Source organism: Pseudoalteromonas sp. GW168-MNA-CIBAN-0100, from assembly GCF_040309225.1.
Classification (GTDB): Bacteria; Pseudomonadota; Gammaproteobacteria; order Enterobacterales; family Alteromonadaceae; genus Pseudoalteromonas; species Pseudoalteromonas arctica.
Genome location: NZ_JBEOOL010000001.1, coordinates 1 through 115343, shown reverse-complemented (window position 1 = coordinate 115343; position 115343 = coordinate 1). Strand labels below are relative to the sequence as shown.

Below are 115343 nucleotides of genomic sequence, written 5' to 3'. Positions count from 1 at the left end.
TACAATGCCGTTAATTTCATGCATTGGGTCTATAAACTGTATGTCGTCACAGTAAATATCACTCAATAAATCAAGATTAGTGCTATCAAGCTGTTGGTATATTTCAACAAATTTATCTACTGGTAACTGGTTATCCATATCACACCTTAAATGCAGCAAGTGCACGTTCTCGTGCCGCTTTATGATCAACTATTGCTGGCCAGTAACATTCCTTATCTTTACCTATTGCGGCTAAATAAGTGTGTGGAAAATGAATGTGTTTATCTGGCACGTTTTCAAGCTCTGGCAAATACTTACGGATAAACTTGCCAGTTGGATCAAAGCGCTCGCTTTGTCTGATAGGGTTAAAAACTCTAAAGTAAGGCTGAGCATCACACCCGGTACTTGCAGCCCACTGCCAGCCACCATTATTTGAGGCTAAATCGCCATCAATTAGGTGCTGCATAAAAAAGCGCTCACCTTCGCGCCAGTCTATTAATAAATGCTTAGTTAAAAAGCTCGCAACAACCATACGTAAACGATTGTGCATCCAACCGGTTTGCTTTAATTGTAGCATTGCAGCATCCACTAACGGATAACCTGTTCGCCCTTCACACCATGCTGTAAATTCATTTTCGCTTTTACGCCACACTACGTCGTTATACTTTTCGTTAAAGTTGTCACCGCGCGAAAGCTTCGGAAATTCAGCAATCAAATGCCTGTAAAATTCGCGCCAAACAAGCTCGTTAATCCACGTAAACGTTTTACTTTTTGACGTAGTTAAAATATCAGGATAACGCTGCTGAATATTAATAAGCAGCTGTTTTGTGCTTACAATACCAAGTGCTAAATACGGGCTTAAACCTGATGTGCCTTTTACGCTGGGTATATCACGCTGATCGTCGTAGCTTGTAAGTTTGTCACATATAAAGTTATCGACCACGGTTGCTAGTGTTTCGTCGTCAACCGGCCACTTATCTGAGCATCCATCACTTTTTAGTAAGTCGCTTTCATCAAATTTTATTGGATCAGAAGTTAAAGGCCATTGAGGCAAACTAAAGTGTGTATCTTGATACTGCTTTAACCATGCTCGCTTAAATGGAGTAAACACTTTATACATTTCATTACTTTGATTTTTAACCGTTCCAACAGGTGCAATTAAATCACCTTCGTACAAAGTAAAAGTAATTGAAAGCTCATCGCATTCGTGCAAAATTGCTTTATCGCGGTTTACTTCATTAAGCTCATATTCTGTATTAGCAATTACGTGTTTTACATCGTTTGATTTACAAAAATCAATAAGCTCACGCGTACAATCACAAAAGCTTGGCGCTTCAATAACATGTAAAGTAATGCCGTAATCAGCAAGCTGAGATTGAAGATAAGTAACTCGGCGCTTGAGTAAGTCAATCTGAATAGGCGCAGTTTGGTGCTGTTGCCACTGTTTTTCAGACACAAAAAAAATGGCGTGTTTAGCGCCATTATTTAGCGCTTGAATTAACGCTTCGTTAGAAAAAAGGCGCAAATCGCGCCTAAACCAAAATAATGTATCCATCAAATACCAAATCGTAGTTTTAAATCGTGAGGGTAAGGGTTAAAAAACACTTGTTTTTCAAGGTACTCATTTGGGTGAACCTTCAAATGATGTTTTAACAAGGTAAGTGGTACATACAATGGCACCAAACCTTCGCGGTATTCATCTATCGCATCACGAAGTTCTTGTTTTTCAACCTTCGATAAATCTGTTTTAAAGTAACCTTGTAAATGCATTAGCGTGTTGCAATTATTTCTGCGAGAAGCTGGCTTTTTAAGACCCGTCATCAAACCTAGAATATATTCATCTGCAACTGCATTTATATCGTCACCTACATAAGTCCCCAGCAGGTTACCCAAATCACGATAAGCTTGATAGTTATGAGCCATCAACAAGTACTTATACTGAGAGTGAAATTGAGTAAGCTTATGAACCGTAAGCGGCTCTTGTGCTAATTTTTGCCAGTTTTTAAATACGTAAATTCTCATTACAAAGTTTTCACGTAAATGCATGTCATTTAAACGTCCGTTTTCTTCACATGGCAATAATGGGTTGTGCTTCATTATTTGCTCAGCAAAAAAACCAACGCCTTCTGAGGTATTACCTGTTCCTGCTTCGTTGTATATTTTAATGCGCTCCATGCCGCAGCTTGGGCTTTTTGCACAAAATACAAATCCGCTTAATTCTTTAGCTTGTTCAGTTGCAACTTTTTTACCATATTCAGTAAGTTGTTGGCCTACTTCGCCGGTGCCATCTGGGCGGCATACTTTAATAGTATCGCCCACTTTAACTTGGCGAATAGTTGGACGAGGTATTGGTAAACCAACAGCTACTTCCGGACAAAACCGTGTGTATTCAACGTGTTTACCTAGCTCGTCCATACAAAAATTTGACTTTTTATGTCCTGTGTCAAATCTAACTTTTTCGCCTGCTAAGCAGGCGCTTATACCTATTTTTATTATATCTGTATGCATATATTCTCTTAGTAAATCAAATTACCTATTGGATTTAGTAACTTGCTGAAGCCCTTATTAAAATGTAGCGCACTACTGACAACTGTAAAGCATAAACATCCATCTTTCGTTAAAGGTGTGTGTTGATGACTACCATCTTGCCAAATAAAGTCGCCTGGTACGTAATTACCATCTTCATCACTAAACTCACCGTCTAGTAGTAAAGTAACTTCAAATCCAGTATGTGTATGCTCAGGAATTTCGCCACCGGCATCAATATGTAGCAAGCTAGAACGCAGCGCACCATCATCAAGCGAAACGCGAGATCGTGCCAGCTTACCAACTTGTGTAAATTTGCTATGAGAAATACGTGTTAAAGCACGTGGAAGCTGATAGTTATGCTCATTCACTTTAATAGAGACAGGCTCTACTTCGTAAACTTCATCAATAGAATCATCAGACATGATCATATCAAGTACATTTAGTTCAAATTCTTCAAGTAAATCAGATTTCTCAGTTTGAGGTTTCTCAAATTGAGCAGGCTCTTCACTAAATAATGCATTTGCATTACTTGCTTCAATTTTAGCTACTTTAGCTTGGCACACAGGGCACATGTCTACGTGAATAGAAACGGCTAAACTCAATGATGTAGCAAGTGATGCATCGCAATACTGTGTCAGTAAAGTTTCACTCGGGTGATGTTTAATCATGCTGATCTCCCATTTCATTACGTAATTTTTGCAAGGCCAAACGTAACCGTGATTTTACCGTGCCTACTGGAATATTAAGTTGATGTGCAAGTTGCTCTTGCGACATATCTTGAAAATAAACGCCTCTTACCACTTCGCGTTGAGCAATTGGTAATTTGTCTAAATAGCGCTTAATTTGCTTATCTTCTAAATGATCACTGTATTCGTGATGCGTATCTTGTGAGTCGTTTAGTAACGGCCAAATATCTTCGCTTATATTTTCTTCTTTATTACTTTTCATTTTACGAAGCATATCGAACGAAGCGTTACGCATAACGGTATAAACCCACGTAGTCGCAGCGCCTTTTTCACTATGATACAAATGTGCTTTACGCCAAACAGACGTTAATGTTTCTTGCACAAGCTCCATGGCTTGGGCTTCAACACCAAACTGCTTAATTCCAAAGCGTTTAATTTTTGGCGCAAAGTATTCAAATAAATATGAAAACGCTTTTTTATCGCGTGATTGCGCAACATCTATAAGCGCTTGCATGAGCTCTTTACTCGGCGTTTCTGGCATGGCAGTGTACTTACCTGTATTAGGTTCACAACGTGGTGACTGTTGTTGACTTACCATAATAATTTATCCCGTTATTGCTTTTGTATTAAGTAATACGGGCAATAATTAATTTAGGATCATAAAATTTAGGCAAATTCGTTATTAATCACAGTATGGAGGAAATTCAGTAAGTTATCAAAATTCGTTTCAAACGCAAGTTGCTGTTTTTTCTCAATAGAAACAGGTAGGAGTTCGAGCCAACGTGCTGCAATCCATGGAAGCTTGTCAAAATGAGTTTTCTTGTACAACAAATTAAGTTCCGGATTACCTTGAAACACGTTTTTAAGCGCATCGTGTAATAGGTAATGTTCACCAATTTGGTTGTTAGAATCTTTGTACCAATACGGCGTATTACAAGGCGATACCAAGCCATGACGTAATTCGTCTTCGTCTTGATAAACATCATTAATTTGCACATTTTGCGATGCAAATACATCAATTAATAATACATCGTTATCGTCTTGGTCAAAATCAATAATATCAACAAGGCAACCTTGCGCGCTTATATTAAAAGGCGTGTCATGCTCGAACGTACAAAGCACAAACCCTGTATTATTTTTTAATGCGGTTTTAACCATATTTAAATAGCGAGGCTCAAATATGCGTAATCGCGTATAACCTTCAGGTAACATAAAAATGGGTAATGGAAAAATCGCACGTTTCATAAAGTCTACTTATTTCAAACACTCTGCCTTTATTTACGTGCGCTTTTGCTAAGTCGATCAGCTTTGTATGAATCGAATTAATTACCAGCTATATAATTGGCTAAAGATTAAACCAACCTCCCATAGCTTTAAACACTTGAACCGAGTAATAAGCGCTAATCATACTGACTACGGGTGCTAACATTAATGCAAATAATCCAAGTTCACTGCTCATCGTTTTAATCCTTTAAATAATTTATTTTGCGTTTTTTATACTAGTGTCAGTATTTTTAAGCGTTGTGCTATTTGTTAAAACGGGCTCATCTAATAAACCCTCTAAAACAGTTTTAGCATCAAAATAAAGCGTCTCCTTTAGTGATTTTTCAAGCTCGATTGTGGTTTGCTTAACATAGCTTGCTACACTTTGAGTTAATATATCAGTTACATCTAGGTCCACTTCTGTTGCGTGTACTTGCGCAGAACCTAATACTAATAAACTTGCCATAGCGATTTTAATTGAATGTTTCATAATGGTATTCCTTGTTTGTGTATTGTTTAGACGTAGTTACATACTCAAGGGTTGTGCCAACATAAAAATAAATTATAAGCAACTGTAATTAAACAACTTTACATGCGCCACTTTAATTTAAAAAATTCATACCTCGTTAATTTAACCATTTAATTTAATTTTTTGACTACTTTTTAGTTAATAAATAAAAGGGGTTAAATGTATTAATACCGTCACACTAAATACATTTAGCGTTTATAAAAACGTCATATCTACCCGCTAAAGTGCACACCACTATAAATAATTTAAAAAGTGCAGTATGACCCTTTCATCACGTCGAAATTTTTTAAAAACCTCAGCAGCAAGTATATTTACCGTCGCAGTATCGAGTGCCATTACAGGTTGTGCTCAAACATTAATAAACAAACCTCTATCGGCTATTGAATTTAAACACGGTCTAGCGAGTGGCGATCCGCTTAGTCATGCTTTGATAATTTGGACACGTGCAACTCCTTCTCAATCAAATTTTGAAGTTACTGTTGCTTGGGAGTTGGCAAGTGACTCTCAATTTAAAAACATTATTCGTGGCGGGCGCGAACAAACAGATAAAAGCCGAGACTTTACAATAAAAATAGATGTACAAGAACTTGCTCCAAACACAGAGTACTTTTATCGTTTTATAGGTTTGCAAACACAAAGCCCTATAGGCCGTGCTAAAACACTACCAATAAATAATATTGAACAAATAAAAATGGCTGTTGTGTCGTGCTCAAACTACCCTGCTGGGTACTTTAATGCCTACACAGATGCCGCTAAGCAAAAAGATTTAGATGTAGTACTGCATTTGGGAGATTACATTTACGAATACCCAATGGGCGGATACGCTACCGAAAATGCTGAAAAAATTGGCCGCCAATTAGCAGCCGATAACAGCGGTGAAATTATTACCCTTAGCGACTATCGCAAACGCTATGCTATTTACAGAACAGACCAAGGCCTTCAAGCACTTCACGCTGCAGCGCCTTTTATCGCAATATGGGATGATCACGAAGTTACCAACGATACCTATAAAAGTGGTGCTGAAAATCATACCCCTGATGAAGGTGACTTTTTTAAGCGCCGCGCAGCTGCTATTCAAGCCTATTTCGAATGGCTGCCAATTAGACCGCCTATGGGCGAACAAAGCCCGCAAATATACCGCACCTTCGATTTTGGTAATTTAATAAGCTTGCACATGCTAGATACGCGTGTAATAGCACGCGATAAACAACTTGCTTACAGCGACTACAAAAACCCCGAGACCAAGCAAATGGATGTTGCGTGCTTTGTCAGTGATTTAAATAATCCAAATAGGCAGTTACTGGGTAATACACAACTAAACTGGCTCACAAGTGCAATAACTAAATCAAATGCAAAATGGCAAGTATTGGGCCAGCAAGTATTGATGACTAAAATGTGGCTACCTACTGAAATATTCTCGCAATCCGATCGCACTAAAATACCGCATGTGTTAAAAGAGCTTGTTGCCATTAAAAAAGCAGTGCTAGCTAATAAAGCGGTAACGCCCGAGCAACTTGCACGCGTAAATACTTTAATGCCTTATAATTTAGATGCGTGGGATGGTTACCCAAGCGAGCGCGAAGCATTATACAAAAGCGTTACTGCATTAAATAAAAAGTTAGTAGTGGTTGCAGGTGATACGCACAATGCGTGGCATGGCACATTAAAAAATGCAAAAGGCGAAAGCGTAGGAGTAGAGTTTGCAACACCTGGTGTTACATCCCCGGGTATGGAGCATTATTTAGCGCTTAATACAGCACAAGCAAAGCAGATGGCTGACTCGCTTACATTGCTAATAAACGATTTAAACTATTGTGACTTATCACACCGTGGATATATGTTACTGACTATTACTAAAGAGCAAATCACAACCGATTGGCGCTATATAGATAATATAGACTCTCCAAGCTACAACATTGCTGCTCAACACCAAAGTGTCTATAAGGGCTAACATTTTGTATAAAAAGAGAAGGTAAACACATTATTTACCTTCTCGTTTATTTTATTAAACGCGCTTAATTACAACTATAAAGAAGCGTCCACGAAGCATCACTTCCTGGAATGCTGTTTGTATACCAATTTGCGCTGTATGCATTACCTTGATATTGCATTTTATCGTCGGTGTTATTGTGAGTAAACGGACCACCTGAGTAATCTTTGTTCACCCAATTAGGGTATGCATTAATACCGTTACAATCTGTTGAACTTACAACACTGCATCCATTTGTATCAACACTAGTACCTGCAGGTGTATCTGGGCACTGATCAATATCATCATTCACTCCATCGTTATCCGCATCGCTTTGTGGTTCAACTACTTCAACAACACAACCTATATTATTAACAGTTTCACCTGCAGGTGTATTAGGGCATTGATCAACATTATCGCTAATACCATCGGCATCGCTGTCAGTTACTGCACAACCAATACTATCAACCGTTGTACCTGCGGGAGTATTATTGCACTGATCAAGGCTGCCACTTACGCCATCCCCGTCGCTATCTAAATCAACATTGCTACTACCACCACCCCAACCTTGAATGATCTCTTTAACTTTAGAGCCTGACGATGTTAGTGAATTCCAACTACCGCCTGGAGTAAATAACGATGCACCTTCGTTTTTATCGTTTAAAGCCCAGTTAGCGTGGCTAATATTGTTTGTTTTAAAAAATGCCATCCATGCATCGGTTTCATTGATATTAACACCCCCATTGCCATCAGCATTAACTGTTCCCCACTCTGTGGCGAATAGTGCAATGCCGTTATCGAGTGCTGTTTGTGCTTTATTTCGATACGATTGACCATGCGTGCCAGCATAAAAATGCAGAGTGTAAGCAATATTGGCACGATCAATTGGGTTTTGTGATGCCATATCAACATCTTGTGACCACGTAGGCGTACCAACCACAATTAAGTTATCAGGGTCGATTGCTCTAATTTTATCAATAACTGTTTCTGCGTAAGGCTTAATATCGTTAACCCACGAGATTTGTAAAGGCTCGTTATAAATTTCATAAATAACATTGTCGTACTGCCCATATTTGGTAGCTACGTCTTCAAAAAAGCGAACTGCAGTTGCTTGATCGGTATGTGCTTCATGGCTATGAAAATCAATAATAACGTACATATCTTCGCTAATAGCTGCGTTTACAACAGTATCAAGACGGCTCATATTGCCCTCCCAATCAAAGTTCAAACTACCACCAGTACTCGTACCATGACCAATAGCTGCACGAATTAATGTTGCATTAAATTCAGTTTTTGCCTTTGCTACTGTTTCTGCTGTATAAAATTTTTCAGCGCCCCACCCCGTATTACTCCAAAATAGGCTAGGTCCTGCAAAGCTTGTGTTTTCTCCACCCGCAAGAATTTGATTTCCACTCACCGTTAACTTTTCAACAGCGGCATTCGCCATTGTTGAGCATTCTAATAATAAAGCTAACGATAAGCTCGCCACTTTAAAATCCTTTCTTTTGTGATTATTTGAACTGTTATTCATCGTATTTCCTTAAATTGAAATTATCAGTCGTCATTGCTTGACGTAATAAATTGATAGCAAACCAATACTTAATAGTTAAATAAAGTTAATTTGGCAAGCAGAAAGTACCACTTACTTATTAACATTAAATGAATAAAAAGGTACAAAGATAAGGATTTTAATTAACTAAATATCAACAAGTGAGTGATTTAACGAGGTTTGAGGATTTTACTGGGTATATACAGGTATTTACACGATGTTTACATGGTGCAGGCAAAAAATCTCGGTTACAAAAAATATGTATAAAAATGAAAAGGCGGTAATAATAATTATTACCGCCATCAATAATAGCTAAATATCAGGGTGAAATATTAATAAGCCAACCAAACCGAGTTCTGATTAAGTGGCTTATTTTTTAGTGGGTAGCGCTTTTCTGCCCAAACGGTATGCATCCATCATGCTCAGCACCCAAATTATAATCATTAAAGGCATATACTTATATTCAGCGAGTTTAGCGCAGGCGTCAGAAGGTTGTTGCGCGGCTTTTAAAATGGCCGTAACCGACATCGGGATTTTTCCGTGTACAATTTCATTTGCAGTACACTGTGCAATCGCAAATATATCTTTTAGGGTTAAAATTAAAAGAACAGAAAATACACCTGCAAAAATAGCGCCTATAAGGTGTTTTTTTAAAGAAAAATGCCCCGCTCCAGGATAAACAATGGCGGTAAGTAAAGCAGCTTTTAGATCTTGTTTCATTTTTACCTAATATAAATTCACTTTAACGTGATCACATAAAAAAGCCACTTTGCAGTGGCTCAATTAAAATATCAAGTAGTTAAATGTATTATTGTCCACCAAACCCGAGAGTTAACTCAATACCAACAAAGCGAGGTGCTCCTGCAACAAATGTTGGGTTGCCAAATCCCCCTCCAGTATTACCTGCATCAACTAAATACTCTTTATCTAATAAGTTACTAGCAAATACACTAACAGCCCAGTCATCACCATTTGCGATACCTAAGCGCGCACTGACTAATCCAAGCCCTGGTTGGCTAATATCTAAGCCTGATATTGGCGCATTTGCTGGCTCAAAAAACACTTCAGAGCGGTAGCTATATATTAAAGAGCTCGTTAAATTAAGTGAGTTCGACAATTCTGTTGAATAAAACAGCCCCGTACTAAACGTCCACTCTGGTTGTAGTCTAAATTTATTGCCTGCGAGGTTACCGTTATTACTATCATCATCTATTTCAGCATCAAGGTAAGCCGCATTGGCAAAAACCTCAAACTCATTATTAATTAACGCCCTTACCTCAGCCTCTGCGCCAACATTAGTGGCAGAGCCCGCATCAGCAGAAAACGCAACGCCTTCATCATCCTGTAACGTAACCTGAAAGTTAGAATAATCTTGATAAAATACAGCGACAGAGTAATCTAAACGCCCGTCAAGCGCTTTGCCTTTAATACCGGTTTCGTAGTTCCAAATAATTTCCGCAGGGACTTCTGATATAGAAGCTTCGACATTTCCTTGTTCGTTGTTAGCCGAACTTACTTCAAGTACTTCCGAACGACGCCCTTTTGAAATAGTCGCATACATATTTGTAGTAGGGTTTATTATATAAAGCGCATTAAAACGTGGCAGCCAATCATCATAATCAGCATCGCCATAAAATGTTTCACCATTTGTATCAACCGTAAACAATGGCGCTTGTGTTAAAACACTATTGGGTGCAGCAGAGCTATAGCCACTGCGCTTTTCTTCTTTTATATAACGAAGTCCCGCTGTTAACTCTAATGCTTCAGTAGTAGCATAAGTTACATCAGCAAACGCTGAGTACGCTTTGTTTTCACCATAGTTTGTAAACTCTAGTGAATATGGCAACTCGTTTACTACACCACCTGTTAATGCTGGCGTTAAAATATTAACGCTACCATCATTATTAATACAAGGAACACCTGAGCCCAATACACCTAAGCAATTTAAAAATATAGACTCCTCTGTACTAAATGGAATACGCTGGCTACCATCTTCTTCAAAGTAACTCACACCAAAAATACTAGTAAACTTATTCTGTGTATAGACAGCGCGTAATTCTTGGCTTAACTGATCGCCCTCAGCAGCTTCTGCAAATTCTAAAAACCATGCTTGCGTACCATCAGCATCAAACACTTCTAAAGAGTCAAAGTTACGCCCTGCAGTAATTGAGGTGATTGTTAAATCGTTACTTACATCCCAATTTACAGTCAAATTTAAATCGTTAACTGTGCGCTCCACACCTAAGTCTTTTTTTCCAAACACAGACTCTGCATACGGACTACCTGGCATTTCAACAAAGCTATATGGACTTGTATCACCACCGGTTGGTGCATAAAGCCCATTTTTAAAAGATGTACCCGAGTCATCATTTTTTTCATACGTATACACCAAATCAATCGTTACATGGTCACTAGGTGTAATACGTAAAGACGGACGATAAGAAAAACGCTCAATAGCATGCATATCATCTTGCTTAAACCCAGCCGGATTTTGGGAGTTACTATCTCCTGCAATATTTTTTATAAACCCATCACGTTCACGATAAGTAAAAGCAACACGGCCTTGCAATAAATCATTGCCACCCGTTACAAAGCCACTAGCACCTTTGGCCGAGTAATTACCAACGGATGCTTTTAATTGAGCCGAAAAATCTTTTTCTGGTTTACGTGTTGCTACACTAATGGCACCTACAGAAGCTGCTGTTCCAAACAGTGTTGCTTGTGGTCCCTTAACAACTTCAATCCCTTCTACATCAAAAAGCTCAAAGTATGAGCCACGAGAGCGTGATACATCTGCTCCGTTATAATAAATAGACACACGAGGGGATGATTGAGACGACCCACTATCAGACGTAATACCACGAATTACAAAGCCCGGGTTGTTAGGGCTTTGCTCTTGAATAACAAGCCCTGGTGTTATTTCAGATAAAGTGTCGAGTTCGCCAATACCTAAGCTTTCTAAAAAGTCGCCATCGTAGGCGCTTATTGTTACGGGCACATCTTGTATTGATTGCGCACGCTTTTGAGCAACAACCACTATTTCATCAAGTTCTTTATTTATGGTTTGATCTGCAAAACTATTTGTTGATGTAACGCAAATCATCGCCACAGACAATTTAGTAAGTTTAAGAAAAGGCCGTGTTGTTAATTTATTTTTCATGTTTTTCACTGTTCGTCCGGTTAATTGTTTTTAGGAATTACCAGTAATCTAACGAACTATTACGACTTTTTTACGTCTTATTAATTACGCATTGGTTAAATTGATGTTTCAACTTTATGAAAAACAATAAATTATTGTATTCATATAAAAATTATAATATTGAAAAACTCAGCGTACACTTGTACACTAAAATTCATTCAAATAGTGGTAGGATCTGTTATGTCGTTAGAAGCGCCCTATTCTAAAAAAGAAGAACAACTAAACGTAATTAGTCATGCACTTGGTATTGTATTTGCCGCATTTGTTATGTGGGATTTATTTAGCCAAGCCACCAGCACTAACGCGTATATTAGTACTGCAATTTATGGCAGTAGCCTATTTGTACTGTTTTTGTCATCCACTTTGTACCACGCCAGTATTCAACCGCGCTTAAGAGCCTTTTATAAAAAGTGCGATCACTGCGCCATATACTTATTAATTGCCGGCACCTACACTCCCTTTTTATTGATCTCATTAACCGGTGCTTGGTCATGGGCCACACTTACATTTATTTGGGCGGTGGCACTAGCAGGCGTTGCGTACAAAGTATTTGTAAAAAACGGTAATAAAAAAATATCGCTCGCCACCTACTTGCTCATGGGTTGGTTTGCACTGGCTATAGTGTATCCACTTTATTCTAGTGTTGATGTAAAAGCACTTTACTGGCTACTTGCCGGCGGCATTTTTTATAGTTTAGGTACATTATTTTACAGCGCTAAAAGCACCCAATTTAGCCACGCTATTTGGCACTTATTTGTTATTGCTGGGTGTGTTTGCCATTATATTTCAATTAGCAATTACGTTTATTGAGCTGGTATAGCCAATTAATATGGTCTAGTTTGATCCGTGAATTCACCACTCATAGTAACTAAGTGTTAGGATTTACATATTGTAATTTTCAAAAATCATGGATGATCAATGTATAATTTAAATCTAGTACCTCTTTTCTTTGTTTTAGCTTTAGTTCCATTTCAACTTTTAGCTGAACAACAGCTGCCCACTGAATTTGATAATAACCGCATCTTTCTTACTCCAGAACTGAAAGATGGTCAAAAGCTAAAGTTCTTTACAGATACAGGTGGCGGTTGGAATGCTATATCGAAAGAACTTCATCAACAATATAAATGGCCTACGATTGAAAAAGTAGATGAAGGTAATGTGCATACACTGTCAAGTATGCCGGACTTTCAAGCTGGCTCAGAAATTCCTATTGGTGGTTTGCAAAACTTTATGGAAGGCTATTTATTTATAGTCCCTAAGGATGAACTATCAATTGAGGAAGACTTTGATGGTTTTTTAGGTGGCCGATGGCACGCAGAAAAAATTATTAAGATTGACTATTTAAATAAATCTATGTCCATCCTGCAATCTTTAGATGAAATAAACTTATACAAATTCAAAAAGATAAAACTAGGTTTTCAAAAAGACTCGCAACAAAAATACACCACCGCATTTCCTAGAATCGAAATAAAAGTTCAAGGGATAGAATACCAAATGCTTTTAGATACTGGTGCAACATCAATATTAACCGATGCAGCGGCAAAGCATATACAAGGTACATCAAAGGTAGTAGGTACTTCTTTTATTTCAGCCAGTATTTTTGAAAATTGGAAAACTCAAAATCCAAGTTGGGCTGTTATTGAAAAGGCGGAGTCTAATACTGGAGAATCAATGATAAAGGTCCCTAAAGTTATGATTGCCGAGCAAGTTACAGGGCCGGTTTGGTTTACACGGAGGGCAGATAATAACTTCCACAAATTCATGTCATCAATGATGGATAAAAAAATAGATGGAGCTTTAGGTGGTTCGGCTCTTCAATATTTTGAATTGGTAATTGATTATATAGACGAGTCTGCATATTTAAAGAGTGAATTCTGAACAATTAACTTCTCAGCTGGCACGTACCCATTATGTCGGCTTCGAATGCTTGAACTCACACCGAACAACGGATATTCAGAATCAATTGGGATTAGCTAAGCGATACTAAGAGGAAGTTTTCCCCTTTTTTACATAGCGCGGATTCAAATCTGAAGTGCATAACGTTTAGGCGGCTTTAGCCGCCAAGTGATCCTGCATCAATTTTGCAGGCGTTTCAAATCCAAGTGTCTTCCTCGGACGATTATTAAGTTGCTCAAGTACGGGTATAACTTGCGCTGGTGTTACCGCCTTAAAATCTGTGCTCTTCGGCCAATACTGGCGTAGTAATCCATTCGTGTTTTCATTCAATCCGCGCTCCCATGAGTGATAAGGGTGAGCAAAATAAACAGGAACACTTAAAGCCTCTGTGATTTGCTCGTGATAAGCGAACTCTTTTCCATTGTCAGCCGTGATGCTATGAAGCGCTGACCTATATGGCCTTAATAGTTCTATCGTCGCCGCAGTGACGGCTTCCGCTGTTTTTCCTGCCACCTGAGTTGATACAGTGAATTGGGTAACCCGCTCTACAATGGTAACAAGGGCGCCTCGATGACCTTTACCTATGACGGTATCTATTTCCCAATCTCCGATACGGCCTTTCTCATCAACTATTTGTGGGCGCTCTTCAATGCTAACGCGATTTTTTATTTTCCCTCGGTTTGTTTTACCATGACTGCGCTTGTGATATTTCTTACCGTGTCGGCGCAGATGTAGGTATAACTCACCACCTGCTTTTTTATCTTCCCAGATATACAGATAAATGCATTCATGGCTGACAGACCGTTCACTTTCTTTGCGTAACCATCCCGTTATTTGTTCAGGACTCCACTTCTCATTAAGCTTCTGGGTAATTAAAGCTATCATTTCAGGTGTCATCTTAAGCGGTTTTCTTACACTTCTTCGGCGAAACAAAGCCCGCTCATGAGCTTGTTTGTGTCTGTAACCTCGCTTACCTGTATTTCTAGAAAGCTCTCTTGAAATCGTAGATTGCGATAAATTAGTTAGCTCAGCAATACTTTGTTGCGTAAAACCACTTTTCTTTAGAACGGCGATCTGGCATCTTTGCGCATAGGTCAGTTGTTTGTAATGTCTCATTGTAAAATCTCTTGCCGGAGAAAAAGCAGTTAGCTTATGAGCAACTGACCACTTAATCTAGCCAAAACAAGTTATGCACTTACAATTTGAATCTAGGTAGTAAAATAACCTTTCCTAAGCATAATATTTATTAATGGCAATAACTTACACTATTTGCTATTAATAGAAACTCATAAAATAAGGGCGTTTTCGCGCTAGAATAGGGAAAGTGTCCACTGATAAAGCCGTTATGTAGCTTGGAGGATAATCATGCAACATGTCATAAATGTGTTAGAGCCTATTTTTCAAGAACATTGTTGTAGGGTCAAGTCGGCACCTGAGGAGTCTCTAACGATATTTAAACTCAGAGCTCATGGCCATGGTGTTCCTGATGAGGTGACTAAACAGTTAACCTCCTTTTATTTACAAGTTGCAGAAGTTCCTTGTTTGGACTCATTTGCTGTACATGGTTGTGATGAAATCATCATATTCGAGTGGTGGCAGGACGGTGAGCTATGGCTAGGTACAAAGGATTATTACATTTTACGTTGGTCATCTGAGAAAGCACGTTTTTGTATTGGGGATGCAAACAACGTAAGCTTCAGCAATGAAGAAGAGTTTATAATGTTTTCCGATGCCGTTGTAGCTTTAGCCAATGTATATTCGTGATGTTGAGTTTTTATGCTACATAAGAAAGGTATTTAAACTAAACAAAAAAAACAGTGAGTTACGATTTGTTTTGCTACGCATTTCACCCCACAATTGTTGTCCGCATAAGGCGGCGTTATCAACGTCCGCAATTGGCACTTACCTGCCAATAATAGTCACATCACTCCCACCGGCACTCGCGTATATTCACTTTGTCGTTTTTAAACAGTACGCCTTCTGATAGTAGCTTTTCGCGTTGTTCTTGGTATTTTTCGCTACCTTCAGGGAATGATATTTTACCTTGGCTATTCACTACCCTGTGCCAAGGTATAACCGAGTCGTTTGGCATCATTTTTAATAAGCGCCCGACCAACCGTGAGTTTTGCGGGTAGCCCGCAAGTGCTGCAACTTGCCCGTAACTTGCTACTTTTCCTACTGGTATGCCTGCGATAACAGTATAAATAAGCGTTTCTTTATCAATATCCATTGTTGTTAGAATATTCCTTACTTAATTGTTTAAATTGCTCCCAGATAGTACGCGCTACAGGGCCGTGGTGCATTGCATGCTGCCTAAAGGCTCTAATTTGCGCGCTAAATTTATGCTCTCGGTCAGTTATGTGTATTTCTTGAAGTAAGCCTGCTTTTATTTCAGGGTCGCAGTGCTCTAGGCTCATCATTGCCCAACCCGCACCTGAGAGTAAAAACGATTTTAGGGTCGATACATCATCAATTTTCATCATGGCGGAGCCTTTTGAGTACGATAGCCTGTCGCTGTCGATACTCAAGTCACTTTCAAACATGGCTAAACACGGATACGTTTGCAGTTCGCTATAGGTGAGTTTTTGAGGGAGTACGCCTTTAGCGCTCACAATGCCAATATCGAGCCTGCCTATGGGTACGCTTTCTAAATCGCCTGTTGCATGAAATAAATCAAACCACGGGCCAATGCCTAATTCGGCTTGCCCACTGTTTACTTGCTCTAATGAAATAAAGCGCTTCCCGCTGGTTAAGCTAAACTCTGTGCTGGTAAACAACCTAAAAGTATTACTTATGATCTCGTTATAACTCTGCATATGACAAAGTTGCTCGTAACAAACTCTAAATTGGGGTTCATTACCTAATGCCAATTCTTTAGCGAGCTGTGCCAGCTCGTCGTTGGCATGCAGTAGTTGCTGCGCTTCGCGGTGAAAAACACGCCCTTTTTCAGTAAGCTGCAATCGGTACTTACTTCTGTCTAGTAACTCAAATCCTATTTTGGCTTCTAAGTTTTTAATTGCGAGTGTAAGCGCGGGCTGCGTTTTATGTAGCTTTAGTGCTGCTCCACTTAAGCTTGCGCTTTGCACTATGGCATCTAAAATTATTAATTGATTCAGCTTCATATACCGCCCTGCAACATCATAAATAAAACTTATTGAGTTTCTAAAATTTAATGATTTTTATTTTATATGTTTGCAGCGTATGCTGCACTTAATTATTTTGCCATGATTGCAACGGAGAAGACATGAAACTCTTTCGTCTATGTTTATTAACAACGACCTTACTTAGCTTAATAGCCTGTTCTGAGCCAGAACAACAAGTTAAAGAAGAGCCTATTCGCCCTGTTAAATTATTCAACATAGGTCATGATACGCAAATTAACATTCGTAGTTTTCCTGCTGAAGTTGTTGCAAACCAAGGCTCTTACCTTGCTTTTAGGGTAAACGGCGAACTTGTTAAGTTTCCGGTTCTTGCTGGTGAACACGTTGAAAAAGGTGATTTATTAGCAAAACTGGATCCAGAAGATTTTCAATTACAGTTTGACGAACGTAAAGCGCGCTTTGAATTGGCAAAGTCACAACTTGGCCGTATTGAGCAATTGTTTGAGAAAAAAATCACCAGCCAATCAGAATTAGATCAAGCCACTGCTAATATGCAAATTGCTGAATCTGCATTTAGAATTGCACAAACGAACCTTGAATACAGTGAACTACGCGCACCATTTTCAGGCACTGTCGCTAAGGTGTTTGTTAAAAACTTTGAAAATATTCAAGCAAAGCAAAATATATTACGCTTAGAAACACGCGATTTAATGGATGTAGAAATCCAGGTTCCTGAAAAAATAATCGCTCGCCTTAAAAAAGGCACCGATTACCACCCTACTGTAAAGTTTGATGGCTTTGACGATAAAGAATACACACTTGATATCAAAGAGTGGGACACCCAAGCTGACCCTGCAACGCTTACCTATAAAGTTGTGTTTTCGCTACCAGTACCTGAGGACTTTAATTTACTAGCGGGTATGACGGGTAGCGTGCTTATAGATTTAAGTAAAGTAACACGCTCGCAAGTTGCTTATACAATATTACCTATCGAGTCGGTGTTTTCTGAGCCGCAAGAATCAATTGAAGATAACGCCTACGTATGGCTTTTTGATTCAAAAACTAGCCAAGTGCACAAACAAGCTGTAAAGGTTGGCCAGTTGCACCGCGATGGTATTGAAGTATTAAGCGGTATTGAAGAAGGCCAAATTGTGGTTTCTGCCGGTGTGCATTCACTAAAAGAAGGCATGAAAGTAAGAGCATGGAATAAAGAGCGAGGCTTATAATTATGAGCTTTGCACAACTCTCCATAGAGAAAAAAGTAATCAGTTGGATGTTTACGCTGCTGCTATTAATTGGCGGTAGTGTGTCGTACTTTGATTTAGGGCAACTAGAAGACCCTGAGTTTACGCTTAAAAAAGCCATGGTTATTACCATGTACCCTGGCGCTTCGCCGCAGCAAGTTGAAGAAGAAGTTACTTTTCCGATTGAAAACGCGATTCAGCAATTACCTTATGTTGATTACGTTACGTCTATTTCATCTAACGGGAAATCACAAATTACTGTTGAAATGAAAAGCACTTATCGTAAGGAACAACTCCGCCAAATTTGGGATGAAATGCGTCGAAAAATTAACGACCTTTCTCCGTCATTACCCAGTGGTGTTTACCCAAGCACTATTTTGGACGACTTTGCCGACGTTTACGGTGTTATGTATTCGGTAACCGGTGATGGTTATTCGTATGACGAGCTTAAAGATTACGTCGATTTTTTAAAACGTGAACTGGTATTGGTTAAAGGCGTAAGTAAAGTAACAATAGCGGGTGAACAACAAGCGCAAGTAATGGTTGAAGTTTCTACGCGTAAACTTGCTCAATTAGGTATTGCGCCAAGCCATATATTCCAGTTATTGCAATCGCAAAACACGGTATCTAACGCGGGTAAAATTCGCGTGGGCGATGAATCAATTCGCCTGCACCCTACCGGTGAATTTAAAGACGTAAAAGAACTCGAAACGTTGCTTATTTCAAAATCGGGTGAAAGTGAACTTATTTATTTAGGCGATGTTGCAAAGGTTTACAGAGAGTATGCAGAAGTACCAAATAACATTATTCGTTATAACTCTCAGCAAGCTTTACTTATTGGCGTGTCGTTTATGTCGGGTGTTAACGTGGTTGATGTGGGTAAAAACATAGACGAGCATTTAGCATCACTTGAATATCAACGCCCTCATGGTATTCATATAAATTCTGTATACAACCAACCACAAGAGGTTCAAAAATCGGTTGATGGTTTTATTATCAGCTTACTTGAAGCCATTGCGATTGTTATTGTAGTCCTGCTGTTATTTATGGGTTTAAAAAGCGGTATTTTAATTGGTGGTATTTTACTGCTTACCGTACTGGGTACGTTTATATTTATGAAGTTGTTTGCTATCGACTTGCAACGCATATCGCTTGGGGCACTTATTATTGCGCTTGGTATGCTGGTTGATAACGCAATAGTCGTCACCGAAGGCATACTTATAAACCTTAAACGTGGCCAAACAAAACTCAAAGCGGCTGTTAATATTGTTGAGCAAACAAAATGGCCTTTACTAGGTGCAACAGTAATTGCAGTCACTGCCTTTGCGCCAATTGGTTTAAGCTCTGATGCCAGTGGTGAATTTGCCGGTAGCTTGTTTTGGGTGTTGTTTATTTCGCTTTTATTAAGCTGGATAACAGCAATTACGCTAACGCCATTTTTTGCTAATTTAATGTTTAAAGAAAACGAATTTAAAAACGAAGAAGGCCAAGAAGATGAAGACCCATACAAAGGCTTTATTTTTAATGGTTACAAAGCGATTTTAGATTTAGCGCTGCACTTTAGAAAAACCACGCTTATATTAATGGTTGTTTTACTGTGTACAGCGGTTGTTGGTTTTGGCTCTGTAAAACAGTCGTTTTTTCCTGCCTCTAATACGCCTATGTTTTATGTAGATTACTGGCAAGAGCAAGGTTCTGATATTCGCTCAACCCTTGAGGGCGTTAAAAAACTTGAACAGTTTTTATTAAAAGAACAGCTTGTTGAAGAAGTAACAAGTACAACAGGCCAAGGTGCACCGCGCTTTATGCTTACCTACGCGCCAGAAAAATCATACCCAGCGTACGGGCAATTAATTATTCGTGTTTCCAACAGAGAAGCCGTAGCAACTGTAATGCAAACAGTGCGTGATTACTCACACAATTATGCACTCTCTGCACAGCTTAAAATTAAACCTATGGAAATTGGCCCCTCTACTGATGCAAAAATAGAAGCTCGTTTTTCGGGTCCTGACCCCGTGGTATTAAGGCAGTTATCCGCTAAAACCAAAGAGATATTAGGCAAGGACGACGGTGCATTCAATATTCGAGATGACTGGCGCGCACGTACCAAAATGATTCGCCCGCAATTTAACGAGCAAAAAGCACGTCGATTAGGTATTAGTAAATCAGATTTAGACAATGTATTACTAACGAGCTTATCGGGTAAACAAGTGGGCGTATATCGCGATGGCACGCAGTTGCTACCCATTATTGCCCGTTCTCCCGCTAACGAGCGCTTAAACGTAGAAAGCGTACACGACCTTCAAATATACAGCCCAGTATTGGGTGTATTTGTACCAGTGACTCAGGTTGTAGACGAATTTGATGTGCAGTGGGAAGACAGCCTAATAATGCGCCGCGATCGCAAACGTACTATTACAGTAATGGCCGATAATAATGTATTAGGGGATGAAACACCTGCAAAACTATTTGCCCGTATTCGCGGTCCGATAGAGAACATGGAACTACCGCGTGGTTACCAACTAGAATGGGGCGGCGAGTTTGAGTCATCAAGCAAGGCGCAAAAAGCAATATTTGGCTCATTACCGCTGGGTTATTTAGCGATGTTTGCAGTCACGGTATTACTTTTTAACTCACTTAAACAGCCACTTGTTATTTGGGCAACTGTGCCTTTGGCTATTATTGGTGTAAGCGCGGGCTTGTTAGCAATGAATGCTCCGTTTAGCTTTATGGGTCTACTTGGTTTGTTAAGCTTAAGCGGTATGCTAATTAAAAACGGTATTGTATTAGTTGATCAAATAAATCTTGAATTAAGGGAAGGTAAATCGCCCTATGAGGCCGTATTTGACTCTGGTGTGAGCCGTGTACGACCGGTTGCAATGGCAGCTATAACCACTATTTTGGGTATGATCCCGCTGTTATTTGACGTGTTTTTTCAATCAATGGCGGTAACGATTATGTTTGGTTTAGGCTTTGCTACAATTTTGACTCTAATTGTAGTGCCAGTACTTTACACGGTTATATTTAGAATTGATTACGAGCCACGTAAGTAGTTAAACATATAATTGGTTAACATTAAAAAATGCCACTGGCTCAAGGTCAGTGGCATTTTTATTTAATACCGATGAAAAAAGAAAGGCTACATATTTAGTTGTTAAGAAACTAACCGCAACACTTTTTATATTTTTTGCCACTACCACATACACAGGGTGCGTTACGCTCTGGTACTTTATCAAATACTTGTGGTGTTGACTTGCTAAGCGCAAAGTCTAGTTCGCGAATATCTTCTGGTACGTCTGCTTTAACTTCAATTGAAGCAAACAGCGAATGCTCTTCTAGTATTGCTTCTATTTCTGATTGTCGTTCAGCTGAGTTTACAATTAGCGTTAACGGGTGTAACTCTGTGCCGACCTTTGCGGTACGATTTGGCGCAAATCCATTACTGTTATTTTTACCCATTATGTCGGGCTTACCCATAAAGAAAAATTTTGACATGTTACTTCTATAACCTTTCTACATTATTAAGACGGCGCATCTTAACAGCTTACCCAACATATAACTAAGTGTACTTGCTAATGCACAATATAAATCAAGCTTTAGCGTATATACGCCTAATATAGCGACATAATGAGACCATTTAATGGATTTAGGCAAAATTTGAATTCGAAATATAGTAAAATTATCATGACTCAACTTAGTGCCGTTTTAGTATCTAACTCAATATTATGGAAAAGCATTGGAAACCTTTAAAATTGCAGTACTAATAGCAGGCAGTCTTTTTATACTTTTTGGTTATTTACGCTTTATAACTGACGATAGTGGTAACGTGAACTTAAACAACTACCGTTTTACAGGGGGCATACTACTGGTTATTTCCGGTATGGTTGATGGCACACGCGACCTTGTTAAGCGCTTGCGTTCTAAAAACTCGTTATCGGCGATTGCAGTTTATTTAGGTATACTCTTATTTTATATTGGCTTTAGCATTCAATAGCTAAACATTAAGCGCTAATTTGGGCTTTATACAAGCAGCATTTTATAAGTGAATCCCCTGTGACCTTTAAACAACTATTCAACAGCGCCTTATTACTTTTAGTAACAGCACCTCCGCTGGTTTTACTTGCATGGGATGAACAAGCCGATCCCGCTTTTATCCCCAACGGTATATATAACACCTTAACATTTACGTTATTTCCAATAATAACGATCGTGTTATCGGTTGCTTTATTTAGGCACCTATATAAAAAATACAATAATAACGTTGAATTTAAACATACGGTTAAGGATTATATTGTTGAGCACGGGAAATTCCGCTCAGTATTTATACCAATCGGTTTACCTATTTTAATTTACTTATGGTTGTGGACGTCAGTATGTATTTCAGTAAAGTTACTGGCTAATAAATACGGCGATAATATATGGCAGCAAGAATATCAGTTACTCGAAGTAGGTACTTGCCCAACTGATTATGAATACAGTTGCGCAAAACTGACTGTACTGGATTTAAAAAGCTATAAAAAGCACACTTTTAGATGGTATTTAGATAAAGGTAGATTGGTGGGTTTGCAAAATAACAACGTAAACTTAGTGGGCGTTAAAAGCCCACTTGGTAATATAGTACAAGAAATACAGTGGTAGTAGAATACCACTTAGCTGCACATTATTTTTTTAGACTGAGAATACGGTCCGAGCTTGGTTTTGAGTCTGATTTAGCATTAGACGACTTGTTCTCTTTAATGCTTTTTGGCTTACCCACATACGTTGTAGAACGCTTTTGGTAAGGAGTATTACTGCGCTCATTTTTGCGCTCGCCATTAGCGTTGCTGCGCTCAGAGTTACGATTTGTATTTCGCTCAGTACTACGCTCACTATTTCGATCACCATTATTAAAGCGTCGTGGGTTTTCGCCCTGAAAATCGCGTTTTTTAGGTGCTAAAGGTGCATTATTTTCTGATTGCTTATTAGTATCAAGCGAGTGCTCTTGAGTTTTACCAGAATCAGAAATTGAATCGTTTATTTGCGCCATTTCAATATCTGACAAGTGACGCCATTGTCCTACTTTTAAACCTTTAAGTGTTACGTTCATTATGCGCGTACGTTTTAAGGTTACCACTTCGTAGCCTAAGTATTCACACATGCGGCGTATTTGACGGTTTAAACCTTGAGTAAGTACTATTTTAAATTCTTTGGGGCCACTTTGCGTTACTTTACATTCTTTAGTAACGGTATCTAAAATAGGCACACCATTCGCCATTTTTGTAACAAACTGACGATTAAGCGGTTTATCTACCGTAACAACGTATTCTTTTTCGTGATTATTGCCTGCACGCAAAATTTTATTAACGATGTCGCCTTCGTTAGTTAAAAATATAAGCCCTTCAGACGGTCTATCTAAGCGCCCTATTGGGAATATACGCGTAGGATAATTTACTGCGCGAATAATATTACTTTGAATTTTACTTTCGGTAGTACACGTTATGCCAACGGGTTTATTGTAGGCAATGTAAACGCGCTTCGGCGTGGCTTTAAGAGGCTTACCATCAATTAATACAACATCGGTAGCGGCTACTTTTACGCCCATTTCTGGTGAGTAGCCATTAACGCTGACACGACCTTGCTCAATATATTTATCGGCTTCGCGGCGTGAACAAAATCCTGTTTCACTAATAAATTTATTTAAACGTTTTAATTCGGTCATGGCACTTATAGCGTAGTAATTTTTAAGGCGAGTAGTGTAAACCACCCACACTATTTTTTCGCCCCTAATTTACTATTTATAGGCGTTTAAGCACTAATTTTTACTTTAGTTAATTTACGCCATACACATTCAAGCGGACCTTGATTAAAATAGCGGCTGTATAAAAAGGTAAATATGAGCTGCAGCGCAACTAATGCCGTTGCAACTAACCAATAGTCAATACGATCAAAACTGAGCACCCAGTGGGTAAATAGCACTTTATATAACAACAGTTGTATGAGTGTTTGGCTAATATATAAAGTAAATGCTAAGCGCCCTGCTTGTTGAATAAGCATGCCGACGTGTGCCCTGTTATTGCAAAATTTAACAATTAAATGAATATATAGCGTAGCCATACCTAGGGCCGCAAACATATTTACAAATTCTTGCACCCCATATCCTAAGCTGCCATTAAGCTGTGATGCATAAAGCCTGATTCCACAAAAAACAAGGGTCATTGCACCGCAAACTATTAATTGCTGAGTCGTTAAGCCTTTACTAAAAACGTCTTGTTTATATAAATAAATGCCAATGAGCATAAGGCCCACGCACATCCACATTGTCATTATTGGCACCATAACAAGCATCAATGTGTTCATGGCGAGGTTACTAATAAAGTAATCAATATAGTGTGGGTTATATAAATCTATAAACTGTGCTGAATCACGGTAAATCACTTCATCGGGTACGTTAGATACAATAAGCACTGTAGCTACACCCGATAACAAAATAAACTCAAGTCCTCTTTTTAAAAGAACAGTGCTATCACTCTCTAAATATTTAATAACAAACCAGCCAGATACACCGTAAACAAATAAAATATCACCTGCCCAAAGTAAAAAACCATGTGCTAAGCCAAAGAGGATTAACCAATAGAGCCTGCTTTTTAACTGCAATTCAGATTTGTAACGTTGCCACTGAATGTAAAGCCCAGCACCAAAAAGCAAACTAAACAGTGTTCTAAAACGCCCGTCTACAAACAAACTGCTAAAGGTGTGAATAATTGAGTCGCTAACAGGAGGATTAGTTAAGGAGGTATACCCGTATTCAAAAAGGCCGAAGGCGTAAGCATTCATGTAAACTAGGCCAAGTACGGCAACGCCGCGAATAAAGTCCATATTATAATTGCGCATTAAAGCTATTATCCGTTAAATATTATTCTTATAACTGTCAGCCCAATCGACTGACTGCTGGTAAAGTGGAGGAAGTATAGCACTGTCTATATTTAGCAAAAGTACAGCTTGTTCAAGTGCCCACCAGCTTCCTGTTTCGTATGCTTTAACAACGTTTAAAATATAATAAAGTGTGTTTTTATCCCCTAATAATGCCGTTTTTATTTCATCAGGGAAAGGTAGCTTTTCAACAAGCAAGCTCATTGGTTGATCAAGGATTGCATCCAGCAGTGAAAATAACCCAGTTAAAAATGCTTCGCCTGACTGGCTTTTATTAACCTTTTTTGCTAACAACTCACAAAAACGAGCACGTACAACACACACTTGCATTAGCTCTGCAGGCTTTTTACCCGCTGTATGAGCAGTAACAATAAGGCTCACAAACTTTTTAAGGCGTTCATGGCCTAAATACACAAGCGCTTGCTTTAATGACGATATTTGGCTTTGTATAGGAAAAACACCGCTGTTAATTAAACGCAGTAATTTATATGCAAGTGCAGTATCAAGCTCAAACAGTCCAGATATAGCTTTTATATCTGGACTGTTTTTCATTATTTCGGCGTAAATAGCGACGACTAAACCATAATTATAATCAATGTCATTTTGTTTGATCATGGTAGGTTTTGCAAAAAAATAGCCTTGAAAATAATCAAACCCCATATCAAAGGCGAGCTTATAGTCTTCTTGTGTTTCTATTTTTTCGGCTAGTATTTTTATTTGTTTATGTGTTTGTAACTTTTTAATTATGGGCTGTATTTCGCTAAGAGGTGTAATTGCAATATCAAATTTAATGAGCTTCACAAGCTTTAAAAAACGATCCCATTGTGGTTTATATACAAAGTCATCGAGTGCGAGTTTGTAGTTACTATGAAATAAACCTCGGCACAGTTCATAGTTATCGTCGGTAGGTTCAATGCTTTCGAGCAACTCAATAACAACATCTTGGCATGGTAAAAAAGCACATAAATCGAGTTTTAATGATTCAGGCCCTATATTAATAAGTGCCTTTTTGCCTGATGTAATATGACGTGTACCTAAATTTAATTGATTTTCCATAATAAGCCTTGCTGTTGCTTGGCCTTCTGCAATATCTGGAAAATAATTTTTAGGACTATCACGAAAAAGTAGCTCATAGGCTACTACTTTTTTACTTCGATTGAATATTGCTTGCCTTGCAACAAATACAGACACATTACCTACTTCTTAGTTTTTATATAATACTAAGTAATTAAACCCTAAGCAGGCACAATTGTCACTAAACTTTAAAGTACAGTAACGATTTACCGGTATAAGGTTGTTATATAATCAGCTGCCACTTGCGGCCACGAAAAACGCATTTGCTCTGCGCTGTGCTTAATTTTATGCCACTTTTTAGGATTCTGCTTTTTAATTAAGAGAGTTTCGTCTAAACAGCTAATTAAATTACTTGTTTGCGTTGCTAACGTGTCGCCATTAAAGCTAAAACCATTTTCATGATGTTTTACCGTGTCTTTTAATCCGCCAACACTGTGTACTAAACATGGTTGCCCGGCACGCATTGCCAACATTTGGCTAATACCACAAGGTTCAAACGAGCTTGGCATTAAAAATAAGTCACCTAGCTGATACATTAAATCGCCAACACCTTGACCATAACCCTTCAAAAATAAAAGATTAGAATTACGCGCCATTGCTTTGGTAAATATGCTTTCGAGTTCTTTGTCACCCGAACCTAAAACAATGAGTCTGCCGTTATATTCATTAATAACTTGGCACACTTTATCAATAGCTAAAGCCTCATTAACCTGCTGGCACAATAACAACACTTTTTGCTCTGTAAGTCGGCCAACGCTTGTAACTAATGGGCCATTATTAACCGTTGCTTTAAATTGCTGTAGTCGTTGGTGGGCAATATAGTAACCGCTTTGTAACTGCTCGCTATTTGCCATCCAAGTAAATAAAGTGTTCTCGGCTTGGCTATAAAAATCGGCGAGAGTTGCTCCTTCAAGTGCATTGCTTGGATATTCGCAGCCATTTAAAATACCGACAAGCTTACCCTGGCTTGCTGCATTTTGCAGATCTTGCTCAAGCCCTTCGCCACCAAAAAAACCATGCTCGTAATTACTAGGTTCAAGAACCTCTTGGCTGTAGGTTGGTGATACAACATGTATTTTATCGCAAAGATTTATTGCACTGCGCATAGGATTAAAGCAATAAGGGTAACGCGGGTCGCATAGTTGCTGGCCATTATAACTAAGTGACGGAAACCATGCCTCTAAGCTTGAGTCGTCGTGTTTAAAAGGTCTTATACCTTGCAGTGCAATATTATGTACCGTGTAGGCAATGGGTAAGGTATTAAGTGAGCTATAACGTGGCTCAAACTTAAGTAAAACTGCAACGCAGGCGCTGTGCCAATCATGTAAATGTAGCGCTGTAGGGCGCTTTAATACACCTTGTAATAATGCTTCGCAGACAGCTGCATTAAATAAAGCAAATTTTGTCGCATCAGTTGCAAAAGGCCTCCCCGGTGCATCGTTACAATATACACTACCTGATTCACTAAATAGCGGGTGGCTAATAACAATTTGGCTTACATTATTTTCGGCTTGTTGTACTTTAAAAACTTTTAATACATGGGGTTGAGCATTAAATGCAACGGTTACTTCACCTATATAAATACGCTCAAGCGGCTCAAACCCGTAGTCAGGAATAACAACGTCAACAGCTATACCTTGTTTTGCGAGTGCCCTTGGGGCATCGCGTACTACATCTGCCACACCACCTACTTTTGCGCCTGGTAACGCGTCATTCTCTGCTGCAACCATTAATACATGCATTAATTTACTACTTCCTTTAACCTGTGTGGGCTTGCTCATAAATGAGCAAGCTTTGTTGTCGTGCTTAATATTTAACGTGTTTTACGCTAGCTTTTTATTCTCACGCGCTTGGCGCTCTAACTTTTTTGCAAGCTCAGTGAGCATATCACGAGTAACAAGAACGATGCCTTTCTTAGATACCCTAAAGCCGTTTTCTTCATCTGTTTTTTTGTCAAAACCGATTTCGAGACCTGCAGGTATTTCACAGCTTCTATCTATAATCGCACGCTTAATTTTACAACCTCGATTTATAACCGCACCGGGTAAAATTACCGACTGCTCAATAGTACAAAATGAGCGAACGTGGACATTAGAAAACAAGAGTGACTTTCTAACCGCAGAGCCCGAAATAATACACCCACCCGACACGGTTGAGTCCAAGGCCATACCGCGCCTATCTTCGTCATCAAAAATAAACTTAGCAGGTGGTAGTTGCTCTTGATATGTCCATATTGGCCACGTTGGGTCATATAAATCGAGTTGTGGCTCAGGCATTACCAATTCCATATTAGCCTCCCAGAACGAATCTAGGGTACCTACATCGCGCCAATAAGGTTGCCCTTCTTGGTTTGGATCTCTAAATGGGAAGGCAAATACATTATGCTCTTCTATAATCGCTGGAATAATATCGTGACCAAAATCTCGGCCAGAACCTTCATTCTCAGAATCTTTTTTAAGTTGCTCAAACAAAAATTCAGTATTAAAAATGTAGTTTCCCATTGATGCTAAGCATGTACCTGGCTTGCCAGGTACGGAGCTAGGCATTGCTGGTTTTTCATCAAAACGACACACTCTGTTTTCTTCATCAACGGTCATTACACCAAATGTGTCTGCAGCTTCTTCAACAGGCACTTCAATACAACATACCGTCATATCTGCGCCCTTTTGCACATGTTCAGCCAATAGAGCGCCATAGTCCATGCGGTACACGTGATCTCCAGACAAAATCATCACATATTTAGGCAGTTCGTGGCGAATAATATCTATGTTTTGAAAAACAGCATCTGCGGTGCCACAGTACCAATCATCACCTTGGCGCTGAGATGCAGGTAGTATTTCAACCGACTCTCCTAGCTCTTTTTTAAAGTGCCCCCACGCGCGGTTTACATGACGTATTAATGAATGTGATTTATATTGTGTAGCAATACCAACACGTCTCACACCCGAGTTAATACAGTTTGATAGTGGAAAATCGATAATTCGATGTTTACCACCAAAGTAAACTGCTGGCTTTGCTCGCCAATCGGTTAGCTCATGCAGGCGAGAACCGCGTCCGCCTGCCAGTATTAACGCGTAAGTTTCTCTGGTTAGGCTACTTATGTAGCGATTTGCATAATTGGGCATAATACTCTCTCCATTTAGTCTAGGCTGTTAGTGGCATGGCTTTTAGTTGTCGTTAAGTCTGTTTCACTAATATTGAGGGGTTCTAAATGCCAAATGTCTTCACTGTATTGGCTTATGGTTCTATCACTTGAAAACATGCCACTGGCTGCCGTATTTAAAATACTCATTTGTGTCCAGTAGGTTTGATCTGCGTAAGCTTTATCAACTTCTTTTTGAGCTGCTACATAACTTTCAAAATCGTGCGCAACAAGCCATGGATCGTGTGGGCTTTTAATTGCATTTGTTATATCGTCAAATAAGCACGGTTCAAACAAGTTAAAATGGCCGCTTTCGAGCAGTTGCATTACATTATTTAAATCGCTATTTTGCGCGATTAAATGCTCAGGATTGTAACGTGACTTAATATCATCAATTTGATGAGCTTGTGCCCCAAACAAAAAGAAGTTGTCTGCACCAACTGCATCTCTAATTTCAATGTTTGCGCCATCCAGCGTGCCTATCGTCAATGCACCATTCATCATAAACTTCATGTTGCCAGTACCAGACGCTTCTTTGCCTGCGGTAGATACTTGCTCTGACAAATCGGTTGCAGGACAAATAACTTCCATAGCGGTTACGTTGTAATTAGGTAAAAAGGCGACGCGTAAATACGGGGCTGCTAACGGGTCTTTATTTATAACTTCTGCCACGTTATTAATAAGCTTAATAATTTTTTTAGCCATGTAATAACCCGGTGCTGCTTTACCACCTAATAAAACACAGCGAGGAACAAGCCCTTGGGTATCACCACGGCGAATACGGTCATATAAATGAATAACATGAAGTATGTTTAATAGCTGACGTTTGTATTCGTGGATACGTTTTACTTGTACGTCAAACATCATCGATACGTCAAAATCAACATCGCAGCGCGCCTTAACTAAATCAACTAAACGCTGTTTGTTTTCGCGTTTAGCATTTTGCCATTGCCCATGAAATGCTTTGTCATCGTAAAAACGACGTAGGTCGCTAATTGTTGAAAAGTTTTTAACCCAGTCATGACCAATTTTTTCGCTGATTAATTTACTTAAAACGGGATTACAATGCGCAAGCCAACGTCTTGGTGTAACACCATTTGTTTTGTTATTAAACTTATCTGGCCAAAGCGCGTAAAACTCTTTAAATAAACCCGCTTTTAACAGTTCGGTATGCAGTGCTGCTACGCCATTTACAGAGTAACTCCCTACAATGGCTAAGTAAGCCATACGAATTTGCGGCTCATCGCCCTCTTCAATCAACGACAATGCACGCTGTTTATTAACATCACCCGGCCATTGCTGTGCAACTTGTACTAAAAAGCGTGCGTTTATCTCGTAAACTATTTCTAAAATGCGTGGTAATAATTTTGAAAACAACGAAACAGACCACTTTTCAAGCGCTTCAGGAAGTAGCGTATGGTTTGTGTAGGCCATTGTTTTAGTAGTGATTTGCCAAGCATCGTTCCAATCAAGTTCGTAATCATCAATTAAAATACGCATCAGCTCTGCAACAGCAATACTTGGGTGCGTATCGTTTAACTGAAAAACATGAAAATCAGCAAAGTCGCTAAAGCTCTCGCCATGTTGGGAAACCCACTGATCAACTACGTCTTGAATACTCGCAGATGATAAAAAGTATTGTTGGCGCAATCTAAGCTCTTTACCATTTTCGCTACTGTCGTTTGGATATAGCACCATGGTAATTTGTTCAGCTAGGTTTTTTTGAGCGACGGCTTCTGAGTAACTGCCTGCATTAAATTCGGTCAAATTAAATTCATCTGTCGCTTCTGATTTCCATAAGCGTAGCGTATTTACAATATTGTTTTTATAACCTGGGACAGGGACATCGTAAGGGACAGCTAATACATCTTGTGAACTCATCCATTGACGATGCTCTCGGCCAAATTTATCCGTGTAACTTTGCACGTAGCCGCCAAATTTCACACGTTTTGCATGTTCTGGCGCGCTTAGCTCCCATGGGTGCCCTTCGCGCAGCCAGTTATCTGGTTGCTCAATTTGGTTACCATCTTTAATTGATTGGTTAAACATGCCGTATTCGTAACGAAGGCCATAACCAATGACAGGTAACGCTAGACTTGCACAGCTATCTAAAAAACAAGCAGCTAGGCGGCCTAAACCACCGTTACCTAGGCCTGCGTCGTGCTCGGCATCTTCAAGCGTTTCTACTGTTGTGCAGTATTCTTGTAATGCAGCAGCAACTTGGTCGTCTAAATCTAGGTTTAGTATTGCATTACCCAGCGCACGTCCCATTAAAAATTCAAGAGAAAGGTAAGCCGTTTTGCGGCGTTTCTCTTGCTTAATTTGTTGGTTCGTTTCTCTGCAGCGGGCAACAAGTCTGTCGCGAATAGTCAGCGCTAAAGCATGGTATAAATACAGTCTTGATTCGCCGACCTTATCGCGACCTAGGGTATAATAAAAATGCCGTGTTAAGTCATCTTTAAGCGTACTTTCATCTATAACAGGACCTTCTTGCCAGCCCTTTACTACACACACTTGTTCACTTTGTTTAGCCATGACTTACATCCTCTAAATTAGCACTAAAAACCCAACTACTTTGTGCTGAAATTTCAACCATCGCATCTTCATTACTACTCACAGATGCATTATTTACACTTGATAAAACCATTTGCCACGGCGCATTAATAGGCGAAGGCGGCATTTGGCAAAAAACTGTTTTTTTACTGGCATTAAATACCATCAGTAATGCATGATTGTTTTGCTTATCAAGTAAGCTATACATTAAAAACTGTCTGGTATCTTCATGCCAATGAGCGTCGGTCATGGTTTTACCTTGTTCAGTAAACCACTTAACGGTAAAACGCTCGTCTATATCATCTAAAAATACACTGTGTTTGAACGCACTGTGCCCGCGTCTAATTTTTAAAGCATCGTCAATAAATCGTGTTAGCGAATGATTAAGCTGAGAATCTTTCCAGGCAAGCCAGCTAGTGCGATTATTTTGGCAATAAGCATTGTTATTACCCCCTTGAGAGTGCGCCATTTCGCTGCCAGCGGCAATCATGGGAACACCTTTTGAGAGTATCAAAGTAAGTAAAAAGTTCTTTTGTTGTTGCAAACGCAGTGCGTTTATTTTTGAGTCACTGGTAAAGCCTTCTACTCCACAGTTGAACGAGTGATTTGCACTGTGCCCATCTCTGTTTTGCTCACCATTAGCTTCGTTATGTTTTTCTTCATAACTCACTAAATCGGCAAGCGTGAAACCATCATGACTCGTTATAAAGTTAATGCTATTAAGCGGTCCACGTTGGCTGTGCTCAAAAATATCAAACGATCCATGCAAACGTTTTGCAACGTTGGCAATTATGCCCGTTTCACTTTGCCAAAAACGTCTAATTACATCGCGGTATTGATCGTTCCATTCTCGCCATGGCGGCGGAAATGCCCCAAGCTGATAGCCACCAGGACCTATATCCCAAGGCTCACTTATTAGCTTAACCTTATTAAGCACAGGGTCTTGGGCTACTGCTTGTAAAAAAGTATGCGCAGAGCTAAAGCCTGCTTTTGAGCGCCCTAAAATGGTCGCTAAATCAAACCTAAAACCATCAACCCCCATTACCTCAACCCAATAACGAAGGCTATCAAGTACAAGTTGCAGTGTTTTAGGGTGATCAATATTTATGGTATTTCCACAGCCGGTATCGTTTATGTATACATTAGGCTGACCCTCCACTGTGCGGTAATACGCTAAGTTATCAAAGCCTCTTAGCGATAATATAGGGCCATCGGCCCCAGCCTCTGCTGTATGGTTATAAACAACATCTAAAATAACTTCTATGTCGGCAGCATGAAGCTCGCGCACCATTTGCTTAAACTCGTTTATATCGTCGTTTACTAAATAGTCTCTATGGGGGGTAAAAAAGTTAAGCGTGTTATAACCCCAATAGTTTTGCAGCCCTTTTCCTGTTAAAAATTGCTCACTAATAAAAGAATGAACAGGTAAAAGCTCAACTGCTGTAATGCCAAAGCTTTGTAAATGCTCAATAAAGCTTGGGTGGCTTAACCCTAAAAACTTTCCTTGTAGAGATTTAGGTATTTTAGGATGACGACACGTTGTGCCTTTAACATGGCACTCGTAAATAACCGTGTTTGACCAACGGTGGTTTGGCTTTTTATGCGCATACAACGTAGGGGGTGCTACTTTTGACTTAGGTATATCAATCGCATTATTTACGGTGCTTTTAGTGCCAATTGGCATTTGCCCATAATGGCGTTCGCTCCATGTAAACTCACCAAACAAGTCTTTTGCGTATGGGTCTATCAGTAGTTTATTTTCGTTAAATAGTTGGCCATTTTTAGGGTTATATTCACCCTCAACTCTAAAGCCATAAAGTGCGCCGGCGCTTAATGGCGAAATATGAATACTCCAAATACCCCCTTCGTTAATATTCATCGCCATTTTTAGAATTTCTGAATGGCCACTTTTATCAAACAAACACACATAGGCTTGGCTTGCACCTGGCGCATAAAGCGCGAAGTTAACCCCATTATTAATAACACTAGAACCTAGCGGTTCTACATTACCGGGGGCTACATCAAATTGGTTACTCATCATCAACCTTTTGTAAGTAAATAGTTGTTAAGCCACCAAAGGCAATTGAAATACTGTGTTTAAACCCATGATTTGATTCATTTATAGCGTGAACTATCTGCGATGAATCTTTAGTTACCTCAACGCCAGAGCCAAAAAACTGAGTATCGTCTGTATTTAAAACAACTTTATAACGCCCTTTACTCGGTACGCCAATAACGTAGTTTTCATAGGACGCGGGGGTAAAATTAGCAATAACAACCACAAAGTCTTTTGCGTTTTTAGCATAGCGAACAAAGCTTAAAATACTCTGCTGATTATTATTGTTATCTATCCAGGTAAAACCAGCCGCGCTCGAATCTAGCTCATACAACGCGGGTTGGTTTTTATAAACGGTATTGAGCGCTTTTACGGTGTGCTTTATACCGTTATGGCTTTGGTGCTCAAGTAAATGCCAATCGATAGAATGATCGTGTCCCCACTCTTTTCGCTGTGCAATTTCACCGCCCATAAACAAGAGTTTTTTACCCGGATGTGCCCACATAAATGCGTAGTAAGCGCGTAAATTAGCAAATTTCTGCCAATCATCGCCTGGCATTTTTTCAATTAACGATCCTTTACCGTGGACTACTTCATCGTGGCTTAATGGCAATATATAGTTTTCACTAAAAGCGTATACCATCGAAAAAGTCATTTCATGATGATGATGCTGACGATAAAGAGGGTCGTGCTGCATGTAATGCAAACTATCGTTCATCCAACCCATATTCCACTTATATCCAAAGCCTAAACCGTTGTGCTCAACACTTTGCGTGACGCCCGGCCACGCTGTTGACTCCTCAGCCACCATCATAATGCCTGAGTTGTTTTTATAGCTGCGCATATTGACTTGCTTTAGGCACTCAATTGCACCTAAGTTTTCGCGCCCGCCATAACAATTAGCAACCCACTCGCCTTCTTTTCGGCTGTAATCTAAATACAACATAGAGGCTACGGCATCTACACGCAGACCATCTAAACCAAATTGATGTAACCAATACATAGCATTTGAAATCAAAAAGCTTTTAACTTCAGGGCGGTCGTAGTTATAAATGTAGGTATTCCAATCAGGATGAAAACCTTGGCGCTTATCGGCATGCTCATATAAATGAGTGCCATCAAATCGGTGCAAACCATGCGGATCACTAGGAAAATGCCCTGGTACCCAATCAAGTAAAATACCCAAATTCGCTTTATGGCACTGCTCTACAAAGTATTTAAAGCTGTTGTAGTCGCCAAAACGGCTAGTAGGTGCAAATAAACCAACAGGCTGATACCCCCACGAACCATCAAACGGGTATTCACTTATTGGCATAAGTTGTAAGTGAGTAAAATTCATTTCAAGGGCGTAGCTAACGAGTTTGTCAGCAAGCTCTGTGTAACTTAAATAACGGTTGTTTTCAGCGCGTTGCCATGAGCCTAAATGCACTTCATAAATACTAATTGGCGCATCAATATGATTGCGTTTTTGCCTGTTTTGAAGTGCCTTTTCGCCAAGCTTTATAGGTTCTGGTTTATACTGCAGAACACTTGCAGTACCCGGTGCTTGTTGCATTTTAAAGGCATAGGGGTCGGCTTTTTCGAGTACTTCTCCACTTTGCGCGGTAATTGCAAATTTGTAGCACATGTCGGCTTTAAGGCCTGGTACGAATAACTCCCATACACCACTTGCAGGATGAAAACGCATAAAGTGGCGATTAGCTTGCCAAAAATTAAACTCACCAATAATAGAAATACTTGCTGCGTTGGGTGCCCATACACAAAAGCGCACACCCTCTACGTTTTGTTGAGTACTAAAATGTGCACCAAAATGAGAGTAAGCATGTTCAAGGCTGCCTTCGTTAAATAAATACATTGCCTCTGCATCAAGTGTGCTTTCAAAGCTATATTCATCATAAAAGGTAGTGCTGCTATTTGTGTACTTAGCAATGCATTGATAAGGCGCGGTGGGTAGAGCATCAACTTTAGCTATAAATAAGTCACTTTGTTGGTAGCGCTGCGCCTCAATGCTTTTATTATTTAATGTAACACTTACGTTTATTGCACAAGGTAAGTAAAGACGGATTTCAACCTCAGCATCTGTTTTATGTGCCCCTAAAAAGCTAAATGGGTCTTTAAATCGTCCTGTATTTAATGCATGCACTTGTGCATCGTAACTATTTTCATTAGTTGTACTGCTCATTTAACCTTTCCTTATTGAATCGATAGCAGCTAAAAGTGAGGCATTTTTGGTAAAAATTTCTTCACTGGTATGCGTTAATACACGTCGCCAATTAGGATATTCTTTGTCTGTCCCGGGGATATTAACCGGATACTTCTGCTCATCTAAATCATCTATTTGTATTGCAAATAAACGCGATTGAGAACCCGCCAAACATAATGCTAGTGCGTTATATACTTCGACTGAATTACTATGTAATAGAAGCTCGGTTGTATTGGTATGGCGATTAATAAATCGTAGTATCCTATGCTTCTCTTCTATTCGTTGTTGCTTTAATTGCTCGTATTCATTGCAAGTAATAAGCTTGTATCGTTGCTTAATATTTAAATCAGCATGCTGCCACCAACCTGTAAAAGGCGGTACATCATGATTGGCTATCATTAACAAACACTGTGTTGCTAGCTCATCTGTCGATAAAAACTCACCACTGTGTTGTTTTTCAAAATAAAATAAGCTGTTAGAAAAAATACCGCTAGATGCCAAAGCCTGCCTTACCTCTGGCGGCACAACGCCTAAATCTTCTCCAATAACAATACTCTGATTAATATGTGATTCAATTTTTAAAATGGCGAGTAAGTTCTCAAACGGGTAGTAAACATAACAGCCATCTTGTTCACCATTGCTTTCAAAGCACCACCATAGGCGCCTAATAGCCATTACGTGGTCAATTCTAAGTCCACCTACATTTTGCATGTTTGCGCGAATGAGCGAGCGATAGAATTGGTAGTGATTATTACTAAGACTTTGAGGATTTAGTGCTGGAAGCCCCCAGTTTTGGCCAGCTTCGGCCCATGGATCTGGTGGAGCACCTACACTTGCACCTTGGCTAAACAGTGGCTTTTGATTTTTAAACTCGGCCCCATCACCCGCACAACCAACAGCTAAATCATTTATTAAGCCAATAGCCATACCTCGCTCTGCACAACTTTGTTGACACAGTGCCAATTGCGTATGCGCTTGCCACTGCAGGTAATAATCAAATGTTAAGTTATCTGATTCGAGGGTATTTAACGTAGTTGAATGAGTATTACAAAAATCAGTAAACGCTTGGCGACGCTCATCACTTGCCGTTAATTCAAACTGATTATAAAGCGCTTCAAATAACGCATACTTTATACGGCTTACATTTTCATAATCTATAAATTGATCATTACTTTTTATAAGTGTAATTACATCGTCTCGTTGCATGAGGTCATGTAGAACTGCGTTATTTTGTGCGTCTTCGCTTAATACTATAGAAATATAAAGAGGGTTTAATAAAGCCCGACTACTAGGGCTATAAGGGCTTGCACGCTCTGGCATATCAGCAAATAACAAATGCAGTGGATTAAGTAATATGTAATCCATATTTTGCGAGCTACATAATTTTGTAAGCGTTAGTAAATCGTCAAAATCGCCAATACCTAAATGCGCTTTATTTTTTAATGTGTAAAGCTGAATAGATAATCCAGTGCGCTTTGTGTCTTCAACTTGATAGACTTGCTCAGGCACGCACCAAATTTGTGTAATAGCGTGTTGCTCACCTACCTGAACATTAGCGTCATGATAGCCAATTGGCATAGTTTCTATGGGTAGTGCTAGCTCAATATAGCGAACGCCATGTAAGTAATATTCACCTGTAACTACCAAATTATAAAGGTTCTCAACCGCTATATTCATCCCAAGAGAAGGGACATTAATGTTGGCGGCTAAATACTGCTGACGTTCGTCTATACGAAGCTTTAAAGCGCATTTTTTTTGGTCAACCAAACTCACACTGGGTACTAAATCCAGCCAAAGCGATGCATCTAAATCATAAGTTAGTTGAGTTATTTCGGCTTCGTTATTTGTATCAACACCGCAACATTGCAAAGCACGTTTACGCGTGTCTTCGCTAAAAAACACCTGTTCACCTGTATACTTAGTGAATTCAAAGCCAATACCATGCAGGTAAAACAACTGCGAAAGAGCATCCATTGAATCGCCTTAATTAATGCGTTGAGTATTTACTATGCTGTTTTCTGTGCCAAATGTATTGCCAATATAACCATCAGCTTGGTGGTCGTTATCCCAAATGTCTCCATTTATTAAATAACGAAAGTGAAATTGTTGATCGATAGGTAAGCGTTGCTTAAATTTAAACACACCTTGTTTTTTATTAAGCTTCATTGGCACAGGTTGCCAATCATTAAATTCGCCTAGTAAGCAAACTTCTTCTGCCTCTGGATGAGAAAATTCAAAGGTTACTTCAGCTTCATCTTTTGTTTTAAAAAAACGTTTATTCAACATAGCAGGCTCCAACTAAACCAAAAAGGGTACTTAATCTTTGCCACAGGCCATACAACTAAACAAAAAGGCGATGTGGATTCCATTCAAAATCATTAAACACGTTGTAAGTTAACCAAAACTTTATTTACGCATTATTACAGTGCAACAATTCATTTTTTCTGCACTTAAAAAGTGCGGTTAGTATATAAACAATCTTTTTTAAAAAGCTCAGTAGTACAGAGCAATATTTGAACCAACTAAGCGTACATCACATATTATTTATTTAATCGAATTTAAAGTTAAATAATCCAAAAGTATTGCCTAAATTTATAAAATTCTTTTGTTCTGTACTTTCATCAGCGATAATACACAGCATCTTAATACTCTGAAATATCATAATTTTCATGTTGAAAAAAAGCATTTTAATAACTATAGCCATCATCTTTTTAATAATAGCCACACTTGTTGGTTCTTCAATCTATACCCTTTATAGTAAAAAAGAAATCTCAGTTGATCCTAAATTAAAAGAAATCTCAGGTATTGAATTTGATAAACAAAAACGTCTATGGGCTATTAACGATGGAGGCAATGAACCCAAGCTTTACCGCCTTAACAAAGATGGTTCTATCGCCAAAGAAATTTTGGTTGAAAATGCTAAAAACATTGATTGGGAAGACATGACCCAAAACAAATTTGGGCACTTTTTTTTAGGGGATTTTGGTAATAACAAAAACGATCGTAGATGGCTGACTATTTATAAAATAGAAAACCCGATAGATATAAAAACAGATACGACCCAAGCCGAAATAATTAAGTTTACCTACCCTGAAATGGATGGAAGCCCAATAAAACCTAATAACCGTAATTTTGATTTAGAAGCATTTGTAGCACTAGGTCGTCATTTATATTTATTTACTAAAAACCGCACAGAACCTTTCGATGGTATTACTAAAGTGTATAAAGTGGGCGATCATGCAGCAAATTTTGATGCTGAACTAATTGACTCTTTTAAAACGTGTACCACGCTTGAAAAACTATGCTGGATAACCTCTGCTGCGCTCAGCCCCGATCGTAAAAAATTAGTCTTACTTGATTCAACCAGTCTTTGGTTATTTGAAAACTTTGAAGGTGATAAGTTTTTCTCTGGTGATGTATCAAAAATAGATTTAGGGATTGTTACTCAAAAAGAAGCAGTCACCTTTTTTGATGACAACACGATTGTATTTACAGATGAAGAGTTTAAAGGCATAGGCGGTAATGCTTATTTTATAAAGCTTGATAAAGCCAAAAAAGAAGTTATAAGAAAAAAACCTATTTCAGAAAAAACACTTCCATAGCATCTAGTTAGCTAAGCTAAAGCATTAAAGCTTAGCTAACTTATGTGAAAGGTAATGAGTTAATTACTCTTTTCATTTGACGAATGAAGTGCTTTTTCTACATCAACACCTAAAATCAACACTCCAATATGACTATTATTATCATCTAAAACAGGAAAACTTAGCTGAACTTGAAAATGATGTGTTGATGCATCATATGTGACGCTATCAAAGTTAAAATCTTTTGACTGTTTAAATGTTTTAGTAAACTTATTTTCATCTCCTTGCCAGTAGTCACTGGTTAGCTTACTAATAGCGATGTTTTTTCCTTGGTTATCAGTCAATATTAGCTCAGTAACAACACCTTTGAATTGAGATTGCCATTTTTTAAATACTTTAGATAACGGTAAATTAAGCATAGCTAATCCATCAGGGTGCTTTACTTGTTTACTTTCTTTTATCCATAGCTGGTCTAGTCTTTTAATTTCAGATTCACTTAAGGGAGACTCATTACTTATTTGAACTTGTTCTACTAAACTAGGTAAGTTTAGTAAGGTTTTAGCACTACTGGACAATCTATCAAGTATTTGCTTTTCTTCACTTTTTGATAGTGAAAATGGAGCCTGCGCGCAAGTATTTATATTTTCATCAAACTGCTGCATAAATTTAGGGAAGCGTTTAATAAGTGAATGCGAAGCAAATAATCCCAAAGGTACATACCTAAAAAATTCTCTTTGATACTCATCTTCATTAATGCCTAGCTTTGAGGCTGCTAATTCAAAATCGTCTAAATCAAGTAGAATTCTATCAATCCGCTTATGGTGCATAACATTTACTATTTCTTCTAATGAATTTACTTCTACCTCAGCAATAATATTCTGAGTTTTAAACCAATTAGCCTGGTAACTCCCTCTTACTGCACCATAACGCATTTTATTTTTTGGTTTATTAATGCTCTCTGGATGAGTAAACCAGTACCAGCTTTCTAAAAATATGGGGGATGATATGCGCCCATAGGCCTTCATTTCAGGCATTAAATGAGTTGTGAAATAACCATCTAAGCGGTCTAACTTTACTTCTCGACGTGCACGTAACCATGGCAAGGTTTGTAGCTGAAAAGGGGCTCCCATTTCAAATAAAATACACTCAACTTGGTTGACTGCATTATTAGGTGCACTGGTGGGTAAGTTTGTCCCAAACTGAAGAGGCTCAGTTAAACCCAATAAGAGGGTAAAAAAATATGCAGGCATAATCCATTACTAAATATTGTACAAATTAAAATGAGTATAGTCATGCATATTAAAAAAGCATAAATTCTCCTTACAAAATTTTGTATCTTATCAATGGCTTCAATATTTAAATCTATGTTCTACTGCTATTAGCTTATAAAAAGTACACTTAAATATTTAAATTAATGCATTTATATCTAGGGTCTGTTGATCTTTGAGGATTAAAATTTGTTCAAATTAGGTGCTATTTAATCGCGGCGCGAGATTTGTAACCTAGTGGGCTCAATAACTGCTCCTGCGTTGTTCTAATGGCTTACACCCATGTAAGAATAAGTAAAAACCGAGCAAAGCTTCCGCGTCTTGCTCACGCCCCTTACCTACATCCATGCAGGCAACAAAGAGTAAATAGCTCCTAGGAAGAACCCTTTGAGCAGCGCCTGTTTGGCATTAATGCTACGTTATCGCCCATTTATGGGGAGTAACCACACTGCATAGGCTCTGCCTTGCCTGAATACTAAACAGGCTACTGAAAATTCAACCTTGAAAGATCAACAAACCCTAGCCTTTCTATTACTTACCTAAAGTATACCGAGTGTTCACTTAACGACTAAAACAAAAACTCACTGACTCTAGCGCTTAAATTTAGTTTCTAAAATAACAGAAGATGTTGTGCGCTCTACTCCATCCAGATTTCCTATATCGTCAAGTAAATGGCTAAGCTGCTCTAAATTTTGAGCCTGTACTACAGCAATTAAATCAAACTCACCACTTATGGCATAGAGCTGCGAAATTGCATCAATTTGCTTAAGCTCAATATTTGTTTTAGTTGTTAGTTTTTGTCTTACTTTTATAGACACATGAGCTGATACCATTTTACTGAGGTAGTCATCTCCATAATCAACGCTATAGCCTTTAATTACACCCGTTTCTTCTAGTTTGAGCATACGGCTTTGTACCGTTGAACGAGATAAGTCAAGCATTCGAGCAAGATCAGAAATACTCGCTCTAGCGTTTGTTTTTAGTACAGAAAGTAGCTTTTCATCTTGTGGAGTTATCATAATGGTTATTTTCTTCGTTATTTTGTCTTTTATTTTAATCATTTTTCACAAAATAGCACTGCAATTTTAATAGCTAACCTTCGATAATGACCTCCACAAGAAATAATAACGTGTTTGCTGAAGAATAAAGGCTATATTCTTCTTTGAGTTAGCAACTAATCTTTTATCTAAGCCCATTAAATTTAGGTGTAAAAATGCAAGTAACAAGAGACTTATTTAACGACGTAATGGTACCAAACTATAATCCATCAGCAATCATTCCAGTTCGTGGTGAAGGTTCACGCGTTTGGGATCAAAATGATAACGAGTTTATCGATTTTGCTGGTGGTATTGCCGTTAACTGTTTGGGTCACTGTCATCCTGCATTAGTTAAAGCATTAAAAGAGCAAGGCGAAAAAATTTGGCATTTATCGAATGTTATGACTAATGAGCCAGCACTTCGTTTAGCTCAAAAAATGGTTGAAGCAACATTCGCTGATAAAGTTTACTTTGCAAACTCAGGCGCAGAAGCAAACGAAGCAGCGCTTAAGCTAGCGCGTCGTTATGCACTGGACGTATATGGCGCTGAAAAAACGCAAATAATTGCATTTAATAAAGGTTTCCATGGTCGAACATTTTTCACAGTCACTGTGGGCGGGCAAGCTGCATATTCGGACGGCTTTGGTCCTAAACCTGCTGACATAGTACATTGTGATTTTAACGATATAGCAGCATTTGAAGCGCTGATCAGCGATAAAACATGTGCTGTTATGATGGAACCATTACAAGGTGAAGGCGGTATTATTTCACCAACAGATGAATTTGCTAAAAAAGTACGTGAACTTTGTACTAAACATAACGCGTTACTTATTTTTGATGAAGTACAAACAGGTGTTGGTCGCACAGGCGATTTATACGCTTATGAAGGTTTAGGGGTTGTTCCTGACATTTTAACAACGGCAAAAGCATTGGGTGGTGGTTTTCCAATTGGCGCTATGATCACTCGTACACCAATTGCTGAGCATTTAAAAATTGGTACTCACGGTTCTACTTATGGCGGAAACGCACTTGCTTGTGCGGTAGCCGAAGCGGCATTTGATACAGTAAATACACCTGACGTACTAAACGGTGTTAAAGAGCGGGAGCAATTATTCCGTGACGGATTAAACGCAATCAACGAAAAATACAACGTATTTAGCGAAGTACGTGGTAAAGGCTTATTAATTGGCGCAGTACTAAATGACAAATTTGAAGGACGTGCACGCGACTTTTTAGTAGCCAGTGCTAATAATGGTTTAATGAACCTTGTAGCTGGCATGAATGTAATTCGCTTTACACCGTCTTTAGTTATCCCGTTTGAAGATATTAAAGAAGGCTTAGCGCGCTTTGAAAAAGCCGTTAGCGATGTAGTAAACGGTTAATATAGTTTAAATTAGCACGCCTACTGGCGTGCTATTGGAGCAAGCAATAAATGCAAGTATTACGTCCTATTACTGCCAATGATTTTGACGCGCTTAAACAAATAGCGATTGAGTCCGGTCATGGGTTCACCTCTTTACCTGTGGACGATGCACAGCTTAAAGAAAAAATTGAACGTGCTGAAAAAAGCTTTGCCAAAAACATTAACCAGCCACTTGATGAAAGCTATTTATTTGTTTTAGAGGACAGTGAAACAGGTGACGTTATTGGCACAACCGCTATAGAAGCCGCAGTAGGTTTATCGGTGCCTTTATATCATTATCATTTAGGTAAAACAGTACACCACTCGCCTACTTTAAATGTATATAACACCGTTGATATTTTAAGCATGTGTAACGACTACACAGGTTGCTCTGAAATATGCACATTATTTTTGCGCGAAAATAGCCGTAAAGGTTTAACAGGTCGATTTTTATCACGTTCACGCTTTTTGTTTATGGCTCAGCATAGCGAGCGTTTTGCCGATACTGTTATCGCAGAAATGCGCGGTGTTAGCGACGAAGACGGCCATTCTCCTTTTTGGCAATGGCTGCAAGAGCACTTTTTTAGTATTGAATTTCCAGAAGCGGATCACTTAGTTGGCTTAGGCGATAAGGTATTTATTAGCGAGTTAATGCCTAAATACCCTATTTATGTGAACTTGCTTAGCAAAAAAGCCCAAGCAGTTATTGGGCATGTGCATGAAAAAACAAAACCTGCGCTAAAATTATTAGAAAAAGAAGGTTTTGAGCACAGAGGCTACGTTGACTTATTTGACGCAGGCCCAACGGTTGAAGCAAAGCTTGGTAATATTCGCAGCATTCGCGACTCTCAAGTTTGCCCTATTACTATTGGTGAGCTTGATCACATATCACAAAATAGCTCTGATACGCTGGCTGTATGTAATCAAGGCGTAAGTGGCTTTAGAGCAACATTTACCAAAGACGCACATTACAATCATGCAAAACATACTCTCGTCATTAGCCAAGATGTGGCTAAAGCACTTAATTTAAGCCAAGGAGATGCAGCGCGATTTTTCCGCCTGTAAATAATTTATGAATACACACCTAATTAATAATCAGTGGCATGCAGGGCAAGGTCCAGCATTTGAGTCAATCAATCCAAGTAATGGCGATGTGGTATGGCAAGGTAATGGCGCAAACGCTGATCAAGTAGATTCAGCTATAAAAGCAGCCAGAGCAGCACAGGTACAATGGGCAGATAAGCCGCTTGAAGAGCGTATAGCCATTTTAGAAAACTTTGCCGCTCAATTAAAAGAACACAGTGAAGAATTTGCGACCATTATTGCACGCGAAACAGGTAAGCCATTATGGGAAACCCGCACCGAAGTGGGTGCAATGACAGGCAAAGTAGCTATATCTGTAAAAGCGTACCATGAGCGTACCGGTACAACCGAAAACCCAATGCCCGGTGCTAAAGCGCTTATTAGACACAAACCGCATGGCGTTGTGGCTATTTTTGGCCCGTATAACTTTCCGGGGCATTTACCAAACGGGCATATTGTTCCTGCAATTTTAGCAGGCAACACCGTAGTATTTAAGCCATCAGAACTAACACCGCACGTTGCAGAATTCACCCTCTCACTTTGGTTAAAAGCGGGCTTACCAGCAGGTGTTATTAACCTTGTGCAAGGTGAAATTGAAACAGGCAAAGCGCTTGCTTCTCATAAAGATATAGATGGATTGTTTTTTACCGGTAGCTCAAACACAGGTCACTTACTACATAAGCAATTTGCAGGGCACCCTGGCAAAATTTTAGCACTTGAAATGGGCGGTAATAATCCTCTTATTGTAAAAGACGTGAGTGATGTAAGCGCTGCTGTGCACGATATTATTCAATCAGGCTTTATTACCTCAGGTCAGCGCTGTACGTGTGCACGCCGCTTATTTATTGAAAAATCGCTCAATGGCGATGCTATTTTAGAAAAGCTAATAAGCGCGACTAAAAACATAGTTGTAGACGACAGTTTTGCTACAGAGCAGCCTTTTATGGGTGCAATGATAAGCGAAAAAGCAGCACTGGGTATGGTCGCTGCGCAAAGTGAATTAGTGTCAAAAGGCGCGCAAATCCTTGTTGAACTTAAGCAATTAAAATCAGGCACCGGTTTTGTAAGCCCAGGCATTATTGATGTAACAAACATTACCGACATGCCAGATGAAGAGCATTTTGGACCGCTTATTAAAGTGTATCGTTACAACGACTTTGACAGCGCAATTATTGAAGCTAACAACACAAGCTTTGGCTTATCTGCAGGTTTACTTAGCGACAGTGAAGATGATTACACTCACTTCTTAAAGCGCATTCGTGCAGGTATTGTTAACTGGAACCGCCCTATTACGGGTGCCTCTAGCGCGGCTCCATTTGGCGGCATAGGCGCCAGTGGTAATCACAGAGCAAGTGCCTATTATGCCGCCGATTATTGTGCATACCCTGTGGCATCTGTTGAGTCAGACAAAGTGAGCTTACCGCAAACCCTAGCGCCAGGCTTGATAATTGAATAAGTAATAAACCAAAATTTTAGATTTAAGGATTTAACATGCATACTGATGTAAACACATTATTTGAGAGCCTTTGGAAAAACTACTTAAACGTAACACCATCGGCAGATAAAATTCATGACCTTTTAGGGTCAACGCAAAAAGATGACATTATTAACGATCATATTGCGCTGCGTACATTTAATATTGAAAAAGTAGGTCTTGAAAAACTCGCTGCTCACTTTTTAGCTATTGGTTACAAAGAATGTGGTGAGTACCACTTTGAAGCTAAAAAACTTTACGCAAAGCACTACGAGCATAGCGATCCTAATCAGCCAAAAGTGTTTATCTCTGAGCTACTAGTAGAAAAATGCTCGCCTGAGTTACAAGCCATCGTAACCGACATGATTGACAAAATTGACGAAAGCGCAGTAACAGCAGAGAACTTTTTGTATTCAGGCACGCATTGGCAAGTAAGCACCGATACTTATAAGCAGCTGCTAGCTGAAAGCGAGTATGCAGCGTGGATGTCGGCGTGGGGTTACCGCGCCAATCACTTTACAGTAAATATTAATACGCTTGCTAAGTTTGATAACATTCATGATGTTAACCAAGCCCTAAAAGACGCCGGCTTTTCGCTTAATACGTCAGGCGGTGAAGTTAAAGGCTCACCAGAGGTGTTACTAGAGCAATCGTCAACACTTGCTGATGAATACTCTGTTACCTTTAGTGACGGTGATATGAGCATCCCTAGCTGTTTTTATGAGTTTGCTATTCGTTACCCTAAAGCCGACGGTGAGCTTTATACTGGTTTTGTTGCAGCCTCAGCTGACAAAATATTTGAAAGCACCAACGCTCGATAGCAAAACCTAAAGTACTTTATTTAAAAAGCCCGTTATGGGCTTTTTTATGTAGGTAGGTTATGTTGATTAATTATAAAAATAACGGTTTATAATCGTTTTCTAACTTTTCAAACGATAAATCGCCAATAAAGCGGCCAAAGCTCAACCAAGTTGCCAAACCGCGTAAGTCTTTAAAGTGTGGTGGCACAAATTGTGGGCTCTCAATTACACCTAAATCATGAAGCTGCGATATTAATCTAAAATCATCTATCGATATTTTACCTACCAGTAATAAAGGGAGTCTATCTATTCGACCAAGCTGTATTGCAACGCGTATTAAGTTATAAACCAATACAAAGCCTTTAATGTAGGCAATATCTTTTGTAAAAGGCAAACCTGTTGGCGTACTGCCTCTAAATACACGCTGCGCGAGTGTGTAGCTGTCATCTTTTGATAAACCTTGCGCTACGTAATCACGGTAAATGTCTACAAACTCAGCGCCATCTATTACCTTTGTAACGGCCTGAATACGGTTAACTAATTTAGATAAGCGCCTTGGGGTCGATTTTAAAGTAATAATTTCGGTTAATACCGCTAGGCCTTCTTGGGTAATAGTAGAGCTAGGCGTGCCTTTACTCAAACATGTTAAATACGGCTGTGCTAAACCATTTTGAGTGGTACCTACGTGTATCCACCCTTCGTGAACTTCCAATATATCAAGTTCACGCTGAGAAAACTTAACATCTTGATTAAGCTTTATATTATTAGCACCTGCGGCTGCATCACTAACAATACCATCGCTAAGCATTACCTCTACATTTATGCCTGCCATACTGGCATTTACTTGCTCAGACAAAATACGCACAGCATCAACAGCATCAATATTTTTAGGGTCGTCAGGCAGTATGTCGGCTATAAGTAAATTTTGCAGCGGTTTATCTAGCATATTAGCTAGCTCAGAAAGTGAGGGCTCACCAGCATGGAATAAGTCTTTAGGGTGTCCAAATAACTCCACTGATAAGTCATGAAACTCTGGCGTTCCACGATACTCAAGCATACTTAATACCGTTTTATACTCGGTGCACATTTTTCCCATATATTGAGCAATCGGATTTAACTGCCCCAATTGGTTAATAATGTTACGGTGCAAAGTAGAAAATGCTTGGCGTAACTCGCTAGGTACAAAACCAAGGTCGCGCTGTTGATAATATGCACGATCGATGAGTGGGTTTTTTTGACATTTCTGTCTAAAAAACTCCTCTTTAGTTTGTTTATCCCAATTAATAGCATCGAGTATCCTAATTGGAGTTTGCAATGCAATTAATTGATCCGATAACTCACGAGTTTTTAGTAGTAACGCCTTGTCTATCATGCTCTAAGCTCAACAATAAATGAGTTTTGAGCATAATTTAAAAAAGCGAAATTACAAAGCAATATCACACTTTTTTAGCTATTGTTTTTAAGATGATCGACCCTCATATCTGTATCGTATGAGTTACTAAACGAAGGGCATAAAACATGAAAAACGAAATCGACAATAAACAGATTTTAGCCGTATATGAACGTATAATTCAAAAAGGTGAAATGACTAATGAAGGCAAGCATTATCAAGGTGTTACTGCTTATTCAGACGTAGATGGCTACACAGTATACCTACAAGGTAGCGGCGTTGAACTGCGCTTTGGTTTTCATAATACTTACCACCTTGACTACGAACATGAAAAGCATAAAGACGACTTTTTGAAAAAATTATATAACATTGCAAACGAGAGCTAATGCACCCACGAAAACGCAGACACCGCCCTACCAGTAAGCTCAATACTACTTTTATAAACCAAGTAGTAGAAGAGCTTAGAGCTGATCCAAGCAAAGTCTCAATTATTCAAGACAATTTAGAACAGTACCGTGCTCAAACTCATTTAAAGCGTGGTTTTTTACTGGCTATAGAGCGCTTTGATTGGGTTTTTGAAGCAAGCAAAGATATAGACTTTATTTGCCAGCAAATTTTAGCTGATGACTATATTGGCAATAGACTAAGACGTTACCCCCTACTTTTTAAAGGCGTTATTAATAATGCCTGACCTTTCAAAACCAAGCGCTTTAAAACGATAAAACTACAAAGTTTACTCTCTATATAAATTTATTAGAGCACTAAGCAATTGCAGGTTTAGTGCCCTTTTGTATTAAATTAATACCATTAGTACTCTAACTATTACTGCACTAATGATTATTGAACATTTTATTCATTTGTTGCTGTAAACAAATCATTACTATTATTTAATTTCAAAATAAAATTCACAAGCCTTTGTTTTAAATAAAATAAAACAAAGTAAAACCTTATCTTCTTTATCGCATTAGTTGCGCTTTTATTAATGATTAATCTACATTTTGGCATCTAGATATTTACTTCAGCCTTGAATTGTTAGAGCTATTACCTTAAGCTTATGTTTATTGAACGTTCAATTAATAAAAATTATGCCTAAAGTCGGAATGGAACCTGTCAGACGTCAGCAGCTAATTGACGCGACTATAGAGTCAGTTGCAACTAATGGACTACAAGGCACAACTATAAACAGCATTAGTAAAAATGCCGGTTTATCGTCAGGTATTATTAGTCATTATTTTGGTGGTAAGCAGGGGTTAATTGAAGCCACTGTTAGATACTTACTAACAAGCTTAAAACAAGGCTTAATAAGTAAAGTAAACAACCAAACGAATGCCATTGAACGTTTAATGATTATTATCGAAGCCAACTTTGCGCTTGTACAACAGCGTAATGATACAACCCGAACGTGGTTAAGTTTTTGGGCGCAATCGATGCATGATGAAGAATTACACAGACTACAAAACGTAAACAGTAAACGCTTGCAAAGTAATTTAGCATTTTCTTTTAAGCAATTAATGCCTATTGAGCAAGCAAAGCAAGCTGCAGAACTTAGCGCCGCAATGATCGATGGCCTATGGTTAAGAGCAGTACTGAGTAAATCAGACAATAATCAGTTTAAACACAGTGAAAAGTTAGCAAAAAGCTACGTACTTTCACTTATCAAGCAATATGGAGCCTAGCGTGACTACACCTGTCTATCAAAATTTTATTAACGGCCATTTTCTTGCAAACCAGAACGGCAAAACATTTGATGTAACAAACCCAGCAACGGGCGAGGTTATTTACGCAGTAGAAATTGCCGACGAATTTATTCAAAACGCAGCCATTGCCAGTGCAAAGCAAGGTTTTGCTCAGTGGTCAGCAATGACACCCATTGAACGTAGCCGCATTTTATTAAAAGCAGTGGCTATTTTACGCGAGCGCAACGATGAGCTAGCACTTGTAGAAGTACTCGACACCGGTAAACCAATGCAAGAAGCAAATTGTGTTGATATTGAAACCGGCGCTGATGTAATTGAATACTTTGCAGGCCTTGCGCCAGCACAAGTAGGCCAACAACAAATGGTTGGTGATGACTTTTACTACACACGTAAAGAGCCATTAGGTATTTGTGCGGGTATTGGTGCATGGAACTACCCACTACAAATTGCATGTTGGAAGTCGGGCCCTGCCCTTGCAGCTGGTAATGCATTTATATTTAAACCATCAGAAGAAACACCACTGGGCGCACTTAAACTCGCAGAAGTCTTTGTTGAAGCTGGCGTACCTGCAGGTGTATTTAATGTTGTTCAAGGCGCGGGCGATGTAGGCCAGTGGCTAACGCAGCATAGCGATATTGATAAAGTATCATTTACGGGTGAAGTAGGCACAGGTAAAAAAGTAGTAGCAAGTGCTGCCGGTACTTTAAAAGATGTCACGATGGAACTTGGTGGTAAATCTCCACTATTAGTATTTGATGATGCCAACATTGAGCAAGCGGTTAGTGCTGCTATGTTAGGTAACTTTTATACGCAAGGCGAAATTTGTACTAACTGTACACGTATTTACGTTCATAAAAATGTATATCAGCAGTTTATTGATGAGCTTAAAGCGCGCACTGAGAAAAACATTATTGCTGGCGACCCACAAGATTTAAATACTAACTTTGGCGCACTTATTTCTAAAAAGCACCAAGAACTAGTAATGAGCTACGTTAATAAAGGTATTGAAGAAGGTGCAACGCTATTAACCGGTGGTACAACGCTTTCACCTAAATCTGCACCAAATGGCTATTTTGTGGCACCGACTGTGTTTATTGATTGTAATGACGACATGACTATTGTTAAAGAAGAAATATTTGGCCCTGTAATGAGCGTGCTTGTTTTTGACGACGAAGACGATGTTATTGCACGCGCTAACGGGACTCACCTAGGCTTAGCCGCAGGCGTATTTACTAGCGATATTAAACGTGCGCACCGCGTTATTCATAAGTTACAAGCCGGTATTTGTTGGATTAATGCATACGGTAACTCACCTGCTGAAATGCCAGTTGGCGGTTATAAGCAATCGGGCATTGGCCGTGAAAATGGTATACAAACTCTTGATCAATACACGCAAACTAAGTCTATTTATGTTGGTATGGCCGACATAGAAAGCCCATTTTAAGGCGCCCTACTATGAGTAATCATTACGACTATATTATTGTTGGCGCGGGTTCGGCGGGTTGTGTTTTAGCAAACCGTTTATCTGAAGATTCAAGTAACCGCGTGTTACTACTTGAAACTGGCGGTAGCGATAAAAGTATTTTTATAAAAATGCCAACCGCGTTATCTATTCCTATGAATAGTGACAAATACGCATGGCAGTTTCATACGCAGCCTGAGCCTCATTTAGATAACCGTGAGATGCATTGTCCTCGAGGCAAAGTGTTAGGCGGCTCGTCATCTATTAATGGCATGGTATATGTACGTGGCCACGCAAAAGATTTTGACGAATGGCAGCAACACGGTGCAAACGGTTGGGATTACCAATCGTGTTTACCGTATTTTCAAAAAGCAGAAAGCTTTTACCTTGGTGAAAATACTTACCGTGGTGGCAAAGGCCCGCTTGGCGTTAATAACGGCAACGAAATGAAAAACCCGCTTTACCGCACCTTTATCAAAGCAGGTGTACAAGCCGGTTACGCTTCTACAGATGATTATAATGCGTCGCAGCAAGAGGGTTTTGGCCCAATGCACATGACCGTAAAAGACGGCGTGCGCAGCTCTGCTTCTCGTGAGTATTTAGACCCTGTTAAATCACGTAGTAATTTAACAATTATTACAGGTGCACTAGCACAACGCGTGATTTTAGATGGCAAAAAAGCCACTGGCATTGAATACAAAGTAAATGGCGACGTTAAAACTGCACATGCTGCAAAAGACGTTGTACTAAGTGCAGGGCCAATTGGCTCTCCACATATTTTACAACTCTCTGGTATTGGTGATACTCAAGTGCTTGAAAAAGCAGGCGTTGAAGTACAGCATCATTTACCAGGTGTTGGTCAAAACTTACAAGATCATCTTGAGTTTTACTTTCAATACAAGTGTAAGCAACCTATCACACTTAACGGCAAGCTAGGCATTGTATCAAAAGGTTTGATTGGCGCGCGCTGGTTATTAACGCGTTCGGGTTTAGGTGCAACGAATCATTTTGAATCGTGTGCGTTCATTCGCTCAAAACCAGGTGTTGAATGGCCAGACATTCAATATCACTTTTTACCAGCGGCTATGCGTTACGATGGTAGAAGTGCATTTGCAGGTCATGGTTTTCAGGTACATGTTGGTCATAACAAACCAAAAAGTCGCGGTAGTGTCACTATTGCTTCTGCGAACCCTGAGCAACCACCAACCATTTTATTTAATTACCTTGAACACCAAGACGATATTGAAGGCTTCAGAGCGTGCGTTCGCTTAACACGCGACATAATCGAACAAAGTGCCTTTGATGAATACCGCGATGAAGAAATTCAACCTGGTAAACATATTCAAACAGATGAAGAAATAGATGCCTTTGTACGCCAAGCCGTAGAAAGTGCCTACCACCCTTCTTGCTCATGCAAAATGGGTGAGGATGATATGGCCGTTGTTAACTCAAATACGCAAGTACATGGTATTGAAGGACTACGTGTTGTTGACTCATCTATATTCCCAACAGTTCCTAACGGAAACTTGAATGCGCCTACTATTATGGTTGCCGAAAAAGCAGCTGACATAATTTTAGGTAAAGAACCATTACAGAAATCGGATGTGAATGTTGCCATAACAACAAACTGGCAAGAAACACAACGTAGTACGGAGATCTAACTTTAGCCACATGCTTAGGTTTGGTCTCGTCGGGCTAAACCAATGCGTGCCTTGCAGTGGCACACGATGTAAATAGGTTACGTTGTGTTAATGCGAGAATAAAACAATAAAATACGGAGTGCTTATGAATTATTTTTATTCATTACTGGAGGGTAACAATGACTATTTGGCTTAATGCTGGCATCATTTTTACTTTACTAGCGGTTATTATTATCTTACTTAAATGGGGTAATGTTCGCGTAGTAGGTGTAACACCGGTAAAAACGTTTACTTTTATCGCTATACTATTTACGTCAGGCCTTGATGTAGGTCTTATAATGTTTCCTTTAACTGAGTTTGCAGGTTATGCAGACATAAAAGCAAGCCCAGAATACGCGTTTGCAAATCCACTGGCTATTGAGTTTGGCTACTGGGGATTTTTGATCTGGGGATTTTACTTTCTTACGTGCTTTTATTTCTGTGTAATAGAACCTAAAGTGAAATTTTTCGAAATTCCTTGGGTTAAATTTATCAATAATGTTGTAATTATTGGTACATGCGCATTCACCGCTTATTTATTATTGAACAATTTATCTTGGTATTTACCTGGATTGGCTGATGATTCAAGTGTAGCTCCTGAGTTTTATCTAATCGTATTCGCTGCTATTTGTTTTGCTGTGTACTCGAGTACAGATATTAAATATGTTCGTATTTTAAGTATTTCTACTACGTGGCTGTTTTTAGCATTGATTGCCTTTATGTGGGTTGGCGCTTTTGCAATGGGCGACAATGAGATGTCAGCATTTACAGATAACCTAGGATCAATCGGAACGTATTTCGCTAATCTTAATGAATTTGTTTTACCACTTAATGACTATCATGAGTTTTATTTATTTTGGTGGTTTGCGTGGAGCATAATGATTGGTCAATTTACATCACGTTTTGTCGGGGGTCTTAAAACATACCAAGTACTTGGTGCAATGTTAATATTTCCTTCAATTCCAATTGCAATCTGGTTTAGCGTGCTATACCAATACCACGAAGCAGGCATTTCGACTCAGGGAATTAAAAACTTTGCGATGGTGTTTGTAGGTATTGTATTTGTAATTAACTCACTTGATTCGTTAGTGCGCTTATACACAGATAACCTAAACTTTACCGTAAAGCGTTTTGGCAAAATGAAATACATGATCGGAAATGTTGTTGCTCTATCACTACTTACGTTATTGTTTAAATTAGAATTTTTACAAATTCAATGGGTAGGCGCGTTAGTCATTGGTTTGTTCTTTGTTTGTGCCGCATTTATTGGCTATAACAAATTTAAAACAGTAACGAATATTGATAGTTCACCAAAAGAAAATAAAATTGATTACACAAAAATAGACACTGTACACTAGGGATAAACAATGAATAACAAACTAAAACAACTTGTAGTAGCACTACCATTTGCACTTTTATCAACAACCGCAGCTGCTGATTGGTCAACAACAATCACAGCAGCCTCTGATTATACATTTAACGGTGTGAGCCAAACTGATAGCGATCCTGCTATTCAAGGCAGTTTAGACTATGCTTTTGATAGCGGTGTATACGCAGGCGTATGGGCTTCAAATGTTGATTTTGGTGATGACACTGATTTTGAACTTGATGCTTATGTAGGTAAGTATGTGCAGCTTAATGAGCAATTGAGCGTTGACTACGGTATTGCTTATTACACTTATCAAGGTAATAACAGCGATGGTAACTACGCTGAAGCTTACACTAAGTTTGGTTATGCAAGTGAATACGGCCAAACTGAGCTTAACTTTTGGTACAGCTGGGATTATTTTGGTCAAGGTGGAGGCCATGTAATCTCAATGATTGCACACACCTATGAGCTGGCTCCAAATCATGCACTACGTGCAAGCTTTGATATTTCAAACTCGCTTGATGGACAAAAATGGGCGTGGGACGTAAACGAGAAAAAATCATACAATCATTACCGTTTAGCATATCAAACTAGTTATGAAGGGTTTGGTATTGAAGTGGCCGCTGAAAACACAAGCTTAGATTACGATTATGCTGATGAGCGTATCGTACTTGCCGTTTCTCGCACATTTGATCTTTAATACAATAATTACTGATTAAACAAAAAATGCCACTCTATTTAGAGTGGCATTTTTATTTGTAAACTAACTAACTACATCCCAAGCACTTGTACCCGATGCTGAAAGGTTACTAGTGTTATTGCGTAATACTTTATTACCTACATTAGCTGATGACTCAGGTCGACTTACTAAATAACCCTGAACAGAACTCACACCCATTTTTTTAACAAGTTCAAACTGCCCTATTTCTTCAACGCCTTCTGCTACAATTTTAAGGCCAAGCTTTTGTCCAAGCTCACTAATTGTATTTAATATATCATTATATTTTTGGCTTTTATTAGCTTGAGCTATAAACGAGCGATCAATTTTAATAACATCTATTGGTAAATCCGCTAATGTGCTCAACGAGCTAAAACCTGTGCCAAAGTCATCAATAGCAATAGTGATACCCTCTTCTCTTAGCCTACTTAGCTCTTTAATTATTTTAGGACTGGCTTTAATAAATGTTGATTCGGTAATTTCAAGCATTAAAGACGTAGCCGGTAAACCGGTTTTTTTGAGCTTCTTCATTACCCAATCATAAATGTCACGGTGCTTTAATTGAATGCCCGAAACATTTACTGATATTTTTACTTTACGCATACCTGCATTGTGCCATGCAGCCATTTGCCTACATGATTCAAGCATAATCCAATCGCCAAGTTCTAATATTAAATTAGACTCCTCTGCTATTGGAATAAATTCTGAAGGGGGGATCATACCCTCAACTGGGTGGTCCCACCGGGTAAGCGCTTCAAAATAATCAATCATACAATCTTCAACATGCACAATTGGCTGAAAAGATAAGTAAAAATCTTTACAAGCGACCGCTAAACGCAGCTCTTCAAGTAAATAATGGTAACGGCGCATTTTGTTACCCATTTCTGGCGAGTAAACTTTAAATATTCCCTTACCATCACTTTTAGCTCTATACATAGCTACATCGGCTAATTGTAAAAGCGCTTGAGGCGTTGATGCACTTTCTGGGTAAGCCGCAATACCAATACTGGCACTAATTTTTACTATTTTATTGCCAAGCACAAAGTCTTTTTCAAGCTCACTTAGCACGTGCTTAGCAATTTCAACAACTCTGTCGCTATCATCAAGTAATTCTATAAAAATGGAGAACTCGTCTCCTCCTAACCTTGATAAGTTTTGCTCTAATTGGTTAGCACTATTTATGTTACTTAATTTATGGTGGCGTAAAACATTCGCAAGTCGGCTAGCAACTTGAACTAATATTTCATCACCAAAACTGTGACCAAACGAATCGTTTACTTGTTTAAAACCATCAAGGTCTATAAACAGGAGTGCACACTTGAGATCTTCCTGATTCGCATGATTAATTTGTCTGTCGATATGTTCAATATAAGCATGGCGGTCAATTAATAGCGTCAGTTTGTCTTGGCATATACTGGTTTGTGTTTGTTTTACATAATTAGCCACATGCGTATTTAAACTATTTATTGATTGGCTTAAGCTGCTTACACCCAAAGGATTCTCTGCCGGTTTTACTTGCAAATTAAATGCAGTGAGTAAGCTATTGGCTTGAAGATTAAGCTCCGCTATTTGATTTTTATAATGACGCTTCCTACGTTCTCTACGTAAGTACAGGCCAGAACCAAATATTAAGATACATAAAAGTAAAAAATTAATAGGTGATGCAAGTGTCATTATAATTAACTTACTTGAATCAGCAGCTACAAACTGGGTGTCAGTGGTTTTAATAAGCAAAAAGTCAGCAGTGGGCTGCTCAATTATATAGTGGCCATTTAAGATCGGATTATACCAAGGAGCCATATCAAGAGTGGTATTCGTTATTTCGAAACTTCGTATATCAACACTAGTACTAAATAAATTTATACGATTAATCTGATTCGTTAATTCTATGTTTATGCAAAAACAAAATAGAATTATAATTAGAAAAATAAAACCGAACGGTTTAAGTTTACTCATAAAAAAATCCATCTATTTTGCTTCTCCTATTAAACCTATTACCAAAAGCGGATTATATCGCTTGCATTTAGTACTACGCAAGCATTGATATAATCCTAAGCCATTAGAATAACAAAAATTTGTAACAATAACGGATTAACTAACTATATTTGATATATAGTATAGGTGGCATTAACAAAAATAAACAAAAAGGTTCTAATTGTTTAAAATTTAATACATACCGTCGATAAGCTCTCTTTTGTTTTTTCTTCCGCGTCAATCTAGGCCACACCATTACAGCCTTTAGTATCTGTATTTGCTAATCCTTTCTGACATTCCCGATGCTTCAATACACCATTTCCTAAAATTATTCTTCAAAATCATGCCTTGCTACACAACCTAGGAATGTAACAACTATCGCAGGTACAATTATTATTTTTATTTAAAGCTGCCATGCATAGCTAACTTTTGTAAAAAATGTACGCTGATCTCGCTCAATATTTTTAAGAGAATCGTCTTGGTAACCTCTATCTGAGTAACCCAAATAAAACAGTGTTTGCGCATTAATTTTATATGAGTAAACAAGCTGGCTGCCATAGTCTTTATTGATTTGACTAACTTGGTAAAAGTAGGCGTTTTCGTCTCTATCAATGTCTTCAAATTGTAAAATTAATTTAAGAATTGAACGCATGCTAAATTTATAATGAAGTCTAAAGTCGACCAAGTTAGCAGTAAACACACGTTTCCCTTGCGGGTTGTCTAATTGACTGTAGTTATGTTTTACATCGAGCTGCCAGTGGTCGTTAATATCCCATATAACTTGTGTTTGAGCGTTAAACACATCACCAAGCTGTTCATTTGTATAGTCAATACGGCTTGCATATTCGGTATATAAGGTGAGCTTTAAATCTTTAGTCGGTTTGAACCCTGTGTAAATATAACCAATATTTTGATTGTAAAAATTGCCATTAAAGTTTTCATAACGGTGCACTAAACCAATTTCAAAAATAGATTGTTTTTGGCCTTTAAAGCTTAAAAAGCCTTCGTATTCTTCTTCAAGTAAGTCGCCGTTTTGCGCCCACGTTTTATCCCAGTCAGCTTCGTATGACCATGAGGTAAGTAAATCAGATTCATCTCTGTACCATGTTTGTCCGCCACCAAAGCCTACTTTTTCATAATCAACTTTAGCTTGATAACCTAAATCGGTGCGGTAGTCCTGCCCAATATTTTCATAAGATGCAAATAATTTGTAATCACGTTTATCGCGGGTAAGTTCCAGGGCATATGCTTCATCTGACTGAGTTTCAGATAAGTTATAATTTTGAATTAAAAATTCAGAGTTACGTGTATCAGCAGATGATACTTGATACAAAAGAGTATCCGATTGATTAAACCAGTAGCTACCATCCACTGATAATACAGTGTTGTGATAGTCATCACTTTCTCTGTGCGTGCTTGAAAGGCCAATAGTACCCTGCTGACCTAGGTCATATTGATAACGCCCTGCGGCCGCATTCGTTTTTTCGTTTAAGCTTGCAAAGCCAGAGCCCTGATTCGTTGGCAGTAAAATATTACTATTGTCGTCATCAGCGAGCATTAACGCATAACTATGATCACCCGTTTTACCCGTTAATTTTGCACCTAAAGTAGGCTCTGCAATTGTACGTGTATATAAAAGCTCAAATAAGCTGCTTTTAAAGTAAGAAGCTCCATCTAAAAAGAAAGGACGTTTTTCAGCATAATAAATAGAAAAGGTTGTATTTACATCGAGCTCTAAAGAGTCTGTTTCTACTTGCGAAAAATCTGGGTTGATAGTCGCATTTAAAACAGCGTCCTTGGTTAAACCCCAGCGCAAATCTAAGCCCACTTCGGTATCTATATCACCATTATCCCAGTTACCCGGTAATTCAGATTTATTATCATTACGAAGTGCTGTCAATGTAGGGGTTAATTGAATATTTTTACTCGATTCAATATCGCTAAAACCCACTAACTTATCAAACTGACAAAGGCTACATTTTATATTTCTATCAAATCCCATATTTGATAGCTGATATAAAACATCACGTTGGTAGTTTCTCATGACTGAAAAACCCCACGTTAGCTCTTTTTTATTTTCAGGAAAGCGCAGTGCCTTAAAAGGAATACGCATTTCAACAATGTAACCTTTCTCGTTAATTTGTCCCGCGCTATCCCAAATAGCATTCCATGAGGTATCTGAGCTCCATCCATCAGTATCGGTCATTCTTATATCGCCTTGTGCACCAAGGGGATTCACATGAAATTCATAACCACTGCGTTCATCATTAAATGTATCAATAACAAGAATGACTACGTCGTCTTCCCATAGCGTATCGCGGTCACGAAGTGATGCACGAATTTGTTCAGGGTTTGGATCCTCTGCAATGAAGGCAACATATAAGTTTGTGCCATCTTCGTAAATAAAGGCATCAGTTTTTACAGGAGGTGTGCCTTTTTCGTTAGGCTCATCTTGGTAGAGTAGAGGTATACGTGTCGCATTTTGCCAGTGCGCTTCATCCATAACACCATCAATAGTGATATTTGAATCAATACGAGATAAGGATACTTGCTGTTTACTAGCCGCTACATCAAGGCTTGAGAGTAATAAAACGAAACTTAAAAATAGGAAGGTAAACTTTTTTATTATAGTTATAAAGTACTGCATAAACATCCATTTAGACTGTAATTACTCATAGGGAGTAACTTAAGCTGGGGATTGTAATTTATCCAGGTACATTTGTTAATACTTTGAAATAAAAAATTAACTATTTAATGATAAAGGAGTAACTAATTGTTACGTATTATGTTTCGAGTAGTTTAAGTTTATCGTCTATGCCATTCCATACATCAGCGTCCTCTGGTGCAGGTTTAACCTCTGTAATGCGCGGCCAGACCAGTGCAAGTTCAGCATTCAATTCAGTAAACTCTTTTTGAGATTCTGGTAATTCATCTTCTTGGTATATAGCATCAGCTGAACACTCAGGGACACATAAGCCACAATCAATACAATCAATTGGGCTAATAGCTAAAAAATTAGGGCCTTCAAAAAATGCATCTGCTGGGCACACTGAAACGCAATCGGTGTACTTACATTTTATACAATTTTCGGTAACTACAAACGCCATACTATTTTAATACCTAAGATTTTAAATAACAGCTGCGGATCATACCCATCCACCCCAAAAATACAATAAATAAGTGCCATATCACCCTATTTTAACGTAAAATACGCGCCTTATGTTTGCACACCAACTGTGCCCTACATCCCCTTATTGTGAGCGGTAATTAAAAACCCGCTATGACACCTAAAAGAGATATAAATGATACGTTTAACCGAAATAAAGTTGCCACTTGATCATGACGAAGATGCAATTGGCCAAGCAATTGTAAATAAACTAAAAATCCAACCAGAACAATTGCACAGCTTTAATGTGTTTAAACGTGGTTATGATGCACGTAAAAAAACTGCAATTTTACTTATTTATACACTCGATATAGAAGTAGATAACGAAGCTGATTTACTCGCAGCATTTGAAAAAGACCAACATGTAAAAGTAGCGCCAGACACAAACTATAAATTTGTAGCCCAAGCCAGCGAAAATATAACAGAGCGCCCTGTCGTGATTGGCTTTGGCCCTTGTGGTTTATTTGCAGGCTTATTACTTGCTCAAATGGGCTTTAATCCCATTATATTAGAGCGCGGTAAAGAGGTACGTGAACGTACAAAAGACACGTTCGGTTTTTGGCGTAAACGCACACTTAATACCGAATCAAATGTACAATTTGGTGAAGGTGGCGCAGGTACATTCTCAGACGGTAAGTTATACAGCCAAGTAAAGGATCCAAAACATTACGGTCGTAAAGTCATTACTGAATTTGTAGAAGCTGGCGCACCCGATGAAATTTTATACGTAAGTAAGCCACACATTGGTACGTTTAAACTTGTCACCATGATTGAAAAAATGCGCGCTCGTATAATAGAACTAGGCGGCGAAATTCGCTTTAGCACACGTGTTGACGATATTCATTTAGACGACGGGCAAGTAACAGGTTTAACGCTTTCAAATGGCGAGCAACTAAACACTCGCCATGTTGTATTAGCCGTTGGTCACAGCGCACGCGACACGTTTGATATGATCCACAAAAAGGGGATTTATGTTGAAGCAAAGCCATTCTCAGTCGGTTTTAGAATCGAACATAAACAATCAATGATCGATGAATGTCGTTTTGGTACAAATGCAGGAAACCCAATTTTAGGCTCTGCCGATTATAAACTTGTTCATCATTGCGACAATGGCCGCACAGTTTACAGCTTTTGTATGTGCCCAGGTGGCACAGTAGTCGCTGCAACCTCTGAAGAGGGCCGCGTTGTTACCAACGGTATGAGCCAATATTCACGCAGTGAGCGCAACGCTAACAGCGCTATTGTGGTAGGCATATCACCGGAGCAAGATTTCCCAGGTAATCCACTTGCCGGAATAGACTTACAACGTAAACTTGAAGAGCAAGCGTATGAGCTTGGTGGTAGCAACTACGATGCACCAGCCCAGTTAATTGGCGACTTTTTGAAAGGTAAATCATCAGAAAACTTAGGTGAAGTACAACCCTCTTACACACCCGGTATTAAGTTAACCGACTTGAGTAAAGTGCTACCACAATTTGCAATTGATGCTCTTCGCGAAGCGATACCAGCGTTTAATAAACAAATTCGTGGCTTTTCAACTAACGACGGTTTATTAACCGGCGTTGAAACACGTACTTCGTCGCCTATTAGTATTAAGCGTGATAAAACATTCCAAAGTATTAACACCAAAGGGCTTTACCCTGCAGGTGAAGGCGCAGGCTACGCTGGCGGTATTTTATCAGCGGGTATTGATGGTATTAAAGCGGCTGAAGCGGTCGCACTGTCTATGCTAGAAAACGCTTAAACCTCTTTTTTAAGCTGTTTATCGAAAAGCCTCACTTTGTGAGGCTTTTTTGTGCTAAATGTATAGAAAATAATAACACCTTAAGCACCTCAATAATGATCAAAACATTTACCTTTTCGTTGCTTAGTGTATTGGCAATTTTTAACGCTAAAGCACAAGAACTAAAAACCATCGATGAAATTCACAGTGCATATAAAAATAATTCTATTAATGCACAGCAACTCACCCAAAATTATATAGACCGAATTAATAAACTTAATCCACACTATAATGCGGTTATTAGTTTAGAGCCTACAGCGATTGCTCAAGCTAAAACGTTAGATGAACTTGCCGTCAATGGAACTTGGGCTGGGCCATTACATGGAATACCTGTACTTCTTAAAGATAATATAGAAACTAAAGGCACACTTCCTACAACGGCTGGCTCTTTAGCACTTAAAAATAACGTTACTAATAATGATGCTTTTGTTGTTAAACAACTACGTAATGCGGGCGCTATAATTTTAGGTAAAGCTAATTTAAGTGAGTGGGCAAATTTTCGTTCATCCTATTCATCTTCAGGCTGGAGTGCCGTAGGCGGACAAACACATAATGCGCACGATGTAACACGTAACCCATGTGGTTCTAGCGCAGGTTCTGCTGTTGCGGTAGCACTTAACTTTGCGCCCATAGCATTAGGGACTGAAACAGACGGTTCAATTACGTGCCCAGCTTCAGTAAATGGAGTTTATGCAATAAAACCGAGTATGGGCCAAGTATCACGCTCAGGTGTTGTGCCTCTTTCAAGTAGCCAAGATTCAGTAGGGCCGATGGCGCATTCTCTTAAAGATTCGCTGCTGGTTTTATCTGTTTTGCAAGGTGAGGACTCCCTTGATGCAACAACTACAGGGTTTGAATTAAAAACAGGTAATATAAAATCAAAATCGTCACTTATTATTGGTGCACTGCCTAGCGACAAATTTACAGTTGAAACGCAGCGCCTTTATGCCAAGCAGTTACAAGCATTACAACAGGCTGGACACACTGTTATTAATGTAGATATTACTGATAACTTAGATACGCTATTTGCTGATGAATACTATATTTTACTTTACGACTTCAAAGCCGAAATTAATCATTACCTCGCAAACACTCCAACACAAGTGGCTGTTAAAAGCCTAAAAGCACTTATTAATTTTAATATTCAAAATAAAAAAACAGAAATGCCCCACTTTGAGCAAGACATCCTAGTTCAATCGCAGGCTATTGATTTAACTAACAAACAAAAATACCAGGAGACTAAAGAACGCTATCGCACTTTAGCAACGACAGCCATTGTTAATGTATATAAAAACAACAAGCTTGATATTGTTATAGCGCCTACAGTATCACCGGCCTGGAAAACAGACTTAGTTAATGGTGATAATTTTAATGGCAGTAGTAGTTCGTTATCTGCTATTGCTGGCACAACGCACATAACCCTACCGGTCGGAAAAGTAAGTGGTTTACCGGTTGGTTTGTCCATAATAGCAAATAAAGAGGACGAGCAAGCGGCTTATGTATACGCAAATATTATTGATGAGGTGTTATCACCAGGCACAAAAAAACCTGAGTAAACTCAGGTTTTTTAAACTAAACGGCGTTAACTATGACTTTTTAAGTGACAGTTTTTCGCCTTTTAAGCTTTTACGAACGCTTGAAATACGTGAGCGATTTACTGCTCTCGCTTCACCGGTTGCTTGTCCTGATAACTTGTTAGAACGTGTACGGCGTAAATGCGCTGGTTTTTTACCAATTTTATCAATGAGTACTTCACGGTTACTTACTTCATAACCTTCTAAATATACACGTTTGATTTTTTGGCCGATTAGCGTTTCAATTTCAAACAAAGTGTTTTCTTCTTCACGGCTAACAAATGAGATTGCTTGACCTTGACGACCAGCACGACCTGTACGGCCAATACGGTGAACGTAATCTTCTGCAAGCCATGGTAAATCAATATTAATTACACGAGGTAAGCCATCAATATCAATACCACGAGCAGCGACTTCTGTAGCCACTAATACGCGTACCTTGCCTTCTTTAAATTCACGTAAAGCACGACGACGGTTACCTTGAGATTTATCACCGTGGCAAACGCCTGCCGGAATACCATCGAGGTTAAGCTCTTTAACAAGCTCATCAGCTGTTTCTTTCATGTTTACGAAGACAAGCACTTGTTGCCAGTTTTTCTTACCAATCAATTCAGAAAGTAGCTCTTGCTTACGACGTTCTTCAACTGGGTAAACAACATGCTCAACGGTGCTTGCTGTACTGTTAGTTTGATCAACACGGACTATTTCAGCTTGTTTCAATACTTTAGATGCAAATTGTTTAATTGCTGCAGGGAATGTAGCAGAGAAAAGTAAAATCTGGCGCTCTTCTGCACAGCTTTTAATAACGTTTTGCATATCTTCAATAAAGCCCATATCAAGCATACGGTCAGCTTCATCAAGAACAAGGTGCTTAACACTTGCAAGGCTTAAGTTACCTAAACGAATATGATCAAATAAACGACCTGGCGTTGCAACAACAATATCTACACCTTCTTTTAAAGCATTTGCTTGGCCGGCTGTGCTAACACCACCAAATAAGCTAACGACTTTAAGTGATGTATGCTTTGCAAAATCTCTAAAATTATTTGCAATTTGTTCTGCAAGTTCACGCGTTGGAGCAAGTACTAATGCATGAGGTGCATTAGTTGTGCTGAGTTCAGACTCAACCAATTTTTGGATGATAGGTAAAGCAAACGCGGCAGTTTTGCCGGTACCAGTTTGTGCACTGGCTAAAACGTCTTTACCTTTACGAACAGCAGGAATTGCTGCGCGCTGAATGGGCGTAAGGGTGTGATAGTTAAGTTCGTCCAACGCCTGGATGATTTCAGGAGCGAAACTAAAAGATTTAAAATTCATGCTGTATAACCTACGGCCACATTATCAAGGGTCGCAAATTATACAGTAAAAACGAGCTAACAGTTAGTTATAACTTATCTTTTAACGTGTTTAATCTACTTTATAGCGTTTAAATATTAAAGAGGTGTTAATACCACCAAACGCAAAGTTATTACTCATCACGTAATCGGTATTAATCTCACGCCCTTGATGCCTTATGTAATCAAGCTGAGCACATTCGTCATCAACGTTATCTAAATTAATTGTTGGTGCAAACCAGTTATCTGCCATCATATTAATGCTTGCCCATGCTTCTATTGCACCACAAGCACCTAATGTATGCCCCAAATAACTTTTTAACGAGCTAATAGGTTTGCTGCCCAATGCTTTAAACGTTGCGTGAGACTCGGCAATATCACCTTTATCTGTTGATGTACCATGAGCATTAACGTAACCAATTTTTTCTGGTTCTAAATTGGCATCTTGCAGTGCCATTTCTATCGCTAGTTGCATTGTTTTTGATGTTGGTTGAGTAACGTGCTGTCCATCAGAATTACAACCAAAACCAACCACCTCAGCTAATATTGTTGCTCCGCGCGCTTTTGCATGTTCGTATTCTTCTAAAATAAGTGTACCCGCGCCTTCGCCTATCACTAAGCCATCGCGATTTTTATCAAAAGGTCTTGGTGTTTGTTTTGGTGTTTCATTTTTTGTAGATGTTGCATAAAGCGTATCAAATACTGCAGCCTCTGTGATGCATAATTCCTCTGCTCCACCAGCCACCATTATTTTTTGTCGGCCAAACTTAATCGCTTCATAGGCGAAGCCTATTCCTTGAGATCCCGATGTACAAGCAGAGCTTGTTGTTATAACACGCCCTTTTAAACCAAAAAACACACCAACATTTACAGGGGCAGTATGCGCCATCATTTTAATGTAACTCGTGGCTGTTACACCTGACATCGACCCCGTTTCCATCATATTTGCAAAGGCGAGTAATGGCTCAGTAGAGCCCGTAGATGAGCCATACGCTATACCCGTAGAGCCATCTGTTAGACTTTCGTGCTCGAGTAGTTTGGCTTGTTCAAGTGCGCATTCAGTAGCACGAGTTGACATAAGTGACACTCGCCCCATTGAACGGATTTGTTTTCGTTTGTAATGACCTGGTCGCTCAAAGTGTTTAACTGGCGCGGCTAAACGAGTATTGAGGTCGTCAGCTATATCCCACTCTGGCATAGTAACAACAGCATTTTCGCCTTTAATTAAGGCTTGTTTGAATTCAGACCAATCATCGCCCAATGCAGTGACCACCGACATCCCTGTTACAACAACGCGTTTAATCAAACCATGCCACCATTAACCGAAATCACTTGGCGTGTTATGTAAGCTGCATCATCAGACATTAAAAAAGCGACTGTTCCCGCAACTTCTTTAACGCTCCCCATGCGTTTAAGGGGTATCATTTTCATCATTTCATCAATAGGTAATTCATCAGTCATCGCGGTTTCTATTAAACCAGGTGCCACACAATTAACTGTGATTTTGCGTTTTGCCAATTCTAATGCAAGTGCTTTAGTGGCCCCAATAATACCGGCTTTTGCTGCACTATAATTTACTTGTCCTCGGTTACCTGCAATACCTGACACCGATGACATTGTAATTATTCGCCCACCTTTACGGCTTTGTACCATAGGCATTACAGTTGGGTGTACTACATTATAAAACCCATCAAGGCCTGTACGTATTACACAATCCCAGTCTTCCCCTTGCATAGCAGGAAATGCCATATCGTTAGTAATACCTGCATTACACACCACGCCATAATAAGCGCCATGCTGAGCTATATCTTCTATTATTTGTGCTTTGGCCTGCTCTCTGTCGCATACATCAAATTGTAATAAACTGGTGGTTCTACCTAATGCATTAATTTCATCGCATGTTGCTTGAGCTTGCTCAACACCCGCTCTGCAATGTACTGCAATATCAAACCCTTGCTCAGCAAGTTTTAACGCAATAGCTTTACCAATACCACGGCTTGAACCCGTAACTAAAATTCTTTTTGTCATTGATTTTCTCTTATAAATTCCAACGGGTTTTCAGGCTGAAATACATTAATTTTTGCTTGGCAAAGTAGAGTTTCACACACGAGTATTTGGCATTCAAATACACTTAAACCTGACTCTTCTTGATATAGCTTTTTCACTTCAATAGTCAGCTTACTGCCGTTTTTAAAACACGGTTGATAAGTTTGATACTTTCGCGTGCCAATTAAAAAACCAATTTTTACAGGTTTATTTTCATCATTCGCTAACGCACCAGCGTAAGCGGCAATAGACTGCGCCATGTACTCAACACCAATATAGCTAGGTACGCCGTTAATTGCAGGACTAAAAAAAGGGCTTTGCTCAGTTATAGTAACGCCGCATTGAGCTTCATCTTCGCTGTGTGTTAAAAGGCTATCTATTAAAATCATAGGCGCATCATGCGGGACTACTTGCTCTATAGGGTAATTAGTCAACGTTAACTCCCAATATTAAGCTGGCATTATTACCGCCAAACGCAAATGAATTAGATAAGCAATATTTAAGAGCGGGCTTAAACGCTTGTTTTATTATTTTTATATCAGCCAAATCACTGCCTTCTTTAATCGCGTTATACGGCAGCATATGTTGGCCGCTGTCTTTTAATAATAACCAACATATACCGGCTTCAATGGCGCCTGCAGCACCAAGAGTATGCCCTGTTAAATGCTTACTTGAGCTAAGCGGGGTATTGTTGCCAAACACGCGATTAATTGCAAGTGCTTCCATTTCGTCATTTTTTACAGTAGCCGTACCGTGAGCGTTAATATAATCAATATCACCACAGGATAACTTTGCGCTTTTTAGTGCTTTTTCCATTGAGGCTTGGGCGCCCATCCCATTAGGATCGGGGGCTGACATATGATGCGCATCTGAGCTTTCGCCACTGCCTAGTAACATAATGCCGTTATTTGTTATTGGCTTATTTTTAGTCATTACAAATAAAGCGGCCCCTTCACCAATATTAATGCCGTCTCTGGTGCTAGAAAAAGGCTGGCATAAACCCGAGCTTAAAGAAGCGAGCGAGTCAAAGCCATTAATTGTTAATTGGCACAAACTATCCGCACCACCACAAATTACCACATCGGCTAAATCAGCATTTAGCAAAGCTCGGGCGCTAATTAACGCTTTGCTACTCGACGTGCACGCAGTAGAAATACTGTAACAAGGCCCTAGAGCCCCTATTTTATGTGCAATATAATGAGCGGGTGTAGCTAACTCTTGATCACTGTAACTAAAGTCATCAGGCCAGAGTTTTGTACTTTCATAGTTTTTACGCGCTCTTTCGCCATCATGAATACCTGATGTACTAGTACCCATTACAATTGCGATACGCGACTTATCAATATGCGAAAGTTTATCTAAGGTTGGCTTAATCTGCTCTAAAGCTAGATCAATAAATGTATTGATACGTTTATTATTTGATAAAGCAATAGACTGAACTTGCCCGACATACAGCGGAGTTTGCTCAGCACTTAAACTTTTATTTAAAGTTAATAAAGGAGTTGCAGGGTTATATTTATTTAAGCTTGTTGTGGTTGCATCTTGGCCTATGCCCATCGCACTCACAATGCCTAAATCATTCAGCCAATATGTCACTGTTCTACCTTTTTAAATGTTATTTGATACTGATGTAAAATATTGTTCAACGTTGTCGACTCATCACTATAGTCAATGGTGATAAATGTACCTTCATCGTTAAATACTTCCCGATTAGAGCCAACCTGCTCTATTAAAGCACCCTCTAACTGCTTTTGTAAAAATGCTACTGGCCAATGTACTAATGCAATATCCGCTAAAATATAATGAGGGTCTATCCCTTCTACCGCCAGCATATTTCGTGTTTTTACTGGGCCATTTAAAGGTTTTTCAAGCTCCATAATCGGAAAGCCTTGCACTGTCATTAACAATAACTTAATTGCACCTTTGTCATTTATAGCTAATTGGGCAAATACAGTGTGTGTGTTTTGCTGATTCGTAATATACAAAACATGCTGCCAAGACTTATCAAACATTTGTGCTGGCACACTATTAATATTTAATTGAATATTAGGTGATAGATACACTCTATTTTTAGATGCTGTAAAACTCGTACATGCGCTCAATACAGCAAATATAAATACACTACACACCACATACTTAATTAATTTTGACATAACTGAGCCAACACATTTAAACGGCGTTCACTTTGTGCAACAAATGGGTTATTTGTATCCCATGCGTAGCCCGCTAAAATAGCACTAATCATTTCTCGCACCTGAGTATTTTGTTCAGAGTAAAATATCACATCCTGAAAACGCGTATCGTACCACCCTGTTACAAATGTTCTAAAACAATCGACTCCAGCTTGTAATGGCTGTGCGTAGTGAGCGTCAAAATCGACGACTTCGTTTTTTAAATAGCGATCAACAAGTGGGGCAACTAAATTTGCAGATTTGAGTGCAATTGTTACACCTGATGAAAATACCGGGTCTAAAAATTCCCCCGCATTACCCAATAAAGCAAAGTGCTTACCATATAACTTACTCACATTTGCCGAGTAGCCTTTTATATTTTTTGCTGGAGTTAATAACTCACGCTGTGCTAACAGTGTTTTTAAATAAGGGTCTTGCTCTATAAATTGATTTAGTAAATCGCTAGATTCATCATCATTAAAACGCTCTGACTGCGCCACAACCCCAATACTCGCAGTACCATCACTAAAGGGAATAAGCCAATACCACACGTCTGAATATTGAGGGTGTACGGTAATCAAAATTTTATTTCGATCGAAGCTTGTATCACTAATATTGTCTTTAAAGTGACTAAAATAAGCGCTTCGAACAGGAAAGTTAGAAGGAAGCTCTAAATCTAACAATTTTGGTAATACACGCCCAAAGCCACTTGCGTCCAATACAAATCGGGCATTAACGCGATAAGCTTGCTGCTGCTCATTGTGTACCACTAATGATGCACCATTTGGCTCATCACAGTAGTCAACCACCGTGTGCTTATATCTGATTTCTACGCCTTGTCCTTGTGCTTTGTCTGCTAATAATTTGTCAAAGTCGGCTCTTTTCACTTGATACGTAGTGTCTGGGCCTTTAGTAAATTTTTCAGTGAAATTTATAGTTGTATTTTGCCCTGCCCGATGAAAAGCAGCGCCATCTTTAAACTGAAAACCTAAAGCCGCTGCATTGTTATGTAGTGTATCGATTAAGCCCGCGTCTTCTAAGTACGCCATACATTGCGGCAGTAAGCTTTCACCAATTGAAAAACGTGGAAACGCCTGCTGTTCAAGTACCAGTACCCGCCATCCCTTTTGAACTAAAAGACTACTAGCCAATGCACCAGAAGGCCCAGCGCCAATAACAACAACATCGTACTGCTCAAGGTTATTCAAATTATTGTTCCTTTTGAGGCTTTAAAACACTCAGCGGTGATAAAAAGTAAATAGCTAAAATCCCTACCATTACACTCAGCCCAAAGCTAAAAATAGCCGGTGTATCAGATGCACTCAACATGCCAAATACCCACATTGATGACGCAGCCGATAAGCTAATCGCTAACACATTTTTGGGCTCTAACTTATTTATTTGATAAAAAACGAGGTAATCAATTGCTAAGGCAATAACAAGTAACGCACCGAGTAAATTAAATAACGACAAGCTACCTTGAATCGCATTACATACCCAAAGCATGCTCAACACCACAACAGATAAAATGGTCACCTGCAGCAGCGCTATCTTAATCGTAAATCGCCAACTAAAAAGCAGCCAACTAATAAAACCCGCAAGCACTAGGCTTAATAGTAAATATTCACGGTAATCACTTAATAAAGCACTAATTTGTTTAGGTTTATTATAAAGGTAAATTCCATTGTTTTTTTCAACCTCATTAATTAGTTGATCAGATGAAATACCCGAAATAGACACCCACGTTATCGATTGTTCTGACTCAACAACCATTTGAGAAAGCAGTAATGGTTTAAATGTACTCGTGGCGAGTGTTTCATAAGTTAATAAGGGCGCTTTTGTACTTACTAACGCTTGCCCTGTAATGCGCTCTGCAATATCCAAAGTCCCTTTGTTTTTAGCCTGTTCAAACAAGGCTTGGTTATCCCTCTGCTTTTGTAAACTAGGCAACCAATGGCTAATGCTATTATGTTTAAAATTAGGGTTTAGTTGGGTTAAGCGTTTTAAAAACTGTTCTTGTTTTTGTAATAGCGCTTCGTCGCTATCTGCAAACATAAAAACAATTTGACTATCCCATTGCCCAAGTAATAACAAATGCTTTTTTTCATTTAGCATTAAATGTTCGGAGCTTGCATTTAATAGCTTTACATCGTCATTAAAGCTAATAGGTTTTATTAAAAATAACGCACTTATAAGGGCTAATAATGTAATGAGTATTGGCTTGTTTAAACTATTGCAGTATAAAAAAACCTTAATGAGCTTTTGACTCATCAATAAACTCGAAGGCGATAACGTGAGTGTAGATTGCCACAATGGCAAAACTAAAACTGTAAATAGCCAAGCACTCACTAAACCCGCAATAACAAACACACCAACTTGAGATAATAACGTGAGTGGTGCACCTAGTAAGCAACAATAACCCAGCGTAGTCGTAATAAGAGAGAGTAAAAGCGCAGATTGAGTCCCTTTGCTGTAGCCTTTTTCATGCTCTTTTTTGGCTAAGTCAGTCATACCATGGAATGCATAATCAATGGCAATACCAATCAAGGTAACTGCAAAAACAAGCGTTAATAAATGAATAGTATTAAACAGCAACACCATAGCGATAGCGCCACCAATAAGTGCGCTCAGTACGGTAAAGCTTGCTAATAAAATACTGTTTAAACGCCTAAATACCCAAAATACCATAGCAATAAGGGCTAATAAGCTAATGCCACCAAACAGGCTCATCTCGTATTTAGCTTGTTTAGCATTTTCAGCCGTATGAAATAGCACACCAGAGTAAGTAATGCTTAAATCAGGGTAGGTTTTATTAAGTATATTTATCTGTTTAATTATCGCGCCAGCTAAATCAATTGATTTATTAACCCCTAAATTTTCGGGCGCTAAGTTTGCCAAAATGACACGGTATTCAACGCCTTTTAAGCGTCGAGTTAAACGACCTTGTTCAAGCGTAAACAATTGGCTTTGTTTTAAGTTATCTTCTATAAATGCCGCTAAGCTCAAACTTGTATCTTTGCTTAAGGTAGCACTTACAAATGGGTTGCCTAACTGATTTAATTGCTCAAGGTAATAATGTTCAAACGTTGTTTTTTTGCTTAATGTTTGCTTGTAAGTATCACTTAATAACGCATGTTTGAAAGGTGAGAATGTTTGCGCTAAATCGTTAACGGACGGAAAGTTAAATGTGCTTTTAATTGCATTATCGTCAAGCCATTTTTGGAAATCATCAAATGCTTTATTTTTATTATTTCCTACAAACGAGAACATAATACGGTTAGCATTTTGCTGAAAAAAAACATCTTCCGCATGTGCAATTTGGGAATGCGACTTTGGCAATAAGCTAAACATATCGGCGCTAAACGTTGGTTTAGACAGCCAAAAAGCTGCAGCAAAAAGTAAAATTAAACTGCTAAACCACCCTACAATAACGGTAATTCGTTTTGTCACTGCACTATTCCCTTAATTAACCACTGCATTATTTAAAAACATAATTTTATTTGGAATAAGTAAACTCAATTTTTGTGTTATTTCCTGAGTGCTCATTTAGTGTAATACTGCTCACTTGCTTAGCAGTTTCACATAAAATAAAATCACTAAATAATTGCTGTAGCATCGCTTCTTTTGGTGTTAACTGTGTGCAACTGTCTTGCATTTTAGCAATGTCAAAACGTGTTTCCAGCGCACTCATATTTACGCTAAGTAAGTCACTCAGTAATCCTACAAATTGCTCGCTACCGGGTTGTGGTATTAACTCACCATTGGCATTTTGTGCAAGCACTTTGCCGTTTTCTATTATGAGCATACTCTCAACAGGCATTTTCACTTGCCAAATTAGCTTTTCGTCAATTAACGAAAAAACACCCGACGAAATAAAAGGCTTAGCAAATCCATTAAATTGCTTATATTGCTTAAACTCACCTTTAATAACTGCTGCATTTACTACAGAGCAAAACAGTAAAAAGCTAATGGCTATGCTCAATGTAAAACATTTTAAAAAATTCATTTAATCGCCTATAAAATAAAAATTTAATTCAAAACCGCTTTTAACTTATTAAATAAAATAGCGGGTGATTCAAATTGCATTTCTTTGGAGCTAACCTCAACCGCAACTTGCGTGGTTGAGGCTTTAGTAAGGCGCTTATTAGTTAGCAAGTCAGTGATTACGTAATCAATCCGTAGTCTATTCTCGTATTCTTTTAAATAAGCCGCTACTTTAATTTTTTGAGTAAATACTGCTGAGGCGACATACTTTATTTGCATATCAACAATAGGCCACGCGTAGCCCGATTCATGCATTTGTGGGTAATCATAATCAAATAAACGCAGTAACTCGCAGCGCGCTACTTCTAAGTAACGTGGGTAGTTACCATGCCATACAACATTCATTGGGTCGCAGTCATGAAATGGAATTTCGATTTCTACCACATGCGTTAATAATGCACCTTTACTATTCATACAACGCCCAACGTTTAGTTTGAATATACCCTATTGTTTGCCTTAGCACGGCTTCCATTGGTCTATCCTCAGTGAGGTTTTCAAAGTAATCAGTTATATCGGTATACATGTTTTGCATATTTTGCGTTAAAGTCGAAAACTCAAGATCGCCTTGTTTTATACGCAATCTAACACCTTGAATACTTGCTAATAACGTACTTGCTAACACTTGTTCTGTTAGCTGTAAAATACGTAAACAATCGCGAGACGCAATAGTTCCCATACTCACTTTATCTTGATTATGACACTCTGTAGAGCGAGAAAAAACGCTGGCCGGCATGGTTAGTTTTAACGCCTCTGCTGTGTAAGCACTACAGCCAATTTGAACCGCTTTAAAACCATGATTAATATAACGGCGCTCTGGTGCACTATCAGACAAGTTTGAAGGTAGCCCATTGTTGTACTTAGTATCAACCAAAGAAGCGATTTGTCTGTCTGCTAAATCAGCAAGGTTTGCAACGGCTGTTTTCATGCTATCCATTGCCATTGCAATGTGGCCTCCGTAAAAATGCCCGCCGTGTAATACATGCTCACCTTGGCCGTCAATTATTGGGTTATCGTTTGCTGAATTAAGCTCGTTTTCTATCATGTGCCTAAAAAACGGCAGACTGTCTTGCAGAACACCAATAACATGGGGTGCACAACGGATTGAATACCTATCTTGAAGTCTGTCTGCATTACGAGGGTGATCGTGATGGTTTAAATCGTCTCTTATCCAACGTGCAATTTGCTGCTGCCCAGGATGTGGCTTAACTGAAAATAATATCTCATCAAAATGATGGCTATTTCCTTTAAGCGCTAAACTTGATAATGCAGTAATACGGCTCGCCAGTTTAGCTAAGTAATTAGCCCTATCAAACGCTAAACACGCTAATGCAGTCATTACCGCTGTGCCATTCATAACGGCAAGACCTTCTTTTGGCCTTAGTGTTAGTGGTTCTAAGCCAACTTCTTTCATAACTTCTGCACTGTTACGTACTTGGTCTTTGTAAAACACATCACGCTCGCCTACCATCGCACCTGCAACGTAAGATAACGGTGTTAAATCGCCACTGGCACCTACTGACCCTTCTTGCGGGATCACAGGCACTATATCGTTATTTAAGTAATCTTTAAGTAGATGCAGCATTTCCCAGCTAATACCAGAGTAGCCCTGAGAAAGTGATGTTAAGCGGGTCGCTAAAATTGCACGCCCTTGAACTTTATTAAATACATCCCCGAGTCCACAGCCGTGAAAGCGAGTTAAATGCAGAGGTAATTCATCAACTAAATCAAGGGGTACAGCCACCGTTACAGAATCACCGTAACCAGTAGTAACGCCGTAAATCACGCCATCTTCTTTTAAAAGTGTGTCTAAAAAACGCAAAGCGCTATTAATTTTAACGCTAAAAGTTTCACAGCTATTTAATTGCACTTGTGTTTCATTAAAGGCAACTCGAACAATATCTTCAATTGATAATCGCTGATTGCCAAAAAGCTGTATATTTTGTTCAGTCACACTTGTTCTCCATTGATTGATCGCGCACTACCTGCTGATCACTTTTCCAAAAATCGTAAAAATTAAACCACTGATAAGGATATAAAGCTGCGTAATAACTCAAACGCTGTGCATAGTCAGTAATAATAAGTGTTAGCGCCTGCTGTCGCTCTCGTCGAGGCATTTTTAATGACTGGCTGTAATGTTCAAATATCACTTGATACTTTTTGCTTTTTTTATCTTTTAAACAAAACAAAAAGTAAACAGGGCAATCAAGCAGCGCGGCTAATATAAAAGGCCCCTGTGAAAATGGGGCATTTTTGCCTAAAAACGGTACCTGTACCGACCGAGAAGCCGTTGTTGTGCTTGTTCTGTCACCAACAATAACGATTATTTCTCCCTGCTCTACTTTTTCTTTTAGTAAAATAGCTAAGTCAGGCCCCATATCAGTCACTTGTATTAAATTAACCGACACATCTGGGTTAATCTTTTTAAGCATTTTATTAAATTCAACAGCGTGATGGGTAAACACCAGTACATTTATTTTTTTACTGCTGCGGTGCTGGCTAAGTGCCCTGCACACCTCTAAATTACCCAAGTGGGAACCTATAAAAATAGCCCCTTGATTTTGCTCATCTAGCTCAGCAAATAAATGCTCATTAGTGTATTTAATATCACGTTGGGTTATTCGCCCAAGCCAAGCATCAATTTTATCTAATGCGCTATCTGCAAAACTGCAAAAGTGCGTTAATTGCATTTTAAACGTAACAGGTTGTTTACTGCCTTGGTAAACATTAACCTGCGCTAAAAACGTTTTAGATGCTACACGCGCTACTTTTCCTGTTAAAAAAAGATAAAAAACCACAGGAAACAAAACAATCCACAGCCCTTTTCTACCCAGTAATTTATGAGCAAACAACAGTATTTGAATACCTAAGAAATTACCGCGCTCTTGCATTTTAGACCAGTGTTTAGCGGCCATAACGCCTCTTTAATTTATGCCAAATTAACACAGGAGAGCGAATCAACATTCCAAAAAACAAGCGGGTGTGTAACCACGAAATACGCACGTTATCGTGTAATGGCTGAAAATGAGAAAGCCCATTTTCAGGGTAAATTACTTGGCTAGGTAAAAATACAAAAGGCACATTGCGCCAATATAAACGCACTAAAATTTCGGGGTCAAAATCCATGCGTTTTCCAAGCGATACCTCATCAATTAGCTTTGTACTTTGCTCAAGCGGATACACTCTAAAGCCACACATCGAATCTACAATTGTAAAACTTAACGTTTCAATCCATACCCAAACATGCGTTAAATAACGTGCTAAATAACGGTGTTTAGGCACTGAGTGGTCATATATTGGGCAACAGCTTATAAGCGCTTTAGGCTGAGCGTTTGAAAGCGCTATTAGTTTTTTAATGTCAGATAAGTCATGCTGCCCATCAGCATCAACCTGTATCGCATGCGAAAATCCTAGCTTATATGCTTGCTTTAAGCCTGTTTGTACCGCGCCGCCTTTGCCTTGATTATCGTCGTGGGTAACTACACTCAACTGCGCGTGTTTTGCATCAAGCTTACTGAACACATTTTTAGCTTCGACGTTGCTTGCGTCATCAACCATAATAATAGGAAGATTAAATGACGATAATTGGCTCAGTACATCATCAATAACCGTGACGTGATTATAATTTGGGATAACAATACAAAAGTTATTCATTTATCAGGCTATCAAAAACAACACGGCCAGATGCATGCTGTCCTTTATTTGAATTATACGAAAAGGTATATTTATTCTCTGCTTTTTGCTCAAGCAATAATTCGATTGTTATACCTGGGGTAATCACTACCTGAAATTTTAATACTTCAACATTTTTAACAGGTTGCTGAACATTATAATATTTACAAATTGCAGCCACAGCCCAGTCTAATTGCACAACACCTGCGAGTATTGGGCCATCCGTAAAATGTCCTTTGAAATAATCTAAATCATGAGGGACTAGTAAGCTTAATTTATACTTTTGCTCTGCTTTTTCACAAGACAGTAAATCAGGCTGTGTTTTAGTCAACTTTTGCAAAAAGACTCTCCAATGCTTTTAAATTTAACTTTGCCTGTGAGTTGTATGGTAATTGCTCTACAAAACGCCACTTTTTAGGGATACAAATTCGCTCAAAGCGCGCTAATGCATGCGCTTTTAATAAATTATTTGTAGCTAACTTACCGTCACCATTAAAAAAAACCTGCCCTTTATGCGTAAGCACAACAATAGCGCCTACAATTAATCGCTCACCAGGCAAGGCGATTACTTTAGCTTCACTTACCCACTCACTAGTACACAAATGTTGTTCTAGCTCATCTAAACTTAATCGCTTTTCTTCTAATTTTATAATTCGATCGAATCGGCCTAATAATCTAAATTGACCATTTTTAAGTACTTCGCCTCTATCATCTAAAGGGTAATTTTTGTCGCGAACGAGCGGTGAGTTTAAAATTAAACGCTGATCGTCCAAAGCCCGTACTTTAATACCCGAAAATGGCTGCCAAAGGCTAACCTTTTCAAGTGAAGTAACTTGTCGATATGCAATGCCACCGGTTTCGGTACTACCAAAAACTTGTGTAACTGGTTTATTTAATTGCGTAAACAACGATACAGCATCTTCGTTTAATAGCGGTCCACCTGATGAGAAAATCCATTGTAAATGAGACTTATCATCCACTAAAACATTATCAATACATAACCGTTTTAACTGCGCTGGGCTTGAAACAAACACTACTTTTTTAAATAACTTGAGCTTTGTAGCTATATGTTCTGGGTAATGCAATAGTTCTGTATTTACAACCTTTCCTGCACGTAATGGCCACAATAATCTAAACAATAAGCCGTATATATGCTGATGCGAAACACTCGCTATAAAAATAGGATTATCAATCAGTGCGTAGCTATTAATTAATGTACTTAATTCTTTATTTATTACCTGCCACGTTTTTACAATTGGCTTTGCTTTACCCGATGAGCCCGACGTGTAAAAAACAATTGTACCTTCTTGAGGCCATTTAATTGTTTCAATAAATACAAAGTGAGGTTGATTGACTAAGGTTCCTATATCTAAAAAATCAGCCTCTAAATCGGCTACTAATTCAGACTCACCAATAAAAAAAGGTGTTTGTTTAAGCAAGGAGTTTAACGTTGCAGGTTGCCCATTAGGCGGCAAAATCACTGTGTTTCCGTGTAGTGCCAAAGCAAATAAGTACACGGCAAATTTGTAGGTGTCTGTGGTGTATAAAACAACCGATGATTTAGCATTTAACGTTGATAGCTTTGCTAAAACTTCGTTTATATCACTAACAAACTGACGCTCCGAAATATCATTATCAGTATGATTAAAACATGTTCTTATCGCATTACTTTGAAAAGCATTAAACACCGGCGTTCCTTTTTACTTTTTGTCTGACTAGCCACTCTATAGCAAACAATGTGCCCATAGCTAAGTAAGCAATAAAACCATTATAAAAAGCCCAGGTTTCTAGGCTACTAAAAATACTGGTGTACAGGGCAATACCACCGTTTAATACAAAAAACACACACCACACTAGCGTTACTTTTTTTGTATAAATCAGAGCGTTTTCATCAAGTGAGGGCTCAGTAATGCGCGCAAAGGTTTCAATAATAGAAGGCCCTTTATACAAAGAATACGCAAACACAACTAACATAACTAAATTAATGATTACGGGATACAAACGCAGCCCTAAGTCGCTATCCATTACCTTGGAAATCAAAATAGTAATGGCTGCTAAAAATGTAGCGGGCTTTAACCACGGCATTTTATCAAACAAGGCTTTGCTTAACCAAAGTCTAAGCCCGAGTAAAAATAGCAGTAATACTGTAATAATCTGACTATTAAAACGCGTAAGGCCTACGTACACAATAATAGGGTAGCAAGCCAAGCAAATCATAATTAACGTTGTTAAAACTGCTTTTAACATAGTATTAGTTAACTAACTTTTCTATTTCGGTGACTATGTCTTGCACTGTGCGCACAAGTTTAAAGGCATCAGGCTCAATTTTTTTACCTGTGATTTCTCTTAACTTCACAACTAAGTCAACTGCATCAATACTGTCTAAATCAAGATCTTGGTACAGGTTAGCCTCTAAGCTAATATCTTCTGGGTCTATTTCAAATTCGTTTTCTAAAATGCCGTGTAATACATCATAAATTTCAGCAGCGGTTTTCATCTTTCTTCCTACTTTTATATATTAAGAACGTGCTTGTTCAATAAATTTTGCTAAAGAATTAACTGAGGCAAAGTGCGCTTTAGTTTGATCAGAGTTTGCATCTATTTTCACATCAAATTGCTTCTTTATCGCAAGTCCAAGCTCTAATGCATCTATGCTGTCTAGCCCTAGGCCATCTACAAATAAAGCGTCATCATCTTGAATGTCAGCAGTGGTCATGTCTTCAAGGTCAAGGCTTGAGATAATCAGTTGTTTTATTTGTTCTTTTAATTCGCTCATATATTTTTTAGCTCTTGTGTAAAATAATGTTGTAAATCTTTAGTCAATTGGCGTGATTGCATCGCAGGTATATCGCTGTGGTACGTTGCACAATTAAACTGCTGGCTTGCAAGCCTCATTGTAAAATGCGCCTGATATGGCGCGACCTTATACCAAGGTGTGCCTTTGGTTAAAGTGTTTGGCTTCATTTTAATTAAAAAAGTAGTAATGGGCGCATGACATCTAATTGCAATATTTGCAGCGCCTCGTTTAAACTTTAATGTTTTGTGAGGCTCTGTCCGTGTCCCTTCAGGAAATACAATTAAGTTATTACCCTTTTGCAAACTGCGCTCGCACTCTCGTAATAGCTCCTGCGGATCGTCATTACTTATATAGCCGGTGCTTTTAATAACGCCGCGCATAAAAGGATTTTTAAATAAATGTGCCTTTACTACGCAATCTGCATTTTTTACCACCGAAATTAAAACAACAACATCAATTAAAGAAGGATGGTTTGCTAATATCAGTTGCCCTTTTAAGCCTTCAATTTTTGCTTTATCGTTAACATGAAATCGAATAACGCCCGTTACATGCATTAAACTAACAAACAATTTGAAGCTGTAATGTACTGTTTTTCGAGCCTTAATCTTTTGTTTAACTGAGTCACTTTGAAATAGGCGCTGAGCAGGAAAAACAATAAAGGCTAATACTAAACCACCCATTCCAAAAACTGAAAAGCAAAATGCAGTAGCAATAATCCGCCAAATCAACCCACATAGCCTTTGTACATTTTTAAGCATGGTATGTAAGCTGCCAATCGTGCTCAAGCGTGTTATGAACAAGTAATGTATTGCTTCGCTCATACAAAGCTTTAGCGCATTGAATACTCATTGGTAAGTCGCTTTTTTCCATGCCCGTATTAAATACTTTGTTTAAACTAAAATGGGGTTCGCCTTTTTGCGGCGCTCTTATTATTAAACCAATAGAGTGTGCTATTTGCTGTTCATCGGCGTACTGAGCGTAAATATCGGGGAGAGTCTCATCGGTATGAACTATTAACATGTGTTGCTGATCGTTATCAGCAAGTCTTACAAAGCCATCTACGAGTGCATAAATAAAGCTTTCGGCTCCTGCAGCAATAGCATTTGTAGCACTTGTATTACCCTGTATTATCCCAAAAAGTCCCGATGCGGCATTATGCACACTTAACCCAAAACCAGTGGGCGACAGTGGCTGATCATTTACTACATCAATAAGTAAGTTAGACGTTTTGTGAAAATCACCGTGGCGAGAAGAAAAAACACTCGGTAAATTAACATAGTTACCTTGAGTGCTTACTTGATGAGCACTAAAGAGTGCCATTTTAATAAAGGAAGTCATTCGGCGTCGCTGCATAGCAGGCACCCAACTAAGATTTAATACGGAGGAATCAAACCAATTACTCTCTTTTATTTGTCGCTGTTCGGGCTTTATCCATATAGCGAGTTCTTCAACAACAAATTTCACAGCTCTGCATATTTTATAAGATATAAGGGAAGGAATTTTACCGATTTTAGCAATAGAAGTAAATAATCATTAACAAAAAGCACTGAACTAACACTTTGTTCAGTGCTTGCTCATATTGCTAGGAAAGGAGGGCTATATCGTCCTGCTTTATACACTTAGCTATACCGCCAACAACATCGTTATTATTTAACTCATTAATTAACACTTCGCCTTGAGCTTGCTGCTCATCACTAAGCGGTAAGTACGGTAATCTAAATACAGGGTTTACTGCACCTGTCATCATCAACGCGGTATTAATAGCAATCGGGTTTGGTTCACAGAACAACCAGTTCATTAATGGTTGTAACGACGCATTTAGCTCGTTACTTGGCGTATCCATTAACTGACGGAATAACCCAGGTATTAAGTTAGAAGTAACCGAGATAACACCGTGCGCTTTATGTGTGTGGCGCGCATCGTGACTTTCGTCATCGTTACCCGACCAACATGCAATACCTTGTTGTTCATAATGGGCAATACGTTCATTACCGCCACACTCTTTTACACCAATAAAATATTCATGCTTAGCGAGTGGCTCAATAATATCAGGTGTTAGGTCTTGACCTGTTCGCCCTGCTACGTTGTAAATAAAGGCAGGTCCAATATCAAGTACGCGCTTAAAGTGCTCTTTAACACCCGCAATAGACGTACGTCCGTAATATGGATTAATTTGCAGTGCTGCATCCATACCGCTGGCAAAGCCATATTTAGTTGCTTTAATCGCTTCACGAGTGTTGTTACTACCGGTATTACCAACAATAACCAGTTTGTCACCATACTTGTTTGCACTGTGCGCTATAAGCATTAAATGCTCTTCCCAGTTCATTAACTGGCCTTCGCCTGTTGTGCCACCAACTACAATGCCGTCAACGCCTGCTGCAATTTGTATTTCTACGAGTTCATCGTACTTTGCTAGGTCTATTTCACCGTTTGCTAAGTATGGCGTTTTAATAGCTGTAATAAGGCTTGCTTGTTTAATTTGGTCTAGGGTGCGCATAAAAAATCATTATTTATAAAACTTGCGCTATTTGTAACATAATTGCCGGTACTTTTGGAGGTGTAAACCCACATTTAATTATAAAATCTCTTGTGTTATTAAGTTTGGTAATACAAAATGAATAACTGTATATATGAACAGTGCTTTATTTTTAACTATACCAGAGGCTTTATGCGTTTATCTGATTACTTAGCAACTCATTTTTATAACACCGATGAACTGTGCCAAGCATTAAATATAGATGCAGATACACTTTTAGCTTGGCAAGAGCGAAGTGTTTTCCCTAAACCAAGTTACTGTATTAAAAGTCAACTTAGCTGCAGCTCATATTCAGGTTTGTATGAATGCGAAGAGTATGACGACTATTACCCGCGCGGCTGTGTTAATTGGGGTCAAGGTCTTTTAAAACAAAAAATAGAATCATCAAGCCATGCTTTTAATTATTTTGCACAGCAATATACTGCAAGCCTAACTAAACTCGCTCAGCAAGGATTTACGTTTAGCGAAGAGCTATTTGGCTGCGAAATAGACGAGCACTTGCAGCAAATTTGGCAACAGTTTTTATGCAGTAAGTACGGCGTGCTTACTCAAAATGGATTAATAGACGAAATAGTCTCGGTAGATATTGGCAGGCTATTAGTTGACGACATTACAGAACTGCGCAGTAAAGCGAGCTTAAACCAAGAAGAAAGAGCGCTACTGCACCCCGCCATGAAGCTTTTAAACAAAGCATTAGGGCATGGCGCCGATCATGAAAAACAACACACATTACGCACCCGCTATATAGATGCACTTATTTTAAAATACGACTTATCTATAAAATAGTTTTGCAATAGTTTGATTATTTATCATTTTAGGATTATTTTACGAAAAACAATACCTGTTAACTTAATTGCTACGTAAAACATGATTTAAAGGCACTGACTCAATGACAATCAAAACAAAAATAAGTGTAATTTCTGCTGTAATCACTATCCTATCTTTTAATACGCTAGCTAAAGCTAACCACGAAATAGCAAATGACGACATAATAAAAATGCAGCGTGCAGCACTTGCTAAAAACACTGCGAATAAAGGCTTTGGCCCACAATCTCCACGCAATATTGATAATTATAAAGGCGAAAACACCGTAGTTTTCTCTCATGCCCCAACTTCATCAAATATGAACTTATGTAATATACACTTTCATAAAAATGCTGAACATGCCGGTGGCGAGTTTAGTAAATATGCCGGAAATGGTAATGGAAAAGGCTTTAAAAGTGGCTACTTATATTCAGGCTCTTTAACTAAAAGTGAAAGTAAACCAGCAAAAATTGAAATTTGTCCAAGCGATCACGGCGCGCTTTTAGTTGGCGATACCATTGAGGTTCATAACGTTCATACGTCAGCAATTGTAAAACCAGGCCCTACCTTGGGTAGCTGTTTAAGTGATTCGATTAAAAATCCGCAACTACGTGTTGAAGCTCAAGTATATGTATTAGTAAACGATGCTAACGCACTTGATTTTGCTCAAATAAGCGCCGTGTCATCTGTTAATGGTTACTATCAAGCTATTGCTACACCTTCTAATACGGGTAAACCTGTTGTTTATAGCGGTTCAACTACTGGTCCTAGTTACAACGAGACAGGCTCTCCTTTTCAGGTAACATGGTCAGTTAAACCAAAAGTAGCAAAGGTTGATATAAACAGTGTTGGCAAATGGTGTGAAAGTAACACCTTTAACGAAGATCACGCTCACGGCGTACGAAATCTCGTAATAAATCCTGCACTACTCTCTAAAATCAAATAATTAAAATTTAGCCAAATAAAAACAACCCACTAATTAGTGGGTTGTTTTATTATGACCGTTAAAATGAGTATTACGCTTAATGGGATAAAAATGTCACATTAAATGTATTTAAATCTTCATATGTAATACATGTTTGCTCATTGGTATTAAGCTCAACAACACCACAATAAGAGCCTGTTATAAACACTTGCCCTGCTTTTAAATTAATTCCCTTTGCTGATAAGTAATTAACCGCCCAATAAAGTGGAAGCTGCGCAAGCTCTGCAGGGTGCACACCTGCCAAGTTTAACTCCAGCTCAGTTTGCTTAACGTTGATATTTACAGTACTTGCGTTATACGCTTTGGCTTTATCTATTTGCGGGCCTAAATACACGCCTTGATTAGATAGGCCATCGGCCAGCTTTTCAATGTGAGTGCTTGGAGTGTCTTCATCAAACCTTTTTTGAATAAGCTCAAGTGCTAAATGGGCGCTGGCAAATGCAGTATCTACGTCTTCATTTGTATAGGTTTTATTACTTGGTAAATCGCTTTGCAAAATAAATGCAATTTCTGGTTCAACAAGCGCTTTATTGTTTGTTGTATACAGTGGGCAATTTTCAGCTTGTTTTATAGGTGCATGTAAAAGAGGCGCTAATATAATTGAGCCATTATCTAAAGGCAGCATACACTTCCAGCCATATACAGTTTGATCATTTAAATAAATCATCAACTTTTGTACTTCTATTGCATCGTCAGTCGAGTCTAGTACTAACTCTTTAGGAAAGTTTGAACGTGCTGGGTTTTCATCTCTTTGTGCTAATAAGTGAGTAGCAATTAGTTTTAGCTGTATTGAGTTGTCCACATAAATCTCTTTAAAATACGTTACTGGTTAAGCAGTAAATAGGAAGGGTTATATTATTAATGTATTAGCTTAAGCATTAGAACATCATGTTAAATGCCTATAATTAAAATTGTATTTAAAACAAAGCGTGGTAATTATTTAAGTATCAATAGATTTAAGCGATCGTAAAAATAGCCCTAAGCCGCCAAACGCTAAAATTATAATAACAATCAAATCAAACGACGTCATAGTTCGCATACTAAATCGAACACTCGATATAACGCCAAATATGAGTGCGGTTAACGAGCCAAGAGATAGCACCCAGCCTAAAATATTTTTAGAATTATAAAAAATCAGACCCACACCAAAAATAAACGGGATCATAACCATGCCGCCTGTAACGCCAAAGCCACCTAAAGCATTAACACTATAAATGCGAGAACTTAGTCCAAAATTAGAGGTCACCGAAATTGCGTTTAGCAGCATATAAAAGCCACCGCACATCATAATTAAACCAATAAAAAAATGCCCAATACCACCAGAGCTTCCACCAGCACCTTTCATTATTAATTATTCCTTTTATATTTTTGACTTATTTGTTTTAGATGGTAATTGCTCGAGTATTCACATTGACCGCAATCTACATAATCAATCAGTGCACACGCGAAAGCACTTATCGCGTGATTACATGCCAAATAACATAAAACCAAGATAAAAAACCGTGCAAAATTGCCCATAACACAGACTCGTTAGCACTCCATGAAATAGCAATTGCTAGGGCCGTACCAAAAGAGACTCCATATTTTACTATTTCATTTCTTGAGTTTCTCATTAATTATATTCCTAATTTTTAACTTGTTAGCTGTTTGATTTGCTTACTAAAACTGAAAGCTCTTTTCCATCAATATTAATACTTGCTTCTTTGCCTATTTCAACAATTAAAGAGGGAGCCATATGTTTTCCACCTAGCTTCAGGTCAGTTGCTAAACTAACAGTAGAATCATCAATTGGCGTTACTGTAAGAGCAAAACTATACGAATTTTCAACTGAAACTGACGCCTCTTCGTTTGAATTTACTACTAAAATAGGTGAACCAATTAAGTTTTTATTATCATAAAACTTGGCATTCACTACAAAACTATCATTAGCTTGTGCAAATGAGGCAAAGCCTAACAACGCTACTATTGCGATTAATTTTTTCATTATTATTTCCATATAAATTATACAGTTTAAAGCTGTTAAGGCTTTATTGGCTGTGATTTTTTAGCTAGCAATTTACCAGCTAATGATTAAAAACTTATGTTTTAGCTCTGATGAAATGACTAACACTCCAAAATAGGTGGCTAAAATGTGAGTCTAAGTGCGACGGAGTAAAATGCTAAGAGCTTTACTTTTAGTCCTTGTAGATTATGTATGGATAATTTACCAACTTAGTGATTCTTTACTCGCTTTAAGATTTTCTTGATACATCATAAAAATATTTGTATAGCTACACATATCAAGACCACTACTACAATAATCTTTAATTACACGATCCATTATTTCTCTATTATTTACTTGAGATGCATTTTTAAAGGCTTTTAAGTTTTCACTTTCCATCATTCTCAGCATCATTGGTTGGCACATATCTAACCCACTGTCACAATAATCATATTTAACACGAGTTTTGATAATCTCAATAACTCTATTTTGCTGAGCTTTAGAATTATCAAAGTCCATCGGATGTATAAAATCAGCCAAGAGATTAAAAGAAATGAACAAAAAAAATAAAGATAATAACTTTGGCACCGTAATCTCCATATTATAAAAATAACCTAACGCTACATTAATAATGACTAGCATTTAGGTTGTAATGCGGCGTAAAGAAAGAGCTTATAAAATATTTTCATTTCATTTAAATGCATTATTAGTAATGCTATTTCATTTTTATAACAAAATCCAAAAAACGTCCCAGTTCAGTTTCCTCCATAAAACCATCCTCATCTTGGTACCAATGAAATTCACTATTATTAAAAATCCAGCCTATTTCATCTGCAAGTGGCACTTTATAAGGTTCTAAATTGACATCAAAAACAGATTTAATTTGGGTGCAAATTGAAGATTCATGATCAATCTGCATTAGAAAAGCTTTTATATCCACATCTAAGAGCAAATCAAGATTCTGTAGAGCTAAAAATAATAGCTTTCTTGGAATCGCTGACTCAAAATCGAAGTCGAAAAGAAAAGTATTTTTCTCTTCGACTGTATTATGTTTTATGAGCCTTTCAAAACTTCCCTTTTCATTTCCATCTTTGTCACCTTGCATATAGCAGGTGTAACCATCCTCTACATACTTATCTAGACGCATCTGAATCCGCCTAGGATGTGCGTTACCATTTCCACCATAAACTTCAGTACGAAGATCTGTAAACCAGCTATTGTGTGATTCTCGCAATTTATCTATAAAAGCTTTTTCTGACTGTCCTTCAACCAAGAGTATTGGCTTACGACTATATAGGTTTGGTATATAAGATAAATCTTGTGCCGCATATGTCAGCTTTTCTCTCAAGTGAACTATATTGCCGAGAAAAGCTTTACCATATGTACCTAAATTTTTAAGCCACTCATCATCTATAGTCCAACCGATTTGCTGCTCTGATATCATGGCGTATTCTGAAAGATAAAATGTAGCTGATAACAACCTCTCTTGGACATGATTTTCGGCTTCGAGATACTCATCAAATGTAAGTGCTACGAAATTTTTTATAAACTCAGATTTAACACCACATTGTATTTCTAATTTCTTCCACTCCCATTTATGATGAGGTATGGCAAATTTACAAGTATTTCCCCTTGGACAATGGTGACATTCCACGTAGCTAACCCAGTATTCGATTAAGTGTTCACTAAGAGATTGCTCATTAAAGTCTCCATCGATAACTCCATTTTTATCACCGTATATATCCCTAAAAGGTACAGATTCGAAATGTACAATTGCCATGAATTACCTTGCGTTACTAACAGATTATTCAAAACCATTTTGTTTTTTATAACAAACCAAAACGACTTATATTACATGTTTCTATATTTACACCAGAGAACTTTAATGTAAACAATAAATTAAATAAGCTATTTATTAGAGTCTGTTTTGTACGTGAAAATAGTGCAGAGTAATTTTACGTGCTACTTAGGGTATAACTGAGCTAATCAGTTGATTTAAATAACGTCGAGATTTAATTGATATTTTGGAGAAAGTTAGGATTAAAGCGATTGGGGACTTAATAAAAAGGTGATGTGAGTTAACAGCACCTATTTGAGTATTTACTTGGTTACACGTAATTTAGCTAAGTATTTTAATACATACCATAAAACTGCTTAACCAATTGACTTATATACGTCAATACTACTATTGGTTAAAAGCCCAGTAACTTGCGTACCAAACGCTTTAAAGTGTGGCTCGTTTTTATGCGCTTCAAAGTGCTCGTCAGACGCCCATTGTTCACTAACTACATAGTCTGTATGTTCATCATCACTTTTTACCGATAGTTCATAACGCAAGCACCCTACTTCTTGGCGCGATGACTTTTGTAAGTTTTCAAGTGCTGTAAGCATTACATCTGCATCAATATTTTTGCACGACAGTGCCGCTATAACCGTTAGCATGTGTATTCCTTTTAAAAGTTAAGGTGTAGATAATCTACACCTTAAAATATTTAGCTTAACTTTGCGTTTGAGGTAAGTTTACTGATCCCACTGCGGCGCAAATTCTGGTGTTGCTTGGCGGTCGCCGCAATCAAGACCATCAATGCGGGCTATGTCTTCATCATCTAATTTAACGTGGTCGTTAAAGTTATCTTCTAAGTTTTTACGCTTAGTTGATGATGGAATTGTCGTCATACCGCTGGCGTTAACCCATGCTAAAACAACTTGTGCTGGACTCGCATCGTGCTTTTTAGCAATGTCGATAATGGTTTGATCTTTAAGTACTTTACCTACTACAAATGGCATGTACGCTGTCACGTGTATATCGTGCTGAGCACAAAATGCACGCAATTTAGTATTAGTTAAATATGGGTGCCCCTCAACCTGATTGGTAAATATTTCACGCGAGTCAAGCGTTTGCATTGCTTCATTTAAGTTTGCAATGGTGAAGTTTGATACACCAATGTGCTTAGTTAAACCAAGCTGCTTCGCTTTTAGTAATTCAGTGAGGTATTCACTCATTGGCTCGTCGTTAGCAGGCGATGGCCAGTGAATTAGCAGTAAGTCGACCGAATCAACTTGTAGCTTTTCAAGTGACTTTTTAACGCTTGGGATAAAGTCGCTTTTATTTAATTTGTTATTCCACACTTTGGTAGTTAAGAATATTTCACTGCGCGGAATATTACTATCTTTTATGGCTTGACCTACTTGCTCTTCGTTGCCATAAATTTGTGCGGTGTCAATATGGCGAAACCCAACTTCGAGCGCCATTTTTACTGAGTTATAGGCCGTGTCGCCCTCTAAGCGGAATGTTCCCATACCGAGTTCTGGCATTTCTATTACACGTTTTGTCATGGTTTATCCTTATAAAATAATCGGTTAAAAACAAGCTCTTTTAAAGCTTTACGAAATACACCTTTTACTTCTTATTACGACTGTCACTTAAAAATCTATGACCTCATAACAGGTATGAGGTCATTAATTTTAGTTTCAAGGTTAACAGCTAAGGCTTTATGCTTGCTGAATTTCACGTTTATCAAGCATACCGCTGTAGCGTGTAACACCAAGTGCTAAAACAGAGATAACGGCGCCTATCCATGCTGTATCTTGCAGGGTCATATTCTCTACTACGCTACCACCAATAATTGAGCCAAGTGCAATACCAATATTAAATGCGGCTATGTTTAAACCTGATGCAACATCTACCGCATTTGGCGTGTGCTTTTGTGCTTGCTTTACTACATAAAGTTGCAAGCCTGGCACATTACCAAAAGCAAATGCGCCCCATACTAAAATAGTAAGTACAGCAGCAATTTTTGATTCCATCGTAAAAGTAAATATCAGTAAAATAATACTCAAAGCGCTGAATATAATGCTCAGTGCGCTAATTGGGCCGCGTTTGTCGGCCAACTTTCCACCCCAAATATTACCTATCGCTACCGATACACCGTAAACAAGCATTATTAAAGCAATAGCCGAAGGCGCAAAACCTGTTTGTTGCTCTAAAATAGGTGCTAAATAAGTAAACGCTGTAAACGTGCCGCCGTATCCCAATATCGTCATTAAATACACGAGTAATAAACGCGGTTTTACAATTACTTGTAGTTGTTCTTTAAACGTGGCTGGTATTGATTGTTTTAAGTTTTTTGGCACTAAAATAGAGCTGCCGATTAATGCAATTAAACCTAATACCGACACAACTAAAAACGTTGCACGCCAACCAAAGTGTTTTCCAATCCATGTACCTAGTGGCACACCAGTTACTAGTGCTACAGTAAGCCCGGTAAACATAATTGCAATTGCACTGGCTTCTTTGTCTTTGCTTACTAGACTTGTGGCAATCATCGATCCGATTGAAAAAAACACACCATGGGCAAGCCCCGTTAAAATGCGCGCAAGTATTAATGTTTCGTAACTTGGCGCTTGCCAAGCAAGTAAGTTACCCAATACAAACAAGCCCATTAAGCTTATTAAGACCACTTTACGATTCCAACGACCCGTTAAAGCTGTTAGCACCGGTGCACCAATAGCAACGCCAACCGCATATAAACTTACAAGCAAACCCGCTGAAGGTAGGCTTACGCCTAAGTCGTTTGCAATGGTGGGTACTAATCCCACTATTACAAACTCAGTTGTTCCTATTGCAAATGCGCTTAAGGTAAGCGCCCACAAAGCCAATGGCATAGTTATATCCTCATTAATATTTGAAGAATGTAGTTTGGCTAAAATATCGTTTGCAAAAAATAGCATTAGTGACAAAATACTTTTGTTAATAATGCAAAGATGGTGTTGGTATATTTATGGCTGTTCATTCAAAAACTGAAGATTTAGAAACATTTATAACGGTAGTAGATTGCGGAAGCTTTTCGGGGGCAGCTAATTTGCTCGATCAACAAGTGGCTAAAGTGTCGCGAGCTGTATCACGCCTTGAAAATACACTGCAATGCACTTTACTAAACAGAACAACACGCCGATTAGAACTTACCGAAGAGGGCCATACTTTTATAAAATATGCGCGCGAAGGGTTAAATACGCTTTATACCGGTGAAGAAGCCATAAAGCTTTTAAAACAAGCGCCAAGTGGCAAGCTGCGAATAGATGCGGCAAGCCCTTTTGTATTGCACCAACTTACGCCTTTAATTGGCGAATTTGCTAAGCAATACCCTCACATAACGCTTGATATAACCTCACACGACAGCATTATTGATTTACTTGAACATAAAACCGATTTAGCCATACGCATTGGTGATTTAAAAGACTCAAACTTACATGCTCGTAAACTCGGCAGTAGTCAGTTACGTATTGTAGCCAGCCCAGAATATATAAAAAACAACGCAGCAATTACACAAATAGATGACTTACAAAACCATAAGTTAATTGGTTTTAGTGACTCCCCTAAATTAAACACTTGGCCGTTAGTAAAGCCCGCTTTATTTACGTTTTCACTTAGCGCAAGCAGCGGTGAAACAGTGCGCCAGCTGTGCATTGCAAACCAAGGTGTGGCGTTACTTTCTCACTTTATGATTGGCAATGACCTAAAAACAGGTAAATTAGTTGAAGTGTTACCCAGTGCAGTTAGCTCTCCTAATAATCGAGAGGTTGTACAAGCCGTGTATTATAAAAACAGTGCGGTATCGTCTCGAATTGTGGCTTTTTTAGACTTTATAAAGCCACGACTAAGCTTATAACTATATTAAAAAGCAAGTTAAATTATGCTTGGTTATTAAAAAGCAAACCTGAATTTTTATTATCTGAAGATGATGAAAACATTGAATCCATTAAAGTAGATACATTTTTTCGCACTGTTAATTGTATCGACGATAGCTCACTATCGAGTTGCTTTTTAAGTTCGCTTAGCTCTTCTACCGCTTCCCCTGTGGGCGTATCAGAACTATTAGTCATTTCTCTTATTTTACTCTGTAAATCTTTAATTGACTCGATCGCTTTATTCATTTGAACTGCTGAATTGTCACTCGAATCTTCTGTTTCGCTGCTAATGATAGACTTTGCGTCTTCAGTAGCTGCAGTAGAGCTCGTAGTTTTTTCGGCGTCTTTATTTAAAGAATAGTCTGCTTTAGCCTCTGGACTTTTACTAGGATCATCCGTTTTTACAGTGTTTTTATTTAAATTACTTAGGCTTGAATAGCCATTGTCATTGTATAACTGCGAAGAAAGAGTTCCAAAATTCATTTTTGCCTCATGTGTCTAAAAATTGACGACTTTATTTTTATAATTAGAAGCAATTATCATTCCAAATATGGTAACAAATTGACCATCCGTATTTTAAACGGGAACAGGACTTATAAGTCGCCACGGGGTATTATTTTGCTTAATTTAAAATGCGAGGAAAGCTATACTTTTAAAATACGCCTGCGAAAGGCTAAATATTTTATGCACAGATGAAAACGCCATAAAGCTTTAAAACAAGCGCCAAATGGCAAGCAGCTAATAGATGCGGCAAACCCTTTTGTATTGCATCAACTTACGCCTTTAATTGGTGAATTCGCTAAATAATACCCTCACATAACGCTTGATATAACCTCATACGGCAGTACTATTAATTTACTCGAGCATAAAACAGACTTAGCCATACGTATTGGTGATTTATAAGATTCGAACTTACATGCTCGTAAACTTGGCCGTTATTAAAACTCATTTTATTTACGTTTTCGCTTAGCGCAAGCAGCGGCGAAACAGTGCGGTATCATCGCGAATTGTGGCTTTTTTAGATTTCATAAAGCTTAGGCTTAGTTTATAAGCTCTGTATATTAATATTGATATGCTTATTAAATGTTTTAACCGATTTTTTGACGCTTTTTAATAATCAAAAAGTATAAATAATAAAAGTAGTAATTAAAGGTATTAATTAAAATGGATTCTTTAACGCAGGTAGCATTAGGTAGTGCTGTAGGTTATGCGGTATTAGGTAATAAGATAGGTCGAAAAGCCGTTTTGTGGGGAGCAATCTTGGGCACACTCCCTGATTTAGATGTGTTTTTGCCATATGGCGGATCTGTAGAAGCATTTACTTATCACCGTGGCTTTAGCCATTCGTTATTAATACATTTATTAATTAGCCCGCTCATTGTATGGCTAATATTAAAAGTACACGCGGGAATGCAAATTTATAAAGTGCGCTGGTTTTGGCTAGTATTTTTAAGTTTATCTACACATGCCCTATTAGACAGCCTAACGGTATACGGTACACAACTACTCTGGCCTTTTACTGAGTACCCCTTTGCGGTTTCTAGTGTATTTATTATTGACCCTGCTTACACGCTTCCTTTATTAATTGGCGTAATATGTACGCTAATACCCAAAATAAAAGCAGCAACGGCTTATCGTATAAATGCAGCGGCTTTAGTTTTAAGTAGTCTATATTTATTTTGCGCTTTAATTTTAAAAGTAAATATTGATGACAAAGTAAAAACGGCTCTCAACAACAGACAAATACCAGTAAATGCGTATGTTAGTACGCCTGCTCCGCTAACCACTTTGCTGTGGCGTATTGTTGTGATGTCTGACGGACAATACTACGAAGGTTATGCATCAGTATTTGACGCGCCCAGCGATGTTACATTAACGGCTTATCAAACAACGCCTTCATTGTTAAATAATATTAGCGATGAATGGGCTATAAAACGCTTGCAGTGGTTTACTAAAGGGTTTTATTCGGTGCGCCAACAGCAAAGCAACATTGTACTTTCTGATTTACGTATGGGGATGGAGTGCAACTATGTGTTTAATTTTGTAGTGGGTCAAAAAAATGGTTCAGAAGTGAGCATTGGTAACTTTGAAAAAATAAGTCAAAGACCAAACTTAAACAATCTTCATAAAATATGGAACAGGGTTTGGCAACCAAATGTGTCTTTAGCATCACCCGCGGCAAAAAATGACTGCAATAGCGAATAACGGCATATTATAAGATTCATACTAGCATGAGGAAGTTAAGTGAAGTTCAAGCAGCAATTAAACTAAATAGTTCACTAAAGTGATTGCTGCTTTTTTTGCTGATACATTGCAACATCAGCATCTTGAATCATATCCTCAACTGATTTACCTGTATCGTGTTTAAAGTGTGTTACCCCTACACTGTAGTCAATTTTGTATGGCTTGTTTAAGGTATTATTAGCATGCGCTATTGCATCCGCAAACCTTTGTAAAACAAACTCTGCTTTTGTCTCGTCTGAGTCGCTTAACATCGCAACAAATTCATCTCCGCCAAGTCGACCTATGACTTCACAATCACGAAATGAACTAAGCATAATTTGTGCAAATTTATTTAATACAAAATCGCCTTCGTGGTGTCCATAAATATCATTAATTTGTTTAAACTTATTGAGATCAAACAATATAAACGACATTGATACTTTGTTTCGCCTACATACATTTAGCGTATGTTCGGCAAGGTTTAAAAAGCCACGTCGATTAGAGATTCTTGTTAACTCATCAATTGTGGCTAGTTGAATTGATTGAATTTCTCGCTCGACTAACGTGCCTAAATCTCTTAGTAATTGTTTTTCTTCATCATTGAGTTGTCTAGGTTTATTATCGGCAAGGCACAAAGTGCCTATAATGACTCCTTCCCTTAATTTTAAAGGAAAACCTGCATAAAAGCGTACTTTAGGATCGCCTGTAACAAAGGGGTTATCAAAAAACCTTTCGTCTTGAGCTGTATCTGGGATTATTAATAACTCGTCTTGATTTATGGTGTGGCCACAAAATGAGGTTTCGCGAGGAAGCTCAGGCGCATCAAGCCCCTGCCTTGATTTAAACCACTGGCGGTCTTCGTCAATCAAAGTAACCAATGAAATAGAAACATTAAACATACGCTTGGCAATACGAGTAACACGATCAAAGCGCTCTTCATGAGACGTATCTAGAATTTTTAATGCTCTAAGCGCGTGTAATCGCTCAGCTTCGTTATTTGGAATCTCAGGTTTAATCATTAAAGCTCTATTAATTTTAAATGTTTTATAAATTACGAAACTGGAGCGAATATTTTCGAGTATATCATCCGATAAACTTATTTAAACTATAAACAGTCTGCCTATTCAAACTAGAACATTACCTAAAAAATAGCAATAAATAAATATTTATAAATATCAGTAAGTCGTGCCTAAATAAAGGTAAGATTCAATACGCAAAAAATTATGATTTAAACAGGTGGGATTAGTGGTTGATACAACATAGCTACTCTTTAATGAAAAAGTAGTAGTGGCTATTTAGTTTTATTTAAATAACCACTGGATTTGGCATACTTACAAAAATAAACACTTTAATTTTGGTGCTCATATTGTCCACGGTAAACTTCAAATACTTTTAAAACAGTATGTTGCTCTTTAGTTAGGTTATCAAACCAATCATCAAACAGCTCATCATCTTCTTGCTCGCTTAGTGCCATATACCTTGCTAGTAACTCTACAATATCATTGTGGTTGCAGGTTAAAGGATTTACTTGTTGCGCCAAGGTACTGTGGTCGCGCTCTCTTAGGGTTTCCATCACCCCTTGATCAATTTGTTCTTGTTGTTGTGTTGCGTCACTCATACATAACCTCTGTAATAACTTTATAACCGTATTTGTTAACGTTTTAACTCTTAAATATAGTTATAACAGCCTAAACGCCAATAGCCAGCACTTTTGATTCAAGTGCTTATTTTTTGATTTGTTTGCGCAAATAGCCAGCAATTACGGCCTTTTTAAGGAACATTTAAATAATTTGCAATGGGAGAATAAATACGCTAAATTAAAATGATATACTATCACATATCATTTATTGAGGCGTATTATGAAACCAAATATTCATCCTGATTACCACGTGGTTGCTTTTCACGATACCGCTGCCGATTCTTACTTTATTATTGGCTCAACCATAAAAACGAGCCGCACAGTAGAAATAGACGGTAATACATATCCATACGTACCTATTGATGTATCAAGTGACTCGCACCCATTTTATACAAGCAAGCAAAAAACAACCGCTACAGATGGCCGCGTTGCGCAGTTTAATCGTCGTTTTAAAAGTTTATCGACTGTTAAAAAGGAAAAGGTATGAAAGTATTAAGCTCTCTTAAAAGTGCTAAGCAACGTCCGGGGTGTCAAATTGTAAAACGCAAAGGCCGCGTATTTGTAATTTGTAAAAACAACCCACGCTTTAAAGCAGTACAAGGAATGAAAAAGAAATAAGTTAAACGGGGATGCTCAACATATAATTAGGTAGCTTGCTTAAGCTACCTAATTTAGGGGGGACTATTTTACCACTACTGAAAACTCTGGCACTGCCTGAATTACTTTTTTTACCGTACAGGTATTAACGGCTGCAATAAGCGCCTTTTTATATTTATCAGGGAAGCCTTCTGGTAAGTTAATCTCAATTGAAAATAGCTTTTTACCGTTGTCATCTACATTTTCGTTATTTTGAGTAAGCGTCATACCTTGCGTTGAAATATCACGCTGCTCGCAAAACTTACGCGCATAAAAACCTGCACATAAAACCATACTTACTAAAAAATAATCAAACGGTTCTGGATACTCTGCATTGCCACCAGCGTTTACGCTTTGATCGCTTATTACTTCTAGGTCGCCAAATTTAGCGCTTTGCTTTTGGCCTTCTAACATTGAAACTGAAATTTCCATTGTGTTTCCTTATATTTATTGCTGCAGATACCTTTAACGCAATTAGCTTAAAAGTAGCTACTAAAGATACATATAGTTTAGGTTTATGAACCGAACAGTAATTCAAAGAACCCTGGAGGCTCGTGTAACTCATGATATTTTTTACGTAAATTATCTATATTTTTCAGTGGTTCTTTTGCCGCACTTAGCCCCTGCTCGTTTGCTGCTTTTTTTGCAAGTTCAGCTTGAGCAATCACTTTATCAAGGCCCTGCAATGACTGCTCATGTTTTTTGTAAAACTTACCTGTTTTACTCACTTTAACCAGCTTTATAAATTCATCAATCGCAGTATTAAATTCACTAAGTTGAGTTGCCTGCACCGCTTGTTTATATGCAAGGCCCGTGTTTTTCATATTTACTTCAAGATCGACTTCTTGCTGCGCAAAAGACATTGAACTAAACGCAAAGGTAAAAATAATAACTAAATACTTCATGGTCAAACCTATTAATTAAAAACACCTAAATTGTATCAAGTTTACGTAGCAAAGTAACTTTACGAGCTGTTATGAGCACTTTGAGCTGTAAAGGGGGTTTACAAATCAATCATTTTAAAGCCGCAATAGTGAAAAATATTCAAATAACGATTTTTTTGAATAAAAAACACCTAATAAAAATCACTTTAAAAGAGTAATAACACACATAAACTTTACAAATAAGTACATATAACACTCGCTGACAACTTCATATAAATAAAAATTAATATGTGAATAATTATAAACCGCAAAAAATTGACTTAAAAAACAACTTAAAATTTAACAAATAAAAACCAATGTTAATAACTAAAATATATAAGAAAAACTAAATGTAAAAACACCTCAGTAAATCATTTAAAGGGCCTTTGTAATTAATACCAAAAAACACAATAAAAGTTCTTCAGGTTATTTCAAGTTGCTTATTTTACAGTGAGTTAGCTGCTTTTAATAAAATAATCAGCATGCAATAATCGCCGCCCTCATAAAAAAGTTATAGGGCTTTATCCAAATACAAACTGCATTTGGATAAAACTACATTGTATTTAATTACTATAAAATGTTCTCTGGGAATCAAATGAAACGTCATAATTTACTTTCTACTAGCATTAAATGTGCATTAATTACTGCTGCTGCAACAGCAAGTAATTCTGTGCTTGCACAAGATGAGCAAGCAACAAAAATTGAACGTGTTGAAGTAACGGGTTCACGTATTTTACGTGAAGGTGCTATTGCGCCTGCACCTGTTACAGTTATCAGTGGCGAGCAGCTAATGAACACTGGCGCAGTAAACATTGGTGAAGCGCTAAATAACTTACCTGCACTTGGCAATACATATTCTATGGCTAACTCAGGCCGTTTTATTGGTACTGCGGGTTTAAATATTCTTGATTTACGTAACATGGGTACAGATCGTACTTTGGTACTTGTAAATGGTAAGCGTCATGTATCAAGCTCTGCAGGTTCTCAATCTGTAGATACCAACACGATTCCAAGTGTATGGGTTGAACGTGTAGAGATAATTACTGGTGGTGCATCTGCTGTATACGGTGCTGATGCGGTAACAGGTGTTGTTAACTTTATATTAAAAGACAACATTGAAGGCATGGACTTTAGCGTTACACGTGGTTTTGCCGATTTAAGCAGCTACAACAACGAAAAAGCGACGTTCTCATACGGCTCTAACTTTGATAACGATCGTGGTAATGCAGCTTTTGCTATTGAGTACTCAGGCCAGGATTCATTAAACGCGCTTGATCACCCTTGGACTAGCACTTCGTTTAGTAGTTTACGCAGAGAAGTTTTACCTGGTGAAGATACAAATAGCTTAGACTTTCCTGATAAAATTTTAACGCCAAATGCAGGTTATTACGCAATTAATAACGCGGGTGTTTACGCACTCGAAGATTCAACTAAGTTTATCAATAGCTTTAACCCTGACAGCAGCGCCCGTGATTTATACATAGGTAATAATGTAGATTTGTATTCATGTGCAGAATGTGACTTTTTCAACCTAGGTCAATTTGAAGAAATTCAACCTGAGTTTGAGCGTTACAACGTAAACTTTAAAGTTAACTACGATGTTACCGACGACTTAAACGTTTACTTTGATGCTAAATATGTAAACAGCCAAGGTGAAAGCATAGGCCAACCTGCATTTTTCTTCTTTGACGATGAAAACAGCATTAAAATCGACAACCCTTACCTAGACCCAGCCATCAAAGCGCGTATGGAAGAACAAGGTGTTGATTCGATCATGGTTAACCGCATGATGACCGACCTTGGCCGCCGCATTGAAAACAATACGCGTGAAACAACGCGCTTTGTTACCGGCTTAAAAGGTACTGTATTTGAAGATTGGGAATTAGATACATCAGTTGTTTATGGCCAAACTGATCTAGAGCGTGAAAACGGCGCTAACATGATTGTAGCCAACTACTTTAATGCACTTGATGCAGTTGAAGATACAAATGGTAACGTAGTATGTCGTAGTGCTGCAGCCCAAGCTGATGGCTGTGTTCCTGTAAATATTATGGGGTTTGGTTCGCCATCTCAACAAGCCATTGATTACATTAATACGGTATCTGTTGGCACATCAACTATTAAGCAAACAGTTATTTCTGGCTCACTTGCTAATGGCGCTATTTTTGAATTACCAGCGGGCTATGTAGGTGTTGCATTTGGTGCTGAGTACCGTAAAGAAGAAAGCGAAACAAAAGAGCCTGATAACGCTGAAGGTACTTTCTTTAACGCTCTGGGCGAAGATAAAGGCTCGTTTAATGTTCGCGAAGTATTCTTTGAAGCGACGATGCCAATTTTAACTGATTTACCGCTTATTCAAGACTTAGTGTTTGATACTGCAGTACGTCATGCTGACTACAGTACGATTGGCGAAGCAACTAGCTGGAAACTTGGCCTTGATTGGACTGTAAATGATGAGCTACGTGTACGTGTAACACAATCTGCTGCGCTTCGTGCGCCTAACATTAGTGAAGTATTTGGTGCAGCAAGCCAAACTTTCTACAATGTAGACGACCCGTGTCGCGCTGACAACCTAGGTGATTTATCAAACGGAGCAACCCGCACTGCAAATTGTGCCGCGTTAGGTGTAGCGAGTGACTTTAACTCAGGTTACGATGCAGCCTCATTAGATGGTTTAAGCAGTGGTAACCGCGATGTAAAAGGTGAAGAGTCAACAAGTACAACTGTAGGTATTGTTTACCAACCAGAGTTTTTAGAAAATGCGCTACTTACTATTGATTACTGGGAAATTGAACTTGAAGATGCAATTGACACAATTAATGCGCAAGACATTCTTGATCGCTGTGTTGATAGCGCAACAGGTATAAACAATCAATACTGTAACTTAATTACACGTAATACTAATAGTGAAATTACTTTAATTCAAAACTCAGTACTAAACGTTGCCGGTCAAAAGGCATCAGGGGTAGATTTTGAACTAGGTTACGACTTTGACGCGCTTGAAGGTAGCTTTAAAACACGCTTAATTGGTACTTACTTAATTGAACGTAAAGATTACCCGTTCCAAGACGACCCTAGTAACTACATTGAATACGCAGGTACTACAGGTGAAGCTAAGTGGCAAACTAACTTATCTGTAAGTTATGTTATGGATAACTTTTTCTCAACAGTTGAAACACGCTTTTTGAGTGAAGTAGAGCTATACACAAATTTTGAACTTGATAGCAACCCTAACCCAAGTAATCAAATGTCTTATGGTAAATACTTTATTACTGATATGACTGTAGGTTACAACTTTAATAGCGGTTTAGGCGTTAAAGTAGGTGTTGATAACGTATTTAACCGTAAACTTCCGTACGGTTCACGTGGTACAAGCGCGGGTAGCGCAAGTTACGATAACATTGGCCGCTTTGGCTACATTAACTTAAGCTACAGCTTATAATTAATAAAATAACTTATTAGGGCGTGTTGATCATTGGTGGGTGAATTTGCAGCAGTATGTTTGGTTTTTAGGCAAGGCAGAGCCTATGTAGTGTGGTTATTCCCCATAAATAGGCGATAACGCAGCATAAATACCAAACATGCGCTGCCCGAAGGGTTCTTTCTAGGGACGATTAACTCTTTGTTGCTCGGTTTTTACTTAGCCCACTAGGTTACAAACCTCGCGTCGCGATTTAATCGCCCCTAGATTGAACAAATTTCAATCCACAAAGATCAACACGCCCTAGTTAAAACAAAGGCTCGCAGTGCGAGCCTTTTTAATAGGTCTTATTTAATATTACTCAGCCACACGCTTTGGTATGGTTCTAGCTCTATCGTTAATTGGCTTTCTTCAATCGTTTTATTTGCAACCAAATCAAACCACTTTTGGGTGTTAATTAAGTTTAAGTCGGCCAATGTGAGTGTTTGTGGTTTATCGCTAATGTTATAAACACAAAATATGCTTTGGCGCCTGTCAATGCTTTGTCTCCAAAAACCAAATAACCCACCCGCTAAATGCAGCGTAAACTGTGTAGCATTTGGGTGAAAGGCACTCTGCTTTTTGCGTACTGCCAATAAGCTTTTTATGCCGTTAAACACTTTATGATGATGACTATACTTTTCACCAATTGCAGCCAGTAGCTTTGATTCTTGCCAACGATGGCGGTTAATAGCGCGGTTATGCTGTGAATTTTCAAATCGGTCGTAATCGTTAGTTGTACCCAACAAACTATGAATATAAAGCCCTGGGATACCTTCAAGTGCAAACATAATTGCGTGAGCACACATAAATCGCTCAAGGCCAAACTTATCGGGGCCATTGTGCGTCCCTTGTAGTGCATCAAATAAAGCAATATTTAGCTCGTACGGTGTATGTGTGCCATCGTTACTTGTACGCATAGATACACGACCACCAAACTGCATGGTTGTACTTACTAGTGACGCCACTTCGCTAGGTTGTAGTAAACCTTCAATTGGTCTGAGCCCTACTCCATCATGCGAGGCTATAAAGTTAAAGTATGCCGTACCATTTTGCGCAGGCGGCATGCTCATCATCCAATGCTTTATTGCAGTACTATCACCACTAAGTAATGTATGAAGCAACAATGGCGGTAAGGCAAAGTTATAAATACTGTGCGCTTCGTTAGCGTTACCAAAGTACGATAGGTTTTCTTGGTTTGGAATATTGGTTTCGGTAATTATAACTACGCTGGGCTCTGCGTGCTCAATAAGTGTTCGCATTAGCCTTACTGCTTCATGTGTTTGCGGCAAGTTAATGCAACTTGTATTAAGCTGTTTCCACAAAAATGCAACCGCATCAAGCCTAAACAAACGCACGCCATTGTCTAAATAATGCCTAATTATTCCCACAAACTCTTTAAGTACATCAGGATTGCCAAAGTCAAAATCAACCTGATCGTGACTAAACGTACACCACACATGTTTTTCGCCGCTTGGCGTAGTTACAGTATTTAATAACGATGAGGTTCGCGGGCGTACAACTTGGCTTAAATCATCCGTTAAGCTCGCCGTTTTGAAGTAGTCTTTACCCGGGTGTAAATCATTTAAAAAGTTCTCAAACCATACACTTCTGCTTGAACAGTGGTTAATAACTAAATCTGCCATGAGTTTTACATCTTTAGCTATATTTTGAATATCATTCCAATCACCTAGCGACTCGTTAACTTGCACGTAGTTCATTACGGCAAAGCCTTCATCTGAGCTGTACGGGTAAAATGGCAATATATGCAGCGCATTTAACTGCATATCACATTGCTCTTTTATAAACCTGTGTAGTGTTTTAAGCGGTGCCTCCATTGGGCTCGATACGGCAAATTCACTATCATCGTGTTTAATAATAGAATCGCCATAAGCAATCAATACTATATCTTGTTCATCCCATCTGTTTGTATGGGGGGTCGGGTCGCGCAGTGCATTGCTACCTAATATAATTTTAATGAGTTGCTGAGCTAGCTCAGTAACCGATAAAGGCAGCTCAACCCCCTCATAAATAATATGAAGATGTTGCTCTACTCGTTGTAAAAATAATTCGCTAACTGAAATCACATGCGCCCCTAATATTTATTGTTTAGACTTATAGGCTAGTTAACCTGCACGCAGGTTAACTATATTCTTCGTTATCTAGCTCTACGGCTTCTTTTAAGCGCTCAAGTACGTCTGGCATTGCTGATACAACACGGTTCCAACTTGGCACAAATGGCGCTTCCATTGGGTTTTCTAAAAAGTGTTGCCCTGCTTCCATAATATTTTGTGCAAACATTTCTACTGCTTTTTCTTCTTGGTGTACATCAAGCGTTAACCCGTTCATAAGCGCATCGTTGTGATAGGTTTCAATAAAATCTAGCCCGATACGATAGTAAGTCGCTTTTAATGAACGAATTGTTTCGCTGGTAAAAGTAACACCTTGTGTTGCCAGCTTTCTAAACAATGCCTTAGTAATATCAATCGACATTTTAGACAAGCCTGCGCTTTGGTCATCAAGTGAAAGTTCTTGGTGCTTATGATCGTAATTATCTGCAATATCTACTTGGCATAAGCGGTTATGGGAGTAATTACGATACATTTCACTCAGTACGCCTATTTCAAGGCCCCAGTCACTTGGAATGCGAATATCGTTTAAAACATCGCGTCTAAACGAAAACTCACCTGCAAGTGGGTACCTAAAAGAGTCCATATATTCAAGGTAGTCGGTATTGCCTAAAATTGTTTTAAAGGAGCGAAGCAAAGGCGTTACTAATAAGCGCGATACACGGCCATTAATTTTGCCATTCGCAGTACGCGGGTAAAACCCTTTACAAAATTCATAGTTAAAACGCGGATGCGCAACGGGGTAAATTAAGCGAGCAAGTAAGCTTCTGTCGTAGGTTAAAATATCACAATCATGCAGCGCAATAGATTCCACCTCTGCTGTTGCTAATTTATAGCCCATGCAATACCACACATTACGGCCTTTACCCAGCTCACGCGGTGCAACGCCTAGCTCTTGTAATTCTTTATCAAGTGCTTGTAAGCGTGGGCCGTCGTTCCATAATACTTTATGGTTTTGGTTTAGCTCTTTAAAAAAACCAAGTGCATGGCGATACTGTGCTTCGTCGGCTCTATCTAAGCCTATGGTAATTTGCGATAAATACGGTACTTCGCGTAATTCGCTAACTATATTTTGCAGTGCAGGGCCTTCGAGTTCACTAAATAACGAAGGAAGTATTAATCCCATTGGGCGCTGCTTGCTAAAAGTAAGTAGCTCTTTTTCTAGATCCTCAATTGGTCTGTCGGCAATGTTATGTAATGTAGTAATAATGCCATTTTGATAAAAATCAGCCATGAGACTTTTGCTCCTCAGAAATACTTAAAATACTGCTAATGCACGGCAACGATGTTATTTCTTCAATCCAGCCCAGCGGTGCTGGCGATTGAGAGTATCGTGCTTTATTGTGCGACAATTTAACCGGTTTTTTACTCGCCGGATTGGCGATAATAATGGCGATATTTGCATGCTCTAACATTTGCTTATCGTTATCGCTATCACCCAATGCAATGACCGTGAGAGGCTTTCTGAAATGATGGGTAAACTGTTTAACTAACCACTGCTGTGCAGCGCTTTTATCGGTATTTTTGGCAATATGAATGAAGCGCCCACCAATTTTTATATCGTAGCCGAGTGCTTCAACATCGTTTACAAAGGCTGTGAGTAATTCGTCGTTGCCATACCAATAAAGAGGGTCTGAATAATCGCGGGTTTGTGCGCGTCTTGCTTGCGCATCATCGAGCCCTGTAAGTTCTGATATTTGCTCACTCGATAAGTCACTAAACAATTTGTAATGCGCTTTGTAATCCGCTTTTAAAGTATTTAGATCATCTAATAAACTCGATAGCGGCTTTGCCATTGCGTAGCACCAGTAAGCGCCTATTTTTTTGCAACCAATAGGCTTAAGTTCAAAATAATCTTCTGGAATAAATACCGCTGCACCGTTTTCAACAATAAAAGGCTGCTGAATGTTTAAATCGTTTTTAAGCTCTATAACTTCGCAAAAAGTTTTACTGGTATTAAACACCACAGGAATATGTGCATTTTGCAGCTGCTGTAATAACTCACTGATATTATTGGTATTGTAATCGGCGTGATCGAGTAATGTACCGTCCAAATCTGTAAAAATAATGGGTTGAAGTGTGTCATCACTCGTTAGGTGCATACCGCTAATATCGCGGTTGCTATCAAGTTCAATTAAAGCGTTTGCTTTAACGCTCAGTGTGTTTAAGTTCTCACGCGTAATACGCTCAAAATGAGAAATAAAATACACCAATTGCTCGTTAGTCATGGTGCCTGAGCCTTCACCTTTTTTGGCTATTAACTTTTGTTCTTGCTCTTGTCGCCATGTAAAAACATCACTAAAACTCGGTGCTTTTAGCATAACGGTATAATCAATTAGGTTAAAAACGGCTTTATATTCGTTTGCCAAACAGCTGTTTACACAGCGGCGCCAAACGCCTTCTTTATCAAATTGTTGCTCTAACTCGTTAAGCGGCTCACTCAATGAAAACAACGGTTGTGGCTCACTGCCTACACACCACCCTTCTAAAATAACAATATCAACTGGCTTTTCGTTTGTTAGCCAATCACTTGCTGGCACGCAGTCGTCTTCGTGTTTATTAAAACGTGGAAGCGGTACGTTTACCTCTCCTGCCAGTAAGTTAGTTATTGTGCTATTCATTAACGCTACATCGTGAGTACCCGGTACTCCGCGAGTAGTAAAAAGAGGATGTACGTCTTTGGCAAGTTCACTACGTGCTTGTTTTGCTAAATAAAAGTCATCAATAGACAATGCAACACTGTTAAGTGGTGTGTTTTTAGAAAACCAGGTAACTAAAAAATCAGCGAGTGTTGTTTTTCCTGAGCCTTGGCATCCATTTATGGCAACAAAAATAGGAGTATTTGTTTTTTTAGATTCGAGGATGTCATGCGCGAGTGGAACAAAATATTGCTCACTCAAATATTGATACTTTAAAGGCAGTTGGTGTTTTGCTAAAAACGGGGTTATATCCACAATATTGGCCTCTGACATAGTAACTCCTTTGCATACAATGCGTTCTGGAAGTTAAATGCAGATACTAGACCATTATTATTTTTGCATATTTATTAACAAGTTAAAAAAATAGCGCATTAAAAATGCGCTATTATGGTGCAATCTATTTAGCTAATGTGCAAAATTAAACTTTTTCAGGTTCTGCTTTTGGTAATACTAAGTTAAGTACTATTCCTAAAATAGCGCAGAGGCTTACGCCCTCTAAACTAAATTGGCTACCACCAATATGCATACCACCAATACCGCACACCAAAATAAGCGCAACAATACTTAAGTTACGCGGCGCGGTTAAATCATCGCCCGACTTAACCAGTGTATTTAAACCCACTACAGCAATAGAGCCAAAGAGTAGGATCATAATTCCGCCCATTACAGGTACAGGAATAGTTTGCAAACCAGATCCCATTTTAGCTACAAACGCTAAAATAATGGCAATAACAGCTGTCCACATCATTACTTTAGGATTGAAGTTTTTGGTAAGCATAACTGCCCCCGTTACTTCTGAGTAAGTAGTGTTAGGCGGGCCACCAAATAATGATGCCGCAGAAGTCGCAAGGCCATCACCAAACAAAGTACGATGAAGCCCAGGCTTTTTCAAAAAGTCTTTATTGGTTACTTGGCTAATAGCCATCATATCGCCAATATGCTCAATTGCAGGTGCTATTGCTACAGGTACCATAAACAAGATAGCCTGCCATTTAAACTCAGGCCAAGTAAAGTTTGGTACAGCAAACCACTGTGCGTTAGTCACTGCGTCAAATTGCACAACGCCCATACCAAGTGATAAACAATAACCCGCTACAACCCCTGCTAATATAGGTATAAGCTTAAATACGCCTTTTCCCCATACTGCAAAAATAAGCGTAACCACTAACGAGAACAACGAAATATAAATAGCGCTGGTGTAATCAATAATTTGAATACTGCCGTCGCCACTTTTACCCATCGCCATATTTACAGCAACAGGTGCAAGCGCTAAACCAATAACCATAATTACAGGGCCTACAACCACAGGCGGTAAAATTTTATGAAGCGTTGCAACGCCTTTAAATTTTACTAATAAACTTAAAAGCATATAAGCAAAACCCGCCACCATTAAGCCGCCCATAGTGGCCGGCACGCCCCACATTTGCACAGCGGCAATAATAGGTGCAATAAAAGCAAACGATGAAGCTAAAAATATAGGCACTTGGCCTTTAGTCACTACCTGAAACAGCAAGGTACCAATGCCTGCGGTAAAAAGCGCAACATTAGGATCCAAGCCCGTTAAAAGCGGCACTAATACCAGCGCACCAAATGCTACAAACAGCATTTGCGCGCCCGTTAAAATAGTTTTTATTGAAAAGGTGTCATTATTTTGCACTTAAGACTCCTAAACAGTACCGAATATTTTGTCGCCCGCATCGCCTAAACCAGGGATAATATAGCCCTTTTCGTTTAAGTGGCTATCTACTGAGGCTGTAAATATTTCTACATCTGGATGTGCTGTAAGTGTTCTTTCAACACCTTCTGGTGCTGCAACTAGTACAATTACTTTGATTTCTTTACAGCCTGCTTTTTTAAGCATATCGATTGTGGCAATCATTGAGCCACCCGTTGCAAGCATAGGGTCAATAACTAAGCTTAGGCGCTCATCAATATTACCTACTAGCTTTTCAAAATATGGTACTGGCTCTAGTGTTTCTTCGTTACGTTCAAGACCAACAACACTCACTTTAGCGGCTGGTAATAACTGCATAACACCATCCATCATGCCAAGACCAGCACGCAAAATAGGCACTACGGTAATTTTTTTACCTTTAATATGCTCTACTTTTAATTTATTGCCATCCCAGCCTGTAATTTCGTTATCTTCTAACTGTAGGTTTTTAGTTGCTTCGTAAGTTAATAAGGTTCCAACTTCAGAACATAATTCACGAAAGCTTTTAGTACTAATACCATGCGCTCGCATTAGGCCTAGTTTATGTTGAACAAGAGGGTGAGAAATAACGTGAATTGCCATGATATAAACCTACTGATACAAGAATTTGCAGTATTTTATATTAAAAAAGGTCATTTGACCTGTAGTTTTAAAGAGATTTTCATACATCGTGCCAAAATGTATTGTTTTGCTTGATATTTATGCAAGCAATCAACCCGTTGTGTTTATTAAATGTTACTCGCCAACCAGCTGTTTACTTGCTGTTGCATATAACTATTTATTTTTTGATGCTCAGGGCTCCAGCCAGCTAAAAATCGATAAAAGTCAGCCCATGCAGCAGGCCATAAAGCGAGCCAATTGTCAGCTATTTTACCTGCTGGTGCTGTAGGATGATAAATAGTAATAGCAGCCTTTAAATTATCAAAATAATACGCAAGGTACTTATCAGCGCATCCGTGTAATTGTGCATCACTTAAGCAACTGGTCATAAAATACATTACATCAATAATCCCGCAACCTGCACCTATATACTGAAAATCATAACCGAGTATTTCATCGCGCTCATTTGCTGCAAAGTTAGCAAGTTTTGCATCGCCATGAATCAGCGTTTTATACGCACAACTTTGTAGTTGCTCATCTATTTTATGTGCAGCATTTTTAATATCGGACTTTTTATCAAGGTTATTTTTTAGTTTATTAAACTCATCTGGGCGCGTGCTTAAATGCCAGTAGTTGCCTTGCTGCCATAACCCATCAGCGGGTTTACTTAAGTTAAACGCATGAAAGTGTGCAAGCCACCTTAATATAGCTTTAACATGTTGTGGCCCTGCTTGAGTAAACCCATGTTTGGTAAAGTTTTTAAACACCAGCGCGTATTCATCGTCTTTATTAATTGCACCTATACATTCAATACTTTGCGCATGTACTGGTAAATGTTGGCTATAAAGCTTATAAAATGTGTATTCAACACTATACGAGTGCTGCTTTCTTTTAAGCGCAAATTCGCTTTGTTTAATTTTAGGATGGTGTATATAACTGGGTATTTTAATCGCTTTAATAACACATGGCTTATCATCAAGCTGGCACTGCACAATATTGCCACACCCACTCCAAAGTGATGTTAACGTATCGCCAACTTCAATGTGCTTAAAGTAAGGTTGTAATAAAGGAATGTAAAATGCCATGGTAATATTAAGTAATTAAATTTTTTGTAGTTTAACATTAGTGGGCGTTTTTAATAAAACTAAGGCATAAAAAATCCCCACTTGGTTTTATACAAGTTTGTATGTAAATAGTGGCCAAAATCACTATGCCACTACACTTTGATTTTGAAATTAACTGGATAAAACCATGTCTTCCTAGGTTGAGTATATTTAGGCATTTTAGCCTCTTCAAAGTGATGAGGAGGTGTCCACTAAAACGGGTGAGGAGCAATGTCCTGCTTGAATGGTTTGTTATGTAACCTTTATACCACTTTCCTCAAAAAACTTTTCTAATTTACTTTTATTAATGTTTGATAGAAAAGCAAAAGATCTAAAGGTAATACCGACTTTAGATTTAAAGTCTATTAGGTGACCCAGCGGACCAAGATTATAGGAGCGTATTTCTTGAAGTGAATCAAGTGCAATGTCATCTTTAAAAAAGCCATAACCGTAAAAGTACAACCTATTTTGATGAATTTGAAAAACAGGCTTACTTAAAGCTCTAATAGACCAAACCCAAAGGATAAAACCGACACCAAATAAAATAAAATAATCAAAGTAAAATCTAAACGATAGTTAAGCAAGCTAAGTAATAATTCATCATCGCTCCTATTACGAGCCTCTAAGAAATAAACACCTAAAAAAGTTCCTATCGGAACTCCAGGTATTACCCAGATGTACATTAAGAATGCTTTCCACATTGGATAATGTTCTGTGGACGAGTTTCTCCAGAATTTCACGATTCTTCCTTGGTTACATAACTTTTAAATAAGGGGCGCAGGCATGTGGGCTAAAATCCGAACGAAGTGAGCAGCCCACATGTTTGTGTCCCAGCCCGCGCAGCGGGCGAACTTAATTTTTTTGTTATACGTTTGATTGAACAAAAAACTGCCTCATGCCAGTGCTATAGAACACATAGTACGCCCAAACAGCTATTATTGCCCCACCTATTACAACCCCAGTTAAAGAATAAAAAGACATGAAGGCAATAATAGATGCCCAGTATAAAAAAGTACCAACACGGCCAGCCCAGTGTTTATTCACTGAAGCAAAGCAAATTGCAATGATTAGTATGCTAAATAACAGAAAGCCGGGTGCCATACCTGTAAACCAAAATTCTTGATAAGTAAGGCTGCGCCCATTCAACGAATACTCTCCGTTTGGCCAAGGCCAGAAAGCAAAAAGCACCATCAGTGAATATGTAATTGAGTTGAGCATATGCTGAAACCGGAATAACTTTGGCATCCCTTTCGTTTCTTTGAATACTCTCATGAATTTATTAAAAATCATCCTTGATGCCTGTTCGACGTATAACGATTCGAATATGCGGCGCGCGCTGTTTGCGCGTCGCGCCATAATTTGTTTGTTATATGCAAATTACTCAACAGCCTCAGTAGTATTGTTTTGATTAATGTCATTTTTTAACACTAGAATGGCAATATAAATTAAACCGAGTGGCGGAATAAATGCTAATAGCACGCCTATAAATGTAGCTATTTTAGGTGTGCTAGTTTTACGTTTAGCCAAATAATAACTAAGGACGCCGATAACGATCCCAGAGATAAATATTATCTCTCCTAATAGTGTTGCATTGATATTCATACGCGATTCTCCTTTTGCATATAACGAGCCTGTAGATTAACTCGTTTTTAAATTTGTTTTTATTGATAAACAAACCATAGCTGAGTTCCTATTTTGGTTCAATTGATTACTATATTTTTACGCAGAATATAGAAGTGTTTGATATTGTTTTAATTGGCGTTTTGGAAGGGATTACGGGTGTTTGAGTGGCTTTAATTTAGGTTAAAAGGGCTTCCCCTTTTTAATGTATCGTATTTTTCAGCTTTTCTATATTATGAACAAGGCAATACAATTGCCATTGCGCATTTACTTTCGCTTGACCCCGTAAGGTCAATTTATTCATGCCTTTGTTCACTGTAATATTCCGCTTTTTATTTAAAAGAAAGCCGGTTCAATACTGCCGAATCGTTTGCCATTCTTTAATAAACAGCTGTCGTCGTCCGATTGGGCTGTCTATTTTAACTTTCATCTTATCGACATAGCTCATCTTTTTGCGCGATTCATTATTTATAAACTGCACCTGCGCCCTGTTTTAATGGGCTTTTTTCGTAATAATTAGGATGGGTGTCATCCTAATTATTCAATTAGGATCTCAGTACAAATACTCTAATTACTAAAAAGTAAACCAAAATACTTCCATAAATATAATCAAATAAGTGACCTAATGATGGGTAGTTGAAGAACAAAATCCAAGAACTTGCGACCCCTAATCCCATTAACAAAAACCTCAGCACAGGAACAACATTCCTATCTTTTACTTTTTTCCTTATAACTGCCACAGTTAAAACTAAGTCAATAATAAAAATTAAAGGAACTAATGTAACTAACGGGTTCTCAGTTAGCATTCTGCATAACTCCATTTCCAATTACTATCGCGTCATTAGCAAATAGTGCACTTCCAGATACTGTTCGATAATTTCTCACATAATCTCCTCTAAAGTGGATACGATCCCGCCCTAAAGAATTAGTTAAATTTCTTGAATGATGAATGGTGTTTGTACCTGAAGCTCGTAGTCCAAATTGTCCTATTTTTCGCCCTAAAGCTGCCCAACCGGCACTAGCTATGTCAACACCAAAATATGCGTAATCACCATATTGTTCACCCAATGCATACCTCCACCCTTCTTGAGCATAATTACTTTCTGTTAAACCAACACCTTGAGCAGTATTAAAAAGGCCATGCGCTAAAATTAAAGCACCAGGTATAAAAGTTATTGGGTTACTCATCAAACTAGCACCTAACAATGCCTGCCCAGACCCCCCTATAGTTTGAAGCACATTCATACCATATTTTTGCACATAACCCAGAGCAGATCTCATCCCAGACATATGATTTTTAGCATTTGGTGGCGCAGGTAGTGTAGATATATTGGGAAATAGTCCTTTACTACTATTGTTTCCTGACGAAGGAGCTGTACTTCTATTATTTGTGATTGTACTGGGAGAACCAATATCGCTAATAGCACTTCCTATTTTACCTTGGCTCTTCTGAGTATTCTCATTACCATTTGACGTCATAGAACTTTTGGAAGAGTTAGCAATTGGTGCATTTGGATTATCACTATTGCCTTTTCTTCCAATATCACCACCTGCGGCATTAGGGCTAGAAGATGATTCCCCTTTATTTTTGCCTCTAGTAATTACAATCTCTAATGCCTTCGGCTCGCTTTGACAACCACCTGAATCTTCAGCGTTGCAGCTAGAATAACCTGTTGGATCTACCCCCGCCAATGGATTATTCATTATGTACGAATAAGGGTTAATACTCTGACTATTCGTTGGGCTTTGAATCAAAGGGTCAACACTCATAAACCGCCCAAGGTTATAATCGTACACCCGCCCGTTCATATGAATGAGCTCTACATTATCTAAATGTTCGTGGTCAGTAAAGCCTCTTCGTGTTTTGGCATCCGCCATATCACCGAGTTTTGAATCTCCAAATGCTTTCAACCCGCCACTGGCTAGCCGTGGTTTACCAAATGGGTCAATACAGTAAACTAGACATCCACTCTAATATAACAAACAAAACTGTGCCACTAAATTCGCCATTCAGATTCTGAATTAATCTTTTTTTGCTGAGTGACTTTTATTTTATCCATTAAATAAGTCATTAACCCTATTAAACCTAAATTACACGCATAGAAATGGCTGCATGATGCAGTTATGATTTATTACTGAATAGTTTAAGTTTTATGCCAGTAGCTTTTCGCAGTTACTGATATTCGCTCGCCGCTTTCGGTTTAAGTTTTCACAATAACCTTCTTGTGACGCTGGCCTGCCCACTGCGCCATGAAATACGCGCGTAAATTGGGTTGTAAGCTTTAACCAGTTTTCTGGAGATATATTCACCCTTTCTAGTAAAGGCAAGTGTGTAATCTCAATATACCCTCGCTTATCTTCTCGTATACAACGTCCTGTTAATTCAACAAGTTCAAGGTACGATTTAAGCTCGAACGGGAGTCCTTTTGGCATAATTTGACGTGGCATGCCTGCAAAGCGCAGTAGTTGTTTTGGTTGCTTGCCTTCTTTTGCATACGTTAAACGCTGTTTGATGCTGGTATGCTCTGACTCCTCTGGGGTGTTAGCCATTTTAGCTCTAATAGGGTTTAAATCTACATAGGCCATGCAGGCCGCAAGTGCTGCTTCATCTAATAATGCTTGAGACGTAAAGCGCCCCTCCCAAAAGCGGCCTGTGCAGTTATCTTCTTTATTTGCTCTGCGTGCAATGTCTTCATTTAATAGCCGCATAAACCAACTGATACTTGATAAGCGCTCTCGGTATTGTTTAACCGTTTGATTGAAAAAGATGAGTTCAACTTTACTTAGCTTTTCACCTTGTACATATTTTTGCGTTAGCAATGTGCCTTTACAGAGTTTATGCCAGCGAATAACAATCGCTTTATCACTAAGCCTATTTGCTTTAATATCATCAACATACAGTACTAAGTGAGTGTGGTTACTCATTACAGCGTAAGCACATACATCAATACAAAACACCCTGGCTAATTCAAGCAGCTTATCTTCAACCCACCCTCGTCGATGCTCGTAAGATTGACCAGTAAAACGGTCTTCCCCACATAAAAATGCACGTCGAACGCAACGCGAAATACAGTGGTAGTATTTTGTATCAACCAAACTTACTTGACGCTTTCTTGCGATAGCCATATGACACCCTGCTTGTTTTTTACACTAAATAAAGGCTAGCCTCTAAATTCGAAAAGTGCAAAATTTAGGTTGGGTGTCTTGTTAAAAATTTTGGCATTTAAGTGGATACGAATCCTATTTAGGTGCTGGAAAACACATACGCCCTACGATGAATCAACTTACTTAACTGCATTGAAAAGTAAGGGATCACCGCTGTTAAAATTTGCGGTGGAAAGTGAGCTTTAGCGCTTGCTGTCCACCTCAGGGCGTGTTGTTAGCTGCGCTTTTCGTCTAGTTTGGAAACTGCTTCTTTTAAATGAGCAATTTCAATATTTTTACCTTTATAAGAGCTTAAAGCTTTGTTGAAATATGCTTTTGCCTTAGATTGGCTACCTGTCTGTTCGTGTAACAAACCTATTCTTAAATAAGTAAATGACAAATTATTTGGCCCAAGTTTGGAGCTAGACCTATCTGACTCTAGGATTCTTGCTAGGGCTTGAAGTGCGTAAAGCCCACTTTCAGGTGAGCCTTTTAAGTATTGAGTGAGAGCTAATTCAATTTCTTTTTTAAGAAAATCAGAAGAGATTTCGTTAGCAAAAGAAACTGTTGAAACAAGAGAGCCTAATGTAAATAGACTTAATTTGATCATTTTATTCATTTTAATATCCTTATAGATTGAAATATGCCGCAATAAACTGTGCAGCTAACTTTTCAATAACGGGCGCAGGCACGTGGGGCATAATGGCGAAGCCGCCCCGCGTGTATGCGTCCCAGCGAAGGCAGTGAGTGAGTTTATTGAGTTGTTATATCGCTACTCACCAATATTTCTTCGTATCAATATAATGCTTCATGTTAGAAAAGATGTAAGCTAGAAGAAAAAATGCCGGCGTCACAATTACGTCGGGTTTTATGAACCAAGTTAATAGGCCCATGAGCACCGTTATAATTTCTAACATAATAATTTGCTTTCTTGCTTTTACTCCCCAAAACGAAAACCTGACCCATATTGGCTCTTTGTTCCATTCTTTAGATGTTTTGTCTATCACGATAATTTCCTCTTGAAGTTTAGAAATGTCAATTTCAAACACAGAGGCAAGGGCTTTAAGAGATTCTATGCTGGCCTTGTTTCCACTTTCTATTCGTTGGATAGTTCTAGTACTCAAGCCGCTTAACGTGGCAAGTTGTTCTTGTGACCAGTTTCGTTTTTCTCTAAGACGTTTGACTATCATTTGGGCTCCTTACCAATGTGAGAGGAAACTATCCATGTTTTAATCGATTGTCGGTTACGAAATTCACACGACAGTGGGGCGACAGACGATGTTTACAGCAATATAACGCCAGCTTAAGCGGACTAAAATAGTGGGTTAAAATGTGTAGCGAAGCGAAACCTAACCCACTGTTTTAGTTCCGTTTAAAGCTCTTGTTATGTGCTAATTCTTAGATGCTATTTCCTAGTGACACGCCTCGCCATATCTTATCTTTTAATTCAGGCCCAGATGGGCCAAGATTTGATATGTCATGAGCGATTTGAAATCGCTTTCCATTCGCAGAAATAACTTCAACACTCACAATTGTATATTTATTCAACTCACCATCATATTCTGGCGGTAAATCATAATTTACGTCATGCGATACCATAAAAGCCTTTATTTCGCCTGGTTTTATTACGAATGGATCAATGATATCTGAAGGAATAACTAGATAAGACGTATCGTGTTTCAAATGACCTAATGGCGACTGACCATTTAACAATTCAATATCTTTAACAAACAACTCTTGGTTGCCCGTATTGCTTAGAGTATAACTAAGTTGTCGCTTTGTTATTTTACCTAAGCAATCAAAAAGCCTGCTATTAAGACAAAGGATCGCTTTAGAGCTTTTACGAATGTGCGATAAATACAAAACTGTCGATGAAATAGTTAGTGCCAATATAGATATAGCAATTGTTATAATATCTTTCACTACTAAAGGGGCTACATGAGGTTCCATAGCTTAAATTAACTCCTAGTTGATAGCACATAACGAGCCTGTAGATTAACTCGTTTTTAAATTTGTTTTTATTGATAAACAAACCATAGCTGAGTTCCTATTTTGGT

General features: G+C 38.5%; 106 protein-coding genes and 3 pseudogenes (1 of these 109 running past the window's edge). 31 read left to right on the top strand and 78 right to left on the bottom strand.

The window, feature by feature from the left end; all coding sequences use genetic code 11:
• The 7 genes from AAEY62_RS00545 to AAEY62_RS00515 all read right to left on the bottom strand — a co-directional run.
• Positions 1-138 carry the 5' portion of a nuclear transport factor 2 family protein gene (locus AAEY62_RS00545; protein ID WP_024591088.1) on the bottom strand. The gene continues 291 nt to the left of window position 1, outside the view, so 138 of the gene's 429 nt are visible here — the first part of the coding sequence; the start codon lies at positions 136-138; its stop codon lies beyond the left edge, outside the window.
• Position 139: 1 nt separating this feature from the next.
• Positions 140-1534, bottom strand: a complete 1395-nt coding sequence (gene phrB, locus AAEY62_RS00540) for a deoxyribodipyrimidine photo-lyase (protein WP_024591089.1) — start codon at positions 1532-1534, stop codon at positions 140-142.
• Entirely contained in the window at positions 1534-2487 is a 954-nt protein-coding gene (locus AAEY62_RS00535; protein WP_024591090.1) for a YbgA family protein, read from the bottom strand. Before AAEY62_RS00535 ends, phrB begins: the two co-directional genes overlap by 1 nt.
• Before the next feature lie 8 nt (positions 2488-2495).
• Complete coding sequence (locus tag AAEY62_RS00530) at positions 2496-3176, bottom strand: ChrR family anti-sigma-E factor (protein WP_024591091.1); 681 nt, start codon at positions 3174-3176, stop codon at positions 2496-2498.
• Entirely contained in the window at positions 3169-3792 is a 624-nt protein-coding gene (locus AAEY62_RS00525) for a sigma-70 family RNA polymerase sigma factor (RefSeq protein ID WP_010552978.1), read from the bottom strand. Before AAEY62_RS00525 ends, AAEY62_RS00530 begins: the two co-directional genes overlap by 8 nt.
• A gap of 68 nt (positions 3793-3860) precedes the next feature.
• Entirely contained in the window at positions 3861-4439 is a 579-nt protein-coding gene (locus AAEY62_RS00520) for an LON peptidase substrate-binding domain-containing protein (protein ID WP_024591092.1), read from the bottom strand.
• Between the two features lie 235 nt (positions 4440-4674).
• Positions 4675-4947 (bottom strand): hypothetical protein, encoded by a 273-nt coding sequence (locus AAEY62_RS00515; RefSeq protein ID WP_024591093.1) that lies wholly within the window; start codon positions 4945-4947, stop codon positions 4675-4677.
• A gap of 298 nt (positions 4948-5245) precedes the next feature.
• Between AAEY62_RS00515 and AAEY62_RS00510 the strand changes: the two genes are divergently transcribed.
• The gene (locus AAEY62_RS00510) at positions 5246-6937 is read left to right on the top strand and encodes an alkaline phosphatase D family protein (protein WP_024591094.1); all 1692 of its coding nucleotides are present in this window, start codon (positions 5246-5248) and stop codon (positions 6935-6937) included.
• Positions 6938-7001: 64 nt separating this feature from the next.
• Here AAEY62_RS00510 and AAEY62_RS00505 read toward each other — a convergent pair whose 3' ends face one another.
• The 3 genes from AAEY62_RS00505 to AAEY62_RS00495 all read right to left on the bottom strand — a co-directional run bounded on the left by AAEY62_RS00505 (position 7002) and on the right by AAEY62_RS00495 (position 11664).
• The gene (locus AAEY62_RS00505; RefSeq protein WP_350634419.1) at positions 7002-8486 is read right to left on the bottom strand and encodes a cellulase family glycosylhydrolase; all 1485 of its coding nucleotides are present in this window, start codon (positions 8484-8486) and stop codon (positions 7002-7004) included.
• Positions 8487-8873: 387 nt separating this feature from the next.
• Positions 8874-9224, bottom strand: coding sequence for a hypothetical protein (locus tag AAEY62_RS00500; protein ID WP_024591096.1), 351 nt, complete (start codon positions 9222-9224; stop codon positions 8874-8876).
• Positions 9225-9312: 88 nt separating this feature from the next.
• Positions 9313-11664 carry a TonB-dependent receptor gene (locus AAEY62_RS00495; RefSeq protein ID WP_350634418.1) on the bottom strand — a complete coding sequence of 784 codons (2352 nt, stop codon included), beginning with the start codon at positions 11662-11664 and terminating at the stop codon, positions 9313-9315.
• A 219-nt stretch (positions 11665-11883) separates the two neighbouring features.
• Between AAEY62_RS00495 and trhA the strand changes: the two genes are divergently transcribed.
• Both trhA and AAEY62_RS00485 read left to right on the top strand, forming a co-directional pair.
• Positions 11884-12513, top strand: coding sequence for a PAQR family membrane homeostasis protein TrhA (trhA, locus tag AAEY62_RS00490; RefSeq protein ID WP_350634417.1), 630 nt, complete (start codon positions 11884-11886; stop codon positions 12511-12513).
• Positions 12514-12621: 108 nt separating this feature from the next.
• On the top strand, positions 12622-13581 hold the full coding sequence (locus AAEY62_RS00485; RefSeq protein ID WP_024591099.1) for a pepsin/retropepsin-like aspartic protease family protein: 960 nt from the start codon (positions 12622-12624) through the stop codon (positions 13579-13581).
• Positions 13582-13746: 165 nt separating this feature from the next.
• Here AAEY62_RS00485 and AAEY62_RS00480 read toward each other — a convergent pair whose 3' ends face one another.
• Entirely contained in the window at positions 13747-14715 is a 969-nt protein-coding gene (locus AAEY62_RS00480; RefSeq protein ID WP_350634416.1) for an IS30 family transposase, read from the bottom strand.
• 426 nt (positions 14716-15141) lie between these two features.
• Between AAEY62_RS00480 and AAEY62_RS00475 the strand changes: the two genes are divergently transcribed.
• On the top strand, positions 15142-15363 hold the full coding sequence (locus AAEY62_RS00475; protein WP_350634415.1) for a hypothetical protein: 222 nt from the start codon (positions 15142-15144) through the stop codon (positions 15361-15363).
• Positions 15364-15523: 160 nt separating this feature from the next.
• On the opposite strand, the gene AAEY62_RS00470 is transcribed toward AAEY62_RS00475, so the two are convergent.
• Positions 15524-15829 carry an MGMT family protein gene (locus AAEY62_RS00470; protein ID WP_024591781.1) on the bottom strand — a complete coding sequence of 102 codons (306 nt, stop codon included), beginning with the start codon at positions 15827-15829 and terminating at the stop codon, positions 15524-15526.
• Complete coding sequence (locus AAEY62_RS00465; RefSeq protein ID WP_010552989.1) at positions 15819-16721, bottom strand: LysR family transcriptional regulator; 903 nt, start codon at positions 16719-16721, stop codon at positions 15819-15821. The genes AAEY62_RS00470 and AAEY62_RS00465 overlap by 11 nt, the downstream gene beginning before the upstream one ends.
• Positions 16722-16843: 122 nt before the next feature.
• Here AAEY62_RS00465 and AAEY62_RS00460 point away from each other — a divergent pair, with 122 nt between their 5' ends.
• Positions 16844-17926 (top strand): efflux RND transporter periplasmic adaptor subunit, encoded by a 1083-nt coding sequence (locus AAEY62_RS00460; protein WP_024591780.1) that lies wholly within the window; start codon positions 16844-16846, stop codon positions 17924-17926.
• Between the two features lie 2 nt (positions 17927-17928).
• Positions 17929-20997: an efflux RND transporter permease subunit gene (locus AAEY62_RS00455; protein ID WP_024591779.1), complete on the top strand. Its 3069-nt coding sequence runs from the start codon at positions 17929-17931 to the stop codon at positions 20995-20997.
• A gap of 109 nt (positions 20998-21106) precedes the next feature.
• On the opposite strand, the gene AAEY62_RS00450 is transcribed toward AAEY62_RS00455, so the two are convergent.
• On the bottom strand, positions 21107-21439 hold the full coding sequence (locus AAEY62_RS00450; RefSeq protein ID WP_010552992.1) for a PBPRA1643 family SWIM/SEC-C metal-binding motif protein: 333 nt from the start codon (positions 21437-21439) through the stop codon (positions 21107-21109).
• 241 nt (positions 21440-21680) lie between these two features.
• On the opposite strand from AAEY62_RS00450, the gene AAEY62_RS00445 reads away from it, so the two are divergent.
• Together AAEY62_RS00445 and AAEY62_RS00440 are read left to right on the top strand one after the other, a co-directional pair.
• Positions 21681-21938 carry a hypothetical protein gene (locus AAEY62_RS00445; protein WP_024591778.1) on the top strand — a complete coding sequence of 86 codons (258 nt, stop codon included), beginning with the start codon at positions 21681-21683 and terminating at the stop codon, positions 21936-21938.
• 59 nt (positions 21939-21997) lie between these two features.
• Positions 21998-22582 carry a hypothetical protein gene (locus tag AAEY62_RS00440; RefSeq protein ID WP_024591777.1) on the top strand — a complete coding sequence of 195 codons (585 nt, stop codon included), beginning with the start codon at positions 21998-22000 and terminating at the stop codon, positions 22580-22582.
• 22 nt (positions 22583-22604) lie between these two features.
• Here AAEY62_RS00440 and rluF read toward each other — a convergent pair whose 3' ends face one another.
• The 10 genes from rluF to AAEY62_RS00390 all read right to left on the bottom strand — a co-directional run bounded on the left by rluF (position 22605) and on the right by AAEY62_RS00390 (position 38167).
• Positions 22605-23642, bottom strand: a complete 1038-nt coding sequence (gene rluF / locus AAEY62_RS00435) for a 23S rRNA pseudouridine(2604) synthase RluF (RefSeq protein ID WP_024591776.1) — start codon at positions 23640-23642, stop codon at positions 22605-22607.
• Positions 23643-23728: 86 nt separating this feature from the next.
• Positions 23729-24814 (bottom strand): DUF418 domain-containing protein, encoded by a 1086-nt coding sequence (locus AAEY62_RS00430; RefSeq protein ID WP_502935314.1) that lies wholly within the window; start codon positions 24812-24814, stop codon positions 23729-23731.
• A gap of 15 nt (positions 24815-24829) precedes the next feature.
• Positions 24830-26044, bottom strand: coding sequence for an EAL and HDOD domain-containing protein (locus AAEY62_RS00425; RefSeq protein WP_024591774.1), 1215 nt, complete (start codon positions 26042-26044; stop codon positions 24830-24832).
• 89 nt (positions 26045-26133) lie between these two features.
• On the bottom strand, positions 26134-27669 hold the full coding sequence (locus tag AAEY62_RS00420; RefSeq protein WP_350634445.1) for a glycogen synthase: 1536 nt from the start codon (positions 27667-27669) through the stop codon (positions 26134-26136).
• 81 nt (positions 27670-27750) lie between these two features.
• Entirely contained in the window at positions 27751-29052 is a 1302-nt protein-coding gene (gene glgC, locus AAEY62_RS00415) for a glucose-1-phosphate adenylyltransferase (RefSeq protein WP_002958601.1), read from the bottom strand.
• Between the two features lie 14 nt (positions 29053-29066).
• Positions 29067-31604 carry a glycogen/starch/alpha-glucan phosphorylase gene (locus AAEY62_RS00410; RefSeq protein WP_024591772.1) on the bottom strand — a complete coding sequence of 846 codons (2538 nt, stop codon included), beginning with the start codon at positions 31602-31604 and terminating at the stop codon, positions 29067-29069.
• A complete protein-coding gene (gene glgX, locus AAEY62_RS00405) occupies positions 31597-33660 on the bottom strand; it encodes a glycogen debranching protein GlgX (protein ID WP_024591771.1) in 2064 nt (687 codons plus the stop codon). Before glgX ends, AAEY62_RS00410 begins: the two co-directional genes overlap by 8 nt.
• Entirely contained in the window at positions 33653-35860 is a 2208-nt protein-coding gene (gene glgB / locus AAEY62_RS00400; protein ID WP_024591770.1) for a 1,4-alpha-glucan branching protein GlgB, read from the bottom strand. The genes glgX and glgB overlap by 8 nt, the downstream gene beginning before the upstream one ends.
• Positions 35861-37855 carry a 4-alpha-glucanotransferase gene (gene malQ, locus AAEY62_RS00395; protein ID WP_024591769.1) on the bottom strand — a complete coding sequence of 665 codons (1995 nt, stop codon included), beginning with the start codon at positions 37853-37855 and terminating at the stop codon, positions 35861-35863.
• Between the two features lie 9 nt (positions 37856-37864).
• Entirely contained in the window at positions 37865-38167 is a 303-nt protein-coding gene (locus AAEY62_RS00390; protein ID WP_007580752.1) for an isoamylase early set domain-containing protein, read from the bottom strand.
• Between the two features lie 383 nt (positions 38168-38550).
• Between AAEY62_RS00390 and AAEY62_RS00385 the strand changes: the two genes are divergently transcribed.
• Positions 38551-39483, top strand: coding sequence for a hypothetical protein (locus AAEY62_RS00385; protein WP_024591768.1), 933 nt, complete (start codon positions 38551-38553; stop codon positions 39481-39483).
• Positions 39484-39542: 59 nt separating this feature from the next.
• On the opposite strand, the gene AAEY62_RS00380 is transcribed toward AAEY62_RS00385, so the two are convergent.
• Both AAEY62_RS00380 and AAEY62_RS00375 read right to left on the bottom strand, forming a co-directional pair.
• Positions 39543-40712 (bottom strand): transporter substrate-binding domain-containing protein, encoded by a 1170-nt coding sequence (locus tag AAEY62_RS00380; RefSeq protein ID WP_024591767.1) that lies wholly within the window; start codon positions 40710-40712, stop codon positions 39543-39545.
• Between the two features lie 608 nt (positions 40713-41320).
• Positions 41321-41749 (bottom strand): Lrp/AsnC family transcriptional regulator, encoded by a 429-nt coding sequence (locus tag AAEY62_RS00375; protein ID WP_002958609.1) that lies wholly within the window; start codon positions 41747-41749, stop codon positions 41321-41323.
• A gap of 194 nt (positions 41750-41943) precedes the next feature.
• Here AAEY62_RS00375 and AAEY62_RS00370 point away from each other — a divergent pair, with 194 nt between their 5' ends.
• From AAEY62_RS00370 to AAEY62_RS00355, 4 genes are read left to right on the top strand one after another with little or no spacing between them, the layout of a single operon-like run.
• Entirely contained in the window at positions 41944-43149 is a 1206-nt protein-coding gene (locus AAEY62_RS00370; protein ID WP_007580760.1) for an aspartate aminotransferase family protein, read from the top strand.
• A 50-nt stretch (positions 43150-43199) separates the two neighbouring features.
• Positions 43200-44234, top strand: coding sequence for an arginine N-succinyltransferase (gene astA, locus AAEY62_RS00365; RefSeq protein ID WP_007580762.1), 1035 nt, complete (start codon positions 43200-43202; stop codon positions 44232-44234).
• Positions 44235-44241: 7 nt separating this feature from the next.
• A complete protein-coding gene (gene astD, locus AAEY62_RS00360; RefSeq protein WP_024591766.1) occupies positions 44242-45708 on the top strand; it encodes a succinylglutamate-semialdehyde dehydrogenase in 1467 nt (488 codons plus the stop codon).
• A 35-nt stretch (positions 45709-45743) separates the two neighbouring features.
• The gene (locus AAEY62_RS00355; RefSeq protein ID WP_024591765.1) at positions 45744-46547 is read left to right on the top strand and encodes a DUF1338 domain-containing protein; all 804 of its coding nucleotides are present in this window, start codon (positions 45744-45746) and stop codon (positions 46545-46547) included.
• 70 nt (positions 46548-46617) lie between these two features.
• On the opposite strand, the gene AAEY62_RS00350 is transcribed toward AAEY62_RS00355, so the two are convergent.
• The gene (locus AAEY62_RS00350) at positions 46618-47898 is read right to left on the bottom strand and encodes a flavohemoglobin expression-modulating QEGLA motif protein (protein ID WP_008169642.1); all 1281 of its coding nucleotides are present in this window, start codon (positions 47896-47898) and stop codon (positions 46618-46620) included.
• A 146-nt stretch (positions 47899-48044) separates the two neighbouring features.
• Between AAEY62_RS00350 and AAEY62_RS00345 the strand changes: the two genes are divergently transcribed.
• The 7 genes from AAEY62_RS00345 to AAEY62_RS00315 all read left to right on the top strand — a co-directional run bounded on the left by AAEY62_RS00345 (position 48045) and on the right by AAEY62_RS00315 (position 54823).
• Positions 48045-48302 (top strand): DUF3081 domain-containing protein, encoded by a 258-nt coding sequence (locus AAEY62_RS00345; RefSeq protein ID WP_024591764.1) that lies wholly within the window; start codon positions 48045-48047, stop codon positions 48300-48302.
• Positions 48302-48607, top strand: coding sequence for a hypothetical protein (locus AAEY62_RS00340; protein ID WP_024591763.1), 306 nt, complete (start codon positions 48302-48304; stop codon positions 48605-48607). The genes AAEY62_RS00345 and AAEY62_RS00340 overlap by 1 nt, the downstream gene beginning before the upstream one ends.
• A gap of 409 nt (positions 48608-49016) precedes the next feature.
• A complete protein-coding gene (gene betI / locus AAEY62_RS00335) occupies positions 49017-49592 on the top strand; it encodes a transcriptional regulator BetI (protein ID WP_010553010.1) in 576 nt (191 codons plus the stop codon).
• A 1-nt stretch (position 49593) separates the two neighbouring features.
• On the top strand, positions 49594-51057 hold the full coding sequence (gene betB / locus AAEY62_RS00330) for a betaine-aldehyde dehydrogenase (protein WP_024591762.1): 1464 nt from the start codon (positions 49594-49596) through the stop codon (positions 51055-51057).
• 11 nt (positions 51058-51068) lie between these two features.
• Positions 51069-52736: a choline dehydrogenase gene (betA, locus tag AAEY62_RS00325; protein WP_010553012.1), complete on the top strand. Its 1668-nt coding sequence runs from the start codon at positions 51069-51071 to the stop codon at positions 52734-52736.
• Between the two features lie 158 nt (positions 52737-52894).
• Entirely contained in the window at positions 52895-54112 is a 1218-nt protein-coding gene (locus tag AAEY62_RS00320) for a BCCT family transporter (RefSeq protein WP_024591760.1), read from the top strand.
• Positions 54113-54121: 9 nt separating this feature from the next.
• A complete protein-coding gene (locus AAEY62_RS00315; protein WP_024592113.1) occupies positions 54122-54823 on the top strand; it encodes a TorF family putative porin in 702 nt (233 codons plus the stop codon).
• A 63-nt stretch (positions 54824-54886) separates the two neighbouring features.
• On the opposite strand, the gene AAEY62_RS00310 is transcribed toward AAEY62_RS00315, so the two are convergent.
• The 3 genes from AAEY62_RS00310 to fdxA form a co-directional block, all read right to left on the bottom strand.
• Positions 54887-56641, bottom strand: a complete 1755-nt coding sequence (locus AAEY62_RS00310; protein WP_502935519.1) for a putative bifunctional diguanylate cyclase/phosphodiesterase — start codon at positions 56639-56641, stop codon at positions 54887-54889.
• A gap of 577 nt (positions 56642-57218) precedes the next feature.
• The gene (locus tag AAEY62_RS00305) at positions 57219-59462 is read right to left on the bottom strand and encodes a carbohydrate binding family 9 domain-containing protein (RefSeq protein ID WP_024591757.1); all 2244 of its coding nucleotides are present in this window, start codon (positions 59460-59462) and stop codon (positions 57219-57221) included.
• 136 nt (positions 59463-59598) lie between these two features.
• A complete protein-coding gene (fdxA, locus tag AAEY62_RS00300) occupies positions 59599-59922 on the bottom strand; it encodes a ferredoxin FdxA (protein ID WP_002958626.1) in 324 nt (107 codons plus the stop codon).
• A 195-nt stretch (positions 59923-60117) separates the two neighbouring features.
• Here fdxA and AAEY62_RS00295 point away from each other — a divergent pair, with 195 nt between their 5' ends.
• Positions 60118-61725, top strand: coding sequence for an NAD(P)/FAD-dependent oxidoreductase (locus AAEY62_RS00295; RefSeq protein ID WP_024591756.1), 1608 nt, complete (start codon positions 60118-60120; stop codon positions 61723-61725).
• A gap of 95 nt (positions 61726-61820) precedes the next feature.
• Positions 61821-63320, top strand: a complete 1500-nt coding sequence (locus AAEY62_RS00290) for an amidase family protein (protein WP_350634413.1) — start codon at positions 61821-61823, stop codon at positions 63318-63320.
• A gap of 30 nt (positions 63321-63350) precedes the next feature.
• On the opposite strand, the gene AAEY62_RS00285 is transcribed toward AAEY62_RS00290, so the two are convergent.
• The 21 genes from AAEY62_RS00285 to dapA form a co-directional block, all read right to left on the bottom strand.
• Positions 63351-64655 (bottom strand): DEAD/DEAH box helicase, encoded by a 1305-nt coding sequence (locus AAEY62_RS00285; RefSeq protein ID WP_002958629.1) that lies wholly within the window; start codon positions 64653-64655, stop codon positions 63351-63353.
• Positions 64656-64745: 90 nt separating this feature from the next.
• The gene (locus AAEY62_RS00280) at positions 64746-65975 is read right to left on the bottom strand and encodes a beta-ketoacyl-ACP synthase (RefSeq protein WP_024591754.1); all 1230 of its coding nucleotides are present in this window, start codon (positions 65973-65975) and stop codon (positions 64746-64748) included.
• Positions 65975-66700 carry a 3-oxoacyl-ACP reductase FabG gene (gene fabG / locus AAEY62_RS00275; RefSeq protein WP_024591753.1) on the bottom strand — a complete coding sequence of 242 codons (726 nt, stop codon included), beginning with the start codon at positions 66698-66700 and terminating at the stop codon, positions 65975-65977. The genes AAEY62_RS00280 and fabG overlap by 1 nt, the downstream gene beginning before the upstream one ends.
• Positions 66697-67152, bottom strand: coding sequence for a hotdog family protein (locus tag AAEY62_RS00270; RefSeq protein WP_024591752.1), 456 nt, complete (start codon positions 67150-67152; stop codon positions 66697-66699). The genes fabG and AAEY62_RS00270 overlap by 4 nt, the downstream gene beginning before the upstream one ends.
• A complete protein-coding gene (locus AAEY62_RS00265) occupies positions 67145-68314 on the bottom strand; it encodes a beta-ketoacyl-ACP synthase (RefSeq protein WP_024591751.1) in 1170 nt (389 codons plus the stop codon). Before AAEY62_RS00265 ends, AAEY62_RS00270 begins: the two co-directional genes overlap by 8 nt.
• A complete protein-coding gene (locus AAEY62_RS00260; protein ID WP_024591750.1) occupies positions 68311-68871 on the bottom strand; it encodes a DUF3261 domain-containing protein in 561 nt (186 codons plus the stop codon). The genes AAEY62_RS00265 and AAEY62_RS00260 overlap by 4 nt, the downstream gene beginning before the upstream one ends.
• Positions 68859-70097, bottom strand: coding sequence for an NAD(P)/FAD-dependent oxidoreductase (locus AAEY62_RS00255; protein WP_024591749.1), 1239 nt, complete (start codon positions 70095-70097; stop codon positions 68859-68861). Before AAEY62_RS00255 ends, AAEY62_RS00260 begins: the two co-directional genes overlap by 13 nt.
• A 1-nt stretch (position 70098) precedes the next feature.
• Positions 70099-72339 (bottom strand): MMPL family transporter, encoded by a 2241-nt coding sequence (locus tag AAEY62_RS00250; protein WP_350634412.1) that lies wholly within the window; start codon positions 72337-72339, stop codon positions 70099-70101.
• A 46-nt stretch (positions 72340-72385) separates the two neighbouring features.
• Positions 72386-72895 (bottom strand): outer membrane lipoprotein carrier protein LolA, encoded by a 510-nt coding sequence (locus tag AAEY62_RS00245; RefSeq protein ID WP_197236814.1) that lies wholly within the window; start codon positions 72893-72895, stop codon positions 72386-72388.
• A gap of 23 nt (positions 72896-72918) precedes the next feature.
• Positions 72919-73347, bottom strand: a complete 429-nt coding sequence (locus AAEY62_RS00240) for an acyl-CoA thioesterase (protein WP_350634411.1) — start codon at positions 73345-73347, stop codon at positions 72919-72921.
• A complete protein-coding gene (locus AAEY62_RS00235) occupies positions 73340-74884 on the bottom strand; it encodes an HAL/PAL/TAL family ammonia-lyase (RefSeq protein WP_350634410.1) in 1545 nt (514 codons plus the stop codon). Before AAEY62_RS00235 ends, AAEY62_RS00240 begins: the two co-directional genes overlap by 8 nt.
• A complete protein-coding gene (locus AAEY62_RS00230; RefSeq protein WP_350634409.1) occupies positions 74877-75845 on the bottom strand; it encodes a lysophospholipid acyltransferase family protein in 969 nt (322 codons plus the stop codon). The genes AAEY62_RS00235 and AAEY62_RS00230 overlap by 8 nt, the downstream gene beginning before the upstream one ends.
• On the bottom strand, positions 75835-76584 hold the full coding sequence (locus AAEY62_RS00225; RefSeq protein WP_024608417.1) for a glycosyltransferase family 2 protein: 750 nt from the start codon (positions 76582-76584) through the stop codon (positions 75835-75837). The genes AAEY62_RS00230 and AAEY62_RS00225 overlap by 11 nt, the downstream gene beginning before the upstream one ends.
• On the bottom strand, positions 76577-76942 hold the full coding sequence (locus tag AAEY62_RS00220; RefSeq protein WP_024606158.1) for an ApeI family dehydratase: 366 nt from the start codon (positions 76940-76942) through the stop codon (positions 76577-76579). The genes AAEY62_RS00225 and AAEY62_RS00220 overlap by 8 nt, the downstream gene beginning before the upstream one ends.
• Complete coding sequence (locus AAEY62_RS00215; RefSeq protein WP_350634408.1) at positions 76926-78290, bottom strand: AMP-binding protein; 1365 nt, start codon at positions 78288-78290, stop codon at positions 76926-76928. The genes AAEY62_RS00220 and AAEY62_RS00215 overlap by 17 nt, the downstream gene beginning before the upstream one ends.
• Complete coding sequence (locus AAEY62_RS00210) at positions 78283-78849, bottom strand: COG4648 family protein (RefSeq protein ID WP_169061407.1); 567 nt, start codon at positions 78847-78849, stop codon at positions 78283-78285. Before AAEY62_RS00210 ends, AAEY62_RS00215 begins: the two co-directional genes overlap by 8 nt.
• A gap of 4 nt (positions 78850-78853) precedes the next feature.
• The gene (locus AAEY62_RS00205) at positions 78854-79099 is read right to left on the bottom strand and encodes an acyl carrier protein (protein WP_002958648.1); all 246 of its coding nucleotides are present in this window, start codon (positions 79097-79099) and stop codon (positions 78854-78856) included.
• A 21-nt stretch (positions 79100-79120) separates the two neighbouring features.
• Positions 79121-79378, bottom strand: coding sequence for a phosphopantetheine-binding protein (locus tag AAEY62_RS00200; RefSeq protein ID WP_007580830.1), 258 nt, complete (start codon positions 79376-79378; stop codon positions 79121-79123).
• Complete coding sequence (locus AAEY62_RS00195; RefSeq protein ID WP_350634444.1) at positions 79375-80157, bottom strand: lysophospholipid acyltransferase family protein; 783 nt, start codon at positions 80155-80157, stop codon at positions 79375-79377. Before AAEY62_RS00195 ends, AAEY62_RS00200 begins: the two co-directional genes overlap by 4 nt.
• A complete protein-coding gene (locus tag AAEY62_RS00190; RefSeq protein WP_173585785.1) occupies positions 80150-80863 on the bottom strand; it encodes a beta-ketoacyl synthase chain length factor in 714 nt (237 codons plus the stop codon). Before AAEY62_RS00190 ends, AAEY62_RS00195 begins: the two co-directional genes overlap by 8 nt.
• A 118-nt stretch (positions 80864-80981) precedes the next feature.
• A complete protein-coding gene (dapA, locus tag AAEY62_RS00185; protein WP_350634407.1) occupies positions 80982-81899 on the bottom strand; it encodes a 4-hydroxy-tetrahydrodipicolinate synthase in 918 nt (305 codons plus the stop codon).
• Between the two features lie 171 nt (positions 81900-82070).
• Here dapA and AAEY62_RS00180 point away from each other — a divergent pair, with 171 nt between their 5' ends.
• A complete protein-coding gene (locus AAEY62_RS00180) occupies positions 82071-82724 on the top strand; it encodes a DUF6058 family natural product biosynthesis protein (RefSeq protein WP_024591738.1) in 654 nt (217 codons plus the stop codon).
• Between the two features lie 103 nt (positions 82725-82827).
• Complete coding sequence (locus AAEY62_RS00175) at positions 82828-83688, top strand: delta-class carbonic anhydrase (protein WP_350634406.1); 861 nt, start codon at positions 82828-82830, stop codon at positions 83686-83688.
• A 76-nt stretch (positions 83689-83764) separates the two neighbouring features.
• Here the strand turns inward: AAEY62_RS00175 and AAEY62_RS00170 are convergent, their stop codons facing one another.
• The 8 genes from AAEY62_RS00170 to AAEY62_RS00135 form a co-directional block, all read right to left on the bottom strand.
• On the bottom strand, positions 83765-84529 hold the full coding sequence (locus AAEY62_RS00170; RefSeq protein ID WP_350634405.1) for a 2-keto-4-pentenoate hydratase: 765 nt from the start codon (positions 84527-84529) through the stop codon (positions 83765-83767).
• Positions 84530-84667: 138 nt separating this feature from the next.
• Entirely contained in the window at positions 84668-85072 is a 405-nt protein-coding gene (locus AAEY62_RS00165; protein ID WP_002958658.1) for a hypothetical protein, read from the bottom strand.
• 294 nt (positions 85073-85366) lie between these two features.
• The gene (locus tag AAEY62_RS00160; RefSeq protein WP_350634404.1) at positions 85367-85711 is read right to left on the bottom strand and encodes a hypothetical protein; all 345 of its coding nucleotides are present in this window, start codon (positions 85709-85711) and stop codon (positions 85367-85369) included.
• A 219-nt stretch (positions 85712-85930) separates the two neighbouring features.
• Positions 85931-86296 (bottom strand): hypothetical protein, encoded by a 366-nt coding sequence (locus AAEY62_RS00155; protein WP_033012801.1) that lies wholly within the window; start codon positions 86294-86296, stop codon positions 85931-85933.
• A gap of 127 nt (positions 86297-86423) precedes the next feature.
• Complete coding sequence (locus tag AAEY62_RS00150; RefSeq protein WP_350634403.1) at positions 86424-87488, bottom strand: hypothetical protein; 1065 nt, start codon at positions 87486-87488, stop codon at positions 86424-86426.
• Between the two features lie 374 nt (positions 87489-87862).
• Positions 87863-88150: a putative quinol monooxygenase gene (locus tag AAEY62_RS00145; protein WP_002958660.1), complete on the bottom strand. Its 288-nt coding sequence runs from the start codon at positions 88148-88150 to the stop codon at positions 87863-87865.
• 78 nt (positions 88151-88228) lie between these two features.
• Positions 88229-89044, bottom strand: coding sequence for a 2,5-didehydrogluconate reductase DkgB (gene dkgB, locus AAEY62_RS00140; RefSeq protein ID WP_350634402.1), 816 nt, complete (start codon positions 89042-89044; stop codon positions 88229-88231).
• 156 nt (positions 89045-89200) lie between these two features.
• Positions 89201-90373 (bottom strand): MFS transporter, encoded by a 1173-nt coding sequence (locus AAEY62_RS00135; RefSeq protein WP_350634443.1) that lies wholly within the window; start codon positions 90371-90373, stop codon positions 89201-89203.
• A 116-nt stretch (positions 90374-90489) separates the two neighbouring features.
• On the opposite strand from AAEY62_RS00135, the gene AAEY62_RS00130 reads away from it, so the two are divergent.
• The gene (locus AAEY62_RS00130; RefSeq protein ID WP_222714732.1) at positions 90490-91377 is read left to right on the top strand and encodes a LysR family transcriptional regulator; all 888 of its coding nucleotides are present in this window, start codon (positions 90490-90492) and stop codon (positions 91375-91377) included.
• 22 nt (positions 91378-91399) lie between these two features.
• On the opposite strand, the gene AAEY62_RS00125 is transcribed toward AAEY62_RS00130, so the two are convergent.
• On the bottom strand, positions 91400-91879 hold the full coding sequence (locus AAEY62_RS00125; protein WP_350634401.1) for a hypothetical protein: 480 nt from the start codon (positions 91877-91879) through the stop codon (positions 91400-91402).
• Positions 91880-92048: 169 nt separating this feature from the next.
• Between AAEY62_RS00125 and AAEY62_RS00120 the strand changes: the two are divergent.
• Together AAEY62_RS00120 and AAEY62_RS00115 are read left to right on the top strand one after the other, a co-directional pair.
• Positions 92049-92296, top strand: a pseudogene (locus AAEY62_RS00120) (LysR family transcriptional regulator); the annotation flags it as partial.
• A gap of 264 nt (positions 92297-92560) precedes the next feature.
• Positions 92561-93601, top strand: a complete 1041-nt coding sequence (locus AAEY62_RS00115) for a metal-dependent hydrolase (protein ID WP_350634400.1) — start codon at positions 92561-92563, stop codon at positions 93599-93601.
• A 74-nt stretch (positions 93602-93675) separates the two neighbouring features.
• On the opposite strand, the gene AAEY62_RS00110 is transcribed toward AAEY62_RS00115, so the two are convergent.
• Both AAEY62_RS00110 and AAEY62_RS00105 read right to left on the bottom strand, forming a co-directional pair.
• On the bottom strand, positions 93676-94638 hold the full coding sequence (locus AAEY62_RS00110; protein WP_024593037.1) for a sensor domain-containing diguanylate cyclase: 963 nt from the start codon (positions 94636-94638) through the stop codon (positions 93676-93678).
• A gap of 329 nt (positions 94639-94967) precedes the next feature.
• On the bottom strand, positions 94968-95237 hold the full coding sequence (locus AAEY62_RS00105; protein ID WP_007580861.1) for a hypothetical protein: 270 nt from the start codon (positions 95235-95237) through the stop codon (positions 94968-94970).
• Positions 95238-95478: 241 nt separating this feature from the next.
• Here AAEY62_RS00105 and AAEY62_RS00100 point away from each other — a divergent pair, with 241 nt between their 5' ends.
• Positions 95479-95745: a type B 50S ribosomal protein L31 gene (locus tag AAEY62_RS00100; protein ID WP_350634399.1), complete on the top strand. Its 267-nt coding sequence runs from the start codon at positions 95479-95481 to the stop codon at positions 95743-95745.
• Positions 95742-95876 carry a type B 50S ribosomal protein L36 gene (gene ykgO, locus AAEY62_RS00095; protein ID WP_002958669.1) on the top strand — a complete coding sequence of 45 codons (135 nt, stop codon included), beginning with the start codon at positions 95742-95744 and terminating at the stop codon, positions 95874-95876. Before AAEY62_RS00100 ends, ykgO begins: the two co-directional genes overlap by 4 nt.
• A 63-nt stretch (positions 95877-95939) precedes the next feature.
• On the opposite strand, the gene AAEY62_RS00090 is transcribed toward ykgO, so the two are convergent.
• Positions 95940-96326, bottom strand: a complete 387-nt coding sequence (locus AAEY62_RS00090) for an OsmC family protein (protein ID WP_024591728.1) — start codon at positions 96324-96326, stop codon at positions 95940-95942.
• Positions 96327-96409: 83 nt separating this feature from the next.
• On the bottom strand, positions 96410-96799 hold the full coding sequence (locus AAEY62_RS00085; protein WP_024591727.1) for a cytochrome b562: 390 nt from the start codon (positions 96797-96799) through the stop codon (positions 96410-96412).
• A 613-nt stretch (positions 96800-97412) separates the two neighbouring features.
• On the opposite strand from AAEY62_RS00085, the gene AAEY62_RS00080 reads away from it, so the two are divergent.
• A complete protein-coding gene (locus AAEY62_RS00080) occupies positions 97413-100259 on the top strand; it encodes a TonB-dependent receptor domain-containing protein (RefSeq protein ID WP_024591726.1) in 2847 nt (948 codons plus the stop codon).
• A 326-nt stretch (positions 100260-100585) separates the two neighbouring features.
• On the opposite strand, the gene AAEY62_RS00075 is transcribed toward AAEY62_RS00080, so the two are convergent.
• From AAEY62_RS00075 to AAEY62_RS00025, 11 genes and pseudogenes are all read right to left on the bottom strand, one after another.
• Positions 100586-102364: a sugar phosphorylase gene (locus AAEY62_RS00075; protein ID WP_024591725.1), complete on the bottom strand. Its 1779-nt coding sequence runs from the start codon at positions 102362-102364 to the stop codon at positions 100586-100588.
• A gap of 55 nt (positions 102365-102419) precedes the next feature.
• Positions 102420-103640, bottom strand: a complete 1221-nt coding sequence (locus AAEY62_RS00070; RefSeq protein ID WP_002958673.1) for a glycosyltransferase family protein — start codon at positions 103638-103640, stop codon at positions 102420-102422.
• On the bottom strand, positions 103633-105378 hold the full coding sequence (locus tag AAEY62_RS00065; protein WP_350634398.1) for an HAD-IIB family hydrolase: 1746 nt from the start codon (positions 105376-105378) through the stop codon (positions 103633-103635). The genes AAEY62_RS00070 and AAEY62_RS00065 overlap by 8 nt, the downstream gene beginning before the upstream one ends.
• Positions 105379-105523: 145 nt before the next feature.
• Positions 105524-106762, bottom strand: a complete 1239-nt coding sequence (locus tag AAEY62_RS00060; protein ID WP_007580880.1) for a uracil-xanthine permease family protein — start codon at positions 106760-106762, stop codon at positions 105524-105526.
• A gap of 9 nt (positions 106763-106771) precedes the next feature.
• On the bottom strand, positions 106772-107401 hold the full coding sequence (gene upp / locus AAEY62_RS00055; protein WP_007580883.1) for a uracil phosphoribosyltransferase: 630 nt from the start codon (positions 107399-107401) through the stop codon (positions 106772-106774).
• Positions 107402-107547: 146 nt separating this feature from the next.
• Entirely contained in the window at positions 107548-108504 is a 957-nt protein-coding gene (locus AAEY62_RS00050; RefSeq protein ID WP_350634397.1) for a protein kinase family protein, read from the bottom strand.
• Positions 108505-109386: 882 nt separating this feature from the next.
• On the bottom strand, positions 109387-109812 hold the full coding sequence (locus AAEY62_RS00045; RefSeq protein ID WP_350634396.1) for a hypothetical protein: 426 nt from the start codon (positions 109810-109812) through the stop codon (positions 109387-109389).
• Between the two features lie 87 nt (positions 109813-109899).
• Positions 109900-110124 carry a hypothetical protein gene (locus AAEY62_RS00040; protein WP_024591715.1) on the bottom strand — a complete coding sequence of 75 codons (225 nt, stop codon included), beginning with the start codon at positions 110122-110124 and terminating at the stop codon, positions 109900-109902.
• Positions 110125-110344: 220 nt separating this feature from the next.
• A pseudogene (locus AAEY62_RS25325) lies at positions 110345-110655 on the bottom strand (transposase); the annotation flags it as partial.
• A gap of 282 nt (positions 110656-110937) precedes the next feature.
• On the bottom strand, positions 110938-112053 hold the full coding sequence (locus AAEY62_RS00030) for an RHS repeat domain-containing protein (protein ID WP_231621096.1): 1116 nt from the start codon (positions 112051-112053) through the stop codon (positions 110938-110940).
• Positions 112054-112293: 240 nt separating this feature from the next.
• Positions 112294-113268: a transposase gene (locus AAEY62_RS00025; protein ID WP_024608444.1), complete on the bottom strand. Its 975-nt coding sequence runs from the start codon at positions 113266-113268 to the stop codon at positions 112294-112296.
• Between the two features lie 81 nt (positions 113269-113349).
• On the opposite strand from AAEY62_RS00025, the pseudogene AAEY62_RS00020 reads away from it, so the two are divergent.
• A pseudogene (locus tag AAEY62_RS00020) lies at positions 113350-113493 on the top strand (IS110 family transposase); the annotation flags it as partial.
• A 28-nt stretch (positions 113494-113521) separates the two neighbouring features.
• Here the strand turns inward: AAEY62_RS00020 and AAEY62_RS00015 are convergent.
• The 3 genes from AAEY62_RS00015 to AAEY62_RS00005 form a co-directional block, all read right to left on the bottom strand.
• Positions 113522-113905 (bottom strand): hypothetical protein, encoded by a 384-nt coding sequence (locus AAEY62_RS00015; RefSeq protein WP_101163152.1) that lies wholly within the window; start codon positions 113903-113905, stop codon positions 113522-113524.
• Between the two features lie 157 nt (positions 113906-114062).
• The gene (locus tag AAEY62_RS00010; protein WP_101163153.1) at positions 114063-114476 is read right to left on the bottom strand and encodes a helix-turn-helix domain-containing protein; all 414 of its coding nucleotides are present in this window, start codon (positions 114474-114476) and stop codon (positions 114063-114065) included.
• A gap of 208 nt (positions 114477-114684) precedes the next feature.
• Positions 114685-115236, bottom strand: a complete 552-nt coding sequence (locus tag AAEY62_RS00005) for a hypothetical protein (RefSeq protein WP_101163154.1) — start codon at positions 115234-115236, stop codon at positions 114685-114687.
• Between the last annotated feature and the right edge of the window lie 107 nt (positions 115237-115343).

Bases quoted from the DNA above. Each gene is read 5' to 3' on its own strand.
- phrB (WP_024591089.1), bottom strand. From the start codon at position 1,534: ATGGATACATTATTTTGGTTTAGGCGCGATTTGCGCCTTTTTTCTAAC.
- AAEY62_RS00535 (WP_024591090.1), bottom strand. From the start codon at position 2,487: ATGCATACAGATATAATAAAAATAGGTATAAGCGCCTGCTTAGCAGGC.
- AAEY62_RS00530 (WP_024591091.1), bottom strand. From the start codon at position 3,176: ATGATTAAACATCACCCGAGTGAAACTTTACTGACACAGTATTGCGAT.
- AAEY62_RS00525 (WP_010552978.1), bottom strand. From the start codon at position 3,792: ATGGTAAGTCAACAACAGTCACCACGTTGTGAACCTAATACAGGTAAG.
- AAEY62_RS00520 (WP_024591092.1), bottom strand. From the start codon at position 4,439: ATGAAACGTGCGATTTTTCCATTACCCATTTTTATGTTACCTGAAGGT.
- AAEY62_RS00515 (WP_024591093.1), bottom strand. From the start codon at position 4,947: ATGAAACATTCAATTAAAATCGCTATGGCAAGTTTATTAGTATTAGGT.
- AAEY62_RS00510 (WP_024591094.1), top strand. From the start codon at position 5,246: ATGACCCTTTCATCACGTCGAAATTTTTTAAAAACCTCAGCAGCAAGT.
- AAEY62_RS00505 (WP_350634419.1), bottom strand. From the start codon at position 8,486: ATGAATAACAGTTCAAATAATCACAAAAGAAAGGATTTTAAAGTGGCG.
- AAEY62_RS00500 (WP_024591096.1), bottom strand. From the start codon at position 9,224: ATGAAACAAGATCTAAAAGCTGCTTTACTTACCGCCATTGTTTATCCT.
- AAEY62_RS00495 (WP_350634418.1), bottom strand. From the start codon at position 11,664: ATGAAAAATAAATTAACAACACGGCCTTTTCTTAAACTTACTAAATTG.
- trhA (WP_350634417.1), top strand. From the start codon at position 11,884: ATGTCGTTAGAAGCGCCCTATTCTAAAAAAGAAGAACAACTAAACGTA.
- AAEY62_RS00485 (WP_024591099.1), top strand. From the start codon at position 12,622: ATGTATAATTTAAATCTAGTACCTCTTTTCTTTGTTTTAGCTTTAGTT.
- AAEY62_RS00480 (WP_350634416.1), bottom strand. From the start codon at position 14,715: ATGAGACATTACAAACAACTGACCTATGCGCAAAGATGCCAGATCGCC.
- AAEY62_RS00470 (WP_024591781.1), bottom strand. From the start codon at position 15,829: ATGGATATTGATAAAGAAACGCTTATTTATACTGTTATCGCAGGCATA.
- AAEY62_RS00465 (WP_010552989.1), bottom strand. From the start codon at position 16,721: ATGAAGCTGAATCAATTAATAATTTTAGATGCCATAGTGCAAAGCGCA.
- AAEY62_RS00460 (WP_024591780.1), top strand. From the start codon at position 16,844: ATGAAACTCTTTCGTCTATGTTTATTAACAACGACCTTACTTAGCTTA.
- AAEY62_RS00455 (WP_024591779.1), top strand. From the start codon at position 17,929: ATGAGCTTTGCACAACTCTCCATAGAGAAAAAAGTAATCAGTTGGATG.
- AAEY62_RS00450 (WP_010552992.1), bottom strand. From the start codon at position 21,439: ATGTCAAAATTTTTCTTTATGGGTAAGCCCGACATAATGGGTAAAAAT.
- rluF (WP_024591776.1), bottom strand. From the start codon at position 23,642: ATGACCGAATTAAAACGTTTAAATAAATTTATTAGTGAAACAGGATTT.
- AAEY62_RS00430 (WP_502935314.1), bottom strand. From the start codon at position 24,814: ATGCGCAATTATAATATGGACTTTATTCGCGGCGTTGCCGTACTTGGC.
- AAEY62_RS00420 (WP_350634445.1), bottom strand. From the start codon at position 27,669: ATGCATGTATTAATGGTTGCAGCAGAGAATGACGCGTTACCAGGCGCA.
- glgC (WP_002958601.1), bottom strand. From the start codon at position 29,052: ATGCCCAATTATGCAAATCGCTACATAAGTAGCCTAACCAGAGAAACT.
- AAEY62_RS00410 (WP_024591772.1), bottom strand. From the start codon at position 31,604: ATGGCTAAACAAAGTGAACAAGTGTGTGTAGTAAAGGGCTGGCAAGAA.
- glgX (WP_024591771.1), bottom strand. From the start codon at position 33,660: ATGAGTAACCAATTTGATGTAGCCCCCGGTAATGTAGAACCGCTAGGT.
- glgB (WP_024591770.1), bottom strand. From the start codon at position 35,860: ATGAGCAGTACAACTAATGAAAATAGTTACGATGCACAAGTGCATGCA.
- malQ (WP_024591769.1), bottom strand. From the start codon at position 37,855: ATGGATGCTCTTTCGCAGTTGTTTTACCTGCATGGTATTGGCTTTGAA.
- AAEY62_RS00390 (WP_007580752.1), bottom strand. From the start codon at position 38,167: ATGTTGAATAAACGTTTTTTTAAAACAAAAGATGAAGCTGAAGTAACC.
- AAEY62_RS00385 (WP_024591768.1), top strand. From the start codon at position 38,551: ATGTTGAAAAAAAGCATTTTAATAACTATAGCCATCATCTTTTTAATA.
- AAEY62_RS00380 (WP_024591767.1), bottom strand. From the start codon at position 40,712: ATGCCTGCATATTTTTTTACCCTCTTATTGGGTTTAACTGAGCCTCTT.
- AAEY62_RS00375 (WP_002958609.1), bottom strand. From the start codon at position 41,749: ATGATAACTCCACAAGATGAAAAGCTACTTTCTGTACTAAAAACAAAC.
- AAEY62_RS00370 (WP_007580760.1), top strand. From the start codon at position 41,944: ATGCAAGTAACAAGAGACTTATTTAACGACGTAATGGTACCAAACTAT.
- astA (WP_007580762.1), top strand. From the start codon at position 43,200: ATGCAAGTATTACGTCCTATTACTGCCAATGATTTTGACGCGCTTAAA.
- astD (WP_024591766.1), top strand. From the start codon at position 44,242: ATGAATACACACCTAATTAATAATCAGTGGCATGCAGGGCAAGGTCCA.
- AAEY62_RS00355 (WP_024591765.1), top strand. From the start codon at position 45,744: ATGCATACTGATGTAAACACATTATTTGAGAGCCTTTGGAAAAACTAC.
- AAEY62_RS00350 (WP_008169642.1), bottom strand. From the start codon at position 47,898: ATGATAGACAAGGCGTTACTACTAAAAACTCGTGAGTTATCGGATCAA.
- AAEY62_RS00345 (WP_024591764.1), top strand. From the start codon at position 48,045: ATGAAAAACGAAATCGACAATAAACAGATTTTAGCCGTATATGAACGT.
- AAEY62_RS00340 (WP_024591763.1), top strand. From the start codon at position 48,302: ATGCACCCACGAAAACGCAGACACCGCCCTACCAGTAAGCTCAATACT.
- betI (WP_010553010.1), top strand. From the start codon at position 49,017: ATGGAACCTGTCAGACGTCAGCAGCTAATTGACGCGACTATAGAGTCA.
- betA (WP_010553012.1), top strand. From the start codon at position 51,069: ATGAGTAATCATTACGACTATATTATTGTTGGCGCGGGTTCGGCGGGT.
- AAEY62_RS00320 (WP_024591760.1), top strand. From the start codon at position 52,895: ATGACTATTTGGCTTAATGCTGGCATCATTTTTACTTTACTAGCGGTT.
- AAEY62_RS00315 (WP_024592113.1), top strand. From the start codon at position 54,122: ATGAATAACAAACTAAAACAACTTGTAGTAGCACTACCATTTGCACTT.
- AAEY62_RS00310 (WP_502935519.1), bottom strand. From the start codon at position 56,641: ATGGCTCCTTGGTATAATCCGATCTTAAATGGCCACTATATAATTGAG.
- AAEY62_RS00305 (WP_024591757.1), bottom strand. From the start codon at position 59,462: ATGCAGTACTTTATAACTATAATAAAAAAGTTTACCTTCCTATTTTTA.
- fdxA (WP_002958626.1), bottom strand. From the start codon at position 59,922: ATGGCGTTTGTAGTTACCGAAAATTGTATAAAATGTAAGTACACCGAT.
- AAEY62_RS00295 (WP_024591756.1), top strand. From the start codon at position 60,118: ATGATACGTTTAACCGAAATAAAGTTGCCACTTGATCATGACGAAGAT.
- AAEY62_RS00290 (WP_350634413.1), top strand. From the start codon at position 61,821: ATGATCAAAACATTTACCTTTTCGTTGCTTAGTGTATTGGCAATTTTT.
- AAEY62_RS00285 (WP_002958629.1), bottom strand. From the start codon at position 64,655: ATGAATTTTAAATCTTTTAGTTTCGCTCCTGAAATCATCCAGGCGTTG.
- fabG (WP_024591753.1), bottom strand. From the start codon at position 66,700: ATGACAAAAAGAATTTTAGTTACGGGTTCAAGCCGTGGTATTGGTAAA.
- AAEY62_RS00260 (WP_024591750.1), bottom strand. From the start codon at position 68,871: ATGTCAAAATTAATTAAGTATGTGGTGTGTAGTGTATTTATATTTGCT.
- AAEY62_RS00245 (WP_197236814.1), bottom strand. From the start codon at position 72,895: ATGAATTTTTTAAAATGTTTTACATTGAGCATAGCCATTAGCTTTTTA.
- AAEY62_RS00240 (WP_350634411.1), bottom strand. From the start codon at position 73,347: ATGAATAGTAAAGGTGCATTATTAACGCATGTGGTAGAAATCGAAATT.
- AAEY62_RS00230 (WP_350634409.1), bottom strand. From the start codon at position 75,845: ATGGCCGCTAAACACTGGTCTAAAATGCAAGAGCGCGGTAATTTCTTA.
- AAEY62_RS00225 (WP_024608417.1), bottom strand. From the start codon at position 76,584: ATGAATAACTTTTGTATTGTTATCCCAAATTATAATCACGTCACGGTT.
- AAEY62_RS00210 (WP_169061407.1), bottom strand. From the start codon at position 78,849: ATGTTAAAAGCAGTTTTAACAACGTTAATTATGATTTGCTTGGCTTGC.
- AAEY62_RS00205 (WP_002958648.1), bottom strand. From the start codon at position 79,099: ATGAAAACCGCTGCTGAAATTTATGATGTATTACACGGCATTTTAGAA.
- AAEY62_RS00200 (WP_007580830.1), bottom strand. From the start codon at position 79,378: ATGAGCGAATTAAAAGAACAAATAAAACAACTGATTATCTCAAGCCTT.
- AAEY62_RS00195 (WP_350634444.1), bottom strand. From the start codon at position 80,157: ATGCTTAAAAATGTACAAAGGCTATGTGGGTTGATTTGGCGGATTATT.
- dapA (WP_350634407.1), bottom strand. From the start codon at position 81,899: ATGCGCACCCTAGACCAAATTAAACAAGCAAGCCTTATTACAGCTATT.
- AAEY62_RS00180 (WP_024591738.1), top strand. From the start codon at position 82,071: ATGCGTTTATCTGATTACTTAGCAACTCATTTTTATAACACCGATGAA.
- AAEY62_RS00175 (WP_350634406.1), top strand. From the start codon at position 82,828: ATGACAATCAAAACAAAAATAAGTGTAATTTCTGCTGTAATCACTATC.
- AAEY62_RS00165 (WP_002958658.1), bottom strand. From the start codon at position 85,072: ATGAAAGGTGCTGGTGGAAGCTCTGGTGGTATTGGGCATTTTTTTATT.
- AAEY62_RS00160 (WP_350634404.1), bottom strand. From the start codon at position 85,711: ATGAAAAAATTAATCGCAATAGTAGCGTTGTTAGGCTTTGCCTCATTT.
- AAEY62_RS00150 (WP_350634403.1), bottom strand. From the start codon at position 87,488: ATGGCAATTGTACATTTCGAATCTGTACCTTTTAGGGATATATACGGT.
- AAEY62_RS00145 (WP_002958660.1), bottom strand. From the start codon at position 88,150: ATGCTAACGGTTATAGCGGCACTGTCGTGCAAAAATATTGATGCAGAT.
- dkgB (WP_350634402.1), bottom strand. From the start codon at position 89,044: ATGACAAAACGTGTAATAGAAATGCCAGAACTCGGTATGGGAACATTC.
- AAEY62_RS00135 (WP_350634443.1), bottom strand. From the start codon at position 90,373: ATGCCATTGGCTTTGTGGGCGCTTACCTTAAGCGCATTTGCAATAGGA.
- AAEY62_RS00130 (WP_222714732.1), top strand. From the start codon at position 90,490: ATGGCTGTTCATTCAAAAACTGAAGATTTAGAAACATTTATAACGGTA.
- AAEY62_RS00125 (WP_350634401.1), bottom strand. From the start codon at position 91,879: ATGAATTTTGGAACTCTTTCTTCGCAGTTATACAATGACAATGGCTAT.
- AAEY62_RS00115 (WP_350634400.1), top strand. From the start codon at position 92,561: ATGGATTCTTTAACGCAGGTAGCATTAGGTAGTGCTGTAGGTTATGCG.
- AAEY62_RS00110 (WP_024593037.1), bottom strand. From the start codon at position 94,638: ATGATTAAACCTGAGATTCCAAATAACGAAGCTGAGCGATTACACGCG.
- AAEY62_RS00105 (WP_007580861.1), bottom strand. From the start codon at position 95,237: ATGAGTGACGCAACACAACAACAAGAACAAATTGATCAAGGGGTGATG.
- AAEY62_RS00100 (WP_350634399.1), top strand. From the start codon at position 95,479: ATGAAACCAAATATTCATCCTGATTACCACGTGGTTGCTTTTCACGAT.
- ykgO (WP_002958669.1), top strand. From the start codon at position 95,742: ATGAAAGTATTAAGCTCTCTTAAAAGTGCTAAGCAACGTCCGGGGTGT.
- AAEY62_RS00090 (WP_024591728.1), bottom strand. From the start codon at position 96,326: ATGGAAATTTCAGTTTCAATGTTAGAAGGCCAAAAGCAAAGCGCTAAA.
- AAEY62_RS00085 (WP_024591727.1), bottom strand. From the start codon at position 96,799: ATGAAGTATTTAGTTATTATTTTTACCTTTGCGTTTAGTTCAATGTCT.
- AAEY62_RS00080 (WP_024591726.1), top strand. From the start codon at position 97,413: ATGAAACGTCATAATTTACTTTCTACTAGCATTAAATGTGCATTAATT.
- AAEY62_RS00070 (WP_002958673.1), bottom strand. From the start codon at position 103,640: ATGGCTGATTTTTATCAAAATGGCATTATTACTACATTACATAACATT.
- AAEY62_RS00065 (WP_350634398.1), bottom strand. From the start codon at position 105,378: ATGTCAGAGGCCAATATTGTGGATATAACCCCGTTTTTAGCAAAACAC.
- upp (WP_007580883.1), bottom strand. From the start codon at position 107,401: ATGGCAATTCACGTTATTTCTCACCCTCTTGTTCAACATAAACTAGGC.
- AAEY62_RS00050 (WP_350634397.1), bottom strand. From the start codon at position 108,504: ATGGCATTTTACATTCCTTTATTACAACCTTACTTTAAGCACATTGAA.
- AAEY62_RS00045 (WP_350634396.1), bottom strand. From the start codon at position 109,812: ATGATTTTTAATAAATTCATGAGAGTATTCAAAGAAACGAAAGGGATG.
- AAEY62_RS00040 (WP_024591715.1), bottom strand. From the start codon at position 110,124: ATGAATATCAATGCAACACTATTAGGAGAGATAATATTTATCTCTGGG.
- AAEY62_RS00025 (WP_024608444.1), bottom strand. From the start codon at position 113,268: ATGGCTATCGCAAGAAAGCGTCAAGTAAGTTTGGTTGATACAAAATAC.
- AAEY62_RS00015 (WP_101163152.1), bottom strand. From the start codon at position 113,905: ATGAATAAAATGATCAAATTAAGTCTATTTACATTAGGCTCTCTTGTT.
- AAEY62_RS00010 (WP_101163153.1), bottom strand. From the start codon at position 114,476: ATGATAGTCAAACGTCTTAGAGAAAAACGAAACTGGTCACAAGAACAA.
- AAEY62_RS00005 (WP_101163154.1), bottom strand. From the start codon at position 115,236: ATGGAACCTCATGTAGCCCCTTTAGTAGTGAAAGATATTATAACAATT.